This window comes from Actinoplanes sp. NPDC048988, from assembly GCF_043197815.1.
In the GTDB taxonomy this organism is placed as follows: Bacteria; Actinomycetota; Actinomycetes; order Mycobacteriales; family Micromonosporaceae; genus Actinoplanes.
This window is the reverse complement of record NZ_JBICTW010000005.1, coordinates 110,708-220,146: the sequence shown is the minus strand read 5'-3', so window position 1 is coordinate 220,146 and position 109,439 is coordinate 110,708. Positions and strand designations below refer to the sequence as shown.

120 protein-coding genes, 2 pseudogenes and 1 riboswitch (2 of these 123 running past the window's edge) are annotated in these 109,439 nt (G+C 71.5%); of the genes and pseudogenes, 61 read left to right on the top strand and 61 right to left on the bottom strand.

Annotated elements, in window-relative coordinates; translation table 11 throughout:
- The 3 genes in view from ACGFJ7_RS18985 to ACGFJ7_RS18975 are tightly spaced (at most 46 nt apart) and all read right to left on the bottom strand, a layout consistent with a single transcriptional unit that may run on beyond the window.
- A protein-coding gene (locus ACGFJ7_RS18985) for a PAS domain S-box protein (protein WP_392642856.1) crosses the window boundary here: on the bottom strand, positions 1-1,947 show its 5' portion. Its footprint begins 111 nt before the window's first position; only the first 1,947 of its 2,058 coding nucleotides appear in the window; the start codon lies at positions 1,945-1,947; its stop codon lies beyond the left edge, outside the window.
- Positions 1,948-1,993: 46 nt separating this feature from the next.
- Positions 1,994-3,181 (bottom strand): GAF domain-containing SpoIIE family protein phosphatase, encoded by a 1,188-nt coding sequence (locus ACGFJ7_RS18980; RefSeq protein WP_360251641.1) that lies wholly within the window; start codon positions 3,179-3,181, stop codon positions 1,994-1,996.
- Between the two features lie 18 nt (positions 3,182-3,199).
- Complete coding sequence (locus tag ACGFJ7_RS18975) at positions 3,200-3,607, bottom strand: ATP-binding protein (protein ID WP_392642855.1); 408 nt, start codon at positions 3,605-3,607, stop codon at positions 3,200-3,202.
- Positions 3,608-3,879: 272 nt separating this feature from the next.
- On the opposite strand from ACGFJ7_RS18975, the gene ACGFJ7_RS18970 reads away from it, so the two are divergent.
- The 3 genes from ACGFJ7_RS18970 to ACGFJ7_RS18960 all read left to right on the top strand — a co-directional run bounded on the left by ACGFJ7_RS18970 (position 3,880) and on the right by ACGFJ7_RS18960 (position 8,451).
- On the top strand, positions 3,880-6,279 hold the full coding sequence (locus tag ACGFJ7_RS18970) for a transglycosylase domain-containing protein (RefSeq protein WP_392643172.1): 2,400 nt from the start codon (positions 3,880-3,882) through the stop codon (positions 6,277-6,279).
- An 896-nt stretch (positions 6,280-7,175) separates the two neighbouring features.
- On the top strand, positions 7,176-7,685 hold the full coding sequence (locus ACGFJ7_RS18965; RefSeq protein WP_360250637.1) for a hypothetical protein: 510 nt from the start codon (positions 7,176-7,178) through the stop codon (positions 7,683-7,685).
- A 457-nt stretch (positions 7,686-8,142) separates the two neighbouring features.
- Complete coding sequence (locus ACGFJ7_RS18960) at positions 8,143-8,451, top strand: hypothetical protein (RefSeq protein WP_360250634.1); 309 nt, start codon at positions 8,143-8,145, stop codon at positions 8,449-8,451.
- 3 nt (positions 8,452-8,454) lie between these two features.
- Here ACGFJ7_RS18960 and lexA read toward each other — a convergent pair whose 3' ends face one another.
- From lexA to ACGFJ7_RS18945, 3 genes are read right to left on the bottom strand one after another with little or no spacing between them, the layout of a single operon-like run.
- The gene (gene lexA, locus ACGFJ7_RS18955) at positions 8,455-9,114 is read right to left on the bottom strand and encodes a transcriptional repressor LexA (protein WP_392643170.1); all 660 of its coding nucleotides are present in this window, start codon (positions 9,112-9,114) and stop codon (positions 8,455-8,457) included.
- Entirely contained in the window at positions 9,083-9,841 is a 759-nt protein-coding gene (yidC, locus tag ACGFJ7_RS18950; protein ID WP_392642854.1) for a membrane protein insertase YidC, read from the bottom strand. Before yidC ends, lexA begins: the two co-directional genes overlap by 32 nt.
- Before the next feature lie 57 nt (positions 9,842-9,898).
- Positions 9,899-10,159, bottom strand: coding sequence for a DUF6412 domain-containing protein (locus ACGFJ7_RS18945; protein WP_360250625.1), 261 nt, complete (start codon positions 10,157-10,159; stop codon positions 9,899-9,901).
- Positions 10,160-10,267: 108 nt separating this feature from the next.
- Here ACGFJ7_RS18945 and ACGFJ7_RS18940 point away from each other — a divergent pair, with 108 nt between their 5' ends.
- Complete coding sequence (locus ACGFJ7_RS18940) at positions 10,268-13,117, top strand: AAA family ATPase (RefSeq protein ID WP_392642853.1); 2,850 nt, start codon at positions 10,268-10,270, stop codon at positions 13,115-13,117.
- A 50-nt stretch (positions 13,118-13,167) separates the two neighbouring features.
- Here ACGFJ7_RS18940 and ACGFJ7_RS18935 read toward each other — a convergent pair whose 3' ends face one another.
- Both ACGFJ7_RS18935 and ACGFJ7_RS18930 read right to left on the bottom strand, forming a co-directional pair.
- Entirely contained in the window at positions 13,168-13,731 is a 564-nt protein-coding gene (locus ACGFJ7_RS18935) for a hypothetical protein (RefSeq protein WP_360250619.1), read from the bottom strand.
- A gap of 10 nt (positions 13,732-13,741) precedes the next feature.
- Positions 13,742-14,881 carry a zinc-dependent alcohol dehydrogenase gene (locus tag ACGFJ7_RS18930; protein ID WP_360250616.1) on the bottom strand — a complete coding sequence of 380 codons (1,140 nt, stop codon included), beginning with the start codon at positions 14,879-14,881 and terminating at the stop codon, positions 13,742-13,744.
- A gap of 476 nt (positions 14,882-15,357) precedes the next feature.
- Between ACGFJ7_RS18930 and ACGFJ7_RS18925 the strand changes: the two genes are divergently transcribed.
- The 4 genes from ACGFJ7_RS18925 to ACGFJ7_RS18910 all read left to right on the top strand — a co-directional run bounded on the left by ACGFJ7_RS18925 (position 15,358) and on the right by ACGFJ7_RS18910 (position 18,965).
- Positions 15,358-15,936, top strand: coding sequence for an RICIN domain-containing protein (locus ACGFJ7_RS18925; protein ID WP_360250613.1), 579 nt, complete (start codon positions 15,358-15,360; stop codon positions 15,934-15,936).
- 69 nt (positions 15,937-16,005) lie between these two features.
- Positions 16,006-17,127: a 5-methyltetrahydropteroyltriglutamate--homocysteine S-methyltransferase gene (locus tag ACGFJ7_RS18920; protein WP_392642852.1), complete on the top strand. Its 1,122-nt coding sequence runs from the start codon at positions 16,006-16,008 to the stop codon at positions 17,125-17,127.
- A gap of 63 nt (positions 17,128-17,190) precedes the next feature.
- On the top strand, positions 17,191-18,156 hold the full coding sequence (locus ACGFJ7_RS18915) for an ATP-binding cassette domain-containing protein (RefSeq protein ID WP_360250607.1): 966 nt from the start codon (positions 17,191-17,193) through the stop codon (positions 18,154-18,156).
- Positions 18,153-18,965 carry an ABC transporter permease gene (locus tag ACGFJ7_RS18910; RefSeq protein ID WP_392642851.1) on the top strand — a complete coding sequence of 271 codons (813 nt, stop codon included), beginning with the start codon at positions 18,153-18,155 and terminating at the stop codon, positions 18,963-18,965. The genes ACGFJ7_RS18915 and ACGFJ7_RS18910 overlap by 4 nt, the downstream gene beginning before the upstream one ends.
- An 8-nt stretch (positions 18,966-18,973) precedes the next feature.
- Here ACGFJ7_RS18910 and ACGFJ7_RS18905 read toward each other — a convergent pair whose 3' ends face one another.
- Complete coding sequence (locus ACGFJ7_RS18905) at positions 18,974-22,168, bottom strand: BTAD domain-containing putative transcriptional regulator (protein ID WP_392642850.1); 3,195 nt, start codon at positions 22,166-22,168, stop codon at positions 18,974-18,976.
- A gap of 77 nt (positions 22,169-22,245) precedes the next feature.
- On the opposite strand from ACGFJ7_RS18905, the gene ACGFJ7_RS18900 reads away from it, so the two are divergent.
- Entirely contained in the window at positions 22,246-22,542 is a 297-nt protein-coding gene (locus ACGFJ7_RS18900; RefSeq protein ID WP_392642849.1) for a hypothetical protein, read from the top strand.
- Between the two features lie 28 nt (positions 22,543-22,570).
- Here ACGFJ7_RS18900 and ACGFJ7_RS18895 read toward each other — a convergent pair whose 3' ends face one another.
- Together ACGFJ7_RS18895 and ACGFJ7_RS18890 are read right to left on the bottom strand one after the other, a co-directional pair.
- Positions 22,571-22,915, bottom strand: a complete 345-nt coding sequence (locus ACGFJ7_RS18895) for a DUF2255 family protein (protein WP_392642848.1) — start codon at positions 22,913-22,915, stop codon at positions 22,571-22,573.
- 69 nt (positions 22,916-22,984) lie between these two features.
- A complete protein-coding gene (locus ACGFJ7_RS18890; protein WP_392642847.1) occupies positions 22,985-23,743 on the bottom strand; it encodes an SDR family NAD(P)-dependent oxidoreductase in 759 nt (252 codons plus the stop codon).
- 86 nt (positions 23,744-23,829) lie between these two features.
- Here ACGFJ7_RS18890 and ACGFJ7_RS18885 point away from each other — a divergent pair, with 86 nt between their 5' ends.
- Positions 23,830-24,681, top strand: a complete 852-nt coding sequence (locus tag ACGFJ7_RS18885; protein WP_360250589.1) for a helix-turn-helix transcriptional regulator — start codon at positions 23,830-23,832, stop codon at positions 24,679-24,681.
- Positions 24,682-24,691: 10 nt separating this feature from the next.
- On the opposite strand, the gene ACGFJ7_RS18880 is transcribed toward ACGFJ7_RS18885, so the two are convergent.
- The 3 genes from ACGFJ7_RS18880 to ACGFJ7_RS18870 form a co-directional block, all read right to left on the bottom strand.
- Entirely contained in the window at positions 24,692-25,384 is a 693-nt protein-coding gene (locus tag ACGFJ7_RS18880) for a WD40 repeat domain-containing protein (RefSeq protein WP_392643169.1), read from the bottom strand.
- Complete coding sequence (locus ACGFJ7_RS18875; protein WP_392642846.1) at positions 25,384-25,725, bottom strand: ankyrin repeat domain-containing protein; 342 nt, start codon at positions 25,723-25,725, stop codon at positions 25,384-25,386. Before ACGFJ7_RS18875 ends, ACGFJ7_RS18880 begins: the two co-directional genes overlap by 1 nt.
- A 189-nt stretch (positions 25,726-25,914) precedes the next feature.
- Positions 25,915-27,144 carry an MFS transporter gene (locus ACGFJ7_RS18870; RefSeq protein WP_392643167.1) on the bottom strand — a complete coding sequence of 410 codons (1,230 nt, stop codon included), beginning with the start codon at positions 27,142-27,144 and terminating at the stop codon, positions 25,915-25,917.
- A gap of 137 nt (positions 27,145-27,281) precedes the next feature.
- On the opposite strand from ACGFJ7_RS18870, the gene ACGFJ7_RS18865 reads away from it, so the two are divergent.
- The 3 genes from ACGFJ7_RS18865 (at position 27,282) to ACGFJ7_RS18855 (ending at position 30,744) form a co-directional block, all read left to right on the top strand.
- Entirely contained in the window at positions 27,282-28,217 is a 936-nt protein-coding gene (locus tag ACGFJ7_RS18865; RefSeq protein ID WP_360250583.1) for a LysR family transcriptional regulator, read from the top strand.
- 416 nt (positions 28,218-28,633) lie between these two features.
- On the top strand, positions 28,634-29,212 hold the full coding sequence (locus ACGFJ7_RS18860; protein ID WP_392642845.1) for a hypothetical protein: 579 nt from the start codon (positions 28,634-28,636) through the stop codon (positions 29,210-29,212).
- 38 nt (positions 29,213-29,250) lie between these two features.
- Entirely contained in the window at positions 29,251-30,744 is a 1,494-nt protein-coding gene (locus ACGFJ7_RS18855) for a diguanylate cyclase domain-containing protein (protein WP_392642844.1), read from the top strand.
- Here the strand turns inward: ACGFJ7_RS18855 and ACGFJ7_RS18850 are convergent.
- From ACGFJ7_RS18850 to ACGFJ7_RS18835, 4 genes are read right to left on the bottom strand one after another with little or no spacing between them, the layout of a single operon-like run.
- Positions 30,741-32,222 carry an alpha-N-arabinofuranosidase gene (locus ACGFJ7_RS18850; RefSeq protein WP_360250574.1) on the bottom strand — a complete coding sequence of 494 codons (1,482 nt, stop codon included), beginning with the start codon at positions 32,220-32,222 and terminating at the stop codon, positions 30,741-30,743. The two genes, ACGFJ7_RS18855 and ACGFJ7_RS18850, sit on opposite strands and share 4 nt — an antisense overlap.
- A gap of 9 nt (positions 32,223-32,231) precedes the next feature.
- Positions 32,232-33,083, bottom strand: coding sequence for a carbohydrate ABC transporter permease (locus ACGFJ7_RS18845; protein WP_360250571.1), 852 nt, complete (start codon positions 33,081-33,083; stop codon positions 32,232-32,234).
- Positions 33,080-33,961, bottom strand: coding sequence for a sugar ABC transporter permease (locus ACGFJ7_RS18840; protein WP_360250568.1), 882 nt, complete (start codon positions 33,959-33,961; stop codon positions 33,080-33,082). The genes ACGFJ7_RS18845 and ACGFJ7_RS18840 overlap by 4 nt, the downstream gene beginning before the upstream one ends.
- A complete protein-coding gene (locus ACGFJ7_RS18835; RefSeq protein WP_392642843.1) occupies positions 33,958-35,295 on the bottom strand; it encodes an ABC transporter substrate-binding protein in 1,338 nt (445 codons plus the stop codon). Before ACGFJ7_RS18835 ends, ACGFJ7_RS18840 begins: the two co-directional genes overlap by 4 nt.
- A 227-nt stretch (positions 35,296-35,522) precedes the next feature.
- Here ACGFJ7_RS18835 and ACGFJ7_RS18830 point away from each other — a divergent pair, with 227 nt between their 5' ends.
- The gene (locus ACGFJ7_RS18830; protein WP_360250562.1) at positions 35,523-36,545 is read left to right on the top strand and encodes a LacI family DNA-binding transcriptional regulator; all 1,023 of its coding nucleotides are present in this window, start codon (positions 35,523-35,525) and stop codon (positions 36,543-36,545) included.
- Here ACGFJ7_RS18830 and ACGFJ7_RS18825 read toward each other — a convergent pair.
- The 4 genes from ACGFJ7_RS18825 to ACGFJ7_RS18810 all read right to left on the bottom strand — a co-directional run bounded on the left by ACGFJ7_RS18825 (position 36,535) and on the right by ACGFJ7_RS18810 (position 39,588).
- Positions 36,535-36,996, bottom strand: a complete 462-nt coding sequence (locus ACGFJ7_RS18825) for a hypothetical protein (RefSeq protein ID WP_392642842.1) — start codon at positions 36,994-36,996, stop codon at positions 36,535-36,537. The genes ACGFJ7_RS18830 and ACGFJ7_RS18825 overlap by 11 nt on opposite strands.
- A 71-nt stretch (positions 36,997-37,067) precedes the next feature.
- On the bottom strand, positions 37,068-38,393 hold the full coding sequence (locus tag ACGFJ7_RS18820; protein ID WP_392642841.1) for a sensor histidine kinase: 1,326 nt from the start codon (positions 38,391-38,393) through the stop codon (positions 37,068-37,070).
- Positions 38,386-39,072 carry a response regulator transcription factor gene (locus ACGFJ7_RS18815; protein WP_360250553.1) on the bottom strand — a complete coding sequence of 229 codons (687 nt, stop codon included), beginning with the start codon at positions 39,070-39,072 and terminating at the stop codon, positions 38,386-38,388. The genes ACGFJ7_RS18820 and ACGFJ7_RS18815 overlap by 8 nt, the downstream gene beginning before the upstream one ends.
- A gap of 231 nt (positions 39,073-39,303) precedes the next feature.
- Entirely contained in the window at positions 39,304-39,588 is a 285-nt protein-coding gene (locus ACGFJ7_RS18810; protein WP_392642840.1) for a hypothetical protein, read from the bottom strand.
- Between the two features lie 288 nt (positions 39,589-39,876).
- Between ACGFJ7_RS18810 and ACGFJ7_RS18805 the strand changes: the two genes are divergently transcribed.
- Complete coding sequence (locus tag ACGFJ7_RS18805) at positions 39,877-40,080, top strand: cold-shock protein (RefSeq protein WP_360250547.1); 204 nt, start codon at positions 39,877-39,879, stop codon at positions 40,078-40,080.
- Positions 40,081-40,147: 67 nt separating this feature from the next.
- On the opposite strand, the gene ACGFJ7_RS18800 is transcribed toward ACGFJ7_RS18805, so the two are convergent.
- Complete coding sequence (locus tag ACGFJ7_RS18800) at positions 40,148-41,095, bottom strand: hypothetical protein (RefSeq protein WP_392642839.1); 948 nt, start codon at positions 41,093-41,095, stop codon at positions 40,148-40,150.
- A 91-nt stretch (positions 41,096-41,186) separates the two neighbouring features.
- Here ACGFJ7_RS18800 and ACGFJ7_RS18795 point away from each other — a divergent pair, with 91 nt between their 5' ends.
- Positions 41,187-42,158 (top strand): AraC family transcriptional regulator, encoded by a 972-nt coding sequence (locus ACGFJ7_RS18795; protein WP_392642838.1) that lies wholly within the window; start codon positions 41,187-41,189, stop codon positions 42,156-42,158.
- Here the strand turns inward: ACGFJ7_RS18795 and ACGFJ7_RS18790 are convergent.
- The 3 genes from ACGFJ7_RS18790 to ACGFJ7_RS18780 are packed head-to-tail and all read right to left on the bottom strand — an operon-like array spanning position 42,116 to position 44,035.
- Positions 42,116-42,832 carry a tetratricopeptide repeat protein gene (locus ACGFJ7_RS18790; protein ID WP_392642837.1) on the bottom strand — a complete coding sequence of 239 codons (717 nt, stop codon included), beginning with the start codon at positions 42,830-42,832 and terminating at the stop codon, positions 42,116-42,118. The two genes, ACGFJ7_RS18795 and ACGFJ7_RS18790, sit on opposite strands and share 43 nt — an antisense overlap.
- Entirely contained in the window at positions 42,829-43,584 is a 756-nt protein-coding gene (locus ACGFJ7_RS18785; RefSeq protein WP_360250535.1) for a GNAT family N-acetyltransferase, read from the bottom strand. Before ACGFJ7_RS18785 ends, ACGFJ7_RS18790 begins: the two co-directional genes overlap by 4 nt.
- Before the next feature lie 10 nt (positions 43,585-43,594).
- Positions 43,595-44,035, bottom strand: coding sequence for a MarR family winged helix-turn-helix transcriptional regulator (locus ACGFJ7_RS18780; RefSeq protein WP_360250532.1), 441 nt, complete (start codon positions 44,033-44,035; stop codon positions 43,595-43,597).
- A 58-nt stretch (positions 44,036-44,093) separates the two neighbouring features.
- Between ACGFJ7_RS18780 and ACGFJ7_RS18775 the strand changes: the two are divergent.
- The 19 genes and pseudogenes from ACGFJ7_RS18775 to ACGFJ7_RS18685 form a co-directional block, all read left to right on the top strand.
- Positions 44,094-44,366, top strand: a pseudogene (locus ACGFJ7_RS18775) (alcohol dehydrogenase catalytic domain-containing protein); the annotation flags it as partial.
- A gap of 380 nt (positions 44,367-44,746) precedes the next feature.
- Positions 44,747-44,893, top strand: coding sequence for a zinc-binding dehydrogenase (locus ACGFJ7_RS18770; RefSeq protein WP_360250530.1), 147 nt, complete (start codon positions 44,747-44,749; stop codon positions 44,891-44,893).
- Between the two features lie 60 nt (positions 44,894-44,953).
- A complete protein-coding gene (locus tag ACGFJ7_RS18765; RefSeq protein WP_392642836.1) occupies positions 44,954-46,006 on the top strand; it encodes a M15 family metallopeptidase in 1,053 nt (350 codons plus the stop codon).
- Positions 46,007-46,060: 54 nt separating this feature from the next.
- Positions 46,061-47,593 carry a LuxR C-terminal-related transcriptional regulator gene (locus tag ACGFJ7_RS18760; protein ID WP_392642835.1) on the top strand — a complete coding sequence of 511 codons (1,533 nt, stop codon included), beginning with the start codon at positions 46,061-46,063 and terminating at the stop codon, positions 47,591-47,593.
- Positions 47,590-48,108, top strand: a complete 519-nt coding sequence (locus tag ACGFJ7_RS18755) for a hypothetical protein (protein ID WP_360250521.1) — start codon at positions 47,590-47,592, stop codon at positions 48,106-48,108. Before ACGFJ7_RS18760 ends, ACGFJ7_RS18755 begins: the two co-directional genes overlap by 4 nt.
- Positions 48,105-49,220 (top strand): histidine kinase, encoded by a 1,116-nt coding sequence (locus tag ACGFJ7_RS18750; protein ID WP_360250518.1) that lies wholly within the window; start codon positions 48,105-48,107, stop codon positions 49,218-49,220. The genes ACGFJ7_RS18755 and ACGFJ7_RS18750 overlap by 4 nt, the downstream gene beginning before the upstream one ends.
- Positions 49,217-49,867 carry a response regulator gene (locus tag ACGFJ7_RS18745; RefSeq protein WP_392642834.1) on the top strand — a complete coding sequence of 217 codons (651 nt, stop codon included), beginning with the start codon at positions 49,217-49,219 and terminating at the stop codon, positions 49,865-49,867. The genes ACGFJ7_RS18750 and ACGFJ7_RS18745 overlap by 4 nt, the downstream gene beginning before the upstream one ends.
- A 63-nt stretch (positions 49,868-49,930) precedes the next feature.
- Complete coding sequence (locus ACGFJ7_RS18740) at positions 49,931-50,263, top strand: cupin domain-containing protein (protein ID WP_360250512.1); 333 nt, start codon at positions 49,931-49,933, stop codon at positions 50,261-50,263.
- Positions 50,264-50,316: 53 nt separating this feature from the next.
- Complete coding sequence (locus ACGFJ7_RS18735; protein ID WP_360250509.1) at positions 50,317-51,156, top strand: alpha/beta hydrolase; 840 nt, start codon at positions 50,317-50,319, stop codon at positions 51,154-51,156.
- Between the two features lie 155 nt (positions 51,157-51,311).
- Positions 51,312-51,488: pseudogene (locus tag ACGFJ7_RS18730) on the top strand (hypothetical protein); the annotation flags it as partial.
- A 76-nt stretch (positions 51,489-51,564) separates the two neighbouring features.
- Entirely contained in the window at positions 51,565-51,774 is a 210-nt protein-coding gene (locus ACGFJ7_RS18725) for a PrpF domain-containing protein (RefSeq protein ID WP_392642833.1), read from the top strand.
- A 132-nt stretch (positions 51,775-51,906) separates the two neighbouring features.
- Positions 51,907-52,878, top strand: coding sequence for a VOC family protein (locus ACGFJ7_RS18720; protein ID WP_360251632.1), 972 nt, complete (start codon positions 51,907-51,909; stop codon positions 52,876-52,878).
- 6 nt (positions 52,879-52,884) lie between these two features.
- Positions 52,885-54,822: a tannase/feruloyl esterase family alpha/beta hydrolase gene (locus tag ACGFJ7_RS18715; RefSeq protein WP_392643165.1), complete on the top strand. Its 1,938-nt coding sequence runs from the start codon at positions 52,885-52,887 to the stop codon at positions 54,820-54,822.
- Between the two features lie 115 nt (positions 54,823-54,937).
- On the top strand, positions 54,938-55,462 hold the full coding sequence (locus ACGFJ7_RS18710) for a hypothetical protein (protein ID WP_392642832.1): 525 nt from the start codon (positions 54,938-54,940) through the stop codon (positions 55,460-55,462).
- A gap of 14 nt (positions 55,463-55,476) precedes the next feature.
- Positions 55,477-55,803 carry a hypothetical protein gene (locus ACGFJ7_RS18705; protein ID WP_392642831.1) on the top strand — a complete coding sequence of 109 codons (327 nt, stop codon included), beginning with the start codon at positions 55,477-55,479 and terminating at the stop codon, positions 55,801-55,803.
- A 6-nt stretch (positions 55,804-55,809) separates the two neighbouring features.
- Positions 55,810-56,604 carry a metallophosphoesterase gene (locus ACGFJ7_RS18700; RefSeq protein ID WP_392642830.1) on the top strand — a complete coding sequence of 265 codons (795 nt, stop codon included), beginning with the start codon at positions 55,810-55,812 and terminating at the stop codon, positions 56,602-56,604.
- A 33-nt stretch (positions 56,605-56,637) separates the two neighbouring features.
- A complete protein-coding gene (locus tag ACGFJ7_RS18695; protein ID WP_392642829.1) occupies positions 56,638-57,063 on the top strand; it encodes a YbaB/EbfC family nucleoid-associated protein in 426 nt (141 codons plus the stop codon).
- Between the two features lies 1 nt (position 57,064).
- Positions 57,065-57,379: a hypothetical protein gene (locus ACGFJ7_RS18690; protein WP_392642828.1), complete on the top strand. Its 315-nt coding sequence runs from the start codon at positions 57,065-57,067 to the stop codon at positions 57,377-57,379.
- Positions 57,380-57,384: 5 nt separating this feature from the next.
- On the top strand, positions 57,385-58,086 hold the full coding sequence (locus ACGFJ7_RS18685) for a WXG100 family type VII secretion target (protein ID WP_392642827.1): 702 nt from the start codon (positions 57,385-57,387) through the stop codon (positions 58,084-58,086).
- 124 nt (positions 58,087-58,210) lie between these two features.
- Here the strand turns inward: ACGFJ7_RS18685 and ACGFJ7_RS18680 are convergent, their stop codons facing one another.
- Positions 58,211-59,092, bottom strand: coding sequence for an SDR family oxidoreductase (locus tag ACGFJ7_RS18680; protein WP_360250506.1), 882 nt, complete (start codon positions 59,090-59,092; stop codon positions 58,211-58,213).
- Positions 59,093-59,178: 86 nt separating this feature from the next.
- On the opposite strand from ACGFJ7_RS18680, the gene ACGFJ7_RS18675 reads away from it, so the two are divergent.
- Positions 59,179-59,757, top strand: coding sequence for a helix-turn-helix domain-containing protein (locus ACGFJ7_RS18675; protein WP_360250503.1), 579 nt, complete (start codon positions 59,179-59,181; stop codon positions 59,755-59,757).
- A complete protein-coding gene (locus tag ACGFJ7_RS18670; RefSeq protein WP_360250500.1) occupies positions 59,757-60,620 on the top strand; it encodes a CehA/McbA family metallohydrolase in 864 nt (287 codons plus the stop codon). The genes ACGFJ7_RS18675 and ACGFJ7_RS18670 overlap by 1 nt, the downstream gene beginning before the upstream one ends.
- Here ACGFJ7_RS18670 and ACGFJ7_RS18665 read toward each other — a convergent pair.
- Positions 60,610-61,077 (bottom strand): SAM-dependent methyltransferase, encoded by a 468-nt coding sequence (locus tag ACGFJ7_RS18665; RefSeq protein ID WP_392642826.1) that lies wholly within the window; start codon positions 61,075-61,077, stop codon positions 60,610-60,612. The two genes, ACGFJ7_RS18670 and ACGFJ7_RS18665, sit on opposite strands and share 11 nt — an antisense overlap.
- A gap of 9 nt (positions 61,078-61,086) precedes the next feature.
- A complete protein-coding gene (locus ACGFJ7_RS18660; RefSeq protein ID WP_360250494.1) occupies positions 61,087-61,644 on the bottom strand; it encodes a YciI family protein in 558 nt (185 codons plus the stop codon).
- A 228-nt stretch (positions 61,645-61,872) separates the two neighbouring features.
- Between ACGFJ7_RS18660 and ACGFJ7_RS18655 the strand changes: the two genes are divergently transcribed.
- Together ACGFJ7_RS18655 and ACGFJ7_RS18650 are read left to right on the top strand one after the other, a co-directional pair.
- The gene (locus ACGFJ7_RS18655) at positions 61,873-63,141 is read left to right on the top strand and encodes a chloride channel protein (protein ID WP_360250491.1); all 1,269 of its coding nucleotides are present in this window, start codon (positions 61,873-61,875) and stop codon (positions 63,139-63,141) included.
- 109 nt (positions 63,142-63,250) lie between these two features.
- Positions 63,251-64,660, top strand: a complete 1,410-nt coding sequence (locus ACGFJ7_RS18650; protein ID WP_360250488.1) for an NAD(P)/FAD-dependent oxidoreductase — start codon at positions 63,251-63,253, stop codon at positions 64,658-64,660.
- A gap of 485 nt (positions 64,661-65,145) precedes the next feature.
- Here ACGFJ7_RS18650 and ACGFJ7_RS18645 read toward each other — a convergent pair whose 3' ends face one another.
- Positions 65,146-65,484, bottom strand: coding sequence for an STAS domain-containing protein (locus ACGFJ7_RS18645; RefSeq protein ID WP_360250485.1), 339 nt, complete (start codon positions 65,482-65,484; stop codon positions 65,146-65,148).
- Between the two features lie 19 nt (positions 65,485-65,503).
- On the bottom strand, positions 65,504-65,908 hold the full coding sequence (locus ACGFJ7_RS18640) for a cupin domain-containing protein (RefSeq protein ID WP_360250482.1): 405 nt from the start codon (positions 65,906-65,908) through the stop codon (positions 65,504-65,506).
- Positions 65,909-66,025: 117 nt separating this feature from the next.
- On the opposite strand from ACGFJ7_RS18640, the gene ACGFJ7_RS18635 reads away from it, so the two are divergent.
- The gene (locus ACGFJ7_RS18635; protein ID WP_360250479.1) at positions 66,026-66,202 is read left to right on the top strand and encodes a hypothetical protein; all 177 of its coding nucleotides are present in this window, start codon (positions 66,026-66,028) and stop codon (positions 66,200-66,202) included.
- Positions 66,203-66,284: 82 nt separating this feature from the next.
- Here ACGFJ7_RS18635 and ACGFJ7_RS18630 read toward each other — a convergent pair whose 3' ends face one another.
- Together ACGFJ7_RS18630 and ACGFJ7_RS18625 are read right to left on the bottom strand one after the other, a co-directional pair.
- Entirely contained in the window at positions 66,285-66,479 is a 195-nt protein-coding gene (locus ACGFJ7_RS18630) for a hypothetical protein (RefSeq protein ID WP_360250476.1), read from the bottom strand.
- Positions 66,480-66,544: 65 nt separating this feature from the next.
- Positions 66,545-66,712 carry a hypothetical protein gene (locus ACGFJ7_RS18625; RefSeq protein ID WP_392642825.1) on the bottom strand — a complete coding sequence of 56 codons (168 nt, stop codon included), beginning with the start codon at positions 66,710-66,712 and terminating at the stop codon, positions 66,545-66,547.
- 274 nt (positions 66,713-66,986) lie between these two features.
- On the opposite strand from ACGFJ7_RS18625, the gene ACGFJ7_RS18620 reads away from it, so the two are divergent.
- Complete coding sequence (locus ACGFJ7_RS18620) at positions 66,987-67,658, top strand: DivIVA domain-containing protein (protein ID WP_392642824.1); 672 nt, start codon at positions 66,987-66,989, stop codon at positions 67,656-67,658.
- Between the two features lie 30 nt (positions 67,659-67,688).
- Here ACGFJ7_RS18620 and ACGFJ7_RS18615 read toward each other — a convergent pair whose 3' ends face one another.
- On the bottom strand, positions 67,689-68,051 hold the full coding sequence (locus tag ACGFJ7_RS18615; protein ID WP_360250467.1) for a VOC family protein: 363 nt from the start codon (positions 68,049-68,051) through the stop codon (positions 67,689-67,691).
- A gap of 56 nt (positions 68,052-68,107) precedes the next feature.
- Entirely contained in the window at positions 68,108-68,923 is an 816-nt protein-coding gene (locus tag ACGFJ7_RS18610; protein WP_360250464.1) for an alpha/beta hydrolase, read from the bottom strand.
- A gap of 136 nt (positions 68,924-69,059) precedes the next feature.
- Here ACGFJ7_RS18610 and ACGFJ7_RS18605 point away from each other — a divergent pair, with 136 nt between their 5' ends.
- Positions 69,060-69,227, top strand: a complete 168-nt coding sequence (locus ACGFJ7_RS18605; protein ID WP_360250461.1) for a hypothetical protein — start codon at positions 69,060-69,062, stop codon at positions 69,225-69,227.
- On the opposite strand, the gene ACGFJ7_RS18600 is transcribed toward ACGFJ7_RS18605, so the two are convergent.
- Positions 69,205-70,143: an LLM class F420-dependent oxidoreductase gene (locus ACGFJ7_RS18600; RefSeq protein WP_392642823.1), complete on the bottom strand. Its 939-nt coding sequence runs from the start codon at positions 70,141-70,143 to the stop codon at positions 69,205-69,207. The genes ACGFJ7_RS18605 and ACGFJ7_RS18600 overlap by 23 nt on opposite strands.
- A 75-nt stretch (positions 70,144-70,218) precedes the next feature.
- Between ACGFJ7_RS18600 and ACGFJ7_RS18595 the strand changes: the two genes are divergently transcribed.
- Positions 70,219-70,797, top strand: a complete 579-nt coding sequence (locus ACGFJ7_RS18595; RefSeq protein WP_360250455.1) for a helix-turn-helix domain-containing protein — start codon at positions 70,219-70,221, stop codon at positions 70,795-70,797.
- Between the two features lie 33 nt (positions 70,798-70,830).
- Entirely contained in the window at positions 70,831-73,578 is a 2,748-nt protein-coding gene (locus ACGFJ7_RS18590; RefSeq protein ID WP_392642822.1) for a peroxidase family protein, read from the top strand.
- A gap of 100 nt (positions 73,579-73,678) precedes the next feature.
- On the opposite strand, the gene ACGFJ7_RS18585 is transcribed toward ACGFJ7_RS18590, so the two are convergent.
- Complete coding sequence (locus ACGFJ7_RS18585) at positions 73,679-74,575, bottom strand: LLM class F420-dependent oxidoreductase (protein ID WP_360250449.1); 897 nt, start codon at positions 74,573-74,575, stop codon at positions 73,679-73,681.
- Positions 74,576-74,640: 65 nt separating this feature from the next.
- Here ACGFJ7_RS18585 and ACGFJ7_RS18580 point away from each other — a divergent pair, with 65 nt between their 5' ends.
- From ACGFJ7_RS18580 to ACGFJ7_RS18570, 3 genes are all read left to right on the top strand, one after another.
- Positions 74,641-75,396, top strand: a complete 756-nt coding sequence (locus ACGFJ7_RS18580; RefSeq protein WP_360250446.1) for a (2Fe-2S)-binding protein — start codon at positions 74,641-74,643, stop codon at positions 75,394-75,396.
- 46 nt (positions 75,397-75,442) lie between these two features.
- A complete protein-coding gene (locus ACGFJ7_RS18575; RefSeq protein WP_392642821.1) occupies positions 75,443-75,817 on the top strand; it encodes a hypothetical protein in 375 nt (124 codons plus the stop codon).
- 185 nt (positions 75,818-76,002) lie between these two features.
- Positions 76,003-76,158, top strand: a riboswitch (cyclic di-AMP (ydaO/yuaA leader).
- A gap of 2 nt (positions 76,159-76,160) precedes the next feature.
- Positions 76,161-76,844: a transglycosylase family protein gene (locus tag ACGFJ7_RS18570; protein ID WP_360250440.1), complete on the top strand. Its 684-nt coding sequence runs from the start codon at positions 76,161-76,163 to the stop codon at positions 76,842-76,844.
- On the opposite strand, the gene ACGFJ7_RS18565 is transcribed toward ACGFJ7_RS18570, so the two are convergent.
- The 9 genes from ACGFJ7_RS18565 to ACGFJ7_RS18525 form a co-directional block, all read right to left on the bottom strand.
- Positions 76,826-77,608 carry a hypothetical protein gene (locus tag ACGFJ7_RS18565; RefSeq protein ID WP_392642820.1) on the bottom strand — a complete coding sequence of 261 codons (783 nt, stop codon included), beginning with the start codon at positions 77,606-77,608 and terminating at the stop codon, positions 76,826-76,828. The genes ACGFJ7_RS18570 and ACGFJ7_RS18565 overlap by 19 nt on opposite strands.
- A 65-nt stretch (positions 77,609-77,673) precedes the next feature.
- Positions 77,674-77,934, bottom strand: coding sequence for a hypothetical protein (locus tag ACGFJ7_RS18560; protein ID WP_360250434.1), 261 nt, complete (start codon positions 77,932-77,934; stop codon positions 77,674-77,676).
- Between the two features lie 55 nt (positions 77,935-77,989).
- Positions 77,990-79,030 (bottom strand): amidohydrolase family protein, encoded by a 1,041-nt coding sequence (locus ACGFJ7_RS18555; RefSeq protein ID WP_392642819.1) that lies wholly within the window; start codon positions 79,028-79,030, stop codon positions 77,990-77,992.
- Positions 79,027-79,629 carry a hypothetical protein gene (locus ACGFJ7_RS18550; protein WP_392642818.1) on the bottom strand — a complete coding sequence of 201 codons (603 nt, stop codon included), beginning with the start codon at positions 79,627-79,629 and terminating at the stop codon, positions 79,027-79,029. The genes ACGFJ7_RS18555 and ACGFJ7_RS18550 overlap by 4 nt, the downstream gene beginning before the upstream one ends.
- Positions 79,626-80,303 carry a hypothetical protein gene (locus tag ACGFJ7_RS18545; protein WP_392642817.1) on the bottom strand — a complete coding sequence of 226 codons (678 nt, stop codon included), beginning with the start codon at positions 80,301-80,303 and terminating at the stop codon, positions 79,626-79,628. Before ACGFJ7_RS18545 ends, ACGFJ7_RS18550 begins: the two co-directional genes overlap by 4 nt.
- Positions 80,300-80,587 (bottom strand): hypothetical protein, encoded by a 288-nt coding sequence (locus tag ACGFJ7_RS18540; protein WP_360250422.1) that lies wholly within the window; start codon positions 80,585-80,587, stop codon positions 80,300-80,302. The genes ACGFJ7_RS18545 and ACGFJ7_RS18540 overlap by 4 nt, the downstream gene beginning before the upstream one ends.
- The gene (gene paaK, locus ACGFJ7_RS18535) at positions 80,588-81,862 is read right to left on the bottom strand and encodes a phenylacetate--CoA ligase PaaK (RefSeq protein WP_392642816.1); all 1,275 of its coding nucleotides are present in this window, start codon (positions 81,860-81,862) and stop codon (positions 80,588-80,590) included. It abuts the gene before it with no gap.
- A gap of 93 nt (positions 81,863-81,955) precedes the next feature.
- The gene (locus tag ACGFJ7_RS18530) at positions 81,956-82,417 is read right to left on the bottom strand and encodes a VOC family protein (RefSeq protein WP_392642815.1); all 462 of its coding nucleotides are present in this window, start codon (positions 82,415-82,417) and stop codon (positions 81,956-81,958) included.
- Complete coding sequence (locus ACGFJ7_RS18525; RefSeq protein ID WP_392642814.1) at positions 82,414-82,965, bottom strand: DinB family protein; 552 nt, start codon at positions 82,963-82,965, stop codon at positions 82,414-82,416. Before ACGFJ7_RS18525 ends, ACGFJ7_RS18530 begins: the two co-directional genes overlap by 4 nt.
- A gap of 62 nt (positions 82,966-83,027) precedes the next feature.
- Between ACGFJ7_RS18525 and ACGFJ7_RS18520 the strand changes: the two genes are divergently transcribed.
- The 4 genes from ACGFJ7_RS18520 (at position 83,028) to ACGFJ7_RS18505 (ending at position 86,670) form a co-directional block, all read left to right on the top strand.
- Entirely contained in the window at positions 83,028-83,975 is a 948-nt protein-coding gene (locus tag ACGFJ7_RS18520) for a YafY family protein (protein ID WP_360250411.1), read from the top strand.
- A gap of 53 nt (positions 83,976-84,028) precedes the next feature.
- Positions 84,029-84,694, top strand: a complete 666-nt coding sequence (locus tag ACGFJ7_RS18515; protein WP_392642813.1) for a carboxypeptidase-like regulatory domain-containing protein — start codon at positions 84,029-84,031, stop codon at positions 84,692-84,694.
- An 80-nt stretch (positions 84,695-84,774) separates the two neighbouring features.
- Positions 84,775-85,770: a hypothetical protein gene (locus ACGFJ7_RS18510; protein ID WP_392642812.1), complete on the top strand. Its 996-nt coding sequence runs from the start codon at positions 84,775-84,777 to the stop codon at positions 85,768-85,770.
- A 15-nt stretch (positions 85,771-85,785) separates the two neighbouring features.
- Complete coding sequence (locus ACGFJ7_RS18505) at positions 85,786-86,670, top strand: LysR family transcriptional regulator (protein ID WP_392642811.1); 885 nt, start codon at positions 85,786-85,788, stop codon at positions 86,668-86,670.
- A gap of 6 nt (positions 86,671-86,676) precedes the next feature.
- On the opposite strand, the gene ACGFJ7_RS18500 is transcribed toward ACGFJ7_RS18505, so the two are convergent.
- Together ACGFJ7_RS18500 and ACGFJ7_RS18495 are read right to left on the bottom strand one after the other, a co-directional pair.
- Positions 86,677-86,826, bottom strand: coding sequence for a hypothetical protein (locus tag ACGFJ7_RS18500; protein ID WP_360250399.1), 150 nt, complete (start codon positions 86,824-86,826; stop codon positions 86,677-86,679).
- 27 nt (positions 86,827-86,853) lie between these two features.
- On the bottom strand, positions 86,854-87,291 hold the full coding sequence (locus ACGFJ7_RS18495) for a MarR family transcriptional regulator (protein WP_360250396.1): 438 nt from the start codon (positions 87,289-87,291) through the stop codon (positions 86,854-86,856).
- An 87-nt stretch (positions 87,292-87,378) separates the two neighbouring features.
- Here ACGFJ7_RS18495 and ACGFJ7_RS18490 point away from each other — a divergent pair, with 87 nt between their 5' ends.
- Positions 87,379-88,206, top strand: coding sequence for an aldo/keto reductase (locus ACGFJ7_RS18490; protein ID WP_360250393.1), 828 nt, complete (start codon positions 87,379-87,381; stop codon positions 88,204-88,206).
- Between the two features lie 10 nt (positions 88,207-88,216).
- Positions 88,217-88,603, top strand: a complete 387-nt coding sequence (locus ACGFJ7_RS18485; RefSeq protein WP_392642810.1) for a hypothetical protein — start codon at positions 88,217-88,219, stop codon at positions 88,601-88,603.
- A 24-nt stretch (positions 88,604-88,627) separates the two neighbouring features.
- Here the strand turns inward: ACGFJ7_RS18485 and ACGFJ7_RS18480 are convergent, their stop codons facing one another.
- Positions 88,628-90,058 carry an MFS transporter gene (locus ACGFJ7_RS18480; protein ID WP_392642809.1) on the bottom strand — a complete coding sequence of 477 codons (1,431 nt, stop codon included), beginning with the start codon at positions 90,056-90,058 and terminating at the stop codon, positions 88,628-88,630.
- Between the two features lie 62 nt (positions 90,059-90,120).
- On the opposite strand from ACGFJ7_RS18480, the gene ACGFJ7_RS18475 reads away from it, so the two are divergent.
- Positions 90,121-91,128 carry a WYL domain-containing protein gene (locus ACGFJ7_RS18475; protein WP_360250384.1) on the top strand — a complete coding sequence of 336 codons (1,008 nt, stop codon included), beginning with the start codon at positions 90,121-90,123 and terminating at the stop codon, positions 91,126-91,128.
- On the opposite strand, the gene ACGFJ7_RS18470 is transcribed toward ACGFJ7_RS18475, so the two are convergent.
- The 4 genes from ACGFJ7_RS18470 to pdhA are packed head-to-tail and all read right to left on the bottom strand — an operon-like array spanning position 91,125 to position 94,870.
- Positions 91,125-91,565, bottom strand: coding sequence for an RDD family protein (locus ACGFJ7_RS18470; RefSeq protein ID WP_360250381.1), 441 nt, complete (start codon positions 91,563-91,565; stop codon positions 91,125-91,127). The genes ACGFJ7_RS18475 and ACGFJ7_RS18470 overlap by 4 nt on opposite strands.
- Positions 91,566-91,617: 52 nt before the next feature.
- On the bottom strand, positions 91,618-92,832 hold the full coding sequence (locus ACGFJ7_RS18465) for a dihydrolipoamide acetyltransferase family protein (protein ID WP_360250378.1): 1,215 nt from the start codon (positions 92,830-92,832) through the stop codon (positions 91,618-91,620).
- Positions 92,829-93,821 carry an alpha-ketoacid dehydrogenase subunit beta gene (locus ACGFJ7_RS18460; protein WP_360250376.1) on the bottom strand — a complete coding sequence of 331 codons (993 nt, stop codon included), beginning with the start codon at positions 93,819-93,821 and terminating at the stop codon, positions 92,829-92,831. Before ACGFJ7_RS18460 ends, ACGFJ7_RS18465 begins: the two co-directional genes overlap by 4 nt.
- Entirely contained in the window at positions 93,818-94,870 is a 1,053-nt protein-coding gene (pdhA, locus tag ACGFJ7_RS18455; RefSeq protein ID WP_360250373.1) for a pyruvate dehydrogenase (acetyl-transferring) E1 component subunit alpha, read from the bottom strand. Before pdhA ends, ACGFJ7_RS18460 begins: the two co-directional genes overlap by 4 nt.
- Before the next feature lie 131 nt (positions 94,871-95,001).
- On the opposite strand from pdhA, the gene ACGFJ7_RS18450 reads away from it, so the two are divergent.
- Together ACGFJ7_RS18450 and ACGFJ7_RS18445 are read left to right on the top strand one after the other, a co-directional pair.
- Entirely contained in the window at positions 95,002-95,433 is a 432-nt protein-coding gene (locus tag ACGFJ7_RS18450) for an Lrp/AsnC family transcriptional regulator (RefSeq protein ID WP_360250370.1), read from the top strand.
- Between the two features lie 44 nt (positions 95,434-95,477).
- Complete coding sequence (locus ACGFJ7_RS18445) at positions 95,478-95,966, top strand: alpha/beta hydrolase (RefSeq protein ID WP_392643163.1); 489 nt, start codon at positions 95,478-95,480, stop codon at positions 95,964-95,966.
- Positions 95,967-96,019: 53 nt separating this feature from the next.
- Here the strand turns inward: ACGFJ7_RS18445 and ACGFJ7_RS18440 are convergent, their stop codons facing one another.
- Complete coding sequence (locus tag ACGFJ7_RS18440; RefSeq protein ID WP_392642808.1) at positions 96,020-96,637, bottom strand: hypothetical protein; 618 nt, start codon at positions 96,635-96,637, stop codon at positions 96,020-96,022.
- A 409-nt stretch (positions 96,638-97,046) separates the two neighbouring features.
- Positions 97,047-97,628, bottom strand: coding sequence for a TetR/AcrR family transcriptional regulator (locus tag ACGFJ7_RS18435; RefSeq protein WP_392642807.1), 582 nt, complete (start codon positions 97,626-97,628; stop codon positions 97,047-97,049).
- Positions 97,629-97,696: 68 nt separating this feature from the next.
- Here ACGFJ7_RS18435 and ACGFJ7_RS18430 point away from each other — a divergent pair, with 68 nt between their 5' ends.
- The 3 genes from ACGFJ7_RS18430 to ACGFJ7_RS18420 all read left to right on the top strand — a co-directional run bounded on the left by ACGFJ7_RS18430 (position 97,697) and on the right by ACGFJ7_RS18420 (position 101,701).
- A complete protein-coding gene (locus tag ACGFJ7_RS18430; protein ID WP_392642806.1) occupies positions 97,697-98,698 on the top strand; it encodes a zinc-binding dehydrogenase in 1,002 nt (333 codons plus the stop codon).
- A 70-nt stretch (positions 98,699-98,768) separates the two neighbouring features.
- Positions 98,769-99,746 (top strand): substrate-binding domain-containing protein, encoded by a 978-nt coding sequence (locus ACGFJ7_RS18425; RefSeq protein WP_360250358.1) that lies wholly within the window; start codon positions 98,769-98,771, stop codon positions 99,744-99,746.
- A gap of 14 nt (positions 99,747-99,760) precedes the next feature.
- Positions 99,761-101,701: a beta-galactosidase gene (locus tag ACGFJ7_RS18420; protein WP_392642805.1), complete on the top strand. Its 1,941-nt coding sequence runs from the start codon at positions 99,761-99,763 to the stop codon at positions 101,699-101,701.
- Positions 101,702-101,707: 6 nt separating this feature from the next.
- Here ACGFJ7_RS18420 and ACGFJ7_RS18415 read toward each other — a convergent pair whose 3' ends face one another.
- Together ACGFJ7_RS18415 and ligD are read right to left on the bottom strand one after the other, a co-directional pair.
- Positions 101,708-103,534, bottom strand: a complete 1,827-nt coding sequence (locus tag ACGFJ7_RS18415; protein ID WP_392642804.1) for a S8 family serine peptidase — start codon at positions 103,532-103,534, stop codon at positions 101,708-101,710.
- 440 nt (positions 103,535-103,974) lie between these two features.
- A complete protein-coding gene (ligD, locus tag ACGFJ7_RS18410) occupies positions 103,975-105,474 on the bottom strand; it encodes a non-homologous end-joining DNA ligase (protein WP_392642803.1) in 1,500 nt (499 codons plus the stop codon).
- A 108-nt stretch (positions 105,475-105,582) separates the two neighbouring features.
- Between ligD and ACGFJ7_RS18405 the strand changes: the two genes are divergently transcribed.
- Entirely contained in the window at positions 105,583-106,578 is a 996-nt protein-coding gene (locus ACGFJ7_RS18405) for a Ku protein (RefSeq protein WP_392642802.1), read from the top strand.
- On the opposite strand, the gene ACGFJ7_RS18400 is transcribed toward ACGFJ7_RS18405, so the two are convergent.
- Positions 106,575-107,279, bottom strand: coding sequence for a TetR/AcrR family transcriptional regulator (locus ACGFJ7_RS18400; RefSeq protein WP_392642801.1), 705 nt, complete (start codon positions 107,277-107,279; stop codon positions 106,575-106,577). The two genes, ACGFJ7_RS18405 and ACGFJ7_RS18400, sit on opposite strands and share 4 nt — an antisense overlap.
- Positions 107,280-107,331: 52 nt before the next feature.
- Here ACGFJ7_RS18400 and ACGFJ7_RS18395 point away from each other — a divergent pair, with 52 nt between their 5' ends.
- The gene (locus ACGFJ7_RS18395; protein WP_360250340.1) at positions 107,332-107,829 is read left to right on the top strand and encodes a DNA polymerase ligase N-terminal domain-containing protein; all 498 of its coding nucleotides are present in this window, start codon (positions 107,332-107,334) and stop codon (positions 107,827-107,829) included.
- Positions 107,830-107,856: 27 nt separating this feature from the next.
- Here the strand turns inward: ACGFJ7_RS18395 and msrA are convergent, their stop codons facing one another.
- The 3 genes from msrA to ACGFJ7_RS18380 all read right to left on the bottom strand — a co-directional run.
- Positions 107,857-108,360: a peptide-methionine (S)-S-oxide reductase MsrA gene (gene msrA, locus ACGFJ7_RS18390; protein WP_360250337.1), complete on the bottom strand. Its 504-nt coding sequence runs from the start codon at positions 108,358-108,360 to the stop codon at positions 107,857-107,859.
- Between the two features lie 334 nt (positions 108,361-108,694).
- Complete coding sequence (locus ACGFJ7_RS18385; RefSeq protein WP_360250334.1) at positions 108,695-109,222, bottom strand: alpha/beta fold hydrolase; 528 nt, start codon at positions 109,220-109,222, stop codon at positions 108,695-108,697.
- A 64-nt stretch (positions 109,223-109,286) separates the two neighbouring features.
- Positions 109,287-109,439, bottom strand: partial view of a TIGR03618 family F420-dependent PPOX class oxidoreductase gene (locus ACGFJ7_RS18380; protein WP_360250331.1) — the final stretch only. Its footprint extends 264 nt past the window's final position; 153 of the gene's 417 nt are visible here — the last part of the coding sequence; its start codon lies beyond the right edge, outside the window; it ends in the stop codon at positions 109,287-109,289.

Here is a 109,439-nt window from a genome sequence, read left to right as displayed (position 1 = left end):
GCGTGGCTGGTTCGGCCGGTAGCTGACGTCCAGGCCGCCCGCCTGAGCCAGCTGGCGCACCAGGTAGAGCCCGAGCCCGGTACCGCTGGTCCGCGTGGCGACACCACTCTCGGCACGGGCGAAACGGTCGAAAAGATGCTCGACGAACGCCTCGGGAACGCCCTCACCCTCGTCGGCGACCTTGATCTCGACGTGATCGCGCCGGTTGGCCACCGTCACCGTGACCGGCGGCTCGCCGTACTTGGCGGCGTTGGCCAGCAGGTTGCCCATGATCAGCTGGAGGTGCTTGGGGTCGGCGAAGCCGTAGATCTCGTCGGGCGCCACCACGGTGACCTGCTCGCCGGTCACGGCCGCGCGGACCAGGTGCGGCAGATCGACCCGTACCGGCCGGGCCACCAGCGCCCCCGCGTCGAGCTGGGCCAGGGTCAGGATGTCGGTGACGAGCTCGCTGGCGCTGTGCCCGGCCGCGGTCATCCGCCGTACGTCATGAAGCTTGGCCTTCGACGTCGACTCCTCCCAGTCGTCCAGCAGCAGCTCGCCGAGACCGATGATCCGGGTCAGGGGCTGGCGGACGTCGTGGCTCAACATCGCCATGACGTCGCCCAGGTGGGCGTTGACCTGCTGAAGTTGCTCGGCCCGCTCGGCCAGCTCGGCCCGGTCGGCGAGCCGGGCCCGTTCCAGGGCGCGGCGTTCGGTGGTGTCGATGATCTGCATGGCGAAGTACTGCGGCCGGCCCTCGGTGTCGCGCAGCAGGGCGCTGGTGACCGACGCGTCGATGATCCGGCCGTCCGCGTGGACGTACCGTTTCTCCAGGTCGAAGCCGTCGATGCGGCCGGACAGGCAGTCGCGGATGAACCCGGCGGCCCGGCCCACGTCGTCCGGGTGGGTGATGTCGTCGCTGCGCCGGCCGATCAGGTCCGCCTCGGACCGGCCGAACAGCTCGGCCGCGGCCGGGTTGACCCGCACGTAACGGCCCTCGGTGTCGGTCAAGGTCATGCCGATCCGGGAGCCGTCGAACACCTTACGGAACCGGTCCTCGCTGAGGCGCAGGTGCTGGCGGCTGCGCCGAACGCGGCCGGCCGCCAGCACCACCAGCAGGCCCACCACGGCGGCGCCGCCGAGACCGGCCCGGCCGGCGAGCTCGTTGCCGGTCAGCGTCGCGAACAGCACGTCCTCGGGGACGGTGGCCGACAGCCGCCACGGCGTGCCCTCGATCGGGGTCGACGAATAGCGCCACCACCGGCCACCGGCCTGATACCGGCCCTTGGTGTGCTGCCGCAGCGCCGCCGCCAGCGGCTCGTTCTTGCCGTCCAGCGTGGGCACCGCGCCGTCGAGCGTCCCGTTCGCGGCGACGATGCTGCCGTTGCCGTCGACCAGTTGCACCTCGGCGCCGCTGTAGGTCAGGGCGGTGGACAGATAACTCGACAGCGGGCTGTCGCGGATCTCCACGGCGCCGGAGAAGACCCGCCGCCCGGAGGTGGTCTGGTAGGGAACGGCGAACGCGACCACCGGCAGGCCGCGCACGACCGACGACACGACCGGCGAGACCGCGGCCCGGCCCTCGTGCAGGGCGGTCCACAGATGCCCGTACCGCGAGGCCAGATCCTTGCCGACGATCGTCGCGTCGTGCGGCACGACCTGCAGCGCCCGGCCCTTGGAATCGAGCAGGACGGCGGCCGGATAGCCGAAACCGGCGGTCGCCCGGGCGAAGTCGCGCTCGTCGACGACGGGATCGGACAGCGAGGCGCGGGCCTGCACGCGCTCGCGCTCCATGAGGTCCCCGGTGTAGCTGGTGACGAAGTCGCCGATCAGCCCGACCCGGAGGTTGAAGCGCTGCGCCACCGACTGCCGGCTGTCGTACTGCTGCCAGGACAGCACCGCGGTGCCCACCGCCACCAGCACCAGCCAGATCAGCAGCGGGACCAGCGCGGGTCTGATCCTGCGCACGAGCCTCACGGTGAATCATCGGCCGTCGCGGGCCGTCGCTGAGCGGTTAGCGCCGGTGAACCGCCAGCACCGCGATGTCGTCGGTCGGCTGGTCGGGGCCGATGCCGGCCATCACCTCGGAGCAGACCCGCTCGGGCGCGGCCGGGCGCACCACTTCGATCAGGGCGTCGACGCCGACGTCGATGATCCGGTCGCGGCGCTCGATCAACCCGTCGGTGTAGCACAGCATCAGGGCGCCCGGCGGCAGGTCGATCCGCGTGGTCCGCCGCGAACGCTCGCCGCCGACGCCCAGCGGGGCGTCGACCGGCATCTCGACCAGCCCCTTCTCGCCGTTCGGCAGGGCCAGCACCGGGCGCAGATGGCCCGCCGAGGACAGGTGCACCGCGGTGTGGTCGGGGGAGATGGTCGCGTACAGGGCCGTGGTGAGACTGCCGGCCTCGAAATGCCGGACCTTCCGGTCCAGCAGGGTGAGGACCTCGGCCGGATCGTCACTCATCAGGGTGTACGCCCGCAGCGCGCTCCGCACGCGGCCCATCACCACCGCCGAGGCGAGCCCGTGGCCGGCGACGTCGCCGATGACCAGCCCGAGCGGGCCCGACGGCAGGTGGAACACGTCGTACCAGTCGCCGCCCAGCCCGAACTCGTGACCGGGGACGTAGCGGGCGGCGAAGCTGAGCTCGGGCAGCTCGGGCAGCAGCGACGGCAGCAGGCTGCGCTGGAGGGCGAGCGCCGCCGCCTGGTCGAGTTTGCGGGCCCGGATCTGCCCGGCCGCGCCGGCCCGGTCGGCCGCCACCTCGAGCAGGCGGATGTCGTCCTCGGTGAAGTGCCGCGGCGAGCAGGTGCCGACGTGCAGCACCCCGATGACCTCGCCGGCGGCCAGCACCGGCACGCCGAGCAGCGACCGGATGCCCTTCTCGATCAGGACCGGGCTGGCCACGTCGTCAGCGGTCACATCGTGCAGCACCACCGGGTGGCGGCCCTGGGCGACGCGGCCCGCGAAGCCCTGGCCGACCGGGATCCGGACGCCCTGACGGATCTCCTGCTCGAGGCCCTTGGCGGCGGTGGCGACGAGCTGCCGCGCGTGCGAGTCGAGCAGCATGATGGCGGCGGTGTCGGCTTCGAGCAGATCGCGTACCCGCTCGAGAAGCTCGTCGAGAAGATCGGAGACCTCGAGCCGGGACAGGGCGGCGTCGGTGACCGCTTCCAGGCGGCGCAGCCGCTCGTCGTCACGCATCGCCCCCACGAGGCCACCCTAGTTGGAGGGACCCCACCGACGGGAGGCGGAAAGTGCGAACCTGGCCCACACGTGTTTGCCGCCGGCCGCCGGATACCAGCCGACGTCGAGCGCCAGCTTCTCGGTCAGCGGCAGCCCCAGCCCGCCCGACCTCCGCGGGCGCGCGGCGTCGACGGCCGGGCGTCCCCGGGGGTCCCGGTCGGCCACGTCGATGATCACCGCGTCCGGGGTCCGCAGCAGCGCGACGACGGCCCGCGACCGGGCGTGCCGCAGCGCGTTCGACGCCAACTCGGTCGCCACCACCAGCAGGGTGTCGTTCGCCGGCCCGGTGTCCACTTTGCGCATCTCGGCCCGCAGGATCCGTAACTCCACCGGCTCGTCGACCGTCCACCGCCCGACCTCGTCGGCGGCTACCGGCTGCGCCATCCGCCACCCCGTCATGGGCTTGTTCAGTGCCCCGCACGGCGTACCGCAAAGCATTTCGATCACAACCACCCTGGTCACGGCCGTCACATCACCCGACCGGGTGGTTGCGGCGGGCCACGTCCGTACGAGCGAACCCGGCACCCTCCCCTCTCGACCCGGCCGAATTGCTCCTTTTCGGGGGAAGCGCAGCTTGACAAAATGAGGTTTGATTGACGCGGCTCGACGCCTAGTCACGGGTGGTGGTTCCGGGTGGTGGTTCTGTGAGTTCCTGGATGCGGCGGCGCGATCACAACATCTTCTTCAACGGGTTCGCGTTCCTGCTGTGCGGTCTGCTCGCCGGAGTCGTCGTGGCGGCGGCCGCCTTCCCCGTCGTGGCCATGTCCGGGCTGGCCGCCAAGGCCGGCGGTGAGACGTTCGCCAGCCTGCCCGGCGAGCTCAAGGCGTTCAGCTCCCCCCAGATCACCCGGGTCTACGCGTCCGACAACAAGACCCAGCTGGCCCAGTTCTACGACGAGTTCCGCAGCGACGTACGCCTCAAGGACATCGCGAAGCCCATGCGCGACGCCATGGTCGCCGCCGAGGACCGCGAGTTCTACAACCACAACGGCGTCGATCTCAAAGGCGTGGCCCGGGCGCTGGTCAACAACAACAACGGCAAGTCCAAACAGGGCGCCTCGACGATCACCATGCAGTGGGTACGCATGTCGCTCGCCTACTCGGCGACCAGCCCGCAGGAGGTCGTCGACGCGACCGAGGACACGCCGAAACGCAAGGTCACCGAGATGAAGTACGCCATGCAGGTCGAGAAGGAGCTGAGCAAGGACCAGATCCTCGAGCGCTACCTGAACATCGCGCCGTTCGGCAAGCAGACGTACGGGATCTTCGCGGCCAGCCAGGTCTACTTCAACAAGAAGCCGAAAGACCTCACCGTCGGGCAGGCGGCCCTGCTGGCGGCGGTCGTCAAGGCGCCGTCGGCGTTCGACCCGACCACCGCCGAGGGCTACAAGGCGATCAAGCAGCGCCGCGACGCGTACGTCATCCCCGGCATGGTCGAGCTGGGCGCGATCACCCAGGCCCAGGCCGACAAGGCGATCAAGGAGCCGATCCCGCGCAAGGTCAAGCCGATCGGCAACGGCTGCGTCTCGGTCTCCCGCAACGAGTGGGGCTTCTTCTGCGACTTCTTCTACCGGTGGTGGATGGAAAGGGAACAATTCGGAGCGACGCCGTACGATCGTGAGCGCCGCCTGAAGAGCGGCGGCTACCGCATCACGACGACGATCGACGTCAAGGCGCAGAGCCAGGCCCGCAAGCGGATCGCCGAGCTCATCTCCGAGAAGGACACGAACGCGCTCCTGCTGGCGGCGGTCCAGCCCGGCACGGGCAAGGTCCGGCTGCTGGCGGCGAACCGCCGGTTCAAGCTGGACGAGTCGAAGAACTCCATGTCCTCCGACCCGGCGAAACGCAAACGCGGCATCCGGGGCAGCTACCCGAACACGACGAACCCGCTGCTCACCGGCGGCGGCGACATCACCGGCTACCAGGCCGGCTCGGTCATGAAGATGTTCACGATGGTGGCGGCGCTGGAAAAGGGAGTGCCCCTCGCCTACCAGATCAAGACGGAGAAGCAGTACCGCTCGAACTACATCATCAGCTCGCGCAGCGAATCGGCGTGCGACGGCACCCACTTCTGGTGCCCGCAGAACGCCGGCGGAGGCGGCGAAGGCGTCTTCAACATGTGGTCGGCCTTCGGCAAGTCGATCAACACGTACTTCGTACCGCTGGAAGAACAGATCGGCGCCGAACGCGTGGTCGACGCGGCGAAACGCTTCGGCATCAAATTCCGGGCGCCGAGCGACGCCAAACTGGCCTCACCGGGCTACTCCCACCAGTGGGGAGCGTTCACCCTGGGCGTCTCGGCGACCACCCCGCTGGACATGGCGAACGCGTACGCGACGCTGGCCGGCGACGGCATGTACTGCGAACCCACACCGATCGAGCAGATCGTCACCAAGGACGGCCAGAAACTCGACATCGGCAAACCCCAGTGCAAGCGGGCGACCAGCCCGGACGTGGCCCGGGCGGCCCTGGACGCGACGCGCTGCCCGGTCGGCGACTCGGCCCGCCTGGGCAGCTGCGAGGGCGCAACGGCCCCGCAGACCCACGACGTGGTGGATCATCCGGTCTTCGGCAAGACGGGAACAACGGACCGCGACCGCACGGCATCCCTGATCGCGGGCACGACCTCACTGGTGGTGGCGGGGTACCTGGTCAACCCGGACTACCAGGCCCACCGCGACCGGATGCGGCACGCCCAGGTGAACCCGGCGGTGTACCGCACGCTGGGGGACTACATGCAGGGCAAGCCGTCCGTGCAGTTCAAGAAACCGGAGAACCGAAAGATCGCGTACGGCGACCAGCGCCGCATCCCGGACGTCACATGCGACTCGCTGGGCGACGCGATGGACCGGCTCAGCGATGCGGGCTTCCGGGTGTATGTCGGGGGGGACGTGGACTCTAAGTGCCCACCGGGGACTGTCGCGGGGACGGCGCCCAGCGGGCGCACCATCAAGGGCGGGATCGTGACGATCCAGACCAGCAATGGCAAGGACGTGCCGAAACCTGCGCTTCCTGGGTTCCCGCCGATTCTTACGCCGCCTCGGCCTGGGGAGTGAGACGCGTCTTTCCTGCTTTTTGCTTTCTTGCTTTCTTGCGCTGGGACGGCCGAGGGGAGGGGGTGCCACAAAAGAGCCGTCAAGCTTGATGCTCTTTTGTGGCACCCCCTCCCCTCGGCCTTGCATGGGAGTAGGTAACTGCCAGGTGGTGGGTTGCTGACTGCTGGGCGCGGGGAGAGGTTTGCGGTCACCTTGCGGTGCGGTGGTGGGTGGGGTTCGCTGCCGCGCTGGGGTCGGGGGTGGGATTCGGTCACGCGGGCCTGCTTGGTGGTGGGTTGCGCGGCAATTCCAGGCCGGTTGCGCGGGCTTGGTGGGCAGGTCCAAGAAAAGGGTTGCGTGGGTCAGGTGATGTTTTCGGGTGTGGGAGTGGTCCGGCGATAGGGGGGATCGCGGGACGGGCGACATTCGACGATCGGTCCGTACCGTCGGGGTTGGTCATCGGCTGTTGGTGAGCTTCGCCGTGGCTTCTGGCGCCGCTGATAGGCGGGAGCCGGCTCAGCTGTCGTCGACCACGCCACCGGTGACGCACGGTGGCGGGGTGGCGGAGGTGCCGCTCACAATTTGCCGACCGTCCAGTACCAGTGACACTGGAGCGCGCAGTTCTGAACGCATCAGCGACGGCACTTTGAAACCGGGCAAGATAGACCCTTCATCGGGCATCTCGGTCGCCTTGACGCGCGCATGAACTGTCCGCAAGTGCGCTAGCTGCACAGCTAGGGTATTCAGTAGGGCGTCGTCGACTCTGTACGAAGCCGTTCCGAAGACAACCATCCGGCGGCTGCGCGATGGCGACGATGCTCGATTCTTGGCACTCGCTGACGAGCGGGAGCCAACGGAGTGGGTCCGCGCGGAGCTGGCATCATCCGCGCCTTTCGTCATCAAAGGAGATTGGATCTGTGGCATACGAATGGGTCGGGCCCGTAGTCACGGGAATCGTGGGTGTCGCCGGTATTGCGGGGACGATCACCGCAGCTCGCATCAGTAGTCGCGTTCAGAGGGAGGCGGCACAGTCCGCCGCTCAACAATCGATCAGACAGGCGCGCCAGATCCTCTACGCCAGGTATCTGCAGGCCGTCGACGATATGCAGGACGCACGCAGGCATGGCGAAGAAGCCGTACTCGCCGCCTCAGGAAAGATGTATTCGCTCGTCCCGGAAATAGCGGTTGTTTCTGGCGGATTCATCGCGACGGAAGCTCAAGAGCTGATGACGTGCCTCCTTGCGCTGGACGCCATACCCGACGATCAGGAGGCTTTCAGAATGCTGGACGAAGCCAATACCAGAATTTCTCGAATCGCCTACCTGATGCACATAGACATTGCGGATACGTCCTTGCGCGGCATGTCGGAGCGGGTAGCGTACCTGAAGAATGCCGCGAAGAGGTTCGAGGTCGGCGGCGCCACTTGAAGATGTTGATCAGGGTTGTGAGGTGAAGATCGGTCTCGTTCCGGCCGGCCCTCGGCCGGTTGTGCCCGCGGGGCAGGCGATCGCGGGTGGGTAAGTGGACGTGTTCGTGGGTGGAAAGTCCGACGTGAGAGCGCCGCTGTGTAAGCCCGGCGCCGGATGGTTTCGGCTACGACGTGCTTTCTCGGGCGATTCGACATTCGCGCATCTTCACGACAAGGACACCCGCTATTCAGTTCTTGTACAGAATCAAATGTATTCGCGTCGTGATCCGTTTCGGTGGCAGTGGGGGAGAACGCTTCCTGCGTGGGCGCCGTGAATCGGGTTCATGCGATCGCCTATGCTTCGGCCGTCTAAGTGGCGAGGTGAAAGGTCTTTATCGGTGTCGCAGGTGAGTGCAGGGCGGCGGAAATGGCTTCCGATTTTGATCGGCACGGGCGTCATCGGTGTTCTCGGATGCGTGGGCGGAATCGCTTGGCTGGTCTACACGGCGATAGGTCTCGACCACCTCAGCGATGAAGAGATCCGCGACGGCCGCGCGTGTACCGCGGCCGTGCTGTCGGTCCAGGACACCGGATCCATCATCAACGACGACACGGTCTACGAGTTCGAGCTGCGGGTGCAGCCGTCGGACGGCGCCGGGTACGAGGCCACGGTCCGGGACTCGCTGAACTCTGTCGAGGCTGGTCGGGTCGGCGCCGGAACCACTGAGTTCCGGTGCGTCATCGACCGGAACGACGCTTCCCGTGTCGAGGTGTTCTGGTCCTGAGCGCTAGGTGCGGCGCAGGACTGAGACGACCTTGCCGAGGATCACCGCGTGGTCGCCGTTGATGTTGGCGTAGGACGGGTTTCGGGGTTCGAGGATCACGTGGCCCGCGCGGCGGCGGTAGACCTTGACGGTGGCCTCGTCGTCGATCATGGCGGCTACGATGTCGCCGTTGTAGGCCTCCTGCTGTTGCTTCACGATCACCAGGTCGCCGTCGCAGATGGCGGCGTCGATCATCGAGTCGCCTCGGACGCGGAGGCCGAACAAGGTGCCGCGGCCCACCAGGTCGCGGGGGAGCGGCAGCACCTCGTCGGAAGTCTGCTCGGCCAGGATGGGGGTGCCGGCGGCGATGTCGCCCAGCACCGGCACGCCCACCGTGGTCGGCTCGCTTCGCTGGTGCGGCACCGGCTGCAGGAACATGCGGACGTCGACCGGGCGGGTCGAGCGGCCGCGGCGCAGGAAACCGTACTCCTCCAGGACGCGCAGGTGGCGGCTGACCGTCGAGGTCGAGGCCACGCCGATCGCGTCGGCGATCTCGCGTGTCGAGGGGGAGTAGCCGTGCCGCAGCGCCCACTTCTGGATCACGGAGAGGATCTGGCGTTGCCGCTCGTTCAATGTCGACGTGTCGAGAGCCTCATCCGGTAGCACCCTGTGATCTTGCCTTATCGTCGCCGGGGCCGCGAGGCGGCTCGCCGGGTACCGGGTAGCGGCGCCGGATCCAGGCCTGCTGGGCCAGGCCGAACAGGTTCTGCGTCACCCAGTAGACGATCACCCCGATCGGGAAGATGGCGCCGGAGACCAGCAGGGAGGCCGGTACGCCGTACAGCATGAGCCGTTGAATCAGCCCGTCGCCCTGGACGGCCTGGCGGGTGGACAGGTAGGTCGTGACGATCATGACAGCGATCAGGGCCGCCGTGACCAGCTGGACGGTGAGGCCGGGCGCGCCGAGATGGTGGCTGAAGGTGGCGGCGATGGGCGCGCCGAGCAGCTCGGCGTGCGCGGCGCTGTCGAACTGGGTCTGCGTCCAGCCGTACAGTGTGGCCGTCGTCGACCCCGGCCTGATGTGGCGCAGCACGTGCAGGAGGCCGATGAAGACCGGGAACTGGATCAGCAGGGGCAGGAAACCGGCGAACGGGTTGACCTTCTCGGACCGGTAGAGGTCGGCCACGGCGGCCGGATCGTTCCCCAGCTCCCTGATCCGCGGTTGCAGGGCCTGCAGGGCGCGCTGCGACTTCACCTGCCGCACGGCGAGCGGCAGCAGGAACAGGCGGATGGTCAGGACGAGAAAGACGATGCCCAGAACCCACGGCCAGTCGGGGCTGGACAGCACGCGCTCCCACAGCGCGTGCCAGAACAAGAGCACGGCGGAGATCGCCGAATAGACGGCGGACATGAAGAACTCCTCGAGGGACGACCGGACAGGGTGGAAATCACCGAGCGGCCGTGCGACTCACACGGCCGGGAGCGGCCGTGTCGGTCCTCGAGGGCGGGTACGACCCGGAGCGTCGGGGTCGCGATGGCGGGGCAGGATGCGGGCGGCGCGCTGCCGCAACACCCCGGGCGTGACCAGCGGCTCGCCCACCGGCGAGCGGTGGGTGGCGGCGGCGACGCCCGCCAGCACGGCGACCAGCAGCGCGCCGACGACCAGACCGGCCGGGCCGACGTCGGTCAGCGCGCCGATCAGGTGCCACAGGGCCACCGACCAGATCACGGGGACCACGCTAGCTCGGCGGCGCAACACCCCACTACCGGTTAGCCGGTAGTGGGGAGTCGGGCTGGCCGCGATGTGCGGAACGGTCGCGGTGCCGAGGATGTTCACATGATGCTGGTCAACACGGCCGGTCGCGAGCTGCGCGGCCGACAGCGGGAGCAGCACGAGCTCGACCGCGTGCTGCGGGAGGTGCGGGACGGGCGCAGCCGGGCGCTGGTGCTACGAGGCGAGGCGGGCACGGGCAAGACGGCACTGCTGAAATACCTGGACGGCGAGGCGGAACGCGACGGCGACGTCCGTGTGCTGCGGACCGCCGGGGTCGAGTCGGAGTCGGAGATCGCCTACTCGGCGCTGCAACGGCTGTGCGCGCCGCTGATCGGCGAGCTCGACCGGCTCCCGGAGCCGCAGCGGGCGGCGCTGCGCGTGGCCTTCGGACTGAGCGTGGGGGAGACGCCGGAGCTGCTGGTTCTCGGCATGGCGACGCTGGGGCTGCTCAGCGCCCACGGCCGGCCGGTGGTCGCCCTGGTCGACGACGTGCAGTGGCTCGACCGGCTGTCCGGGCTCATCCTGGCCTTCGTGGCCCGGCGGCTGACCACGGAGCCGGTGGCGCTGGTCTTCGGCGCTCGCGACCCGGCCCCGGAGCCGATCCTCACCGACCTGCCCGAGATCAAGGTCGGCGGGCTGTCCGAGACCGAGGCCGGGGCGCTGCTGGACTCCGTGCTGACCGGGCCGGTCGACGCCCGCGTCCGTGACCGGATCCTGGCCGAGACGCGCGGCAACCCGCTGGCCCTGCTGGAACTGACCAGGGGTCTGTCGGCGGCGGAGCTGGCCTTCGGCTTCGGTGGCGGCGGCGCGGCGCCGCTGGAGGGCCGGGTCGAGGCGGATTTCCGCCGCCGGATCGCGGCCCTGCCCGCGGCGGCCCGGATGGCGCTGGTCACGGCGGCGGTGGAGCCGGTCGGCGACGTGCTGCTGCTGCGCCGCGCCCTGGACCGGCTCGGTCTCTCCCCGGAGGCGGCGGCGCCGGCCGAGGTCGACGGGCTGGTCGAGATCGGTACGGCCGTACGGTTCGCGCATCCGCTGGTCCGCTCGGCGGCCTGGCGGTCGGCCGACGCGGCCGCGCTGCGCGAGGTGCACCGTGCCCTGGCCGAGGCGACCGACGGCGACCGCGACCCGGACCGCCGGGCCTGGCACCGGGCGCACGCCACGGCCGGGCCGGACCAGGAGGTGGCGGCCGAGCTGGAACGGTCGGCGGGCCGGGCCCTGGCGCGCGGCGGACGGTCGGCGGCCGCGGCCTTCCTGGAACGGGCGGCCGAGCTGACCCGCGACCAGCGGCGGCGGGGTGGGCTGCTGGTCGACGCGGCCGTGACGAGGGCGCACGCCGGCTCGTACGCCCAGGTGCCGGACCTGCTGGCGGCGGCGGAGATCGGCCCGCTGAGCGACCTCGACCGGGCCCGCGTGGAACGGCTGCGGGCGCAGGTGGCGTTCGCGGTCACCCACGGCCGCGAGTCCGGCTCGGCGTTGCTGGCGGCCGCGATCCGCCTGCGCGACCTGGACCCGGTGGCCGCCCGTGACACATTCCTGTCCGCGATCGGCGCGGCCCTCTACGCGGGCCGGCGCGGCCTCGACGACCTGCGCCGAGCCGCCCGCGCCGCCCGCGATGCCGGTGATGCCCGCAACGCCCGCGCCGCTCGTGATGCCCACGACGCCGGCGCCGCCCGCGATGCGCGCGTCGGCGCCGGCGATCTGCTGGGCGCCGGGTCGGCCCGTCTCGACGCGGTTCGCGCCGAGCTCGACGGGCCGAGCTTTCGTGATCTGCTGCTGGCCGGGCTGACGGCGTGGGTTCTCGACGGGCGGGAGGAAGCCCTGCCGCTGCTGGCGCGGGCTCTCGACGCGATGACCGAGCCCGACGACCTGAGCCTGATCTGGCTGGCCTCGCCGGTCGCGCACGAGCTGCACCGGATGGACCTTGCCCACCGGATGAGCGAGCGGGCCGTCGCCTTCGCCCGCGACACCGGTGCGCTCTCGCTCCTGCCGACCGCGCTCGCCCTGCAAGCCCGGAGCCTGATGGACGCCGGTCGCTTCGCCGACGCCGAGCGGCTTCTCGACGAGCTCGAGGCGGCCGTCCGGCACACCGGCGGCGCGGTGACGCAGCCGACCGGCCTGGTGCTGGCCGCCTACCGGGGACATGAACGGGCCGCGCTCGACCTCATCGAGGCACAGCTGCGGGACGCGGACGCTGGGGACGACGGCCGTCGCCACACGATGGCCACGTACGCCAAAGCCGTGCTCTACAACGGACTCGGCGACCACCGGGCCGCGCTGGCGGCCGCCCGGGAGAGCGCCGGCCACCCCGACCTCGGGCTGCACCAGTGGCCGCTGGCCGAACTGGTCGAGGCGGCCGTCCACGCCGGCGACCAGGCGGCCGCGGCCTCGGCCCGCGCGGCGTTGCGGGAGCGGACGGCGGCCGTCGACACCCCGTGGTCGCGGGGCATGCGGGCGCTCGCGGACGGCCTCACCGACGGCGACGAGCAGAGTTTCCGGGTCGCGGTCGAGGAACTGTCGGAGCCGGCGACCGCGCTGGAGGGCCACCGGGCCCGCCTGCTGTTCGGCGAATGGCTGCGCCGGGCCGGCCGCCGGGCCGAGGCCCGGCGGCACCTGCGGACGGCGTACGAGGCCTTCACCGCGATGGGCGCCGCCGGCTTCGCCGAGCGGGCCTGCCGCGAACTGGCCGCCTGCGGCGGAGCCACCATCGTCCGGAAGGTGGCCGACCCCCGTACCGCCGAGAACCTCACCCCGCAGGAGTCGGCGATCGCCGGCCAGGCCGTGCGTGGCCGCACCAACGTCGAGATCGCGGGTTCGCTGTTCCTCAGCCCGCGCACCGTCGAATGGCACCTGCGCAAGATCTACGCGAAGCTCGGCATCGCGTCGCGGCGCGAGCTGACATCCGCGCTGGGCTGAGGCCGAGCGGGGCTGAGGCCGGGTGGGCGGGCTGAGGCTGAGCGGGGCGGTCAGCGGCGCTTCCGGCGGATCAGGGCGTACGTGATGGCGGCGCCGATCAGCCAGGGTGCGGCCACGACGATCGGATCCAGCGGGTGATGGACGACGTCGGCGCGGCCCTGGCCGCGGCGGGAGGCGAGGCCGTGGTGGGAAAGCTCGCTGCGCACGCCGGTCTCGGCGATCAAGCGGTCCGGGTGGCCGGCGGCCAGCGCGCGCAGCCGGCTCTCCGCCACGTCGACCCGGTCGGCGGCCAGCAGCAGCAACCAGTGCGCGGCCCGGCCCTCACTGAACTTCGCGTACGAGTACCGGCGGATCGCGCCGGACAGGCCACGGGGCGGGCACGACGTACCGAAAACGGGTGTCAGGAATTTGTGCTCGATCGACCGTTCCCGCGGCCATTTCTCCGGCTGCCGCTCCGGGAACTCCCAGTGGGCGCCGCTCAGATCCGGGTCGAAGACCTCCCGCGGCACCGAGGGCCGGTCCTTCGGATCCAGGTCGGCGCCCCAGCCCGGAATGCGGGCGCGCAACTCGTCGGAGGACTCGGCGAGCTTCGGCTTGTCCGGCGTGTATGCCATGGCGGGTCTCCTACGCGACGATGAGCGGCTTGATGCAACCGTCGAGCTTCGCCGAGAAGATGTGGTAGCCCTCGGCGATGTGCTCCAGCGGAATGCGGTGCGTGACGATGTCGCTCGGCTTCAGATAGCCGTTGCGGACGTGCTCGAACAGGCGCGGCCACTGCCGTTTCACCGGGCACTGGTTCATCCGCAGGGTCAGGCCCTTGTTCATCGCGTCGCCGAACTTGACCAGGCTGAACATCGGCCCGTAGGCGCCCATCACCGAGATCGTGCCGCCCTTGCGTACCGAGTCGATGGCCCAGTTCAGCGCGACCGGCGAGCCGCCCTGCAACTTCAGCTTGGTCGCCGTCACATGCTGCAGCAGATTGCCGTCGGCCTCGGCCCCGACCGCGTCGATCGCCACGTCCGCGCCCAGATGGTCGGTCAGCTTCTTCATCTGTACGACGATGTCGTCGTACTCGGTGAAATTGATCGTCTCGGCGTGGGCGAAGGTCCGCGCCTTCTCCAGCCGGTACTCAAGGTGATCGATGACGATCACTCGGCCGGCGCCCATCAGCCAGGCCGACTTGGCGGCGAACAGCCCGACCGGCCCGGCGCCGAAGACCACCACCACGTCACCCTCGGCGATGTCACCGAGCTGGGCCCCGAAATATCCGGTGGCCAGCGCGTCGGTGAGCAGCACGGCGTCGTCCTCGTCCATCCAGTCGGGGATGGGGCTCGGCCCGACGTCGGCGAACGGCACCCGTACGTACTCGGCCTGCCCGCCGTCGTAGCCGCCGCACGTGTGCGAGTAGCCGTAGATGCCGCCGACCGCTGTCGCGTTCGGGTTGACGTTGTGACAGTTGGAGTACAAGCCGCGGGCGCAGAAGAAACAGGTGCCGCAGAAGACGTTGAACGGCACCATCACCCGGTCGCCCGGCTGAAGCCGCTGCACCGACGGGCCGACCTCGTCGACCACACCGACGAACTCGTGCCCGAACGTCATCCCGACCCGGGTGTCCGGCATCATCCCGTGGTACAGATGCAGGTCGGATCCGCAGATGGCGGCCCGGGTCACCCGCACGATCGCGTCGTTGGGGTGCTCGATCACCGGGCGGTCCTTCTCCTCGACCCGTACGCGGTACGGACCGCGGTAGACCATCGCTCGCATCAGCGCCTCCTCGAACTGGCGAACATGCGGCTACCCGTTCCGATCGCCGGCAAACGGGATCACCCGGCCGGATTGCGCGCCGGCCGGCCGGTATGAGCCGGCCGGCCGGCGCCGGGTCAGACGAGCTTGACCGTCCAGTCGCCGCCCCACTCGCGGGCGATCCAGCCCGGTCCCCGGGCCGGCTCGGAGGTCTTCCCGGCCGGCAGCTTCGCGTCGTACTCGCCTTTGGTGCAGTTGCCGATGGATCGGTCGGATTCAGCTCATCGATCCGGGCGGACGCGGGCAATCCGGCGGGCCGTTCCGCACTGACCGGAACACCGTTCAGCGCCGTTCGACGCGCGTCGGACAGCGGTTTCCCCTGCCGGTTCGTGGTGGGATGGCGGGTCCGGCGACCGCTATCGGGGGATGTCGCGCCGGCCGGGTGGGGGCTTACGGTGCCCTGGCACATGTTCGCGCGGCCGGTCTAGGTGGGTCCCATGGTGACATTTGTGAAGCGTCTCGCGATGGTGGTGGCGCTGGTCGTGGCCGCGCTGACGGTGCCCAGCTCGGCTCAGGCGGTGGTTCCCCGGGACAACGGCTTCTATGAGATCCGGTCGCGGGCCAACAATCTGTGCCTCGACGTGTACGGGTTCTCGACCGCCGACGGTGGGGCGGTGGTGCAGTGGCCCTGCAACGGGGCCGCCAATCAGCAGTGGCGTCCGCTGTTCGTGAAGTTCTGCTCGCCGTTCATCAGCATCACCCAGATGCCCTGCTACGTCTGGATGAACAAGCACAGCGGCAAGTGCCTGGACGTGCAGTGGGGGAACGCGGCCAGCCGTACGAAAATCTGGCAGTGGCGCTGCGACGGCAACAACGCCCAGCTCTGGATGCCGCGCTACCGCAACGCCGACAGGGCCGAGTACCAGTTGCTGAGCATGCTCTCGGACGGGCAGAAGAAAGGCTTCAAATGCCTGGACGTGCCGTACGTGTCCCGTGATCCGGGTGTTCAGCAGTGGATCTTCGATTGCAACAGTACGGTCGCGCAGACCTACTACCTGCCCGTGTTCAAGCGTTAGGCATCGCCAGAGATCGATCGACGGGTTACCTTGGCGGGACGGGAAGCCGCGCCGAGGGAGGACCTGACGATGACACTCCGTGACACGCCGCCGTTTCGGGCGGATCACGTCGGCAGTCTGCTGCGGCCGCGGCGGTTGCTGGAGGCGCGGGAGCGGCGGGCCGTGGGCGAGATCGACGCGGGCGCGCTCAAGGCCGTCGAGGACGACGCGATCCGCGAGGTCGTGCGCATGCAGCGCGATGTCGGGCTGCGCACGGCGACCGACGGCGAGTTCCGGCGCACGTCGTGGCACATGGACTTCATCTACCGGCTCGGCGGGGTGCGCCCGACCGACGAGAAGATCCAGGTGCATTTCCGCAACGCCGGCGGGGAGCTGGACTTCGAGTCGGCCGCGCTCGCGATCGACGCGCCCGTGCGGCTCACCGACACCATCTTCGGCGACGACTTCACGTTCCTAAGGGAGACGGTGGACGCGGGGCAGACCGCCAAGCTGACCATTCCCTCGCCGAGCATGGTGCACTACCGGGGCGGCCGGGCCGCGATCGATCCGGCCGTCTATCCGGACGAGGAGCAGTTCTGGGCGGATCTGTCCGCGGCGTACAAGGAACAGGTCAAGCGCGTCGCCGATCTGGGGTGCCGCTACCTGCAGTTGGACGACACCAGTTTCGCGTACCTCAATGACCCTGAGCAGCGCAAGCTGCTCACTCAGCGTGGGGACGACGCCGAGCATCAGCACCTGCGGTACATCCGGCAGATCAACGCCGCGCTCGAGGGGCGGCCGGCGGGCCTGGCCGTCACCACGCACATGTGCCGGGGCAACTTCCGCTCGTCGTGGGCGGCCGAGGGCGGCTACGACTTCGTCGCCGAGGCGCTGTTCAGCGAGCTCGCGGTGGACGGCTTCTTTCTCGAGTACGACGATGAGCGCTCCGGCACGTTCGCCCCGCTGCGGTTCGTGCCGCCGGGCAAGATGGTCGTGCTGGGCCTGGTCACCACCAAGCGCGGCGAGCTCGAGTCGAAGGACACGCTGAAGCGCCGCATCGACGAGGCCACCCGCTACATCCCGCTCGACCAGCTCTGCCTGTCGCCGCAGTGCGGGTTCTCCTCGACGGTCGAGGGCAATTCCCTGTCGTACGAGGAAGAAGTCGCCAAGCTCCGGCTGATCGCCGAGACCGCTGACGAGGTCTGGGGGTGACCGTCAGGCTCGTGTCAGCGCCGTGTGCGCGCGGTGTCAGCGCGCCGCGCGACGCTCGGGGGCATGAGCGATTTCGTGGTGCGTGCGGAAGGCCTCCGCAAGCGATTCGGTAAGACACAGGCGCTCGACGGGGTGGACCTGGCGATGCGCCGCGGCACCGTGCTCGGCGTCCTCGGGCCCAACGGCGCGGGCAAGACCACGGCCGTACGGGTCCTGGCCACCCTGCTGCGCCCGGATTCCGGCCATGCGGAGGTGGCCGGCATCGACGTGCTGCGCGAGCCGCAGCGGGTCCGCCGGCGGATCGGCCTGACCGGGCAGTACGCCAGTGTCGACGAGGATCTGACCGGCACCCAGAACCTGGTGCTGATCGGCCAGCTGCTCGACCTGCCGACCAGGGAAGCCAAGCGCCGGGCGGTCGAGCTTCTCGAGTGGTTCGACCTGTCCGAGGCCGCGGGGCGGATGGCCAAGACCTACTCGGGCGGCATGCGGCGCCGTCTCGACCTCGCGGCCAGCCTGGTCGGTCACCCTGAGGTGATCTTCCTGGACGAGCCGACCACCGGCCTCGACCCGGCCAAGCGCGAGGACATGTGGGGCGTCGTGCGCAGCCAGGTCACCCAGGGCGCCAGCGTCCTGCTGACCACGCAGTACCTGGAGGAGGCGGACGCCCTCGCCGACGAGATCGTGGTGATCAACAAGGGGCACGTGATCGCGCACGACACCCCGGACGGGCTCAAGCGGCTCGTCGGCGGCCTGACCCTGCGCGTACGCCCGGCCGACCCGTCGCGCGTTCCGGATGTGCTCCGGGTGCTCGACAAGGTGGCCGCGCCCGGCGCGACGGCCAGCGCCGACGGCTCGGCCGGGGCCCGTCCGGGCGCGGTCAGCGTGCCCGTCGCCGACGACACCGCGCTGCTCGACGTCGTCCCGGCCCTGCGCGAGGCCGGCATCGAACTCAACGACTTCGGCCTGCACCTGCCCAGCCTCGACGAGGTCTTCCACACCCTCACCACCAAGAAAGAAGAGCTGGTATGACCACCTTGACTCTGGGCACCGTCAGCGACTCGCCGCGTGGGGGCTCGCTCGCCGCGCTCGCCCGGCACAGCGTCGCGCTCGCGCGCCGAAGTTTGATCAAGACGATGCGGACGCCCGAGGCCCTGATCGACGTGACCCTGCAGCCGGTGATCTTCCTGCTGCTGTTCACGTACCTGTTCGGCGGGGCCATCTCCGGGGGCCACCGGGACGAGTACCTCCAAGTCCTGCTGCCCGGCATGCTCGCGCAGTCGCTGGCCATGGGCGGCATCGCCCTCGGCCAGAACCTCAACGCCGACATCGAGAAGGGCGTGTTCGACCGGTTCCGGTCGCTGCCCGTGGCCCGGTCGGCGCCGCTGATCGGCGCGGTCGGGGCCGACATCATCCGCTACCTGACGGTCTGCGTGGTGATGCTGGGCTTCGGCATGATCATGGGCTTCCGGGTGCAGACCGGGTTCCTTCCGGCGGTCGCCGCGGTGGCGCTCGCGGTCGGCTTCGGGCTGTGCTTCTGCTGGATCTCGGTGTGGGTCGGCATGCTCGTGCGCACCCCGGGCGCCGTACAGGGACTGATGTTCCTGATCGTCTTCCCGTTGTCGTTCGGCAGCAACGTCTTCGTCCCGGCCGACACGCTGCCCGGCTGGCTCCAGTGGTTCGTGAACGTCAACCCGATCACGCCGCTGGTCTCGACCATCCGCGGGCTGCTGCTCGGCGGCCCGGTCGCCTCCCACCTGTGGGCGACGCTGGCCTGGATGGCCGCTCTGCTCGTCGTCTTCGTCCCGCTCGCCCTGCGCGGCTACTCGCGCCGCGCCTAGTCACCCGGTCACGCTTTCTCGATCCCCGCCCGGCTGAGCCGGGCGGGGTCGACCCGGGTCAGGGCCGTCTTTCCGTCCAGGTTCCATCCTTTCCCGTACGCCTCGTCGAAGGCGTCCCCGCCGAGCGCCAGCCGGCCCTCGCGGCTCAGCTTCGCGATCTGCGGATCGGTGTGGTCGTGGGCGCCGCGCAGCCGGGCCGCCGCGCCCAGCATCACGGCCATCTCACCCGCCCGCCCGTACGCGCCGGCCAGGGCGGCCGCACCGACCGCCACCAGCGACATCAACGGCATGTCACGCGACTCCAGCGCGGCCGCGTACGCCCCGGCCAGAGCCTTCTCGGCGCCGGCCGGATCACCCAGCTCGAGGCAGAGCCCGGCCCGCACGGAACCCACGATGGCCCGGCCGTGGTCACCGCCGTACATGTACCGCTCGCCCATCTCCTTCTCGGCGTGTTCGAGCAGCACCCGCGCCCGGTCGAGGTCACCCAGCCGCACCCACATGCCCGCCTCGAGCGCGTTGATGAGGATGAGGAACTCCGGCGAGACCGCGCGCCGGGCGCGGTCGCGCACCTCCTCGGCCATCGCGATGGCCAGCTCGTTCTCGCCCAGCCGCATGTTGAGGTCGATCCAGCGCAGGTCGATGAAGATCTCGTCGGTGAGGCTGAGCGAGCCGAACTCGCGGGCCACCGCACGGGCCCGGCGCAGGTCGTCCAGCGCTCCCTGCAGGTCACCGGCGTACTGCCGCATCATGGCCCGGGTCGGCAGCACGGTGGCCAGCCCCCAGCGGTCGCCGATCCGGCCGAACGCGGCCAGGGCCGCCGTCACGTCCTCGCGTACCTGGTCGAGCTGCCCCTCGTTCTCGGCGATCTGGGCCCGGAACACCCGGGCCAGGGCGCCCAGCCACTCGTCGGGCCCGTCGATGAGCCGCCCGAGCAGGGCCAGCGAGGCGTCGTTCTCCCGCAGCCAGGCCAGCGTGATGGCGGTCAGCGGACCGGCCAGCCCCGGCAGCTGCGGGTAGGCGGTGAGGCGGCCGGCCAGCTCCCGCAGCTCGTCGCGGCGGTGCTCGAGGATGTCGCCGAAGATCTCGTTCTGCGCGCTCGCCCGGTTGAGCAGCAGGATCGCCTCGGCCGTGTCGCGTTCGAGTGTGTGACCGCCGGCCGGCAGGGCCAGCGCCTCGCCGATCCAGTAGACCGCGTCCGTGTGCCGGCCGAACATCTGCCAGTACCAGGTCAGATCCAGCGCCAGGGAGACCGCGGCGGCCGCGTCGCCGCTGTCGCAGAAGTGGCGCAGGGCGGCCAGGGCGTTGTCGTACTCGGCGCGGATCTCCCGCATCGCGTCGAGCTGTTCCGGGCCGCGCAGTCGCGGGTCGTTGCGGGCGATCAGGCCGGCCAGGTAACGGGCCGCGAGGTCGCGCGCGTCACCCAGGGTGCCCTGCTCGATGCCGTACTCACGCAGCGTCTCGAGCATGCGGTAGCGGCCGTCCTCCGGCGCCAGCCGCAGCAGTGACTTGTCGACCAGGGCGGCCAGCAGGTCGGGAATCTCGGCCGGGGGCACCGCGGTGCCGGCGCAGATCGCGGCGGCCGAGGCCGGCGTGACACCGCCGGGCAGGATCGAGATCCGTTCGGCGACCGTACGCTCGTGCTCGCTCAGCAGGTCCCAGCTCCACGCGATGACCGCGCGCAGCGTGCGGTGCCGCGGCATCGCCGCCCGGCTGCCGGTGGTCAGCAGCCGGAACCGGTCGGAGAGCCCGGCGGCCAGCTCGGCCAGCGACATCGTCCGCAACCGGGCCGCCGCCAGCTCCAGCGCCAGCGGCATGCCGTCGAGCCGGCGCACCACCTCGAGGATCCCGCCCAGCGTCTGATCGTCGACGTCGAACCCCGGCCGTACGGCGCCGGCCCGCTCCGTGAACAACCGCACCGACGCCGCCCGGCGCGCCTGGGCAACGTCGGCCCCCGGCTCGGGCAGGGCCAGCGGCCCGAGCGGCGCCAGCGCCTCACCGTCGATGGCCAGCGCCTCCCGGCTGGTCGCCAGCACCCGCAACCCGGCCGCGCGCGGCAGCAGCGCCGCCAGCAGACGCGCGACGGCGTCGATCAGATGCTCGCAGTTGTCCACGACGAGCAGGCTCTCCCGCCCGTTGAGCTGGTCGGCCAGCACGTCGAGCTCGTCGCCCTCGGCCCGCAGCCGGGCGTCGAACAGCGCCGACCCGCGCAACCCGATCGAGGCGAGCACGGCCGCGCCCACCTTCGACGGCTCGGTGACCGACGACAGATCGACCAGCCAGGCCCCGTCCCGGTACTCGTGCCGGCGCCGCCGGGCCGCCTCGACCGCCAGCCGCGTCTTGCCGGCCCCGCCGGGCCCGACCACGGTGACCAGCCGCCCGCTGGTGAGCAGCGTGTCGACCCGGGCGAGGTCGTCGTCGCGCCCGACGAAACTGGTCAGCGGCGCCGGCAGGTTCCCCTCGGCCTCGGCCCGCGCCTCCGGCTGCCCCCGCAGCAGCCGCACGTGCGCCTCCTGCAGGGAGGCGCCCGGATCGACACCCAGCCGCTCGGCCAGCGCCTCCCGGATCCGCTCGTAGACGGCCAGCCCTTCGGCCGGCCGTCCCCGCGCCGCGAGCGTCTCCATGAGCAGCACGGCCGCCCGCTCGTGCACCGGATCCTCGGCCAGCAGCGCGGTCAACCGGGCCGCCGCGGCCTCGGGCCGTCCGGTTCGCAGCTCCGCCTCGGCCAGGCCGGCGGCCGCCTCCCGCGCGACCTGCGCCAGCCGGGTCGCGGCGGCCGGCGCGACCGAGCCGACGGCGGCCGGGTCACCCCAGAGCTCGACGGCCTCGGCCAGGAACGTGGCGGCCGCCGCCGGATCACCGGCCCGCAGCGCGTCACGCCCCTCGGCGGCCAGCCGCTCGAAGCGCAGCGCGTCCACATCGTCGTCGGTGACCGCGAGCCGGTAGCCGCCCTGCGCCTGCGTCACCGACTCGGCGTCCCCGAGCAGCCGCCGCAGCCGCGACACCAGCGACTGGAGGGCGTTCGCCGGGTCACCCGGCTGTTCCTCGGCCCAGAGCGCCCCGACCAGAGCGCCGGGCGCCACGGGCCGCCCACCGGCCAGAGCCAGCCGGACCAGCAGCCCTCGCAGGCGCGCCCCGGGAACGGGCACGGCGGCACCACCGACGGCCACCTCGAAGTCGCCGAGCAGCGTCACGCGCAGATCCACACCCCGATCCTCTCGCGCGGGCGCACGTGTCCCCAAACCCACCCTCGCCCGGTGCCCGCCGCTGCCACGATGGGTGAGTGAATCCCGACGAAGCGCTCCGCGCGCTGGCGGCGTGGTTGCTGACCGAGGACGCGTACGAACGCGGCGGCGTACCCGACGAGGTCCTCACCTACATGCAGGACCACATCGACGACATCCTGGCGCCGAACGCCACCCTGGCGGCAGCCGACTTCCTGCGCGAACACGCGGGGGCCGGCGGTGGCCTCGCAGCTGTCGCCCGGGACCGCGCGGCCCTGCGCGCCCTCCTCACTCACCTCACCGGCCGGCAACCGGAGCCCAGCGACCTGCAATGGCGAGCGGACCGGCCCACCTGAGCCGGCCGGTGCCCGAGCCGGGCCGGGATCACGCCGGCTCGACGCGCAGGGTGGCGTCCTGGGCCGACGGGCCGGTGACCAGGGCCGCGTTGGCGCCGTACTTGGCGCGGTAGGCGGCGTCCAGCGCCTCGGCGGGGCCCGGCTCGGCTGACAGGAGGACGTCGCGGTCGAGGCCGCTGGCCGCGATGTGCCCGCGCGGGTCGCTGAGGGCGGCCCGGAACCAGGCCGATCGGCGGCCCCGGAACGCGCGTACGTACAAATCGCCGTTCATGACGACCATGCCCAGTTCGACGCCCTCGCGCCGAGCCGGGCCGACGCTCAGCATCAGCGACGGGCTCGCGGCGAGGACGGCTGCTTCTTCGGATGACCACATGACTCGACCCTGGCGCGGAAATTGGCGCCGCGCCCCAGGGCCGAGCACTGGCCGGCCCGGGCCGGGGTGTCAGGCGCCCGCGCCGCCGTCGACCGGGAGGACGGCGCCGGTGACCCATGAGGCGCGGTCGCTGAGCAGCCACAACGCCGCCTCGGCGATCTCGCGGGGCTCGGCCATCCGGCCCATCGGGGTCGTCGCGGTGATGCGCTGGACGATGCCCGGTGTCGCGGCCTCCCACGCGTCGATCATCTCGGTGGCCGTGCCGCCGGGCGTGATGCCGTTGACCCGGATGCCCTGCGCGGCCCACGTGACCGCCGCCGTCTCGGTGATGCTGTCGAGGGCGCGCTTCATCGCCCCGTACGCGGGCAGGGCCGGGTTGGCCCGCCGGCTGCCGATGCTGGACGTGTTGACGATAGCGCCGCCCCCGCCGGCCCGCATGAGGGCCGCCTCGGCGGTCATGGCCGTCCAGTGGCCGCGGAAGTTCACCGCGAACTGCCGCTCGATGTCCTCGTCGCTGGTGGTCTCCAGCGGCCCGGGCTGCTGGATGGCCGCTCCGTTGTTGAAGGCGCCGTCGAGCCGCCCGTGCAGTTCCCCGGCCCGGCCGACGGCGGCGCGGATGCTCGCCGGATCGGCCAGGTCCAGGGCTACGGCGTCGGCGGCGCCACCCGCACCGCGGATCTCGGCCACGATTTTCTCCAGGGCCCCGGTTCCCCGGGCGGCGAGGACGACGGCCGCGCCCTCCCGGGCGAAGAGGCGGGCCGCGGCCGCGCCGATGCCACGGCTGGCGCCGGTGATGAATACGACCTTGCCGGTCAGCATGTCTGTCATGCCGGAAAGCCTCGCCGCGCCCGCGCCCCGGAGACAGGCACAAGCCGTACCAGGCTCCGCCCTCGCCTGGCGCGCAGACTGGAGGCATGGACAAGCAGGAGCTGGGAGCGTTCCTTCGTACGCGCCGGGAGCGGCTCCGCCCCGAGGACGTGAACCTTCCGTCCGGCCCGCGCCGGCGAACCCCCGGCCTGCGCCGCGAGGAGGTGGCGGTGCTCGCGCACATCTCCACCGAGTACTACGTGCGCCTCGAGCAGGGCCGGGCGCCGCGCCCGTCGGCCGAGGTGCTGGCCGGTATCGCGAGCGCTCTGCGCCTGACCACCGCCGAATCCGGCCACCTGCACGTGCTGGCCGGCACCGCGCCCGTCCGTACCGCCCGGCACCGCCGCGACGTGCGCCCGAGCATCCTCGCCCTGCTCGAACGCCTCCCGCGGACCGCGGGGTTCGTGACGTCGGCGACCTTCGAGGTGCTGGCCTGGAACGACCTGGCCGCCGCCCTCATGGAGGACTTCGGCGCGCTCGCCCCGGCCGGCCGCAACCTGGCCCGCAAGGCGTTCCTGAGCCCCGGCCGCGCGCTCTACGGCGTCTCCGACGTCAGCGAGTTCCGCCACCACGTGGTGATGGAGCTCCGCGCCACCCTGGCCCGCTACCCGGCCGACCCGGAGGTGACCGCCCTGGTCCGGGACCTGCGCGACGGCAGCCCCGACTTCGCCCGCCTGTGGGACCGCCACGACGTGCAGGGCGCCCCGATGATCACCAAGACCTTCCACCACCCGGTCGTCGGCCAGGTCACCGTCGACTGCGACTCCCTGGCCCTGACGGAGAGCGACCAGCACCTGGTCCTTTACAGCGCCCCGGCGGGTTCCCCCGACGCCGAGGCGCTGGCCCTGCTGAGCGTCTTGGGCTCCGACCCGTTCGGCGCCACCGCGCCCCGGCGGTGATCGGCCGCGTTCAGGAAAGCGTGACCGTTCGCAGACCGCTGCCGGTGCCGACGAGCAGCGGGCCGGGGCCGGCCGCCACCGACCGGGCCCCGCCGTCGACGGGCAGCACGGCGAGCGTACGGCCGTCCCTCGTCGCCAGCAGGACGAGCAGGCCGTCGAGGCCGAGCGCGATCGTCTCGCCGTCCGGAGTCAGGCACGGCCGGGAGGAGAGAGCCGGTGGGGTGCGTGTGGCGTTGACCGAGCGCTGCCAGACCACGGCGCCCCGGGTGTCGGCCATCAGGAGGACGTCGTGCCGGCCGGTCCAGATCACCAGGTGACGGCCGTCCGGGGTGAACACCACGGCCGGGATCTCGTCGCCGTCCAAGGGCTCGATCTCGGTGACGGGCTCCAGGCCACCGTCGGGCGTGACCCGGTCGAGGCGGACGTGGGCGCCGGCCTGGAACGAGCACGTCGACGCGAGCAGGGTGCCGTCGGGGGAGAAGGCCACGCAGTCGTTCCGCTCGCCGGCCTCGACGCCGGCGGTGACCCGGCGGGCGGCCAGGTCGTAGAGGACCACCCGCTCGTCGTCGGTGGCCGCGGCCAGCCGGCGGCCGTCGGGGGAGAAGGCCAGGGCGGTGACGTCGCCGAGCCCGGTGAGCGGCCGCGGCGTGGCAAGGTAGTCCGCGCGGAGTTCGGCGCCGGCGCCGACCGGGGCGACCGCGATCAGGGGCCGATGCGGATGGACGGCGAGGTCGCGGAAGGCGATGTGCTCGGTCGCGACGATCGCCTCGGCGTCTGACCGGAGCCGTCGCGGGCGTCGACCTCCGCTCCCGCCTCCAGGAGCACCCGCGCCTTGCCTTCGGGGGCGTCGCGCCGGGCCCGCACCGGGGCGTCCGCCGCGAGCAGCATCCGCACAACCTCGGCGGCCCCGGACGCGGCCGCCGCGTGCAGCGCCGTCTCACCCATCCACCCGCGAGCGCCGGCCGCCGCCGGATCGGTTTCCAGCAAACGCCGCAGGCCGGCCACGTCCCCGCCCCGCGCCGCCGCGATGACTTCCGGTTCCATGGCCGGATCATGACACGCCGCCTTCGACATGGCGGTTGAGGAGCATCGGAACGGCAACTGGCGCGTTCGGCGCTGTTGCGGTGGGGCAGGTCGAGGCCGGTTCCGTGGAAGGCGCTCCCCGGGCCACCACCTCGGTGGCGGGGTACGGGGCTGTAGGAGCGCTGACGAGGGCGTTCTGCAGGTCGCAGATCACCAGTGCGCTGGACCGGTCGAGGGAGTACGTCCACGTCGGGGCAGCAGGAGCGGGGTGGTCAGCATGAGAAGGCCGGCGATCGCCATCGCGATGCGCAGGCTGGTGACTGTGGTCAGCAGCCCCCACAGCGCGGTGAGGGCCGCGATGGTGGCATTGCTGGTGACCGACCACGCGGACAGCGTGCGGGCGACTCGGTTCGCCGGTGTCTGGTCGAGTCGATAGGTCGCGAATACCGGGTTGAACACGCCCATGCAGGCGACCAGCCCGAACTGGAGGGCGATGACGAGCACAAGACCGGCGATGCCAGGGCCGACCAGGGCGAGCCCAAGCGGCCAGCAGGCGCGAAGCGCGCCGGCAGTCAGCAGGATCTCGCGTTGGCCGAACCGGGTGACGAGCGGCTGCGCCAGGCGTGAGCCGATCAGCCCGCCGACGCACGGCGCGCCGAAGGCGAGGCCGTACTGCCAGGGCGCGAACCCGAGCCGGCCGAGCATGAGGACGGCCAGCAGCGGTGAGGTCGCCATGATCAGACCGTTGACCAGGACCGTGTTGAAAAACAGCGGGCGCAGCGCCGGGTGGGCCAGGATGTAACGCCATCCGTCGAGCAGGTCCCCGGGTTTCAGCCGTATCCCACCGGTGCGATCGGGGCGTGGCTCCCGTCCTCCGGTCGCCCGGATACCCAGCGCCGACAACAGGTAGCTCACCGCGTCGACCGCCACGGTTACCACTGGACCGAACAGCCCGATCGCGGCATTGCCGAGCGGCGGTCCCACCACGGTGGCGGTCCACGTGGTGGCCTCGAACCGGCCGTTCGCGACGAGCAGCTCCGCCCGCGGGACCAAGGTCTTCAGATAGGCGCCGCTGGCCGCTTTGAAGGTGATGTCGCACGCCGCGGCAGCAATCGACACGACCACGAGCTGAGTGAAAGTCAGCCGGCCGAACGCGAACGCGGCGGGAACGCTCATCAACACGGCGAACCGGATCAGGTCCATCGTCACCATCACCGGCCGCTTGCGGCGAAACTCCACCCACGGGCCGAGCGGCACCGCGACGACCGCACCGACGGCCAATCCCGCAGCCGACAGCAGTGACACCTCGATCGGGCCGACGTGCAGTACCCGGATCGCGATCAGGGGGAAGGCGCCGAACCCGAGCCACGTGCCGAACGTGCTCACCGTGTACGCCGTCCAGAGCCACCTGAACTGCCGCCCCAACGATCTTTCAGTCACCACCCGGTGGCCCTCACATCTCAGCAAAACAACTGATAGTTGATGGCTGGGATCCAATCAGGCAGTGCTACTGCGTATCAAACAACCGCCACGCCGGGATCGAACAACCTGCGGTTGTGACGGTAAGGTCTGTCGACATGGACTTCGACGCCGTGCGCACCTTCGTCGCCGTTGCCGAGGCGGGCCAGTTCCAGGAGACCGCCGCCGAGCTGTCGATCACCCAGCAGGCCGTCTCCAAACGCATCGCCGTGCTGGAGCGCAACCTTGGCGTACGGCTGTTCACCCGCACGCCGCGCGGTGCCGAACTCACCATCGACGGCCAAGCATTCCTGCCCCATGCCCGCGAACTGCTCCGCGCCGCCGAGCGAGCCGCCGCAGCGGTGCGCCCCGGAAGCCGTCCGCTGCGCGTCGACGTGATCGCCTCACGCCTCGCCACAACCGGCCTGATCCGCGGCTTCCACCAGGCCCACCCCGAGATCGAACTCGACGTGATGAAACTGTTCGACATCGAGACGGCCATCGCGGCCCTGCGGGCCGGAGCGATCGACGCGTCCTTCCGCGCGGTCGCGATGCCCGGCCGGCCCCTTCCCGAAGACATCGAGACTGTCCGTGTGCTCGACGAGCCACACCAACTGCTCACCGGCCCCGCCCATACGCTGGCGTCTGCCCGGTCGGTGACGATCGCGCAGCTCGCCGGGCATCGCATCTGGATGCCCGGCATCACCCCGGGCACCGAATGGGCCGCCTACTACGACGACCTCGTCGCCGAGTTCGGGCTCACCATCGAGGCAACCGGCCCTAACCTCGGCGCCGACGCGCTCCTCGACACCGTCGCCGACACCCCGGCACTGGCGACCTTCATAGGTGCGCAGACCCGCCTCGTCTGGCCTGCCAGCCACGGTCTGCGCCGCATCCCGGTGATCGACCCCACCCCGGTCTACCCGCACTCGCTCCTCTGGCACCGCGACAATCTCCACCCGGCACTGGCCGCCCTCCGTGACCATTTCGCTGCGACGACGTCCAGCCACGACAACCCTGGAACCTGGACGCCGAGCTGGGTGATCCGGCCGTAACCGCAGAGTCTGTAGACATGCGCTTCACGCCTGATCGGGCCGCGACGGCGGTCGAACGTCACGACTGCCCGAACTGTGGTGCACCGGCCGGCAGCGCCTGCCGCACCCGGGGCGGGAAGACCACAGCGAAGTGCCACACCGCGCTGGCTCTGGATCACCAGTTCAAGCAGGCCGCCCCTGAGATCCGGTGATCGTCACCGTGCACGAACTCAGGCGGCTGGCCCCGTAACGCGCTGAGCTGATGACGCTGTCGGCGGATCCGCAGGCCCGGCGGTATCCAGCTCGAACTGCTCACCGGACCGCTGACCGGCGTCTACGACCCCAACGGCATGGGGGTCATGTTCTTCGCCGCCCCCACCGCTGCGCCGCCTGCCGCCCGTCGAAGACCGCGGGCGCCGCGGTCCTATGCTGCCGCGGTGATCAAGATCCGTGGAGTGGTGGCGCTGGCGGCGCTGATGATGGCCGGGGCATGCGCGCGGGCCGACGCGGAACCAGCCGTCACACCCGTCCCGTCCGGCTGCGAGCCGACGGCGGAGACGCTGACCTGGTCGGCCGTGACCACGACGCCGGTGCTGACGCAGGTCACCCTGTTCCGGGCGGACGAGCTCGCCTCCGGCGGGGCGGGCCGCCGGCTGCTGGACAAACCGTTCACCCCGTCGGTCACCGGTGTCGACGCGCCCGGGTGGCTGACCGCGCTGGGTGCCTCGCTCGCGCGGAAGACCGGCCGGCCGGTGCACACCACCGCGCCGTCCGCCGAGGGGCAGTCGTTCGGGTACGGCTCCGGCGCCGGGCCGGCGGATGTCGTCTACACCGGCGTCGACCGTGTCACCGCCGACTTCGAGGTGCGCTGCGGCACCACCGTGCGGGGCCGCTTGCAGGGCTGGTCCCGGACCGTGGCCGGTGGCCAGTCGTGCGCGGGCGACATCACCACCGACGTCTTCGGGCGGCTGGCCGTCCAGCTGTGCCCGGCGCAACCGTCGCCGCCCGCGGGCTGAATCCTCAGGCCGGCGCCGGAACGACCGATACCGCAGAGGTGAACCGTCTTCTCCGCGATCCGCTCATACTGGCGGCCGTGCTGTGGACGCTGGCCGGCGCCGGGGTGCTCTGCTCCCTCGACGCCGCCCACGACCAGGCGCGGGCCTTCTGGGCGTTCCAGCCGCCGCTCGACGCGCTGCTGGCCTGGTCGGCGTGGCGGGTCCACCGGATGGCGACCGGGGCCATCCGCCGGTTCTGGCTCGTCATGACGGCGGCCGGCGTGCTCTTCACCGTCGGCGACACCGTGCAGGCCGTCACCGCGTTCATCGGGCCGGGTCTCAAGGACACCGCCGGTGGGCCGGTGCAGGGGCTGCTGTTCGCGGTGGGGCTGGGCGCCATCATCGTGGCGATGCTGCTGCATCCGATTCCGGGGAGTTCGCGCCGGGAGAAGGTGGCGTTCTGGCTGGACTCGTCGACCGTGCTCGTGGGCGGGGCCGTCGTGGCGTACTGCTTCGCCATCGAACCCTCCCAGCACGGCGGCAACATCGCCGGGACGCTGGCCGCCGGCTGCGTCATCCTCACGTCGTGCTTCGCCGCGGTGAAGCTGGTTCTCAGCGGCAACGCGCCCATGCACCGGGCCGCCGCCGTCCCGATGATCGTGTCGGCCGGGATCAACAGTGTTGGCTTCTTCCTGGGGCCGAACCCCGACGGCACGCTCGACCCGTACGTCTTCGTCGTGCGCCTGCTGCCGTCGTTGCTGATCGGGCTGGGCGCGCGGATCCAGGAGGACGTCGCCCGGTTCGACCAGGGCTCGGCGTTCGGGTCACGGCGGCGTCGTCCCTACAGCCTTCTCCCGTACGGATCGATCGCCGTCGCCTTCACCACGGTCGTCGTCGAGACGCCGGCCGGCCCGCATCCGCGCCTGTGGGGCGCGATGGCCGGCCTGGGCATCATCGTGATCCTGGTCGTCTGCCGCCAGCTGGCCGCGTTCCACGAGAACAACCGTCTCATCGACCAGCTGCGCGAGCACGAGGCCCGGCTGCGGCATCAGGCCCTGTACGACGGGCTGACCGGCCTGGCCAACCGCACCCACTTCCACGAGGAGGTCACCGGCGCGCTGCGCGACGTCGGTGACGAGAACACCTCGCTGCTGCTGATCGACCTCGACGGCTTCAAGGCGGTCAACGACACCCTGGGCCACGCCGCCGGCGACGTGCTGCTGGCCGGCGTCGGCGGGAAGCTGACCGCGTGCGTGCGCCCGGGCGACGTGGTGGCCCGCCTGGGCGGCGACGAGTTCGCCGTCCTGCTGCGCGACTGCGACGGGGAGGGCGCCGAGCACACGGCCCAGCGCATCCTGCGCGAGCTGGCCGAGCCGATCCCGTTCGAGGACACCGCCGTGCGCGCCGGCGCCAGCATCGGCATCGCCTGCGCCACCTGTGACGACGACGTCGACTCGCTGGTGCGCGACGCCGACCTGGCCATGTACGCCGCCAAGCGCCAGGGCAAGGGCACGTGGACCCGCCACCACCGCGACCTCGCCCCGGCGTCCTAGAGGCGGATCGCGCTCCACGACACCGGTGGCAGCGTCACCGTGACCGTGCCGTCCGTCGCCTCCACGGCCAGTTCGCGGGGGATGACCCGGTCGGGGAACTGCTGCGTGTTGGTGGCGGTCAGGTCGTCGTCGCTGAGCACCCACGCCTCCGACACCGGTCCCCGGGCGGGGAAGGAGAAGGAGACGCTTTCGGTACGGTGGCGGTTGACCACGAAGACCGACAGGGCGCCGTCGTCGTGGGTGGCCACGGCGTCGACGACCGGCACCGCGCCGAAGCGCGAGGTCTCGTACACCGGGGAATCAATTTTGACGTCGAGCACGTCGCCGGAGGAGAGGCGGGACGTCAGGGCGAACGGGTGGAACGTGGTCTGCCGCCAGGCCTCGCCGTCGGGTTCGCTGCGGATCGGGGCGATGACGTTCACCAGCTGCGCCAGGCAGGCGGCGGTGACCCGGTCGCTGTGCCGCAGCAGCGAGATGAGCAGGCTGCCGACCACGACCGCGTCCATCACGTTGTAGCTGTCCTCGATGACGCGCGGGGCCACCTCCCACTCGGTGATCGCCGAGCGGGACGCCTCCCACTGGCTGAGATACCAGACGTTCCACTCGTCGAACGAGATGTTGATGCGCTTCTTCGACTTCAGGCGGGCGCCGACGCTGTCCGCGGTCGCCACCACGCTGTCGATGAAGTGGTCCATGTCGACCGCCGAGGCCAGGAACGAGTCGACGTCGCCGTCCAGCGGCTCGTAGTAAGCGTGGGCCGAGATGTAGTCGACCTGGTCGTACGCCAGCTCGAGCACCTCGGCCTCCCAGGCGCCGAAGGTCGGCATGGACGAGCTCGAGCTGCCGCAGGCGATGAACTCCGCGTCCGGCTGGGCGGCCCGCAGCGCGCGCGCCGTCTCGGCGGCCAGACGCCCGTACTCGTCAGCGGTCTTGTGTCCCGTCTGCCAGGGCCCGTCCATCTCGTTGCCGAGACAGAACATGCTTATGCCGTACGGCTTCTCCGACCCGTTCCGGCGGCGCAGCTCGGCCAGATGGGTCCGGGCCGGCTGGTTGAGGTATTCGTGGACGTCGAGCGCCTCCTGGACGCCGCGGGTGCCGAGGTTGAGGGCGTACATGACCTCGACCCCGGCCTTGCCCGCCCAGCGCATGAACTCGTCGACGCCGACCTCGTTGGTCTCCAGGCTGTGCCAGGCGAGGTCGCGGCGCACCGGCCGGTCGGCGACCGGCCCGATCCCGTCCTCCCACTTGTATCCGGAGACGAAGTTGCCGCCGGGGTAGCGGACCAGCGAGACGCCGAGCTCCCGGACGAGGGCGAGCACGTCGGCCCGGAATCCGTCGGCGTCGGCCGAGGGATGCGCGGGCTCGTAGAGGCCGCCGTAGACGCAGCGGCCCATGTGCTCGACGAACGAGCCGAAGGTGCGGCGGGAGACGGGAGCGACGACACGGTCGGGGTCGAGGTGCAGCTTGGCGTTGAGCACGTTGGTCCTTTACTTGAGGCTTCCTACGGCCAGTCCACCCTGCCAGTACTTCTGCAGGGTCAGGAAGGCGACGACGAGCGGGACGATCGACACCAGCGAACCGACGATGATGAGGTTCCAGAGGGACTGGCCACCGCCGTTGTTGGAACTGGCCAGCTGCTCCCACAGGCCGATGCCGACCGTGAGCGGGTAGAGCTTCGAGGTGGACAGCATGGTGAGCGGCAGGAAGAAGTTGTTCCAGGTGGAGACGATCGACAGCAGCAGCACCGTGATGACCCCGGGGCGCATGAGCGGCAGCGCCACCTTGACGAACGTGCGGAGCTCACCGGCGCCGTCGATGCGGGCCGCGTCGAGCAGTTCGTCGGGTACCGACGCGGACGCGTACACCCGCATGAGATAGACCGCGAACGGGCTGAGCAGCGACGGCAGGATGACGGCCCAGATGGTGTCGGTGAGCCCGGCGTTCGACATGAGCACGAACGTCGGGATCACCAGGGCCGTCAGCGGCACCATGACCGACCCGAGCACGGCGGCGAAGACCACGTTGCGGCCGCGGAAGCTGAACTTCGCGAAGCCGTACCCGGCGAGAACCGAGACGACCGTGCAGCCGATGCCGCCGGCGAAGGCGTACAGCGCGGAGTTGCCCAGCCAGCGCAGATATTCACCGTTGTTGTACGTGAACAGGTCGCCCAGGTTCTCGAAGAAGTGGAAGCCGTTCGAGAACCACAGCGCGCCGCGGCCGGAGAACAGTCCTTCGGCGTTCTTGGTGCTGGCGACCAGAAGCCACCAGACCGGGATCAGGAAGTAGCACACCATGGCCAGCAGCAGGAGCTTGGCCCAGATGTGGCGGGGCCTGGTCACGTGAAGATGCTCCCCTTCTTGCGGGTGACGAACATGAAGATGCCGACCGCCAGGAAGACCACGAAGCCGAGCGAGAACGAGATGGCCGAGGCGTAGTTGAACTGCGCGTAGCGGAAGGCGATGTTGTACGCGTAGATGTTCGGCGTGAAGTCGGGCGTGACCGAGCCGTTGGCGATCGGGGCCAGGATCTGCGGCTCGGTGAAGAACTGGAGCGTGCCGATGAGCGAGAAGACCAGGATCAGCACCAGGGCCGAGGACACCATCGGCACCTTGATGCGCAGCGCGATCTGCCGCGCGGTGGCGCCGTCGATGCGCGCCGCCTCGTAGATGGACGTGTCGATGCTGCGCAGGGCGGCGTAGATGATGATCATGTAGTAGCCGGACCACTGCCAGGTCACCACGTTGAGCAGGCCGTAGAAGATGTTGCCCTGGCTGAGCAGGAACGGCGCCCGCACGTCGAACGCGGTGGCGATCTGCTCGATCGGGCCGAAGCTCGGGCTGTAGAGGAAACCCCACATGAGGGCGCCGAGAACGGCCGGAATGGCGTACGGGAGGAAGATGACCAGCCGCGAGAAGCGGGCCAGGCGGCCGGTCACCTCGTCGAGCACGAGCGCCGCGACCAGGGCCACGATGATCTGCAGCGGGATGACGACGGCGCTGAACCGCAGCACGAACCAGAGGCCCTTGCGGAACGACGGATCCTCGAAGGCTCTGGTGTAGTTGTCGAAGCCGGCGAAGGTCGTCCCGGTGGCCAGCCCTTTCGTCCAGAGCGAGAGGTAGCCGGCGTAGCACAGCGGGGCCACCAGGAAGGCCAGGAACACCACCAGGAACGGCAGGATGAAAAGCCAGCCCGTTGCTTTTCCGCGTGTCGTCGTCACTTGACCGTGAAGCCCTGGGTCTTCGCGTACTGGACGATCTGGTTGTGCAGGTCGGTGGCCGCCTGGTCGCCTGTCGTCTTGCCCTCGTTGATCTTCACGATCTGGGCCTGGAGCTGGGCGTAGTAGTAGACCGTGAAGGGGCTGTAGGTGGCGCCCTTGTACGCGTTCTCGGCCGGGATGTAGATGTCCTTGTTCGCGGTCTGGCCGTTGAAGAATTCGACCTTCGCGTTCACGAACTCGTCCGAGGTCAGCACGCTCTGGTTGAGCGGGAAGATGGTCTGCGTCTTCCAGCCGTCGGTCAGTGAGGCCTCGTCGGCGTACAGGCCCAGCGCCACCTTGGCCGCGTTCGCCTTGTCGGTGGCCTGGCTGGTGACCGCGAAGGCCGAGCCGCCCCAGTTCACGCTCACCGGGTTCGCCGGGTCCCACTGCGGCAGCGGGGCGACCGCGAACTTGCCCTTCTCCTTGCCGTTGCCGACGCCGGCGCCGGTCAGATAGCCGGGGGCCCAGGCGGCCGAGACGTACGTGGCGTACTTGCCGCCGACCATGCCCGCGATGTAGTCGGTGGTGAACTGGTCCTCCTTGCCGACCAGCCCTTTCTTGGAGAGGTCGCCCCAGAAGTTCAGCACGTCCTTGGTGGCCTGGTCGTCGAGCTTGACGGTGATGTTCTGCTTGTCCTTGAGGTCGTAGACGAACGGCACCGCGCCCTTCTGGATCATCAGGGCGGTCGTCACGGCCGGCACGTTGCTGCCGAAGTCGCCGAAGACCGGGCCGCCGGCCGCCTTGACCTTGGCCGCCGCCTCGGCGTACTCGGCCCAGGTCTTCGGGGGTTTGATCTGGTATTTGTCGAAGATGTCGGTGCGGTAGATCAGCGCCATCGGGCCGCCGTCGACCGGCGCCGCGTAGACCGCGTCGCCCTGCGAGACGTCCTTCCAGGCGCCCTCGCTGAAGTTCTTCTTGACGTCGCCGGCGCCGTACGGGGCCAGGTCGACCAGGGCGTCCTGGATCTCGAAGCCGACGAGCTGGTCGGCCTCGAGCATGATGACGTCGGGCGCGCCCTTCTTGGCCGAGATGGCGGTCTGGAACTTCTCGTACTCGGGCTGGCCCTGCCCGGCGTTGGTCCAGCAGACCTGGACGTCGGTGTGCTGCTTGTTGAAGTTGTCGACGACCTTGGCCATGTTCGGGTACCAGGCCCAGACGAGGACGCGGGGCGCCGCCTCGTTGACGATCTTGTTGGTGCAGTTCGTCGGCTTGGCGGTCGTCGTTTCTTGATCATCGCCGCCACCGCACGCGGCCAGCGTGGTGATGAGCGCGAGGCTCATCGCGGTTTTTGTCATGAATCGCATGGTCCGGCCTCCTGTACACGGGCGCGCCGACATGACCGACGGTGACATCGGCGCGATCGATGGATCTGGAGCCGAATGGCGGGGGAGTACACCACTCGTGGGGGTTGGTGTGAGGTAGATTGCGCTTTGCAGCGCTGCAAAGGACTATGCCCCGGCCATTCGGCTCTGGCAAGAGGCAACCTGCCGGAAATATTCTCGTGGAAATTTCAGGGGGGACCATGCGCGAAACTACTCTGCGTGACGTCGCCGATCTGGCCGGCGTCTCGCCGCGCACGGTCTCCAACGTCGTGAACGGCTACGCCCGCGTCACCGACGCGACCCGCGAGAAGGTCGAGCGGGCCATCGCCCAGCTCGGATACCGGCCCAACGTGCTCGCCCGCAACCTGGCCACCGGCCGGTCCGGGCAGATCGTGGTCGTCGTGCCCTATCTGGACACCCCGTACTTCGCCGAGCTGCTGCAGGGGATCATTCCGGCCGCCCGCAAGCTCGGCTACAACGTGCTGGTCGACCAGACCGACGGCGACCGCGAGCACGAGCACGAGCTGATCGGGCGGGGCTCGCGCCGCTTCCTCTTCGACGGCATGATCTTCAGCCCGCTGGGCCTCTCGCAAGAGGATCTGGCCGTACGGGATCCCGACCTGCCCCTGGTCGTGCTGGGCGAGCGCTCGTCGGACGGCACGTTCGACCACGTGGGCATCGACGACGTGGCCGCCTCGACCGACGCGGTCGCGCACCTGATCTCCCTGGGCCGGCGGCGGATCGCGGCCATCGGCGACCAGCCGTACCCGACGGGCGAGGCGGCCCAGTTGCGTACACAGGGCTTCCGGGCCGCGCACGCGGCCGCGGGCCGGCCGGTCGACGAGTCCCTCATCATCAGCACGGCCCGCTTCAACCGGGTCGACGGCGCGACGGCGATGGCGGCCCTGCTCGACCGGGCCGACCCGCCGGACGCGGTCTTCTGCTACAGCGACCTCGTCGCGTCCGGCGCCATCCACGCGCTGCATCAGCGTGGCCTGCGGGTGCCGGAGGACGTGGCCATCATCGGCTACGACGACATCGAGGACGGGCGCTACAGCAGTCCCACGATCAGCACGATCCAGCCCGACAAGAGGGCGATCGCCCAGATGGCCGTCGACCGCCTCGTCAAGCGCATCACCAGCCCGTCCCCGGTGCCCGGCGTCGAATGGCGCGCCGAGCACCGGCTGATCGCCCGGGAGAGCACCCTGGGCGTCACTTCTTGACGATCACCAGGCGGGCGACGGTCTTGTCGCCCTCCCTGCGGCCGGCCACGCCGACCTCGGCCCCCGTCTTCAGGTCGCCGCGGACGGTGAACTTCTCGGCCTTGGCCCAGGTCTGGGTGAAGCCGTCGGTGGACTTCACGCTCAGGCTGTCGCCGCCGACGGCGGTGACGGTGCCCCGCTGGACGACCAGGGTCCGGGGGCCGTCCTTGCCCTGCACGACGATCTCGCCGTGCAGGGTGTTCTTCCGCAGGTAGGCGCGGCCCGGCTGGTGCTTCGCCCGGGGCTGGTTCGACGCGGTGGCGGACGGCTCAGGGCTGTCCAGGCCGACCGTCGTCAGCGCGGACGTCTCACCGGTGAGATCAGTCGCCCCGGCCGGCGCGGCGTAGGCGGCCAGCGCGAGCAGGCCCGCGAGCCCGAGCCCGAGCGCGGTCAACTTCATGTTTCTTCTCATGGCGGCCACTCTCGCGGCGGCGCGCGTGCACCACGTCAGGGAAGTGTTCGGATTCGGTAAGGCGGATTGCTTCACGTGGCGAACGGCAGGGTGATGCGGAACATCGCGCCGCCCTCGGGGGCGTGCGCGGCCTCGATGGTGCCCTCGAGGCGTTCGACGAGGCGGGCGGCGAGGGCCAGGCCGAGGCCGCTGCCGGTCGCGCGTTCGTGGCGGTACCGCTGCTGCAGGGCGCCCCGCTGGAAGGCGACCGCCAGATTCTCGTCGGTGAAGCCGGGACCGCCGTCGCGGATCTCCACCACGCCGCCCCGCTCGCCGGCCCGGACGGCGAACACCAGGGGCGCGCTGGACGGCAGCACGCGCAGCGCGTTCTCGGCGAGCCCGTCGACCACCTGGCGCAGCCGCCCCGGGTCGGTGCCGACCATGACCGGACCGTCCGGAAGTTCGGTGCTCAGGCGCGGACCGTCCGGGGCGCAGCGCGGCGCCCACGCCTCGGCCGCCGACCCGACGAGATCGGCCAGGTCCACGGCGACCATCTGCACGGGAAGGTCGGCCGCTTCCAGCCGGGAGAGCACCAGCAGGTCGGAGATCAGCCGTTCCAGCCGACCCGCCTCGCCCAGCATGATCCGGCCGGCGCCGTCGGCGGTGACCACCCCGTCGGCCAGCGCCTCGGCGTAGCCGCGGATCGTGGCCAGGGGCGTCCGGAGCTCGTGCGAGACCGACAGCAGGAACTCGCGCTCACGGCCCTCGCTGCGCTGAAGGGCGGCGCCGAGCTGGTTGAGGGCGGTGGCCAGTTCGGCCGCCTCGGCCGGTGGGCGGACCGGCAGCCGCACGGAACGGTCGCCGGCCGAGAGCTGCTTCGCGGCCAGCGCGGCCTGCCGCAGCGGCCGGGCGATGAAGTGGGCGAGCAGCGCGCCCGCCACCACCCCGCCGGCCAGACCGGCCAGCAGGGCGATCCACACGCCGCCCAGCACCCGCGCCGCCGTGCCCGAGCCGGCCGCGCGGGTGAGCACCACCCCGGCGTCGTTGCCGGTCAGCGGGCGGCCGGAGATCAGCACCGCCCGGCCGTCCACGACCCCGCGGGCGTCGACGTCCTCGCCGGCGGCGATCCGCCCCACCACCCGCGCGGGCAGGCCCGGCCGGTCGGCGGCGCCCCGCCGGACCAGGTAGACGGCGATCCCGTCGTCGCGCAGCCGGTTCACGATCCGGGTCCGCGCCGCGGCCCGCTCGCTGGTGAGCAGTTCGACCGCCAGCGCCGACTTCTCGGACAGATCCGCGCGGGCCGCGTGGTCGGCCGACCGGACCGCGATCGGCAGGGCGACTAGGGCGGTCACGATGACCGAGACGACCGCCGTGGCCGCCGTGACGAGCACCGCCCGCCCGGTGAACGTCCTAACCATCGGCGGTGGCGGTGTAGCCGACGCCGCGGACGGTGCGGATCAGGGCGGCGCAGTCGGCCAGCTTGGCGCGCAGTTGAGCGATGTGCACGTCGACGGTGCGCGTCTGCGCGTGCGACGCGTACCCCCACACCGCGGCCAGCAGTTCCTCGCGGGTGAACACGCGGCCGGGTCGGCGCAGCAGATGCGCGAGCAGGTCGAACTCGGTAGCGGTCAGGGTGAGCGGGCGGCCGGCGGCCGAGGCCAGGCGGCGCGCCGGATCCAGCGAGACCGGGCCGAGCGTCCGCACCCGGTCGCCGTCGCCGGGGCCGGCGGCCCGGCGCAGCAGGGCGCGTACCCGCGCGACCAGCTCGCGCGGGCTGAACGGCTTGGTCAGGTAGTCGTCGCCGCCCAGCTCGAGGCCGAGGACGCGGTCCACCTCGTCGTCGCGGGCGGTCAGGAAGACCACCGGCGTCCAGTCGCCGTCCTCGCGCATCCGGCGGCAGATCTCGGTGCCCTCCAGGCCGGGCAGGGCGATGTCGAGCACACAGGCGACCGGCCGCAGCCTCCGTACGGCCTGAAGCCCCGCCTCGCCGTCGTGGGCGACATGGACGCCGAAGCCGTCGCGGGCCAGGTAGAGCCGCACGAGGTCGGCGATCGGGCGCTCGTCCTCGACGAGAAGCACCAGCCCTTTCTCGGTCACCGGCCCATTGTGCCCGCGCGGGCGGCCGGCCGATGTTCGGGCAATGTAAGAACACCCAGGGGTAAGAACACTCCTGGGTACGGCGAGAGAGGCGTCCCAGTGGCAGAGCTCGCTGCCCGGCCGCAGGTGGTGGGGAGGCCCGCGGTGACCACCGAGCAGGTCCGGTCCGGCGAATCGAGGACCCCCTGATCCGCGCGGCAGTCTCGTCGCGATCGTCCGCGACAGCCGTCTCTACACAGTGGACCGCCGGCCCCTCTGGCTCAGGGGCGCGAGCTGCACCGTCCACGTGCGGGCCGACCCGATGACCTCGGTGGCCCGGCAGAGCAGTTTGCAGCCCAGCTGGGGGCTTCCCTCGGCGAAGCCGCGGTTGATGAAGCCGATCGCCTTCTGGTGGTCGCCGGCCTCGAGGGCCTGCTCCAGCCCCGCGGTCAGGGCGGTGGCGAGGACGGCGTGGAAACTGGCCGCGCTCCTCTCCCGGAGGGTTGGGACGGGCCGTGGCGAGGGTGAAACGGTCACGTGAATCTCCTGGGGGCCGACGGAACCAAGGGCCGGACGTCAGCCTGCAGGGCACTGTACGCGCGTCGCTGTGACGCAGCACGCATCCGGGTCGGCGGAGATCAGCGGATTCTGTGCTAAGTTGGCCGTGTTGCAGTTTTGATTTCCGTAGACGTTTTCGGCGCCTGATGGGTTATCTGGACCCGCGGGCGCTTTTTCGTTTTTCGTGTCGTTTCCGGCGCGGGTGATCAACGCGGCGGCGTAAGGGTTCGCACAGTGCGGCCCCTGAAAGCCTGCTAAGGAGCAGACATGGCTACCGGTACCGTGAAGTGGTTCAACGGCGACAAGGGTTTCGGCTTCATCACCCCCGATGACGGTGGCGCCGACCTGTTCGCCCACTTCTCGGCGATCGCGAGCAGCGGATACCGCAGTCTCGACGAGAACCAGCGGGTGGAGTTCGAGGTCACGCAGGGCCAGAAGGGCCTTCAGGCGTCGAACATCCGTCCTCTCTGATTTCACATTCCGCGAACGGCGGCCCGACTGGTTTCAGCGGGCCGCCGTTCGTTTTGTGTCCGGACGATCAGGCGCCGGACACCAGTTCCTGGTACGCGGCGACCCCATCCGGATCGAGGTATCCGCCGGCCGGGACCGAACTGGCGCCGAGATACCAGTTGTCCATCTGCCAGTAGGCGATGACCCGGAAGTCGCGCGCGGACAGCCACGCCCGGGACGCCCGGATGGCGGGGCCACGCGACGCCCGTACCCCCTGGTCGTCGTCTATGCCCCACTCGGGGAGCGTGAGCGGGCGGCCCAGGCCGGCTACGGCGTTGTACCAGCGCAGCATCCGCGGGTCGTTGCCGGCGCTGACCGGGTTGTCGGGCTCGCTGCCCCGGGTGCTGGCCTGCCAGTAGAGGTCGAAGCCGTACGCGTCGGCGTAGAGCGGCGGCACGATCCAGTCCCTGATCTCCCGGTCGCCGCCGGTGCCGTTGTTGGTGACGCCGGTCGAGCCGGGCCGCCACTGGTACGACATGTGGATCGGCACGATCGAGATCGAGGCGTTGACGGCCTTGGCGACCACGTAGACCCGGCTGAAGGCGGCCACGAACTGGGTGCCGGTCATGTCGTCCTCGGGTTCGTGGAAGTACGTGAGGTAGGCGCCGGCCGGCATGGCGGCCGCGATGTTCTGGATCTCGGTGTCGCAGCCGCCGGCGGCCACGGCCACCGGCGTACAGGACGTCTTGAAAGAGAACCAGAGAACGGCGCCGTACGCGGTGTGGCAGTTGACGGCGTCGGCCGGCGGCAGCTGACCGGCCGAGGCGAAGACCCGCCGGATCCCCAGATTGCCCAGGTGCGCCCGTTCGTCGAGGAAGCCGGCGCAGGTGTTCCCGCTGCCGACGGTGTCGGCGGCCGACGTGGTGGCCCCGACCGCCGGAGCCGGCGCGGCGGCGTGGGCCGGAGCCGGTGCGGCGGCCGCCACGAGCACGACCGCGGTGGTGGCGATAAGCGCCCGGTACAGGACGGTTGGCATGACCGCAGCGTAGGCACGTGAATCGAAGAGTCCACATGGATGAATGCGTGAGGGCGCCGGGTCATGCGAATTCGTGGGCAAGGTAGCGGGGGTGGACGGCTTATCGCGGTGGCGGCTCGCCAGCTCCGACATGGACCACGCGCGGCAGGAGATGGCCCGGTTCTTCGCCCCGTCCGGGCTTCGGCTGGACACGGCCGGCGGCTTCCCGTTCCGGCTCGAGCTCGACGTGGCCCGGGTGGGCGCGCTGCTGACCGGAAGCTACTCGTTCACCATGCCGCTGACCACGGCGGTCGAGAACATCGGCGGCTACCAGGTCACGCTGGCCACCGCCGGCACCGCGGGGGTCCGCCACAACCACGACGAGGTGGGCGTCGACCGGCACCGTGCCGCGGTCATCGGGCCCGGCCGCGACGTGACGTTCCGGCACGGCGCGGACTTCCGCCCCCTGGCGGTCGTGGTCGACGAACAGGCCCTGCACGCCGAGCTGTCGGCCATGCTGGGCCGCCCGGTGACGCACCGCCTCGTGCTGCCGCCGGCCCTCGACGTCACCCATGGCCCGGCCGCGAGCTGGTGCCGCCTGGTCCGCCTGTTCCGCGATGAGTCGGTGGCCAAGCACAGCCTGCTCGAATACCCGCTGATCGCCGAACGCCTGCGCTACGCCTTGATCGACGGCATGCTGCTGTGCCTGCCCCACAACTTCCGCGACGACCTCGACCAGCCGCCCCCACCGGCGCCGCCGCGCGCGATCCGCCGCGTGACGGACACGGTGAACGAGCGCCCCGAGCGCCCTTTCACCGTGGCCGAGCTGGCCGCCGCCGGCCATCTCAGCGTCCGGTCACTCCAGGACGGGTTCCGCCGGCATCTGGGCCTGACCCCCATGGCGTACGTGCGGCAGGTCCGCCTGGGCCGGGCCCACGCCATCCTGAAGCGCGCCGCGTACGGCGAGGTGACGGTGGCCGCCGTGGCCCATCGTTGCGGCTTCGCCCACCTGGGCCGCTTCAGCAGCGAATACCGTGCCCGCTACGGCGAATCACCCTCGGACACGCTGCGCGCCGGCGACTGACCGCCCGCCCGCGCGTAGGTCTCGGCATAGGCGGCTTCGCCCAGCGCGGCCGCCGCCTCGGCGCGGGCGAGGTCGAGTTCGGCGGCGTCGTCGGGGTCGGGAACCTGGCCGTGGGCGGCGAAAGCGGCGTCGGCGGCCGCGATCAGCCGGGCCGCCCGCGCGTGGTCGCCCTCGGCGGCGGCCAGGCAGGCGTCGGCGATCGCGGCGAACGGCAGGAAGGAGGCCCAGCCGTTGCGCTCGGCCTCGGCGCGGTTGGCGGCGAACAACTCGCGAGCCGCGTCCAGGTGGCCCAGCCGGAGGTCGCAGAACGCCAGGTTGTGGCGTTCGGTGAGGACCGTCTCGGCGTGGCCCAGCTCCTCGTTGAGGCGGATGCTGTCCAGGTAGAGCTCCCGGGCGCCGGCCAGGTCGCCGGAGAGGCGGGCGACCGCGGCCAGGACGTGCCGTGGGCGTTCCTCCAGCGCCCGGTCGCCCGCGCGCTGTGCCGCCTCCAGCGACTGCCGGGCCAGGGCGGTGGCGCCGGCCAGGTCGCCGGAACGCAGGGCCGCGCGGGACAGGCCGTACAGGGCCTCCACCTCGGTGGCGCGGGACTCGGCGAGGGCGGTCCGGCACAGCCGTACGACCTCGTCGGTCTCGCCGCGCCGGAAGGCGGACCGCACGTCGTCGGCGAAGGTCATGTGAACAGGGTCCAGTTCTCGGCCAGGTGGAAGCCCATGCGGTCGTAGAGGGGGCGGCCCTCGGCCGTCGAGTGCAGGAAGGCGGTGCGGGCGCCCTTGGCGTAGGCGTCGCTGAGGGCGGCGGCCGTGGCGGCGCGGCCGAAACCCCGGCGACGGAAGGGTGGGAGGACCGCGATGTTGAAGACGCCGACCAGGTCGCCGGAGAGGGCGGCGAAGGCGGTCGCCACCGGTTCGCCGCCGGCCTCGATCAGGTAGGCGCTCATCGACGGGTGGTCGAGCAGGTGGGGGTGGGCGAAGATGGCCATGCCGTCCAGCGGCGCCCCGAAACCGGCGGCCAGGGCCCGCTGGTAGGCCGCGCTCTCGGTTCCGGTGACGCGCCGGGCGCCGGCGACCGGGGCGGCGTCGGCCGGGGTGAGCTCACGGAGCAGGAACGGCTGCGGCGAGCGGGTGGCCAGCCCGTGTGCGGCGGCCACGGCCGCGATGCGGTCGTCGGCGTCCTCCCCGCGTACCCGAAGAGACCAGGGCAGGCCCGCCAAGCGCGGGGACGTCGCGGCGCCGGCGATCTCGCCGGCGTCGGGGTCGCGGGTGATGGCGACGACCCCGTTGAGGAGGGGAATCCGGGTGCCGGTGACGAGCTCGGCGGTGCCGTGGGGGGAGACGTGCAGATAGCCGTCGGGCTGGGTGGCGGCCAGGACGCCGTGCACGTCGAGCCAGGCGCGGGCGGCCCGGTCGGCGCGGGTGTTCGTGTTCACGGCGGCAAGGCTAACCGGCGCCGGCGGGGCGAGTGGACGCCAGCAAGCGCGTGATCACGTCGTGGGTCACGCTCAGTTCGTGGTCACTGACCACGCCGTCGAGCAGTTCGGCCACGGCGGCGTCGTACGTCCCGGTGGCGGCGGTCAGCATCGCCCGGCCCTCGGCGGTCAGGGCGATCCGGGTGGCGCGCCGGTCACCCGGGTCGGCCGTGCGCTCGATGAGGCCGGCGGCGCCGACCCGGTCGGCCAGTTTACTGGCGCCGCCCATGGTGATCCGCAGCTCACGGGCCAGGTCGCCGACGCGGGCCGGCTCGCCGTCCTGGAGAACCCACAAGGTCTCGAATCCGGCCAGCGAAAGGCCGTGGGCCTGCTTGAGCCGGGAGTCCACGTGGTCCCAGAGGACGACCTCCAGGCGTACGAGGTCATGGGCCCAGCGCACTCTCTGTGTCACGCCGCACATCTTAGCAAATTGCATTCCATGGAATCTAATTCCGTGGAAACTATAAGCCATGAGAGCCATCGTCCTGACCTCGCCCGGACCCGTGGAGCACCTTGAGATCCGCGAGCGGCCGCTGCCCGTGCCGGGTCCCGGAGACGTGCGCATCCGCGTGAAAGCCTTCGGTCTCAACCGGTCCGAGCTCCATCTGCGCCTGGGGTACGCGGAGAACGCCCGCTTCCCGATCGTTCCCGGGATCGAGGCCGTGGGCGTGGTCGACGAGGCGCCCGGCACCGACCTGTCCCCGGGACAGCAGGTGGTGGCGATGATGGGCGGGATGGGCCGCAGCTTCGACGGCGGCTACGCCGAGTACACGGTGGTGCCGCGACGGCAGGTGATCCCGTTCGCGTCGGCACTACCGTGGGCGACGGTGGGCGCCGTACCGGAGACGCTTCAGACGGCGTACGGCTCCCTGACCGTCGGTCTTGACCTGCGACCCGGCCAGACCCTGCTCATCCGGGGCGGAACATCGGCTCTGGGGTACGCGACGGCGGCGCTGGCCGCAAGCATGGGCGCCACCGTCCTGGCCACCACGCGCCAGCCCGGCCGCCTGGCCGAGCTGACCGCCGACCACGCGCTGCTGGACGACGGGAAGGTGGCTGAGCGGGTCCGCGCGCTCTATCCGGACGGGGTCGACGCGGCGACGCCACCTCGCTGTCGCCGGCCGTGCTGCAGGACAGCCTCGACCGGATCGCGGCCGGCACGCTCGATCTGGGGCCGGTCACCGTCTACCCGTTCGAGCGGATCCGCGACGCGCACCGGGACGTGGAGGACAACAAAGTGAGCGGCAAGGTGGTCGTGCTCGTGCCGTGACACCTGGTTCGCACCCGGGACGGCCCTGGGGCTGCACCCGGGCGACACCATCTTTGCCGGGTGACGAAACGACAGGAAACCCGATCCCGAGCCCGACGGTCCGTCACCACCGCGATCGTCGCTGCCGCTCTCGCCACCGCCGGCATGCAGGCTCCGGCCGAGGCGGCCGTCCCGGCCGCCGCGCAGAGCTGGACCAGTCTGATGTACCGCAGCCTCACCGTGACCGCCACCGGCGCGCAGCTGCGCCAGACACTCGCCACCCAGCGCACGACCGTGACGACCCGCACCGTGGAGGTCACCCGGGCCACGGCGGCCCTGTCCGTGGCCGCGAAGCAGGTCACCGCGGCCACGAACGCCGACAAGACGGCCAAGGACCGCGTGACGGCGGCCAGGGCGGCGGTGACGGCGGCCCGGAAGAAGCTGTCGAAGGTGAAGCCGCGCCACAAGTCCGCTGTCACCATCGCCCGGAACGGGGTCACGGCCGCGCAGAAGACCCTCACCGTCCGTACCACCCAAGCGCGTGACGCGGCGACGGCCCTGGCCCAGGCCCGGTCCTCGTCGTCGGCGGCGACGGCCGCCCTGGACACCGCGAACAACTCGGTGAAGTCGGCCTCGGCGGCGGTCGTGCTGACCGAGCAGAAGATCGCGGCCCTGAAGACCCCGGCCGAGCTGGCCGGCCAGGCCGCCGCCGTGAGCAGGAGCGTGGTGACGGCGGTCCGGCCGGCCTTCACCACCGCCGACACGGTCGTGATCTACGGAACGACGGTGCACCGCACCGTCTCGTACGCCTACCGGCGCATGGTCGACGACGCTAAAAAGGCCGGCATCGACATCTCGGGCGGCGGCTTCCGCACCAAGCAGCGCCAGATCGAGCTGCGGAAGATCAACGGCTGCCCGGACATCTACACGGCGCCGTCCTCGTCGTGCCGGGTGCCCACCGCCGTTCCGGGCCGGTCGCTGCACGAGATCGGCCTGGCCGTCGACGTCACGTCCGGCGGCAAGACGCTCACCTCGAAGAGCCCGGCCTTCAAGTGGCTGCAACTGCACGCGGACGAGTACGGCTTCGTCAACCTGCCGTCCGAGCCGTGGCACTGGAGCATCACGGGCGGCTGAGCGGCGTCACTCGATGGTCACTGGTCCTCTACTGGGCGGTTCTAGCTTCGGCCCATGAGCACGATCGAGAGGGAACGGGAACGCCGGCGGCGGCGCCGGAAGGTGCTCCGCCGGGTGGGCCGGTCGCCGGCCGGCGGTGAGCGGACGGACGAGATCGAGCGCGCTTTCGCGCACGGGTGGACGGAGCGGGCGGCGGCGCTGCTCGACCACGCGGACCCGGAAGACGCCCGGGTACGAGCGATCCGTGCCCGTTTCGCGGCGCGGCCGCACGACGCGATCGCCGAGTTGACGCGGGCGGCGGCCGGGCTGGCCGCCGCCCGCGAGCCCGGGGCGGCGCTCGACACGCTGGTCACGGCGGCCGGGCTGTCCCTGATCACGTGGGACGGCCCGGCCGCGTCGGCGTTGCCGGCCGTGCTGGCGGCTCTCGGCGACGTGGCCGGCGATCCCCGGGCGACCGCCGTCCGGGCGGTCGGGGCTGGGGCTCGGACGGTCGGGGCTGGGACTCGGACGGTCGGGGCTGGGACTCGGACGGTTGGGGCTCGGGCGGTCGCGGGTGAGGCTGAGGGGAGCGGGCCGGAGCTCGGGCTGACCGCGCTGGCCGGTGGGGACGTGGTGCGGGCCGGCGATCTGCTGACCGCGGAAGCGGCGGCGCTGCGGCGCGGCGGGCGGCTGGGGCTGCTCGTTCACGTGCTGGCGCTGCGGGCCGAGGCCGCCGTGGCCGCCGGCGACTGGCCGGCCGCGGCGTCGGCCGCCACCGAATGCCGGGTGCTGGCCGAACGTACCGGACAGCCGGCCTGGCGTGCCCGCGCGACCGCGACGATCGCCCTGGTCGAGGCGGTGCGCGGCGAGACCGAGAGCTCGGGACGGCACGCCGCCGAGGCCGAGATCCTGGGCGGCCCGCTGACCGCGACCGCCGTGCGGTACGCCCGGGGCGTGGCCCTGTTGAGCGCCGAGCGCTACGCCGAGGCGTACACCACGCTGTCGTCCTTGATGGACGGACCGCGACCGGTCGACGCCGCCGGGCACCTCGCCGAGGCCGCCCTGCGCTGCGGCAAGCGGGACGCGATGCCGCGGATCCGGGATCCGTACGTGTGCGCCCTGCTCGACGGCGACGAGGACTCGTTCGTGCGGGCGCGCCAAGCGGCGAGGTCGCCGTGGCTGGCCGCGCGGATCGATCTGGAGTACGGGTCCTGGCTGCGCCGGCAGCGGCGGGTCAGCGAGTCGCGGCTGCCGGTCGAGTCGGCGCGGCACACGTTCGAAGTGCTCGGCGCCACCACCTGGGCGCGCCGGGCCGGACGCGAACTGCGCGCGTCCGGCGGGGTGCCGGCCGCCGGCCTCCTGTCGGCGCAGGAGCTTCAGATCGCCCGGTTCGCGGCCGACGGGCTGTCCAACCGCGAGATCGGCCAGCGGATGTTCCTGTCGCCGCGCACGGTCGGCTCGCACCTGTACCGGATCTTCCCCAAACTCGCGGTGACCTCCCGGGCTCAGCTGGCCGGCCGGATCGGTCTCCACCCTGGGGTGGAGACCGGAGTTCCATCCGTACGCCGATTCGCCGCGCCCGCGAAGCCGGGATCGTCTAGGGCATGACGAACTACCTGATCAGCCTCGGCATCCTCGTTCTCATGCTCACCACCGCGCTCGGCACCCACGAGTTCACCGGCAAGCGGCTCCTGCGGCCGGTCGTCATCGTCCTGGCCGTCGCCGCCTTCTACCTCCACTCGTTCCCGACCGAGGGCAACGACGTGCCGCTGGTGCTGGCCGGCCTGGCCGCCGGTGTGCTGCTGGGCGTCGTGTCCGGGCTGTTCGTCCGGGTGCGCCGGGACGCGTCGACCGGGCGGATCCTGACCACGGCCGGCTTCGGCTTCGCGGCGATCTGGATCGCGGTGACCGCCGGGCGCATGCTGTTCATCTACGGCGCCGACCACTGGTTCACCCAGGGCCTGGTCGACTTCTCGCGCACCCACCTCATCACCGGCGCCGACGCCTGGACCGCCGCCTTCGTGGTGCTCTCGCTGGCGATGGTGCTCTCCCGCCTGGTCGTGCTGATGGTCTCCGCCGCCCGCCTCCGGCAGCCCGAGCTGTCCGGGACAATGGCGCGGTGAACGCACGACGCACCTTCCGGGTGCTGGTCTACGCCAGCGCGGTGGTGATCGCGGTGAACGCGGTCCTGGCCGGTCTTCCCTCGTCGGGAGCGGCCCGGGCCGCGTTCCCCGTCGTGGTGGTGGCCGGGATCGCGCTGTGGCTGACCGGCACGTACTCCAAGCTCACGAATCCGTGGATCCTCGCCGCCTGCTTCACCGGGGCCGGCCTCTGCGGCGCCCTGATGGACCTGATGCTGCCGTCCGGGCCCGGCTACATCCTCAGCTTCATGGCGGTGGCCGGCATCGGCCTGCGGCTCTCCCGCGTCCCCGCGTTCGTCTTCGGCGGGATCGTGGTGGTCGGCACCGCGCTGGCCGAGGCGCTCAACTCGTCGCAGGGCGTCAGCGCCTTCCTCAACCTGGCCATCGGCGGCTTCTTCCTCTTCCTGGCGTCGGCCTTCGCGCAGGCCAACCGCACGGCCCGCGAGCAGGCCGAGGAGCGCCTGGCCCAGGAGTCGGCCACCCGGGCCGCCCGCGAGGAGGCGGCTCGCCTGGCCGAGCGCGGCCGGATCGCCCGCGAACTGCACGACGTGCTCGCCCACACGCTGGCCGGCCTGGCCGTGCAGCTGGAGGGTGCGCGCCTGCTGGCCACCAAGACCGGCGCCGACCAGCGCCTGGTCGACCAGATCGCCGGTGCGCACGGCATGGCCCGCGACGGCCTCACCTCGGCCCGTCAGGTGGTCGAGACCCTGCGCGGCGACCGGCTGCCCGGCCCGTCGCTCATTCCCGGGCTGGTCGACCGGCATCCCGGCGCCACCCTGACGGTCACCGGGACGCCGCGGCCGCTCCCGCCCGAGAACGGCCTGGCGCTCTACCGTACGGTCCAGGAAGCGCTCACCAACGCGGCGAAGCACGCCGGTCCGGACGCCACGGTCGCGGTCTCGCTGGGGTGGGGCCCGGACACTGTCGAGCTGACCGTGGCCGACACCGGCGGCCCGGGGACCGAGCTGCCGTCGGGTGGCTTCGGACTGACCGGGCTGGCCGAGCGGGCGGCGCTGGCCGGGGGACACCTGTCCGCCGGGCCGACCGACAAGGGATGGCATGTCAGCCTGACGCTGCCGCTGGGGGAAAATTGACCGTCACCGTTCTGATCGCCGACGACCAGAAGGTCGTGCGCGACGGCCTGGCCATGATGCTGGGGCTGCTCGACGGCCTCACCGTGGTGGGCACGGCCCTCGACGGCGCCGACGCGCTGCGGCAGGTGGCGCTGCTCGACCCCGACGTGGTGCTGATGGACCTCAACATGCCGGGCGTGGACGGCGTCGAGGCCACGACCCGCCTCGCGGCGGCCGGGTCCCGCTCGCGGGTGGTCGTCCTGACCACGTACGCCGACGACACCACCGTCTTCCGCGCCCTGCAGGCCGGCGCGCGCGGTTACCTGACGAAGGACGCCGGCGCCGAGGACATCCAGCAGGCCATCCTGACCGTGGCGGCGGGCGAGGCCCAGCTCGACCCGAGCGTGCAGCGCCGCCTCCTGGAGGCGCTGGCCGGCGGGGCGCCGTACGGCGTGGCCCCCGCCCCCGGGGACAGCGGCCTGACCGCCCGCGAGGAGGACGTGCTGCGCGAGATAGCCCAGGGCCACAGCAACAGCGAGATCGCCGCCCGCCTGCACGTCTCCGACGCCACCGTGAAGACCCACGTCAACCACCTGCTGGCCAAGACGGCCTGCCGCGACCGGGCGGCCCTGGTGGCCTACGCCTTCCGCACCGGCCGCGCCCGCTAGCCGAGCGCCTTTTCGGGACTTTCGCCTCTGCACCGCACCCGGACGGCGGGGCAGGGTCGGAGCATGGAGAAGATCTCGCTGACCGAGCTCGCGGCCAAGGAGACGGTCACCGCCCGGGACGTGCCGAGCGGACGCGGCGCCCACACCGTCTTCGGCAACCACACGACCACCCTGCGGCAGACCGTCATCGCGCTCGCCGCCGGCCAGCAGCTGCACGAGCACAACAGCCCGGGCGACGCGACCCTTCAGGTCCTCAGCGGCCGGGTCCGTCTGGTCGCGGGCGAGGACGCCGGCGACGCCGAGGCGGGCGACCTCGTCATCATCCCCGACGCCCGGCACAGCCTGGAGGCGCTGGACGACAGCGTGGTCCTGCTGACGGTGGCCAAACTTCCCTGACGGCCAGTCATTCGCCGTATGTGGGTGGGCCGGCGCGGACGAAGCATGGCGTCATGCCAAGTAGTTACATCGACTCGCCCAACAAGCTGGTGAGCGCTCAGAACGGGATCGACTACGCCTACCGGGAGACCGGATCCTCGGGGGTGCCTCTGCTGCTCCTGCAGCACTTCCGGGGCAACCTCGACAGCTGGGATCCGGCGCTGATCGACACCCTGGCCGCCGGCCGCCGGGTCATCGCCTTCGACAACACCGGCGTCGGCGGGACGACCGGCGTCACACCGCCGAGCGTGACCCGGATGGCCCACGACGCCCTCGCCTTCCTCGACGCCCTCGGCATCACCCAGGCCGACGTCCTCGGCTTCTCCCTCGGCAGCTTCGTGGCCCAGGAGGTGGCGCTGATCCGGCCCGACGCCGTCCGCCGTCTCGTGCTGGCCTCGGCGGCGCCGCGCGGCGCGGCCGGGATGCACGGCTGGGCCCCGGACGTCATCGGCGCTGTCGGCGTCCCGCAGACCACTCCGGAGGGCTACCTCGGGGTCTTCTTCACCGGTTCCGAGGCCAGCCGTCAGGAGGGGCAGAAGGCCCTGGGCCGGATGTACGCCCGGACAGCCGACCGCGACAAGGCGACCACCTGGGAGACGCGCCTGGCCCAGTACGACGCCGTGACCGAGTGGGGCATCCCGAACCACGCCCTGCTCGAACGCGTGACGGGCATCGAGGCCCCGGTGTTCGTCGCCAACGGCGACAGCGACCCGATGATCCTGCCCCGCTACTCGCACCTGCTGGCCGGCCTGATCCCGGGCGCCCGGCTCAAGCTCTACCCGGACGCCGCCCACGGTTTCCTGTTCCAGCACTACGCCGAGTTCGCCGCCGACGTGGCCGAGTTCCTGGCCTGACCGCGGCGAGCTGAACGAGCTCGTGCATCTCGGCGAACCGGGCCGACGAGCGGGCGCCGAACTGGTCCCGCTCGCCGGGCCGGCCGCGGCAGACGTGCTCATATCGTCAACAATTGAGAAGACAACATTGACTGGCTTCAGCGCGGGCCGTAGACATGGCTGCGACGGAGGAGGCGCCATTGGCATCGCATCACGTCGTCCGGAACGTGCGCCGAGCCGAACCCGGCACCATCGAGGCCCTGCGCGACGCGGGAGTGGCCACGGTGCACCACGATCCCGCTGACCGCGACGACCTCCTGCTGCGCGTCCTGGGGTCGCCCGACGAGCGGCAGATCGACGGGCTCGGCGGTGGCCACCCGCTGACGAGCAAGGCCGCGGTGGTCGGGCCGCCGAGGGTGCCGGACGCCGGTGGTGCCGGGCCGGGCGATCGTCGCCGGCGCGCAGACGTGCGGCAATCTGCTCGCCGGGGGCGGGCCGTTCGCCATCGAGCGGGGCCCGGTCGCCGTGGCGGGGGAGGCCACCACCGTGCGGATCCGCATCATGAATCCCACGGTGAGCGTGGCCGAGGCGACGGTGCGGACGCCCGGCGGCGAGTCGAGTACGACGGCGACACCGTAGCGGCTTCTTCGACGCGTACGGCGAACTCGAAGGTCTCGGGCCGCGGGCCCGGCTCGTGCGCGGCAGCGTCGTGCGCACGGCGCGCAAGTTGGCCGACGGCCTGGTGTGGCCGCGCAGCGGAAAGGCAGTCGGATGAGCGTCACGCACGACCCGGACCGGCGCCGGGACATCGCCCACGTGGGGCCGATCGAGCTGCGGACGGCGGTGCTGGAGGAGTCGCGCGACTTCTTCGTCGACGTGATGGGGTTGCGGGAGGTGCACCGCGACGCTTCCTCGATCTACTTGCACACGTGGGACGACTATCAGTCGTGGACCGTCCGTCTCGTCCGGAACGTCGACGCGGGCGTTGGCCGTACCTACCTTCGGGCGGCCAGTCCGCAGGCGCTTGATCGTCTGCGCGCTGGGCTGAGAACCGACAAATCATCCAGTGATGTTCCCGGTCTGGGTGAGGTCTATTTGTTCGACGATCCCGACGGCCACGACATGGGGATCTATTGGGACGCTGAGTGGTATGCGGCGGACAAATCGGACAGGCCGGCCCTGAAGAACCAGGCGGCCAGGTATCCGGGGCGCGGCGCCAACCTGCGCCGGCTCGACCACGTGAACTACCTGACCGCGAACGTGCCCGAGACGAGCACCTTCCTCAGCGAGACCCTCGGCGCCCGCTGCACCGAACAGATCGTCAAGGACGACGGCTCGCCGCAGGCCGTCTGGTACTCGCTCGGCAACAAGACCTACGACCTGGTCTACACCGAGGACTGGACCGGCAGCCGCGGCCGCCTGCACCACGTCGCCTTTGCCACCGACACCCGCGAGGAGATCCTGCGCGCCGCCGACGTCTGCCTGGACGCCGGCGTCCACATCGAGACCGGCCCCCACAAACACGCCATTCAGCAGACCTTCTTCCTGTACGTCTGGGAGCCCGGCGGCAACCGCGTCGAGATCTGCAACGCCGGCGCGCGCCTCATCCTCGCCCCCGACTGGCGCACCATCAGCTGGACCCGCGAGGAACGCGCCAAGGGCCAGGCCTGGGGCCTCAAGACCATCGACACCTTCCACACCCACGGCACCCCGATCGTGCCCGCCGGCGAGGCCGGCACGTGATCGGACCTGTTCCAGCGCTTCCCCGGCCCGCGGTTCATCATTCCGCACGGCGGGGGAGCGGTCCCGTACCACTGGGGCCGTTTCCGCGGCCTGGCCGACATGCTCGGCCGCCCGCCGCTCGAGGAGACCGTGAGGGGCGACGTCTTCTTCGATACGTACGTCTACCACCAGCCCGGCATCGACCTCCTCGTCAAGGTGATCGGTGTTGACAACATCCTCTTCGGATCGGAGATGGTGGGTGCTGTGCGCGGCATCGACCCCGAAACCGGCCACTACTTCGACGACACCCGCCGGTACGTCCCGCTCCGGCCCAGAGTGGGTGACCCCATGCGCCGTCCGTCCTCACTGCTGCTGGTCATCGTCCTCGGGGTCGCCTCCGCCTCCGCCACCGCTGATCCGGCCGCCCGCGGACCCCGGATCAATTGCGCGGAGGTACGCGACGTCGACCTGAGCCGGGCCACCGACGCTCCGGTCACCATCACGTCCGCCACCGTCGCCGGCGACGATTGCGAGGTACGGGGCACCATCGCCCCCGCGACCACGATCGTGGCCCGCCTTCCCCTCCGGGGCTGGACCCAGCGCTACGTACAGACCGGCTGCGGCGGCCTCTGCGGCAGCGCCACCATCAACTACGGCCAGGCCGCCGGCTGCCGGCCCGTCGACGACGGCGAGGTCGCCAGCGCCACCACCGACATGGGCCACCAGGGCCACAACGACGGCTCCTGGGCCGCCGGCAACCCCCAGGCCCAGATCGACTTCGCCTACCGCGGCGTGCATGTGACCGCGCAGACGGCCAAGGCCCTCATCAAGGCCTTCTACGGCAAGCCCCCGCGCTACTCCTACTTCACGGGTTGCTCCGACGGCGGCCGCGAGGCCCTGATGGAGGCCCAGCGCTACCCCGGCGACTTCGACGGCATCGCCGCCGGCGCCCCCGCCACCAACATGGCCGTACAGAACACCTTCCACCACGCGTGGACCGTGCTGGCCAACAAGGACGCCAACGGCAACGACATCCTGCTGGCCGACAAGCTGCCGCTGATTCACAGCGCGGTGCGCACCGCCTGCGGCGCGGTCATCGACGATCCGCGCCTCTGCCACTTCAACCCGTCGACGCTGATCTGCCGGACCGGCCAGAACCCGGCCACCTGCCTCTCGCCGGCGCAGGCCACGGTCGTCCGCAAGCTGCACGACGGCGCCACCGACTCGCGGGGGAACCGCCTGGAGCCGTACATCTCCCACGAGTGGGGTTCCGAACTCGAATGGACCCTGTTCATCCCCGCGGCCCAGGGCCGGACGGTGGCGAGTGAGAACTTCGCCCTGTCCTACCTGCGCTACCTGGCCCAGCCGAACAACCCGCGCCCTTCCTACCAGCTGACCGACCTGAAACTGACCGTCGAGTCCTTCTGGAAGACAGTGATGCCGTCATCGTCGTACATGGCGGCCTCGAACCCCGACCTGAACGCCTTCCAGCGCGGCGGCGGCAAGCTGATCCTGTGGCACGGCTGGAACGACCAGCACATCTCCCCCCAGAGCACCCTGATCTACTACGACGCCGTACGCCGAACGGTGCGCGACGCCGACAGCTTCACCAAGCTCTACATGTTCCCCGGCCTGGCCCATTGCTCAGGCGGCGCCGGCCCCGACACTTTCGACGTCCTGACCCCGCTGATGTCCTGGGTGGAGTCCGGCCACCAGCCGGCCCGCATCATCGCCACCAACGGCGCCCGCACCCGCCCGGTCTTCCCCTACCCGGCCGTGGCCCGCTACGACGGCACCGGAAGCCCCGACGACGCCTCGAATTTCGTTGCCTACACTCCGAAGAACCCGGTCCGCACCGACGCCAGGTGGGTGGGCCAGAGCCTCTATTCCTCCCACTACCAGACCTGGCCACGCGTGAAGAACGGCAAACTCGCCCTTGGAGGCGCCCCGGCGATAGGGTCGTGAGCGATATCGATGGGGGTGAACCTTGACTCCGAGATCCCGCGGCCACGGCAGCGGTGGCGGCGACGGCTCACCGGCCGGCGGCCGGGGCCGGCGGAGCCGAGGTGGGCCAGGCAGTGTGGAACGAGGCGAAGGGCAGGCTCGCGAGGCGTTCCGGCACGGGCGGCCGACCGCCGCGGGCGGTGGCTCGCCCTCCTCCGCCGGGCCTTCCTCGTCATCGGCCGGGCAGCCCCGGGGGGTGCCGTACGGCTTTCGCGACTTCGGGCAGTTCCGTGAGTTCGCAACGCGGTTCCGGGACCGGATGCGCGAGCTCTACCCCGACCTGGACATGGGATTCCAGGGCAGTTCGGTCACCGGCCGCAGCGCGGACTCCGGGGATCCGTTCGACGAAGGGCGGATCAGCGACTACGACATCGCCATCAGCGGCGACTCGGTCAACCGGGCGGCGCACGAGAACGGGGTGCCATTTCGGGGCGACGGCGTATCGACCGGGCCGCTGACCGAACGCGAACTCGACCGGCTCGGGCTCGACGGCGTCGTCGAGGACGCGTCGTCCGAGACGGGCCGCGAGGTCCACGTCATGATCTTCCGTACTATCGAGGAAGCCGTCGGCCGCAAGCCGACCATCAAGGTCTGGTTCTGAACGGGAAGCACACTGTGATCTACGACGTGTACGGATTCGGGGAGCCCAGCCTCGGCGATCAACCGGGCCGGCTCGCGGAGGCTCTTGAGGTGGACTGGGTCCGTCACGAGAGCGACTACCGCGGCGTCTACTTCGCGGCGCGCCCGCCCACGGGCGCCGGCAAACTCAGGCTCCAGTCCAACGACCTTCGCGACGGCGACGACGAGTACCACCAGGAGCCCGACTTTCCCGAGTATCGCTATCTCCTGTTCGTCGACAAGTTCGATCGTCCCGACGAGATCCGGACCAGGCTGGCGGCTCTGCCTCAGTGGCGGTTCCTCTACCGCAGCGTCGTGGAGTAGCGGCTGATGCGGCTGGCCGGCACACGACCGGAGAGGCTGGCGACGATTCCGTACCGGGCAGCCGGTCCCGGTGGCGTCCCGCAGAATGTTCAGCTCGGTGTCGAGCGGCTGCCGGTCGAGGAGCTGCCCGCCGGCTGCGACGCGCTGCTCGCCGCCGGTGACCTGCAGGGGGTCGCCTCCTCGCCACTCGGCGGCGACCCGGAGCTGCTGGGCATCGCGCTCGCCGACTACCTGGGAGTGTGGGCGGAGAGTGGGTTGCTGCCGTCCGCCGACCGGGTCGGCGTCCTGCTCACTGGTGATCTCTACTCGGCGCCCGGCGCCGACCGGCGCGGCGCCTCGGGGGCGGTCCTCGACGTCTGGCTCGCCTTCGCCGCCGCCGGCTGCCCGATGGTGTACGGCGTCGCCGGCAACCACGACGAGGTGACAACGGCGCAGGTGGCCGAGCTGGGCTCGGACGTCGCGTTGCTGGACGGGGACCGGCGTAGCTTCGGCGGCGTCACGGTCGCCGGCATCTCGGGAATCGTCGGCGATCCGGAACGTGAGCTGCGGCGTACGGAGAAGGACTTCCTCGGGCTTGTCGGGAAGCTGACCACACCGCCCGTGGACGTGCTGCTCCTGCACGAGGGACCGACCGGCGATCGCGCCGGCCAGCTCGGCCGGCCCTCGATACGTACCGCGTTGGCGCGGCGAGCGCCGGCGCTGACTCTCTGCGGGCACGTCCACTGGACGGAGCCGGTGGCCACCCTCGGGGACGGGCACATCGTCAACGTCGATGCCCGTGCACTGGTTTTCACCGTGTGATCCATTTGCGCACGTCGTTGTACACTCCGGCGCATGTCCGAGGTTTCCGACACCCAGCCTTTCCTGGATCCGGACGCGTCCCGGGAGTATCTGCGGTCGTGGAAGGACGATGTCGACCGGACGGCGGCGCGGGCCGCCGCCATGAGCGAGCAGATCGAACGGTTGCGCGTCACCGCGCGGGACGGCAACGGTCTGGCCGAGGTCACCATCGACTCGGGCGGGGTGCTGGTCGGCCTGGAACTCACCGACCGCATCCATCGTTTCGAGCCGGCGGTGGTGGCCCGGGCGGTCTTGAGCGCCCTGCGGGACGCCCGGTCGAAGGCCGCGGACCGGGTGCACGACATCGCGGTCGAAACAATGGGGCCCGATTCGCTCTCCGCACGCACCATCGCCGACCGGATGCGCGATGTGCTGCAGCGCCCGGCCGATGATGACCCGTCGACCGCGAGAGGATTCTGACATGCCGGACGCCTTCCAGGTGGATTCCTCGCAGCTGTTCCGGCACGCCGCCAACGTTCGCGCGATACGCGACCAGCTTTCAGAGATCAAGGGTGCGAGCAGGGCGATCGCCCAGGACGACAGCGCGTACGGCCTACTGTGCGGCTGGATGTCGGCGATCCTGGAACGCCGGCACGGCGCTCAGGATCAGCTCTACGCCTACGCCGGGGAGAACCTCGACCTGCTGGCCGAGGCGCTGGACGCCACCGGCCGCGACTACGACGCCGCCGACGGCAACGCGCAGAGCATCATCCGGGCCGCCGGCGGGCGAGGCTGACCGTGGTGTCGAACACCACCCTGGTCGCCTCCTCGACCACCACCCGGACCGCGTACACCGGTGTCTCGCTCGCTGAAGGCTTCCAGGGCCTGCGGCAATCGGTCAGTGGTGGCAGCTGGGTCGACGGCATGTTGGCCGGCGGCTCGCTGGTCGGCGACGCCGCGGCGACCGTCATCGACCCGTTCAGCGCCCTGCTCGCCAACGGGCTGGGGTGGGTCATGGAGCATTTCGAGCCGCTGCGCGATGTGCTCGACAAGCTGGCCGGCATCCCCGATCTGGTCGTGGCGAACGCCCAGACGTGGGCCAACATGGCCGGTGCGCTGCAGACCATGGCCGAGGATCTCCGGTCGAGCCTCGCGGCCGACCTCCCCGACTGGGGCGGCAGCGCCGCCAGCTCATACCGGTCGATGATGGCCAGCAACGTGGACGGGCTCGGCGGCCTGGCGGTGCTGGCCGACACCATGTCGGCGGCCACCCGGGCGGCGGGCAATCTCGTCCAGTTCACCCGCGACATCGTCCGCGACCTGATCTGTGACCTGGTGGCGCGGGTGATCGTGTGGGCGGCCGAGGCGCTCGCGATCGTCACCATCCCGGTCGTCACGGCGCAGATCGTCTCAGCGGTCGCCAAGTGGTGTGCCCGGATCTTCGCCTACACCGGCGCCCTGCTCAGCAGTCTGGAGAACCTCACCGCCTTGATGGAAGGCTGATGTCATGTGGGTGGTGGCCCGCCGGACGGGCCACCACTCACACGTTTATCCAGTTCACCCGCAACCACAGCTCGTTCCGTTCGCAACAACGACGGTCCTCGAGTGGCGTGCCAGGAGAAGAAGGTTACGGTTGGAGGTTTTCGAGGTCCTCGAGGAGGCTCGGGTGTTTGGGCTGCCAGCCCAGGGTTTCGCGGGTGTGGGTGCTGGAAGCGGGCTGGTCCATGGCGAAGATGGGGCCGAACGGGCCGAAGGTCTCCTCGGGTACCGACTCGACCGGCAGGGACAGGCGGCGGCCGACGACGGCGGCGATGTCTCGGACCGCGTCGCCCTCGTCGGCGACCGCGTGCCAGGCGGTGCCGGCCGGGGCCGATTCGAGGGCCAGGCGGAACAGGGCCGCGGCGTCGAGGGCGTGGACGGCCGGCCAGCGCTGGGTGCCGTCGCCCGGGTAGCCGGCGACGCCGGTGTGGCGGGCGGCGTCGGTGAGCAAGCCGGCGAAGCCGCCCTGGCCGTTGTTGTGGACGGTGCGGGGCATGCGTACGGAGGTGGCGCGGACGCCCTGTGAGGCCAGCGCCAGCAGCGCGTTCACCGAGCGGCCGCGCGCGCCGACCGGGCCGTCGGTCGGTACCGGGTCGGCCTCGGTGGAGGCGCGGCCGGGCACCCACGGCGTTCCGGAGACGGTGACGAGCGGGCGGCCGCTGCCGATCAGCGCCGAGCCCAGCGTGGCCATCGCGGCGCTCTCCTCGGCGATGGACGCGGCCAGGGCCTCCGGGGTGCCGTAGTCGCGCCCGAAGGCCAGGCTGATGACGCCGTCGGCCCGCGCCGCGCCGGCGCGCAGAACGTCGAGGTCGGCCAGGCCGCCGCGCAGCACCTCCGCTCCGGCGTCCCGCAGGGTGCGCTCCGAACTGTCCGAGCGGGCCAGCGCGAGCACGGTGTGGCCGTTGGTGAGCAGTTCCGCGACGACGGCCGAGCCGATCGTGCCGGTGCCGCCGGTGACGAAGACAAGCATGGATGCTCCTGAAAAAGTGACGGGACTTCTGTCCCATCACCATAGCGCGTGATGGGACCATTGTCCCGTCGCCTATGATGGTCGTCATGGCGCGATGGCAACCGGAGACGACGCAACGACTGGTCGTCGCCGCCGTCGACCTGTTCACCGAGCAGGGGTACGACGCCACGACGGTGGCGCAGATCGCCGAGCGGGCCGGCGTCACGAAGAGCACCTTCTTCCGGCACTTCTCCGACAAGCGGGAACTGCTCGTCGCCGGTCAGGAAACGCTGTCGAAGCTGCTGGCCGAGGGCATCGCCGACGCCCCGCCCGAGGCCGCCCCGCTCGACGCGGTCGCCGCCGGCCTGGCGCGCGCGTCGAGCACGATGGGCCCGGCCAACCGCGAACTCGGCCCCCGCCTCAAGGCGGCCGTGGCCGCCAGCACCGAACTGCAGGAACGGGACGCCCTCAAAAGCGTCGGCCTCGCCGCCGCCATGGCCGGCGCCCTGACCGCCCGTGGCGTGCCCGAACCGGTCGCCCAGGTCGCCGCCGAACTGGGTGTGCTCGCCTTCAAGCGCGGCTACGCCCGCTGGTCCGAGGGCGACCGCGACGACGGCCAGGGCCTGGCGCCGCACGCCCTGACCGCCCTGACCGAACTGCGCGCGGCCACGGCGTCGCTGACCTGATGCCCTGGTTTCGCGGCGACTGCCACGTCCACTCCGAGCGTTCCCACGCCGGCGAGCTGACACCCGGCCAGATCGCGGCGGCGGCGCGCGCGGCCGGGCTCGACTTCATCGCCGTCACCGAGCACAACACCGTGGAAACCCATGGGGCGTTCCAGTCGTACGCCGGCGAAGACCTTCTCGTGGTGTTCGGCCAGGAAGTGACAACCGATCTCGGACATTGGCTCGCCCTGGGTCTCGATCTCGGTCAGGCCGTCGACGGCGTCGACCAGGTTCGGCGCGCCGGAGGCTTGACCGTGGTCGCGCACCCGTTCGCGCCCTATCCGACCGGGACCTTCCGTCACCCGTTCGAGGACTTCGACGCGGTCGAGGTGTGGAACGGCCAGTGGATCTCGGATCTGCCCTGGAACGCCGACAACGAGGCGGCGCTCGCCCGATGGGAGAGGGACCTTCGCCGCGGCCGGTGGCGGCCGGCGATCGGCAACAGCGACGTTCATCTCGCCGGCCAGATCGGCACACCTCAGACGGTCGTACGGGCCGAGAAGGCCGATGCGGACAAGGTGCTCGCCGGCATTCGCGGGGGACATTGCTGGATCGCCGAGTCGGCCGGCGTCGAGCTGTCGTTCACCGCCACCGTCGGCGAGCGCCGCGCCCAGGCCGGCGAACGGCTGAGCACCGGTGGCCGCGAGGTCGTGGTGACCGCCGAGGTGAGCGGGGTCCCGGGTGGAACGGTTGCCGTTCACACCGACCGCGGCGAGATCGGCCGGTCCACCTTCGCCGCCGAGTCGGCGTTCGTCCGGGCCGAGGTGCGTCACCCCGGCGGCCGGATGGCGGCGCTCACCAACCCGATCTTCCTCACGGCCTGAAGTAGTCCGCCATGAGCTTGGAGACGAACTCGGGCTGCTCGACGTCGGCCACGGTGAACTCCCGCATGGCCGGCTTCAGGTCGACGACCGGGGTGCCGGTGACCGCGTCGAGGCCGACGACGGTCAGTTCGCGGCCGCTGACGGACGCGATGGCGCACGTGGTCACGCCGATCCGGTTGGGGCGGCGCGGGCCCCGCGTGGCGAAGATGCCGACCGGTGGCAGGTCGGCCCGGCCACGGTACGGGCGCGGCTCGCGATAGTCGCCGGGCTCCTCGAGCTGGTCGAAGACGAACAGCACCTCGACGTGCGAGAAGAGCTCCAGCCCCTGCAGGCACGCGTCGCCGAAGCGTTCGTCGACGACGATCGTGCTGCGGACCGCGCCCCAGTAGTCGGAGTTCTGCACATCCGTCCGCTCGTTGCGAACCGTGCCGATCGAAGTGATGTCGAAGCTGACCATGGCCCGAGGCTACCGGCGGCCGCCGAAGGTCCAAGGATGAATCTCGATCGTCTCGTACGCCCCGGTCGCCGCGAAGACGTCCCCGATGGCCGCCGGCTCGTCGAACTCCCCGATCACGGCCGCGCCCTCCCAGTCCTCGGTGTCCTCGGAGAGGAGCCGGCCGTACGCGATGAGCCGCTTCCGGTCGAGGACCGGCTCGGTTCCGGGCCAGTCCATCAGCGGCTTGGCGTGCGCGAGGACCAGATAACGCCTCCGCTCCTCCTCTCGGCCCGGGAAGTCCCACATGGTCTGTCCCAGCAGATCCACGTAGCGCCGTACGATGACGCGGCGATAGACCCCGGCCAGATAGTTGGGCTCTTCGAAGGCGAAGACCTGTGCGGCCGGAACGCCGGGCAGATCGACGATGTGGACGCTGCCGGTGGCCCCGTCGAGGTCGTCGGTCAGCGTCGGTCCCCGGGCGATCATCCCGTCGGCGTACCGGTCCATGAACGCCCAGTGTTCTTCGACGAGCCGCTGCCGCAGCTCCCCGGTCCCGTCTCGATCCCAGCAGTAGAAGAAGAAATCCACCCGAGCAGGGTCCCACGGCCGTGCGCCGGGTCAGCGGGACGTCGCCGAACGGCGCGGCCACGGTCCGCCCGGCCCGGATCGACTCGGTCCGGGCGAGGGCGTCGGAGGTGAAGCCGCCGGGGCGCGGGATCGGCCAGCCCAGACCGGACCGGCGTACGACGGCCTCGACAAGCCTTCATCCGCACGGGGTGAGGTGTCGCGGACGGAGGCCGGGAACGCTCGTTGATTGTGAGCGCGACGAGGGAACCGGTTCTGGCGCCGCCGTTCACTCGCCGGCGCGAGTTCTGGGTCCTCATCGCGTACGCAATCGTCCTCGGGGTTTTCGGCGCCTTCGCCGGTCTGGTCTTCGTGGGGGCGACCGGGGCCGGTGGCCGGTGGTACGGCGAGCCGGATCCGGGATGGTTCGGCGGGGCCTGGTGGTGGATCGCGGTCACCGCCGGCGCGGGGCTGGCCGTCGGGCTGCTGCGGCGGCTGACCGGGCTGCCCGGGGAGCTTCCGGGGCTGATCGCCGACCTGCGGGAGGAGCACGTCGACGCCAAGCTGGTGCCCGGGGTCGTCGCCGTGTCGGCGGTGTCGCTGATCGGCGGGGCCAGCCTCGGGCCGGAGAAGGCGCTGGGCTCCATCGGTGGCGGCGCCGGCGGCTGGTGGTCGCGGCGGCGCGGGCTGAGCGAGGACGACGCGCGACTGAACACCTTGTCGGGCTTCGCCGGCGCGTACGGGGGACTGTTCTCCAGCACGGTGATCGTGGTGGCCATGATCATGGAGATCGCCCGGCCGGGAGGACAGAGATACGTCAAAGCCCTCTTGAGTACGATCGTCGCCTCGAGTGTCTCGTTCGGCGTCTACTTCGTCATCGCCGGGTCCGTCTTTCTCGACGCCTATCAGGTGCCGCGGTACGAGTTCAAGGACTGGCTCCTGGTCGCCGGGGTGCCCCTCGGCCTGGTCGCGGCGGTCGTGGTGGCGTTGATGGGCCTGTTCGTCAAGGGCGCGGCGGCGCTGTTCGGGCGGCTCAGGCTCCCTCCCATGGCGAGGCCCGTGCTGGGCGGTGCCGTTTTCGGGCTGGTCGGCGTGGCGCTGCCGCTGACCATGTTCACCGGCAGCGATCAGCTCGAGACCGTGCTCGGCGAGGCCGGGAGCCTGGGCCTCGGGCTGCTGATCGCCGTACCGATCGCGAAAATGCTCACCTTCGCCGTGAGCCAGGCCAGCGGCTTCGTGGGCGGGCCGATCTTCCCGGCCCTGTTCGTCGGGGGAGCCGCCGGCGTCCTGATCCACCAGGTGATCCCGGGAGTGCCGCTGGGGCTGGCGTTCACCTGCCTGCTCGCGGCGGTGCCGGGCGGGGTGGTCGCCGCGCCGTTCTCGATGGTGCTGCTGGCCGCGTTCATGACGCAGATCGGGGCCTTGCAGACCGCCCCCATTCTGATCGCCGTCATCACGTCGTTCCTCACGACCAAGGGCGTCGAGTACCTCGTCGCCCGGACCAGGCGAGGTGAGACATGAGCAAAAAGGACCGATTGCCGTACGTCGCCATGATCGTCCTCGGGGTGGCACTGGGCATTCTGCTGTTCATGTTCCTGCGGGTACTCATGGCCAACGAAGGGACTGTCACATGACCACTGTGGAAAGCGCCGACGTCGGCGTCCTCGGCGCCGGCCCGGCCGGCCTCTCGGCGGCGCTGCGGGCGGCCCGCCTGGGCGCCCGGACCGTCCTCGTCACCCGGGACGCGGTGGGCGGCATGGCCGCCGCCGAGGGCCCGGTGCCGGTCCGCGCGCTCGCGCAGGCGGCCCGGCTGCGCCGCGAGGCACGGCACCTGCATCGGTACGGCATCGACGTCGGCGACCCCGTCCTCGACTTCCCCCGGCTGCTCGGCCGGGTCCGGGAGGTCGTCGGCGAGGTCGCCGAGCGCTCGATGATGCGCGCCGAACTCCAGGAGGCCGGAGTGGCCATCCTCGAACACGCCGGCACGGCCCGCTTCGCCGGCCCGCACACCATCGAAGCCGAACCGGGCCTCCGCCTTCGCTGCGACAAAGTGATCCTGTGCGCCGGCGGCACCAACCGGCTCCTGCCGGTGCCCGGGGCGGAGCTGGTGGGTTCGCAGCGCGACGCCTGGGCGCTGACCTCGGTGCCGGAGTCGCTGCTGATGATCGGCGCCGGCGCCACCGGCGCGCAGGTGGCGTCGGTCTTCGCCGAGCTCGGCACCCGGGTCACGCTGTTCGAGGCCGGCCCGCGGATCCTGGCGACCGAGGACGAGGACGTCTCCCGGGTCATGGCCGACGCGTTCCGCGCCGCCGGCATCGAGGTGCGCGAGGGCTTCGGCCGCATCGAACGCTTCGAGAAGTCCCCGGCCGGCGTACGCATGGTCTTCACCAGCGACGGCGTGACGCACAGCGCGGAGGCGACCTTGGCCGTGGCCGCGATCGGCTGGCTGGCCGACACGGCGGGCCTGAACCTCCAAGCGGCCGGCGTGGCCACCACGGCTCGCGGCTACGTGCAGGTCGACGCCGAGCTGCGAACAAGCGCCGAGCACGTCTACGCCGCCGGCGACGTCACCGGCCGCCTGATGCTGGTACCCCACGCGGTCCAGGACGGCTTCCAGGCCGCGACAAACGCGGTGACCGGCTCCCACGCCCGCCTGAGCCCACCCGCCAACCCGATCGGCAGTTTCACCGATCCCGAGTACGCCCAGGTCGGCCCGACCGAGGCCCAGGCCCGCGCCGACCACGACGTGGTCGTCGCCACCGAACAGTTCGCCGACGTCGTACGCCCCATCATCGACGGCCGCCCCGGCGGCTTCTGCAAACTCATCGTCGACACCGCCACCCACCAGATCATCGGCTGCCACATCGTCGGCGAACGAGCCGTCGAGATAGCCCAGGTGGCCGCGGTCGCCGTGGCCGCCGCGATGCCGGTGGAGCAGTTCATCCGCATCCCGCTCTCGTTCCCGACCTACACCAACGTCCTCGGCCGAGCCGCCCTGAACGCCGCCCGTCAACTCGGCGTCTCCGACTTCTGGGATTAGAAGTGGCTTCAGTGCAGACGCTCGAAGGTCAGGCCGTCTGCGGCGGGAGAGCGTGAGGCAAAGTGCGGGGGCTCGACATCGCGAAGCGGAGATGGCACCCGACGAGCCAAGAAGGGCGAACGTCCTGACCGCCGCAACCCGCAATACTCGGCAGGTCACACCAGGATCACCAACGGGCGGCAACGGGACCCTCAACGTCACCACGCTCCACATGGAGGCCGGCGCCTGCTCGATCATGCGGCACAGGGTTTGCAAACCGGGGCGCCCGGCCTTGTCGGCGTGCTGGATGACCAGCGTGCCCTCGCGACATCATGGGCGTCTTCGTCAACAACCCCTTGACCACCGCCGCCGCGGCCGCCCTGATCATCGGCCTGAACGTCTTCCTCCCACTGGAGACGTTCATCCGGTGACCCAGCCGTCCATGAAGCGACCGGCCGCGCCCCGGCGCTCGGCCCGTCCGCAGCTGCCGCAGGTCCGGTGCGGCCTCACGCCGTCCCTTGCTCCGTGTACATGAGGAACAGGTCCGCCCAGCCGAGCAGGACCAGCACGCGGCATACGAACGGGCTCGCCGCTCGCAGGTGGATCCGGCGGCCGGTGGGCCGCAGGAGCAGGGCGGCCCGGGCCAGCGCTCGGCCGCCGCCCACGTCGAGGAAGGTGACCCCCTCCAGGTCGACGACGATGTCGCCGGGCGTGTCGAGGAGCAGTTCCAGTACCAGTTCCAGGCTGGGCAGCGTGGCCAGGTCCACTTCGCCGCGGAGGCGGACCCCGGGCGGCTGCCGCAGGGCGGTGATCTCCAGTGGCCAGGCCGGCCCGGTCGTCGTCATCCGCTGCGCCGTGTCCGCCTCAGGTGGATCGCGGCGCTCGGCGGCCGCGGCGAGCCGTCAGCTCGTCCGCGCCGACCAAGGTGAGCATGGGCGCCCCGGGTGGGCAGATCATGGTGACCAGGAACCGCAGCCGTGTCTCGGTGCTGTGGTTGCCGTCCTGGTAGTGGATGACGTCGCCGCCGGGCTCCCAGAACGTCTCCCCGGCGCGGACGACCCGTTCGGGCTCGCCTTCCAGTTCGAAGACCATCTCGCCCTCGAGCACGTAACCGAAGGCCGGTCCGGGGTGACGGTGCGGCGCCGTGCCGGGGCTTCCCGGCGGGTACTCGATGATGATGGTGGTCGCCTCCGCGCCGTCCGGGACGAAGGGCGGCTTGACGCTCTGCAGCACGGTCAGGGGGCCGGAGTCGTGCGTGTTCTCATCCATGCGGCAACGCTAGGACGGGGTTGTGCCGTCTCAGTGACAGGCGAATGTCCGCGCCCTTCGCCGAGCCCGGTGTGAGGGCTCATCGTCACCGTCTCGCGCAGCGACACCCGGCTGTCCGTGGCGGTCCACGACTGCGTCGGCCGGTTCCCGGCCGCGAGCGAACTGGAACTCGCCGGCCAGCCGGTCCCGCTCGGTGAACGGGGCCGGGGCCTGCGGCTGGTGCACGTGACCGCCGCCGCCTGGGGCGTCCTGCCCACCCGGGACGGCAAGGTGGTCTGGGCCGCCGTGACCTGATCGCGAAGCGGGACGTGCCGTCGCCGGGCAAGTCGATGACGATGTCGCCGTGAAGGCGTTCAGCGTGTCCGGCGGCGCGTCGTCAGACCGGCCGGACGACGGCGGGCCGAGCGCCCGGTTCGGTCAGGTCGGCCGGGTCGAGCCGCAGGGTGGACAGCAGGCCGCCGTGCCGGGAGAGCTCGAAGTGCTCGGGGAGCTCCCGGTCGACGAAGTCGGCGCGATCGTGCTGGCCGCGCTCGCGAAGAGCGAAGATCACGGCTGCCTTGGAGATGGTCATGGTGTGCTTTCTGAGAGGGTGAAGCGGGCCGGCGGCGAGCCGGTGAGATGGCGCGCGTTCACCGTTCAGCGCATGCGGGCGGCGGCCGCTTCGGGCCGGACCGCGAACGGGTGGCGCAGCGCCCGCATCGCTTCGGCGCGGTGGTCGGCCGCCGGCCGATTCGGGCCGGTCTCGGTGTCTCGGGGCGAGGACGGCGCCAAGAACAACGAGGAATTGTCATAGTTCGGTGTCATTCAGATCCTTCTCGTTCGCGTTTGTCAGGTGATGCTGGAAGACCAGGTCGACGATGTCGTCCGTCGCGGGCGGGTGCGCCGGCGACGACGAGGAGCGTCCTGATCAAGGGCGGCCGGTGCTGCCGGCCTCCGGCGCCTCGAGGCGACCGCAGGGCCCACTGTACGCGCAGCCCGCGGTGGAGCGCGTACGGTAGCCGTCAACGGCCTCCGCGATCTCCGACGAGCGCATCCGCGCCCGCCTTCGGCGTGCCGAGACCCTCGATCGAGGAGCTCCATGACCCTGACACCGGCCGACATCCACAACACGGAATTCGCGAAGGCGTCCCTCGGCCGGCGTGGCTACGACGACAACGACGTGGACGCGTTCCTCGACGAGGCCATCGGCGAGATGAGCCGGCTGCTGGAGGAGAACGACGCGCTGCGGACCAGGCTCGAGGCCGCCGTGCCGCCGGGCGATCCCGGCGGGCGCCGTCGAGCCGCCCAGGCCGAGTTGTCAGAGGTGGCCGCCGCCCTCGATCGCGCGCATCGCGCCCGCGACCGTGCCGAAGGGGAGGCCCGGCACGTGCGGCAGCAGCTCGACGAGGCGCACCGGTCCGCGACAGCCGCGGCCGTGGGCGGCGAGGCGTTCCCGGAGCGAGTCATGACGATGGCGCGGCACACCGCTGACGAGCACGTGCGCGACGCCGAGGAGAGATCTCGGGCACTGCTCAGCGAGGCGCGGGAACGGGCCGGTCGCACGCTGCACGACGCCCGGGAGATGGCCGCCGCCATCGGCCGGGAAGCCCGGCACCACCGGAATCTGACTGCCGCCGCCATGCTCACCGACCGGGAGCGTGCCGTGCGCGACATCGACGAGCTGACCCGCTCGGCCGCGCAACAGCTCAGCGCCCTGCACCGTCATGTGCGTCGCCAGGAACAGTTGATCGACGGCACGTCCGGCCGGTGACGTGTCCCCAACGGACGAGCGCCGATCCGGTCAGCGCGGCCTCTGCCGGATGCCGATGAGATTGCCGAACGGGTCGAGGAGCTGACAGAGCCGCTCCCCGGTCATGATGGTCTTCGGCCCGCGGTGGGCGCTCGCGCCGTGCCGGATCCATTCGGCGGCCAGCGCGTCGACGTCCTCGACGTCGAAGTAGGCGACGCATCCGGCCGGGCCGCCGGTGTTGTAGTCGTCGGCCTTGTGCATGGTCAGGGCGGACCCGCCGAGGTCGAAGCGGACCATCTGGGCGACCTCGAGCACCGGCGGTGTGCCGAGCCGGTCGGTGTACCAGGCGGAGGCGGCGGCGAGGTCGGTCACGAAGCAGAAGACGTCGGCCACGGTGCTGAAGGGGCGGTTCATGCTTGTTCTCCGATCGAGCGGTGCTTGTGGCGACGGTGCCCAGGGGCCGCTCGTGGTCACGGCTGCCGGCCCGGGGCCAGAGCGTCGTGCAGGAAGGCGAGGGTCCCGGCGATGGCTTGGTCCAGATAGCCCTCGGCGTGCCGGGTGCCCGGGATCAGTTGCAGCGTGCTGGCCACGCCGACGGCCGTCAGCGCCTGCTGCATCGCGATCGGATCACTGACCGGGACGAACTCGGCGAGCGAATTGGCCAGGTAGACCGGGCCGGCGTTCGCGGTGGCGTGCTGGACGGTCGAGGCGTCCGGCAGCAACGACCGGTCGCCGCCGACCTCCTGCAGTATGCACCAGCGCAGGAAGGCGTCGTCGCGGCCGGTCTGGTTGATGTCGGCGCTGCGCATGGCGTCGAGGTCCTGCCCGGTCGGTGTCGCGGCGACGGTGCCGTCGGTGGCCTCGATGAAGGCCTGCAGGTTGAAGATGCCCGACCAGCTCGCCGCCGGGCGGCCGGTGGACAGCCCGGCCTCGACCGCCAGGTTGCCGCCGGCCGAGCCGCCCAGGAAGGCGACCCGGTCGCGGTCGAAGGCGTAGCCCGAGGCGTGTGCCCACGCGGCCGCGGCCAGTACGTCGTCGCGCCCGGCCGGAAACGGGTGGGCCGGTGCCAGCCGGTAGTCGGGCACGAACACGACGTAGCCGGCCTCGGCCAGCAGCGACGCCAGTCGCTGTTCCTTGGACCTGTCGCCGCGGAACCAGCCGCCGCCGTGCACCAGCACGACCGCGGGCGGCCGGGTGGTGCCGGTCCTCTGATAGACGTCGAGACGGTGTTCCGGAGCCGGGCCGTAGGGCAGATCGAGGTCGACCGACATGGGGGTGGTGATCACTCCCTCAGACTCCCGCCCGGCGGCCCGGCCGGCAACGGCTGAGCGGCTGGGCGGGCAGAACGGGAGGAGCGTCACATGATCGGTCCGGTCTCGGTGTCACGCGGCGGCGAGGACGCCGGCCGGGCCGATCAGGATCATGATGACGCTGCTGACGAACAGGGCCGGGTTGTGGGCGCCCCACCAGCCGATGCGGCCGCGAGCCTGGCCCGGCGTTCAGCACGGCGACCAGGACTCCCAGGACACCCAGGCCTGGCTGGGCTACGTCGTCTACCGCGTGCTGATCAGGCAGTCACCAGCGGCTTGAGCGCCGCGCCGACCGCGGCCACCACGCCGGGGCGGTGGCCGTTGCGGATGAGGTTGATGCAGACGCCGTCGACGCCGGCGTTCAGGATCCTCTCCTGGATCTGCTCGGCGACCTGGTCCGGCGTGCCGACAGCGGCGCGGGCGCGGCGGTTGTCGTCGAGGCTCGCACTGAGCTCCGCGGCCTCCTGAGCCGTCTCGCCGACCATGCCGGTGACCAGGAAGCTGGTGGCCAGCGTGGCCGGGTCGCGGTCGGCCTCCTCGCAGCGCTGCTTCAGGACGGCGACCTTGCGGGGCAGGTCGTCCAGGTCGCAGATGATGTTCATGTGGTCGGCGAAGCGGGCGGCCAGCCGGAACGTCTTCTGCTCGCCGGCGCCGCCCAGCATGATCGGGATCGTGCGCAGGCGCGGGTGGTTCATCGCCCCGCGAGCCGTGTACCACTTGCCCTCGAGCGTGGGCTCCTCGCCGCGCAGCATCGGCGCGATGATGCCGAGGGCTTCCTCGAGCCGTTCGAAGCGCTGGCCGAAGGTGCCGAACTCGAAGCCGAAGTCCTGGTGTTCCCGCTCGAACCAGCCGGCGCCGATGCCGAGGATCGCGCGGCCCTTCGCGATGACATCCAATGTGGTCACCGTCTTGGCCAGCAAGGCCGGGTTCCGGTACGTGTTACCGGTGACCAGTGTCGAGAGCCGCACCGTCGACGTCGAGGCGGCCAGGGCGCCCAGGGTCGTGTAGGCCTCCATCATCGGGTGGTCGGGCGTGTTGATGCCCGGAAGCTGGTAGAAGTGGTCCATGACCAGCACGGTGTCGAAGCCGGACGCCTCCGCCTCGCGGGCCTGGGCGGCGACGGTGTCGAAAAGGTTCTCGACGGGCACACCGGGATAGGTGAAGTTGGGGATCTGGTAGCCGAGCCGGATGGTCACGATGTCTCCCGGGCGCATCAGATGTAAAAGGGCACTTACTTGATAATGTAAGAGCCCCCTTACAGGGAGGCAACCGTGACGCGCTACCACCACGGCGATCTCCGGGCCGCGCTGGTCGCCGCGAGCTTCGAGGTGCTGGCCGACTGCGGGGTGCAGCGCTTCTCGGTCGCGGCCGTGGCCCGGCGGATCGGGGTGAGCGCCGCCGCGCCGTACCGGCATTTCCCGGACCGCGCCCACCTGCTGAGCGCCGTGTCCGCGCGGGCCGCGCGCGACCTGCGTACGGCAATCGAAGCCGCCGTCTCTCCGGCCGGCGACCCGGCGGCCCGAATGGCGGCGGTGGCCGGCGCCTATGTCCGCTATGTGGGCCGGACCGGAGCCGGGATGAGCGTCATCTTCGCCAACGAGCTGTACGCCGTGCGCGATGATGAGCGCCGCGACCACACCCGCGCGCTCATGACGGCGCTTCTGGACCTGGCAGTGGCGGCGGCGCATCCCGGTGGCTACCCGGCGGCGGTCCGGCTCCTGGAGGCGACGCTCGCGGTCGCGCACGGCTACGTGGCGCTGTTCGGTGAGGGGTTCTTCGCGCTCAGCGACCGTCCGCTGGACGAGGTCGCCGTACGGGCTGTGGAGGCCGCCGCCGCCCTGATCGGGTGATCCACGGTTGCCGATGGCCGCTACGCTGCCCGGATGACCACCGGATGGCAGGAGGTCTACCTGGGCGGTTCGCCCGAGGCGGAACGGCGCCTCTTCGAGCGGATGGCGCGGCAGATCCTTCAGACGCAACTGAAGAACCGGAAGGCCGGCGGCCCGATCCGGGCCGGGTTCCAGGCGAAGGGGACCTTCGCCACGGCGGCGGCGACGCTGCGTTTCCTCGACGTCCCAGCGGATCTGCGCGTGGGGTACGCCGTTCCCGGCGCGGAATACCCGGCTTCCGTGCGGTTCAGCAACGCCGAGGGCCGCATCCTCGACGACCGCGAGCCCGACCTGCGCGGCGCCGCCGTGCGGGTGACCGTCTCGCCCGGCGAGCAGCACGACCTGCTGATGACGAACGCGCCGGTGTCGCACGCCCGCGACGCCCGGCAGTTCACCGAGTTCGCGGTGGCCACGGCGGGCGGGGGCGCGCGCCGCTACCTCGGGCTGGTCCGCCTGGTCTTCGTCCTCGGGCCCGTCGAGACCCTGCGCATGGTCGGCAACGTTCAGCGGGGCCGCCGCCGGATCGGCAGCGTCGCCACCGAGACCTACTGGAGCCGCGTGCCGATCGCCTGGGGCGGCACCGCCGTGCAGTACCTTCTGCGGCCCGCGCCGGGCACCCCCGCCGCCGCCCCGTTCTCCGGCTTCGACTTCCTGCGCGAGGAGATGACGTCGCGGCTTCAGGCCGCGGACGTACGCCTGGAGCTGTGCGTCAAACGCTATCGCGGCCCCCGCGAGACGCCCATCGAGGACGCGGCCGTGGAGTGGAAGTCCGACGCCGAGCCGATCGCCGTGCTGACCATCCACAGTGGCGCGACGGACGACGGAGCCGTGCACGCCCTGCGGTTCAACCCCTGGAACACGACCGCGGAGTTCCGTCCGCTCGGCAACCTCAACCGGGTGCGCGAGACCGCCTACGACGCCAGCGCCGCGCACCGCGACCGCCGGCACTGGGTCACCGAGGTCCCGCTGCGCAACCGGATCGCCGGGGCGGCCATGCGCTCCCTGTTCGGCGTGGTCAACCGGTTCCGGCCGTGGCACCGCCTGCCGGAGGCCCTGTCACTGCTCAATCTGGCGGCGCTGCGCGACGTGCTGCGCCGCGAGAACCTGATCGACACCGAGACCCGGCCCGCCCCGCCGTCGGCCCGGCCCGTGCCGGCGCCGCCGTCGGCGGACGCGCGCGCCTTCCGTACCCACGAGGGAACCTGGAACGATCTGGCCGAGCCGTCGATGGGCGCCGTCGGCGCCGCCTTCGGGCGCAACGTCGCCGCCGTGGCCCGGCCCGAGCTGGTCAACGAGCCCAACCCGATCGTGGTGAGCCGGGAACTGTTGCACCGCCGCGAGTTCCGGCCGGCCACGTCGCTGAACATCCTGGCCGCGGCGTGGATCCAGTTCCAGGTGCACGACTGGGTCGTGCACGCCCGGCACCCGCTCGGCGTGGCGGATGTCCGGGTTCCGCTGCCGCCGGACATGGCGGGCTGGGCCAACACGCCCGGTGGCCCGCTCGAGCCGGAGATGCGCGTCGGCGGGAACGTCACCCGCGACGGCGTGCTCTTCGGCAACGTCGCGTCGCATTGGTGGGACGGTTCCGAGGTCTACGGCACCACCACGGCCAAGGCCCTCGACCTGCGCGACGGCGCCAAACTGCGGATGACGCCCGACGGCTATCTGCCGCTCGACGTGGCCGGATCGGAGATCACCGGGTTCAGCGAGGCGTGGTGGCTCGGCCTCGGCGCGATGCACACGCTCTTCGCCCGCGAGCACAACCTCCTCTGCGACGAGCTGCGGTCACGGAATCCCTTGTGGCCGGACGAGCGGATCTACCAGACCGCGCGCCTCATCGTCGCCGCCATCATCGTCAAGATCCATACGATCGAGTGGACGCCCGCGATCCTGGCCACGCCGGTGCTGGAGCGGGCCATGAACGTCAATTGGAGCGGCGTCCCACCGAAAGACTGGCTGAGCCGCGCCGGCCTGTGGCTCACCGACGCCAACGCGCTGCACGGCATCCCGGCCACGACACCGGACCACCACGGCACGCCGTACTCGCTGACCGAGGACTTCGTCACCGTCTACCGGATGCATCCGCTGATCCCGGACTCGTACGCGTTCCACGCCGCCGGTGACGGCGCCCTGCTGCGCCGCGCGGAGTTCCCGGAGATCCAGGGCGACCGCGCCGACGACGCGCTGCGGGAATTCGGGCTGACCGACACCCTGTACTCGTTCGGCATCGCCCACCCGGGGGCGATCGCACTGCACAACTATCCGCGGGCCTTGCTCAACTTCGTCCGCGAGGGCGAGGTGATCGACCTGTCGGTGGTCGACCTGATCCGCACCCGGCACCGCGACGTCCCGCGCTACAACGACTTCCGCGAGGCACTGCACCTGCCCCGGATCACACGCTGGGAGGACCTCTCGGCCGATCCCGCCTCGGTGGCCAAGCTTCGCGCCGTCTACCGGTCGATCGACGAGGTCGACACGATGGTCGGCCTGTTCGCGGAGACGCCGCCCGAGGGCTTCGGCTTCTCGGACACGGCGTTCCGCGTCTTCATCCTGATGGCCTCGCGGCGGCTGCAGAGCGACCGGTTCCTGACCGCCGACTACCGCCCCGAGATCTACACCCGGTTCGGCCTCGACCGGATCGCCGAGACCAGCATGACCGCCCTGATCAGCCGCCACTGCCCAGCACTGGGCGCCAAGCTTCCGGCCAACGCGTTCAAACCCTGGCCGTCGTCCTCGACGTGATCCGGCGACAGCGCTGGGCCGCCGGGCCGGTCGTGCGCGGTCCGCTCGTGGCCGCCGCTCCACCTCCGCGGCGGCGGCCGACACGGCGCGCGGGGTGAGGTCAGTGCAGGTCGGCGTCCTCGGCGGCGGACATCAGGGCGGCCGCGGTGTCGATCAGCTCGGTCAGTGAGGACAACGCCGACGGCAGGGTCACGTAGACGTGGTCCACGCCTACCTTGGCCAGGGCCTCGATCTCCTCGACGATCTTCGGTACGGAGGGGGTCGCGGCCACGCCGATCTGGAAGACGCAGGTGATGGCCGCTCGGTCACGGCCCGCCGCCTCGGCCAGGTCGCGCAGGCGGGTCAGGGTCTCGCCGACCTGCTGGGGTGCCGTCGCGGTCGGGAGCCAGCCGTCGGCGCGGCGGGCGATGCGCCGCAGGGCGGGTTCGCCGCGGCCGCCGAGGATGACCGGGACGCGTCGGGCGGGCTTTGGGTTGATACGGGCGGATTTGATCGAGTATCGACCGTTGTCGAAGGTGACCGGGTCGGGGCCCCAGACCGCCTCCGCCACGTCCAGGAACTCGTCCAGGGCGGCGCCCCGCTCGGTCAGCGGGCGCGGGGCGCTGGCCTCGAACTCGTCGATGGACCAGCCGGCGCCCAGGCCGGCGATGAGGCGGCCGCCGCTGGCCGCGTCCAGGGCCGACAGCATCTTGGCCAGGCGGACCGGTACGTGCAGCGGCGGCACCAGGACGCCTGTGCCCAGTTCGATCCGCGAGGTCACGGCGGCCGCCATCGACAGGGTGACCAGTGGATCCGTGGTGTAGCCGTACCGTTCCGGCCACGGCACATCGGGCATTCCGTACAACCCGTGGGGTCCGGTCTGGTCTTCCGGGGTCAGCACCCGGTCGTACGCCCACAGGCTGTCGAAGCCGATCTGCTCGGCTTCCCGGGCGAACGCGGTCACGTCGTGCGCCAGGTCGTAGGTGGTGGTCTGCGGCAGGTTCACACCCAGTTTCACCGGGCCACCCTACCGTCCACTGGGGACGCGTCACTGAAAAGCGTTCGGGCGGGTATACAGCGGTGGTGGGAGATCTCGTGGACGCGCCGATCCTCGCCGCGATCGCGGCGGGTTTCGGCTCCAGCAACCGGGTGCCGGGGCTCGCGGCCGACCTGCTGGTGCGCGATCTCGAGGGCTGGATCCCCGCGGAAAGCCTGGTCGGCGACGGTGTCGAGGTGCTGCTCGAGGCGGGCCGGCGCCGGTGGCCGGCGGCGCAGCCGCACGTGTCGGCGGCGCTGATCTGGAAGGCGTACTCCTTCTGGCTCGCGGTTCCGGCGGTCTTCGGGTGGGTGGCGGCGCGCCGGGTGCCGCATCTCTCGCGTGCTCAGGTGCTGATCCGGTTCGACGACCGGTACGCGCCGGCGCGGCTCGGGCTGCGCGAGGACGTGCCGGTGTCGGTGCTGCCCGGCGACCCGCTGGCCGGTGGCGGAGAGCCGCGGGTCCGGGTCGCCGGTGACGAGGGCGCGCTGCTGGCGACGCTGCGCCGGACGCTGCTCGACGAGCATGTGACGCCGCTGCTCGACACCGTTGCCGACGCGACCCGGGTCAGCCGGCGCCTGCTGCTGGGGTCACTCTCGGCGGGGGTCGCGCACGCGGCTCAGCGGGCCGCCGCGGTGGCCGGGGTGCCGCCGGGGGAGACGACGGGCCGGGTGCTGCGGACGCTGGGGGTGGCGGGGCTGGTCGAGTGGAACGCCGAGCGGGTCCGTCGCCGCACGTGCTGCCTGGCATTCACGATTCCGCATCAGCGGCTCTGCGCGGACTGTTCGATCCAGCGGCGCTGAACCGAACATGGGAGCGCTCCCGTATGGGTACCAGGGAGGCATGCTCATGGCGTTGTTGTTGGATCTCGCGAACATCCTCGGTGGATTGCTGCTGGCCGCGGCCCTGCTGCGGCAGATTCCCCGGGTGGGCGGTGGGGTGGGCGGGTTCGCCGACAAGGTGGCGTGCTGGGGCTGGGTGGTCGGCGTCGTCGCCCTGGTGGCCGGCGGCTACTACCTGCTTGTGCACCTGTTCGACGGGCCGCACGTCTTCCACTTCGAGGTGGTCGGTATCGCCGTCGGCGTCGCGCTGCTCTGGGACCGCCTGACCGGTCGCAAACCGGTCGAACCGGGCGCCGCGCCGTTCGGCCGGGGACTGCTGCTGACGATCTTCGGTCTCGTCGCCATTGTCGTCGGGCTGCAGGGCCTGGTAACGCCGGACTGATCGTGCCTGGTCGCGGCCTTGATCGTGGTGGCCCACATAACGGGACGAAATCGGGCACATTCCCGGCCTGGGCGTACTGAGAACAACGTCACGATCGCCCTTCGGGCCTTTGCCGACCGTCGCCGGGCGTGGTTACGGTCGGCCGGTCCCACGATCGTGGGCACCGCGGGCGGAACGCCGAGTCCTGCCGCCGCCCGACGGAATTCAACTCAGGCATGGAGCGGGGGACCCACACGTTCCTCGGCACGCCCAGCGCGTGCCTCGGGGTGAAGCCGCCACGTGCGGCCGGGCACCTCAGCCCGAACCCGACAGCTCACCTCGTAGGCGTGGAGGTTGTTCTTCCATGGCACAGACCCGTAAGCACACCATCGCCCTCGGCCTGACCACCGCCGGCGTGGCCGGAGCGTTCGCCCTGTTCGGTGCGGCCCAGCCGGCTCAGGCCGCGGGCAGCGTCAACTGGGACGCCGTCGCCCAGTGCGAGTCCGGCGGCAACTGGAGCATCAACACCGGCAACGGCTACCACGGTGGCCTGCAGTTCACCAAGAGCACCTGGAAGGCCTACGGCGGCGGCAAGTACGCCAGCACCGCCGACAAGGCGAGCCGCAGCGAGCAGATCCGGATCGCCGAGAAGGTCCTCGACGGTCAGGGCATCGGCGCCTGGCCTGTCTGCGGCAAGAAGGCCGGCTCGTCCAAGAGCTACAAGGGCCACAACACCAGCGGCGCTTCGGAGACGAAGAAGTCGTCGGTGAAGAAGAAGTCGACGAGCACGCACAGCAGCCACAGCACCCACAGCACGCACAAGAAGTCGACCTCGACGACCCACAAGTCGAGCGCGAAGACGACGTCGACCCACAAGTCGACGACCCGGACCAGCGGTGACTTCTACGTGGTCCGCGCCGGCGACACCCTGGCCAAGATCGCCAACCGCTACCAGATCGAGGGTGGCTGGGAGCGGCTCGCCGAGCTCAACAAGAGCATCATCGACGACCCGAACCTGATCTTCCCGGGTCAGCGCATCGCGATCTGAGCGATCTCCCCGAAAGTGACCCGGCGGCTCGCCCGGACCTCGGTGTTCCCCCGCACCGGGGCCGGGGCCGCCGCCAGCACCGCGGCCGCCTGCGATTCCTCGCGCAGGCTGCTCGCGGCGCGCCGGGCCAGCGAGGTGTCGTGCCAGGCCGTGGCCTCGGCCTCGACGGCCAGGTCGTAGCACTGGCGCAGCCACGCGGCCGAGGCCCGCGCGATCACCAGTTCCTGGTCGACCGGGTGCAGCCGCGCGTCCCAGCCGTTGCGCCCGGCGATCGCGTCACCCAGCGCCGAAGCCGGGAGCTCGCCGCGGCCGACCGCCGCCGAGACGGCCTGGTGCAGGAAGCGCTCCCGCGCCGCGTACTCCTCGCAGGTCCGCACCGACCACGGGGTGCCCCACGCCGCGGCCGAGGCCGCGCTCCGCACCCGGGCGTCCGCCTCCAGCCACGCGTCGTACGCCGTGTTCACCGAGGCCGACGCCTGCTCCCAGATCTCCTGCCAGCGCTGCGCCGAGGCCGCCGCCCGCGAGGCCGCCACCTCGACCTCCGAGGCGAACTGGGCCGCCCGCTCGGCCTCCTCGGCCTGACGCCGCCGCAGGGTGGCCTGCGACCGCAGCGCGGCCACGGTCTCCTGAGCCGCCTTCCGGGGGTGGCGCATCGCCTGGGGGCTGCCCAGCAGGAGCAGAGCGGGCAGGGTGAGCAGCATCAGCGTGGCCCAGATGGCCGCCGGCGCCGGCGAGGAAACGAGCATCTCCGCTACAACATTCATGACTATCTATCCGTCCAGTCGGTACGTCCACTCTTCGCAACAGGGCTGCGATCACCAAGCGGTGATCAGAGGGACGCGGCCGGAGGCGCGCGAGAACCGCGGACACCCGCGGTGAACTGCGTACTGAGGACGGTGGCGCGGTCAAGCGGCGCCTGCTCGAACTCCGCCTCCTCACCCGGCTCTTCCGGGGAGGATTCAGAAACGGCGGAGGAGGAAACAGCGGCGGACGGCCGCTGCGGCGTGGCGACCTGCGCCAGCAACACGAACAGCAGAATGGACAGCAACGCGCGCGGCAGGAGTGTCCCGCGTGCGCCGGCCGTCGTCATGCGTACCAACATAGCGACTCATGGGAGATCTTGCCCGGCGCGCCACACCGCCACGTCAGAGTGACGGCCGCCGCGGACGGCGCTTGTGAACGTACGCCGCCGGGAGGCCGAACAGCTTGCGGGCGTTCCCCGAGACGAACGCCCGGAACACCTCCGGCGCGAGCCGCTGGGCCAGCCGCAGCAGCCCGGTGTTGTAGTTCTCGGTCATCTCGATGTTCGGCGGCCGCCGGACGTAGTGGTCGGGCCCGTCGGTGGCCGCGTCCGACCCGAAGAGCACCCGGTCCGGTCCCAGCTCGTCGAGCAGCCGCTCGGCCTCGGCCGACCGGCACCACGAGGTCTCGAGGTAGAGGTTCGGCAGCGCGGCGGCGTGCCGCAGGGCGCGCTTGCGGCCCTCCGGAGGTCCGAGGTACGTGTGGTAGAGCACGAACCGTACCGCCGGGAACCGCTCGGCCAGGCGCCGGATCAGGTCGGGATCGGCCGGTCCGGGCGCGCTGTGCACCGTCACGGGCACGCCGGCCTCCTGGGCCACTCGCAGGTACGGATCCAGCCCCGGCGTGTCGGCCGGATACCCGTCGTACGCCGGATGGAGCTTGAGTCCGGCGCCGCCGGCGGCGAGCCGGCGCCGGACGTCGGCCGGATCGGGACCGCCGGGCCGGACCCAGACGAGCGGGGTGAGCCACGGCGTCGCCTCGGCGACGATCTCGACCAGGTCGTTGTCGGTCCATGAGACCAGCGCGTGCGTCATGCCGCCGGAGAACGCGGCCGTGCGCAGGCTGTCGAAACCCAGCATGCCGCCGCCGGGCGCGCGGACGTGCGTGTGCGCGTCGACCGGGTCCAGCCCGATCCAGAGCCGGTAGTCCGCCCCGTCGTTGTTGTCGCACCGCTCCGATCGCGCCGAGCGCACGACGCAGTCGACGACGTGGCGCCCGGCCGTGGGGATCGAGGCGAGCCAGCCGGCGTCGTCGCGCCGCATGGGCAGATCCCGCGGGGAGGACCACCCGTCGTACCCGTAATGGAGAACCGGGAAGGGAATCGAGCCGGTGTAGCGGATCAGGCCCCGGCCGGCCCACCGCAGCGGTCGGTCGTAGCGCCTCACAGGGAGATGGTCCAGCCGTGACCGTCGTTGTCGTCCCAGCGCTCGTCGTCCGCGGCCGGATCCGGCATCCCCTGGCGCAGCAGGTGATAGCCATAGCGAATGGTGGTTCCGCGCACGCCCCACACCAGCCCTCGGAACACGTGCGGCAGCGGCTGCGCGCGCACGAACTCGTAGACGTCACCTTCCGGGGGCGCGGTACCCGGCGACACGAACGGCAAACCGTCCATCGCCCCGCTGGTGTAGTTCGGCACGGGCGCGTCGACCGCGCTCCAGACGAAACCCACCGAGGTGTACGCCCCGGCGGCGTCGTCGAACACGATTTCGCGCGCCATGATGTCCTCGGTGAAGACCGGAGACGTCGTACGGTCGTTCGCGCCCACGACGAAGAAGAAGTGGTGCAGCGAGAACTCGGTGGACCCGTCGACCGTCCGTGGCAGTTCGAGAACCGCGGTCCGGACCGGGGACGGCGCCAGCACGACCTGTTCGGCCGAGGACCAGTCGGGAGGTGCGCCGCTGGGGGAGCAGACGTAGTGCGCCTGGACCAGGGCGATGCCCGGCCCCGGGTCGACCCAGTTCTTGCGCAGGCCGAAGACGCTCACAGGTGGTGGTACCAACAGTTGCCCCCTCCCGGCGCCGACGCCCCGTCCGGCCCCAGCCACGTCTCGTTCTTCTCCTCCGGCGGGTACATGCGCCCGACGTGGTACTGCTGCACGAGGGTGGCCCCGCGCGGCCCCCACATCCGCGAACGGAAGCGATGCGGCAGGTCCAGGCCGTACAACATCTGGTATTTCTCGTGGTGGAAGCGTTCCTTGTCGTCGTACGTGTAATAGTTCCTGGCCTGGAACTCGGAGTCGCCGGGGATGCGCGGGTCCTCCATGGGGCTGTAGACCGGCGCGACCCAGTCGCCCACCGACCAGTAGATGCAGATGTTGGTGATCCAGCCGTTGTCGTCGGTGTACTCGAGGTCGCGGTAGACGATGTCCTCGGTGAACAGGTCGGTGGTCCAGCGGTGGCCGTGCTGGAACACCTCGAAGTAGTAGTGGAAACGGTATTCCGGCGTGGACCGGTTGTTCTCCAGATCCCAGACGGTGCGCGGCATCCGCAGCACCTTCAGCCGCTGCCGCGGAGAGCCGCCGAGATCCTGCAGTACCCGCGCCTCGTGACCCCAACTCCAGTCCGGCCACTGACCGGGAGGTGTCGCCGCGTAATGGATGAGGACCTGTTCCACACCGTCGCCGGAGTCGGTCCAGCCCTTCGGGTAATACCAGCTCATGGGCTGATCACCTCGTAGGTGCGCACGCTGGGCACACCCATGAGCAGCTCCGGCAGCGCCCGGTAGAAGTCGCCGGTCTCCGGCCGGTCGAGGTAACGCTGCATGTCCTCGACGCTGGCCCAGCTCGACACCGCCATCACGCGGTCGCCGCTGCGCAGCGACTGGACGAAGACGATGCCGGCCGCCCGCGCCACGATCTGCTGTTCCTGCCGGACGACGAGCTCCGACAGCCGGGCCACGGCGCCGGGCCGCGCGGTGGCTTCGAGGATGCGGAATACGGCCATTCAGCGCTCCCTGTGGTCGACCAGCCGCTGGATTTTTCCGGCGGAGCGGGCGAGGGTCTCGGGTTCGGCCACGACCACCTCGACGCTGGTGCCGACGGTGTCCTTGACCGTCTTGGCCATTTCGGCGCCGGCGGCCTCGCGGCGGTCGCCGGGGCAGTCGGGGCGCGCCTCGACCTGGACGGTGAGGTGGTCCATGCGGCCGCGCTTGGTGAGTACCAGCTGGAAATGCGGAGCCAGTCCCGGCGTCCGCAGGATGATCTCCTCGATCTGGGTCGGGAAGAGGTTCACCCCGCGCAGGATGATCATGTCGTCGGAGCGGCCGGTGATCTTCTCCATCCGGCGCATCGCCGGGCGCGCGGTGCCGGGCATCAGCCGGGTCAGGTCGCGGGTGCGATACCTGATGATGGGCATCGCCTCCTTGGTGAGCGAGGTGAAGACGAGTTCGCCGTGCTCGGCCGGCTCGCCGGTGACCGGGTCCAGGATCTCCGGGTAGAAGTGGTCCTCCCAGATGTGCAGGCCGTCCTTGGTCTCCACGCACTCCTGGGCGACGCCGGGCCCGATCACCTCGGACAGGCCGTAGATGTCGACGGCGTGGATGCCGGCGCGTTCCTCCATCTCGAGGCGCATCTGCTCGGTCCACGGCTCGGCCCCGAAAATCCCGATCTCGAGGCTCGACTTGCGCGGGTCGAGGCCCTGTTTCTCGAACTCGTCGATGACGGTGAGCATGTACGACGGCGTCACCATGATGACCCGCGGCTGGAAGTCGGTGATGAGCTGCACCTGCCGCGGCGTCATGCCGCCTGACACCGGGATGACCGTGCAGCCCAGCCTCTCCGCCCCGTAATGGGCGCCCAGGCCCCCGGTGAAGAGCCCGTAGCCGTACGCGTTGTGGAGCCGATCGCCGGGCCGGGCGCCGGCCGCGCGCAGCGATCGGGCCATCACCGTCGACCAGGTGTCGAGGTCACGCTCGGTGTAGCCGACGACGGTGGGCTTGCCGGTCGTCCCCGACGACGCGTGGATGCGCCGCACCTGGTCGCCGGGGACGGCGAACATGCCGAACGGGTAGTTGTCGCGTAGGTCGGCCTTGCTGGTGGTGGGAAATCGCGCCAGGTCGGACAGGTCGCGGCAGTCGTCCGGGTGGACACCGGCGGCGTCGAACGCCCGCCGGTAGTGCGGGACGTTCTGGTACGCGTGCCGCAGCGTCCACTGGAGCCGTTCGAGCTGGAGCCCGCGCAGCTCGTCCACGCTCAGCCGCTCGGCGTCGTCGACCGTCATAGGAGCCTCCCGTCAGGTGCTCCATTCACGTAATCCCCGCGAAAGGAGGTTCGCAACTTGGGAGGCTCGTTACGCACAACCGCGCAAGACGGGTCAGTCCAGGCAGAACTCGTTGCCCTCGGGGTCGGCCATCACGATGAACCCGAAGCTCAGCGGGGGAGCGGGCTCCTCACGCCGCAGCCGCTTGGCCCCGAGCGCCACGAGCCGGTCGTGCTCGGCCTCCAGCGCCGCCATCCGTTCCTCGCCCCGAAGGCCGGGAGCCGACCGGACGTCCAGGTGAACGCGGTTCTTGACCGCCTTCTCCTCGGGCACCTGCTGGAAGAACACGCGGGGGCGCTTCCCCTCGGGATCCTCGATCGCCGACTGCGCGTTGCGCCGCTGTTGCGGCACGTTGAACCGCTCCAGCGCCTCCTCCCAGGCGGCCCACACGTCGTCGCCGGGCGCCAGCTCGACGCCCGGCGGCGCCGGCACGACGTAGCCGAGGACCTGGCGCCAGAACTCGGCCTGGGCCTTGGGGTCGCGGGCGTCGAAGGTCACCTGGAACTCGGTGCTCACAGCTTTTCTCCATTCGTGTGCGGGTAGAGGTCGCGCAGCAGGCAGACCTCGGACAGGTGATGGATCAGTTCGCGGTTGATGTGCAGGACCAGCTCGGCCATCGTCGCCTCCGGATAGGGCTCGCTCGGTCCCGCCTTCTTCTCCAGGTCAGCCTGGCTCACCCCGGCCAGCCAGATCGCCAGCTGCTCGTCGAGCTGGCGGCGGGCCCCGGCCGCCGTTCCGGCATAATCCCACGTCTCGTACGCGGCGGCGGGCGCGCCGAAGTGGGACGCGTTGCGCATCGCGAGCACCCCGACGATCACGTGACCGAGCCGCCAGGCGATCGTCGTGACGGGCGGCGGCGACGGCTCGGGAAACGCGAAGTCGATGGTGAAGTCGCCGCCGCCGGCGTGCACCGGCGCGGGCGAGGTGCCGCGCGGCCGCACGTTCCAGCCGTCCGTCACCGGCTCCCAGAAGTACTCGTCGTCGGTGAGCCCGTCCAGGCGCGGGCCGACCTGGTTATTCCAGTGCCATTCCCACTGCTCGCGAAGTGCGCGGTTGAGGTCCATGTCCGCACCATGCCAGTTGAGGCGGACAGGATCGGTCCGCTATCTCTGACAAGGTGGGTGACATGGACACGACCGAACGGGTGCTCACGCTCCTGGGCCTGCTTCAGCAACGCCGCGTCTGGACCGGGCCCGAGCTGGCGGAACGGCTCGGCGTCACGTCCCGCACGGTCCGCCGCGACGTCGACCGGCTGCGCACGCTCGGCTACCCGGTCAACGCCGGCCAGGGCGCCGGCGGCGGATATCAGCTCGGTCCCGGGCAGGCGCTGCCGCCGCTGCTGCTCGACGACGAGGAGGCCATCGCGACCGCCGTCTCCCTGCTGGCCGGAGTCGGCGGGGAGGCGGCGCTGCGGGCCCTGTCCAAGCTCGATCAGGTGCTTCCGGCCCGGCTGCGGCAGTCGGTGAAGGCGCTGTCGGGGTCCGTCTCGTCGTTCGGCCGCGAGCGCTCCTTCGGCGATCCGGCCGACCTGATGACGCTGGCCCGGGCCTGCCGCGACCAGGTGCTCGTCGACTTCACGTACACCTCGGGGCCGCGGCACGCCGAGCCGTACCGGCTGGTCGCCTCGGACAAGCGGTGGTACCTGTTCGCGTACGACCTCGATCGCGACGACTGGCGCACCTTCCGGGTTGACCGGATGAGCGAGGTGTCCGCGCGCACCTGGCGTTTCCGGCCACGCCCGGCACCGGACGCGGCCACCTATGTCCAAGAAGGAGTGACGAGCCGGGTCTACAAGTATCAGGGCCGCTTCCTGGTGCACGCTCCGGCATCCGTCGTGCGGGCGGCGGTCCCGCCCTCGGCCGCCATCGTCTACGAGCGCGACGACGGAAACTCCGAAGTGGTCAGTGGGGCCGACAACCTGGATTTCATTCTCATGCACGTGGTCCTGCTGGGGCATGAATTCCAGGTGCTGGAACCGCCCGAACTGTCGGCCCGGTGTCACTCGGTGGCCGCCCGGCTCCTCGCGGCTACCGGTTTCGTGCCACCTGCCACAGAGATCGATCCCGCTCGCTGACCGGCCCGCATAGCGTTCTCCGCACACCACTTCTTCACGGGGAGAACACAGAAATGCGCCGTCGCCAGGTCATCACCGCCACCCTCGCCGCCGCCTTCGTCGCCACCACCGCCTTCGCCGCCCCGGCCCAGGCCGCCGGGACCGATGTGGACAACGGCACCATCGCCGGTCGCGTCGTCACCCCGGCCGGCCGCCCGGCCGCCGGTGTCAAGGTCACCGTCGACGACATCGACACCGCCCGGCCGTTCACGGCCACGACGGCCGCCGACGGCCGCTACGCCATCGAGGTGCCGGCCGGCGACGCGTACGTCGTCAGCTTCACCGACGGCCACCTCCAGCAGTACTCGCCGCGGACGCTCGACTTCGCGCAGGCCACCGTCCACACGGTCCGGGAGGGCCGCACCCTGCGCGTCAGCGAGCGCCTGTTCCACGCCGCCACCCTGACCGGCCGCCTCACCGACGAGACCGGCGCGCCGGTCGCGGGCGCCTCGGTCGACTTCGTCAACATCGAGAACGCGTTCGGCCTGACCACCACCACCGGCGCCGACGGCCGCTACCGTTTCTCCAAGCTCGCCCCCGGCCCGGTCAAGGTGCACTTCCGCACGGCCGGCGGCCGCTCGCAGTGGGCCCACCAGGCCGCCTCGTACGAGGAGGCCGACGTGGCCACCCTCAAGCTCGGCCGGGTGACGGCGGTCAGCGACTCCCTGCTGGCCCCGTGACGCGGTAGCTGTCGCGAAGCCACCGGGCGCCTCACCTGAGCGGGGGAGGGCGCCCGGTGGCTTCGTTGTAGTCTCCGGTCGTGCGCCGCAGCCGGGTCGTCGAGGTTCGCCGGCTCCAGGCCGCCCTGGCCGAGCGGGAGCGGACCCTGAGCGCCGACCACCCGCGTACCGTGCGCAGCCGGATCGAGCTGGCCGGGGCCTACCGGTCGACGCCCGAGTACGACGATCCCGGCCACGCGGTCTGGGAGGACGCGGCCATCGGTGAGCTCGCGAAGGCAGCCGAAAGCCGGGCGCGGACCCTCGGGCCGGAGCACCCGGACACCCTCACCGTCCGCGAGGAGCTGGCCCTGGTGCGCTGGGGTGCCGAGGGCGACCGTGAGCCGCGCCTGATCGCCGAGCTGGAGAGCATCGCGGCCGCGCGCGCCCGGATCCTCGGCGAGGCCCACCCGGACACTCTGGAGACCCTGTCCCGCCTGGAGTTCTGGTCGTCGCCCGGGCCGGTCCGCTCGGCGTTGCGGAAACGGATCCTGCGCGGCTGGCGCGAGGCGGCCGCCGGGCCGGACGACATCGGGACGCTTCGGGCCCGGGCGCGGCTGGCGGCGCTGCACCGGCGTTTCGGCGACGAGGGAGCGGCCCGGGCGCTGTTCGGGCAGGTCGCGGCCGCCTGCGAACGGATCGTGGCCGACCGCGCGCGCGACCTCGGGCCGGTGCATCCGGATACCGTGGCGGCCCGCGAGGAGCACGCGCGATACGTGCGGTGGCCGGCCGGGCCGGACGAGGAGCGCCACCGGAAACGGGGGATCGCCGGCGACCTGGAACGGCTGCTGGGGCCGGACGACCCGCGAACCCTGCGCGCGCTGATCCGCCTGGCCGCCGAGACGCCACCGGACGAGGGGCTGCTCGCCCGCGCCCACGCCGTGCTGGGCCGGGACGACGAGGACGTGGCGCTGCTGCGGGCCCACCTGGTCGTGGCGTACGCGGTGCGCGGCCGCGAGGACGAAGCGCTGGCCCTGGTGGCGCGATATCCGGTGGCCGCGGACGACGACGTGCTCGACCAGCCCGTACGCCCGTTTTGATAGCCTGCTGGCCGTATGGAGCTGCGCCACCTGCGGTACTTCCTGGTCGTGGCCGAGGAGCGCCACTTCGGGCGGGCCGCCGCGCGGCTGCACATCGCCCAGCCGCCGCTGTCCCAGGCGATCCGCCGGCTCGAGGCCGAGCTCGGTGTCGAACTGCTGCACCGCACCACCCGCCGGGTCGAGCTGACCGAGGCCGGCCGGGCCTACCTGGCGCGGGTGAAGGCGATCCTGGCCGACGTGGAGCAGGCCGGTCACGAGGCGCGCCGGGTCGCGGCGGGCGTGGTCGGTCATCTGGCCATCGGCTGCGTCGGCTCGGTCACGTACAGCCTGTTGCCCGCCCTCTCCCGGCACCTCGCGGTCGAACTGCCGGGCGTCGACTTCTCGTTCCGGGGCGAGATGCTCGCGCCCGACCAGGTCGAGGCGCTGCGCTCGGGTGAGATCGACCTGGCGCTGCTGCGCCCGCCGGTGGCCGACCGGTCCCTGACCGTCACCCCGCTGCGCCGCGACCGCCTGGTCGTCGCGCTCCCGGCCGCGCATCCACTGACCGGGCGTGAGCGGGTACGGGTCACCGACCTGGGGGAGACGCCGCTGATCGTGCACTCCGCCGGTCGCCGTTCGGTGATGTACGGCGTGGTGCTCGGCCTGTTCCGCGACGCCGGCCTCGAGCCCCGCGTCCGGCACGAGGTCGGCGAGACGTCCACCGTCATCACTCTGGTGGCCGGCGGCCTGGGTGTGGCGGTGGTGCCGGAGCCGGTGACCGCCCTGGCCCTCGACGGTGTGGTCTACCGCCCGCTGGCCGGCCCGGCCGCCACCGTCGACCTGGCCCTGGCCCACCGGGCCGATCGGGCCGAGCCCCATCTCAGCCGCACGATCGAGCTGATCCGGGGCCTGGCCTCGTGAACGCCGTCAGACGTCGGTGCCGTCGGCCGGGTCGGCCTTGTCGTGCTCCTTCAGGTCGGGCCGGTCCTCGGTTCCGGCCCGGCTGGGCGATTCCTCGGGCGCCGGCGCGCCGTCGCCCTGTTCCACCGCGTCCCGTTCGTTCCTCTGATCGCTCATGACCATCGGATACCCGCCGGTTGCCGGTCAAACCCGATGCAGGGTCGCGGCCAGGCTCTCCAGCTCGGGGATCGTCCCGGCCTCGGCCAGCGACTGCTCCAGTACGCGGTCGTGGGTGGGCCGCGCCTCGGACAGCAGCCGCTGCCCGGCCGCGGTGAGCTCGGTGTAGATGCCGCGCCGGTCGTCGGCGCACAGGATGCGGGTCAGCAGGCCCCGGTCTTCCAGGCGGGTGACCAGCCGGGTGGTGGCGCTGCTGGACAGGGCGGCCGCGCGGGCCAGCTGCTGCATGCGCATGTGCCAGCCGTCCTGGCGGCTCAGCGCGTCGAGGACCGTGAACTCGACGACGGAAAGCTTGTGCTCGGCCTGGAGCGCCTTCTCGAGCGCGGTCTCGATGAGGCCGTGCAGGGCGGCCAGGCGCCGCCACCCCTGGGCGCGGATCTCGACCGCGTCGTTGCTGATCCCCATGGCGACCAACCTTACACCGCCTTGCGCCGATAGAACGCGCGTGCAACTATCGGTTAGTTGCATACGCTGTCTATTGCAGGAGAAACAATGACTGCCGTCCCTACCGTCACGCTCAACGACGGCGTGACCATCCCGCAGCTCGGCTTCGGCGTCTTCCAGGTGCCCGGCGCCCAGACCCAGGCCGCGGTCTCCACCGCGCTCGAGGCGGGCTACCGCAGCATCGACACCGCGTCGGCCTACGGCAACGAGGCCGGCGTCGGCCGCGCGATCGCGGCCTCCGGCCTGCTCCGCGACGAGCTCTTCGTCACGACCAAGCTGTGGATCTCCGATTTCGGCCGTACGCCCACCCGTGACGCCCTGCGCCGGAGCCTCGACGCCCTGGGTCTCGACCGGGTCGACCTGTACCTCATCCACTGGCCGGCCCCCGCCACCGACGCCTACCTGGAGACGTGGCAGGCCCTCGAGGAACTGCGCGCCGAGAAGCTGACCCGCTCCATCGGCGTCTCCAACTTCCTGCCTGGACACCTCGACCGGGTGGCCGCCCTCGGCGGCGCCGTGCCCTCGGTCAACCAGATCGAGCTGCACCCGGCCCTGCAGAACCGCGAGACCGTGGCCGCGAACACCGCCCTCGGCATCGTCACCGAGGCCTGGAGCCCGCTCGCCCAGGGCGCCGTCCTCGACGCGGCGCCCGTGGTGGCCGCCGCCCGCGACCACGGGGTCACCCCGGCCCAGGCCGTCCTGCGCTGGCACCTCCAGCAGGGCCGCGTGGTCATCCCGAAGTCGGTCACCCCGGCCCGCATCGCGGCCAACCTCGACGTCTTCGGCTTCGACCTGACGCCGGCCGAGCTGGCCGCGATCGACGCTCTGGAGAGCGACGGCCGTACGGGCCCGCATCCCGCGACCTTCAACGGGTAAGAAGGCCGGCATGTCGAAGACTCGCAATCTCGCCCAGGCCGCCCTCGGCCTGGTGCTGCTGACCGCCGGCGCCGGCCACCTGACGACCCAGCGCGAGGAGTTCCAGGCCCAGGTGCCGTCCTGGGTGCCCCTCGACCCGGACTTCGTCGTGCTGGCCTCCGGCCTGGTCGAGCTCGGCCTCGGCGCCGCGCTGCTGTCCACCTGGAAGCAGCCGACCCGCGGCCGCCTGGGCAAACTGGCGGCCGCCTTCTTCGTCGGGGTCTTCCCCGGCAACATCGCCCAGTACACCGAGCGCAAGGACGGCTTCGGCCTGGACACCGACCGCAAGCGGGCGCTGCGCCTGCTCGGCCAGCCGGCGCTGGTCGCCTGGGCCCTCGCCGCCACCCGCGAGAGCTGACTCCCGGCCGCTCCCGGCGGGGTGTCAGCCCGGGCCGGGAGCGGCGGCGGTGCGGGGCAGGGCGAGCATCACCAGGGCGGCCAGCAGATAGGCGGCCACCTGCCAGGGCATGACCCGAGCGAGACCGTCCGGGGCGCTGAAGAAGACGGTGCCGAGCACCGCGACACCGGCCGCTCCGCCGATCTGGGTGACGGTCGACAGCACCCCGCCGGCGGCGCCGGCCTGACGACCGGGCACGCCGGCCAGCACGACGTTGACCAGGATCGGGGCGGCCAGCCCGAGCCCCAGCCCGCCCAGGAACAGGGCACCGGCCAGAGGCCAGTATCCGGGTGTGCCACCGTCGCGGACCAGCAGCCACAGCAGGCCCTGTGAGGCGGCGAGTGTCAGCGAGCCGGTGACCAGCAGAGCCCGGCCGGCCTTGGCCGCCAGGGCCACTCCGGCGCCGGACGTGAGCATGGAACCGATCGCGTACGGCAACAGCACCAGGCCGGTCTGCCACGCCGAGCGGCCCGTCTCCGACTGCAGGTAGATCGACAGGACCAGGAAGAACGACGCCAGCGCGCCGAAGAAGAGCACCGACGCGGCCAGCCCGGCGGTGAACGGGCGTACGGTCAGCAGCGCCGGGTCCAGAATCGGCTGCCCGCCCCGGTTCGCCACCCGCCGCTCGTACGCCACGAAGCCGGCGAGCAGACCCAGACCGGCCACCAGCATCGCCCATCCCCACCAGGGCCAGCCCCAGTCCCGTCCCTGCACCAGGGGCAGCAGCACCAGCACCACCGCGCCCGCGGACAGCAGCGCGCCGGCGACGTCCAGGCGGGCCCGCTCCGGCGCGGTGGATTCCGGCAGCACCCGGATCCCCACCACCAGGGCGACCACGGCGACGGGGATGTTGATCCAGAAGACCGTGCGCCAGCCCAGGCCCCACAGGTCCGCGTCGACCAGGGCGCCACCGAGCAGCGGACCGGCGACAGCGGCCAGGCCCTGCACCGCGCCGTAGGCCCCGAACGCCTTGGCCATGGCGGCCGGCGCGAACGAGGACCTGATGATCCCGAAGACCTGCGGCACCATGAAGCCGCCGGCCAGGCCCTGCACCGCTCGCAGGGCGATCAGCGCCCCGGCCCCCGGAGCCAGCGCGCAGGCCGCCGAAGCGACGGCGAAACAGGCCAGTGCCACCAGGAACACCCGGCGGCGGCCGTACGCGTCGCCGACCCGCCCGCCGGTGATCAGGCCGGAGCCGAGGGCCAGGGTGTACGCGGCCACCGTCCACTGGAGCTGGGACTCGCCGGCACCCAGGTCGGCGGCGATGCCGGGGGCGGCGACAGTCACGATGGTGACGTCGAGCAGATCCATGAACGAGGCGAACAGGACGACCAGCAGGGCGATCGACGCCCGCCGGCCGGCGACCGACGGCGGCCGGGACACGGTCGTCCCGGCCGGGGAAAGATGAGTGCTCATGACGGCAGCGTGGCAACCATGGCGGACACCGGCTGACCGCCACGTCTGAAATTGTGGATTCCATGGCCGATACCTCCGCGCGGATCTTGCGCCTGCTCTCCCTGCTGGAGGCGCGCGTCGAGTGGCGCGGCGCCGAGCTCGCCGCCCGGCTGGACGTGTCGGCCCGGACCCTGCGGCGTGACGTCGACACCCTGCGCGAGCTCGGCTATCCGGTGAACGCCGTGATGGGGGCGGGCGGCGGATACCGGCTCGGCGCCGGCGGCCGGTTGCCGGCTCTCGTGCTCGACGACGACCAGGCGATCGCGATCGCGCTGGCTCTGCAGACCGCGCCGGCGACGGTGACCGGGATCGACGACGCCGTGGCCCGGGCGCTCACCACCCTGCGCCAGGTCATGCCGGCCCGGCTGCGCGCGGCGAGCGAGGCCTTCGAGGTCACCTCGCTGCGCAACTACTGGGAGTTCTCCGCCCCGCCGATCGACGTGGGCACGCTGCGGACGGTCGGCGCGGCGATCCGTACCGCCCGGGTGTTGCGCTTCGACTACCTCGACCCCGACGGCTGCGTGACCGAGCCCGGCCGGCCCGGGTTCCGCCCGCCCCGCGAGGTCGAGCCGCATCACCTGGTCGTCTGGGCCGGGCGCTGGTACCTGATCGCCCGCGGCCACCGCGACCGGGAGTGGCACACCTACCGGGTCGACCGGATCCGCCCGCACACCCCCGGCGGCGGGGCGGTGTTCACGCCCCAGCCGCTCACCCGCGACGACCTGACCCGCCTGGTCGTGCGGAACCCGGACCGCGGTGACACGCCCGGCCGGTGGCAGTGCGTCGGCTCGGCCGTCCTCGAGCTGCCGGCCGAGGTCGCCGCTCGCTGGGCGCCGGGCGGTTCCGTCGTCGAGCCCGCCGGCGCCGACCGCAGCCGGCTCACCATCGGCGGCTGGTCCTGGGCCGGGATCGCCGGTCTGTTCATCACCTTCGACACCGACCTGAGCGAGGTCGAGCCGGCCGAACTCCGGTCCGCGATGGACCAGATCAGCCGGCGCCTCAAAGCCGCGACGACACCGTCGCCGAGCTAGCCGCGGACGACCTGGGTGCGGGCGACGATGTCGCCGACGCGGCGGCGGCGCGGGGAGGACAGGACGACGATGAACGCGACCAGGTAGCCGAAGATGCTGTCGATGATGCGGAAGATGGTGCGCAGGATCGCCTTGCCGACGCCCGGCGGGGTACGGCCGGTCTCGCCGTCGACCACCCTGATCCCGGTCACCATCTTGCCCACCGTACGGCCCAGGTAGCCCTCCATCAGGACGTAGTAGAGCGTGGCGACCACGAAAAGCAGGAGATTGCCGCCGCTCGCCAGGTGGGTCAGCTCACGGCCGCTGACGACGACGTCCAGGTCGAACACCGCGGCCAGAATATTGCCGATCACGCCGAGCACGATGCCGTCGATGATGGTCGCCACCACCCGCCGCCCGGTCACGCGGACGTCCGGTCCCCCCGATACATGAGTCATGGAAGCCATCCTCACAGGGTGAAGGGGCGGGTCACTCACCCGCCCCTCACGATCACAACCGGGCGATCGCGGCCGCCGGGTTCTCGATGGCGTCGGCGACCGCGCGCATGAAGCCGGCGGCCGTGCCGCCGTCGCAGACGCGGTGATCGAAGACGAAGCTCATCTGGGTGATCTTGCGGACGCACAGCTCACCGCCGACCACCCACGGGCGGTCGATGATGCGGCCGAAGCCGAGGATCGCCACCTGCGGATGGTTGATGATGGCGGCGCTGCCGTCCACGTTGAAGCCGCCGTAGTTGTTCAGCGTGAACGTCCCGGCCGGGGCGCCCACGGTGCCCTCCCGGGCGGCGGCGGTCACCTTCCGGATCTCCTCGTCGAGCCGGGTCGTGGTCATCGACCCGGCGTCGGTCACCGCCGGCACCACCAGCCCCCGCGAGCCCTGCACCGCGATGCCGAGGTCGATCCGGTCGTACTGGACGATCTCCTGGCGCTCGGTGTCGAGGCGCGCGTTGAGCACCGGGTACTGCTTGAGCGCGGCCACCACGAACCGCGCGATGTAGGAAAGGATCCCCGGACCCGGCCGTACGCTCTCGCGCAGCTCCCACAGCGGCGTCGCGTCGACGTCGACCCAGACCGTCGCCTCGGGGATCTCGGACCGGCTGCGGGCCAGCGCGGCCGACACCGCCTTGCGGAACCCGCTCAACGGAATCCGCTGCTCGCCCGGCACGGTCACCGCGGGGGCCATCGGCGGCACGGCCGTCTCGGCGGCCGTTTCGACGTCGGCCCGCACGATCAGGCCGCCCGGGCCGCTGCCGGTGATGGTGCGCAGATCGAGTCCCTTGTCGCGGGCGATCCGCCGCACCAGCGGGGACACCACCAGAGGGACCCGGGAGACCGTCGTGTGCACGGGCCGCCGCCGGCGGCGGCCCGAGGCGGCCGGCGCGGCGCTCGTCCCGTACCCGATCAGGACGTTCCCGGATCCGGCACGCTCCTCCTCGCGGTAGGTCTCGGCCGGCGTCGGCGCGGCGACCGCGCCGACCGTCAGCAGCGGCTTGCCGACCTCCAGCACCGAGCCCTCGGGGGCGTGGCGCACCGCGACCTCACCGGCGAACGGCGTCGGCACCTCGACCAGCGACTTGGCCGTCTCCACCTCCACGACCGGCTGGTCGACGGCGACGGTGTCACCCTCCTTCACCAGCCAGCGCACCACCTCCGCCTCGGTCAGCCCCTCGCCGAGGTCGGGCAGCAGGAACACCTGGCCGCTCACGAGTCCTCCCACTGCAGGTCGTCGACCGCTTCGAGCACCCGGTCCACATCGGGCAGGTGCAGGTGCTCCAGCTTCGGCGGCGGGTAGGGGATGTCGTAGCCGGTCACCCGCCGGATCGGCGCCGCCAGCGAGTGGAAGCAGCGCTCGGTCACCCGGGCCACGATCTCCGAGGAGACGCTGGCGAACCCGCTCGCCTCGGCGACCACCACGGCCCGCCCGGTCGACCGGACCGCCGCGCACACCGTCTCGTCGTCGAACGGCACGATCGACCGCAGGTCCACGACCTGAAGGCTGCGGCCCTCCCGGTCGGCGACCTCGGCCGCCTCCAGCGCGACCGGCACCGACGGCCCGTAGGCGATCAGGGTCGCGTCGGTGCCCTCCCGGCGGACGACCGCCTTGCCGATGCCCGCCGCCGGGCGACCGGAGAGCTCGACCTCCTCCTTGCTCCAGTAGAGCTTCTTCGGCTCCAGGAAGACGACCGGGTCGGGCGAGGCGATCGCCTCCCGCAGCAGGCCGTACGCGTCCGACGGGGTGGCCGGGGCGACCACGTGCAGGCCCGGCGTGTGCGCGTAATACGCCTCCGACGAGTCGCAGTGGTGTTCGACACCGCCGATGCCGCCCGCGTACGGAACGCGGATCACCATCGGCAGGGACACCTTGCCGCGCGTACGGTTCCGCATCTTCGCCACATGGCTGACGATCTGCTCGAACGCCGGATAGGCGAACGCGTCGAACTGCATCTCGACGACCGGGCGCATCCCGTTCATGGCCATGCCGACGGCGACACCGACGATGCCCGACTCGGCCAGCGGCGTGTCGAAGCAGCGGTCCTCGCCGAACTCGGCGGTCAGGCCGTCGGTGATCCGGAAGACCCCGCCGAGCGGGCCCACGTCCTCGCCGAAGACGACCACCGCCGGATCGGCGGCCATCGCGTCGCGCAGGGCCCGGTTGAGCGCCTGCCCCATCGAAAGCTTCTCGTGGACGGTCATGCCTGGGCCCCCTGCTCCCGCAGTTGGGTTGTCGGTTCGGCGTACACATAAGCGAAAAGGTCGTGGGGGTCGGGCTCGACATCGCGGTTGATGCCGTCGCGCATGTGCTCTGCCGTCTTCTCGGCCGCCGCCCGCATCTCGGCGAGCGAATCGTCGGTCAGCAGACCCCGATCGCGCAGGTGCTTCTCGAGGCGGACGATCGGGTCGCGCTCGACCCAGGCCGCCACCTCGTCGTCGGTGCGGTAGCGCGTCGCGTCGTCCGCGTTGGTGTGCGCCTGCATCCGGTACGTGTGGGCCTCGACGAGCTGCGGTCCCTCACCGGCGCGCGCTCGATTCACGGCGTCCGTCAGCACGGCCAGCACGGCGGCGACGTCGTTGCCGTCCACGCGCTCGCTCCTGATCCCGTACCCGATGCCCTTGTAGGCCAGGGAAGGAGCGGCGGTCTGCCGGGAGAGCGGGACGCTGATGGCGTACTCGTTGTTCTGGAGGAAGAACACCACGGGCGCCTTGAGGACGGCGGCGAAGTTCAGCGCCTCGTGGAAGTCGCCCTCGCTCGTGCCGCCGTCGCCGCAGAGGGCCATCACGACTGTTCGCTCGCCCTTGAGCCGGGCGGCGTGCGCCACGCCGACCGCGTGCGGCAGCTGGGTGGCGAGCGGCGTCGTGTGCGGGGCGACCTTGTGTTCATGCGGGTCGTAACCGCAGTGCCAGTCGCCCTTGAGCAGGCTGAGCGCCTCGACCGGGTCGACGCCGCGCTCGGCGATGGCCGCCGTGTCCCGGTAGGTGGGGAACAGCCAGTCGCCGTCGCCGAGCACCTGGGCCGCCCCGACCTGGCAGGCCTCCTGCCCGTGCGACGACGGGTAGACGGCCAGCCGGCCCTGGCGGACCAGGGCGTATGCCTGCTCGTTGAGCCGGCGCGCGGTGATCAGACCCTGTAGGGCCCTCAGCAGCGCCGCGTCGTCCGGCAACTCGTCTCGTACGGCCCGGCCGTCGACGCCGATCAGCGTCACGGGCGTGGCCGAGGGGAGAAGGTGGTGTGCGTCACCTGTCATGTGGACATGCTTCGCTTCATGCCAATTGGTTTCCACTATCGGGTGAAAACCGAGAAGATGTACGCTCGCCACGAGTTCTTGGGAGCCAAACGTCTCGGCCGGGCGCCTAGTGGATCGGAGGGGCGAGACAAGTGGTCGACGACATCGATCGCCAGATTCTGGCCGAGCTCACCCAGGACGGGCGCCTGTCGATGCGTACCCTGGCCGAGCGCCTGCACATCTCCCGGGCCAACGCCTACGCCCGGGTCGAGCGCCTGCGCTCCACGAACGTGATCCGCGGCTTCCGGGCCGACGTCGACCCGGTCGCGGCCGGCCTGGGCACCTCGGCCTACGTGACGGTGAACCTCAACCAGGCCGAGTGGCGCGACGTGGCCGACCAGCTCCGGGCGCTGCCCGGCGTCGTGCACATCGCCCTGGTCGGCGGCGAGTTCGACGTCATCATGCTGGTACGCGCGCCGGACAACGCGGCCCTCGGCCGCCTCGTGCTCGACGAGATCCAGGGCATGCCCGGCGTCGTCAACACCCGTACCCTGCTGGTCTTCGAAGAGGTGGAGAAGCCGTGACCTCACCCGAGAAAGGTTGACGCGCCGGCCATCTTCCGGCTTCCCTGGCGTACGCGGCGGTCCGCGCGCCGATCGCCGAAGGAACCGGATACGCCTGGTTCGCCAACCGGGGGATCGGCCGCCCCCGCCCCGAATCGCTGCGCGCGAGCATCGACTGGTTCCGTGAATGGCTGGACGCCACGGCGAAGGGCCGCCCGGTGGTCCTCGCCGGCTTCAGCGGGGGAGCGGCGTTCGCCGGCGGTCTCCTGCTCGACGACCCCACCCGTTTCGCCGGCGCCGCCATCCTCTACGGCACCCTGCCGTTCGACGCCGGGGTGCCCGTCACGCCCCAGCGCCTGTCCGGCGTGCCGGTGCTGGTCGCCCAGGGCGACCACGACACCGTCATTCCCCGCGAACTCCAGGACCGGACCTGGGCCTACGTGACCATGGAGTCCGGCGCCCTCGCCGAGGCCCGCCGCGATCCCGTCGGCCACGGCATCGCCCCCGACGCGCTCAAGGCGCTGCACACGTGGCTCGAGGAGGCCGCCCGGTAACGCCGTGGCCGGCGACATACGTGGCCACGGTCTTCGGCCTCGCCGCGGGCCGTTCACCCGGCGCCCCCGATCCGTTCCTGGTCGGGCTGGCCACGCTCAGCCTGCTCGGCGAGGCGGCCGCCGAGAAGCCGCTTCTCTGCGTGGTCGACGACGCGCAATGGCTCGACCAGGCGTCCGCTCGGGTGCTCGCGTTCGTCACGCGCCGGCTCCAGGCCGAGTCGGTGGTGATGCTGTACGCGCTGCGGCCGGCGGTGCGGGAGTTCGACGGCCTGCCCACCCGGACCGTCGAGGGCCTCGGTGACCTCGACTCGCGGGCGCTGCTCGACACGGTCGTCCGCTGGCCGCTGGACGAGCGGGTCCGCGACGCGATCCTCGCCGAGGCGCACGGCAATCCCCTCGCGCTGCTCGAACTTCCGCCGGCCCGCACCCCGATGAGGCTGGCCGGCGGCTTCGGGCTGCCCGGGGCGCTGCCGCTGGCCGGCCGTCTGGAGGAGAGCTTCGCCGCCCGCAGCCGCGGACTGGCCGGCCGGCGCCCGCACGCTGCTGCTCATCGCGGCCGCCGACCCGGTCGGCGATCCGGCCCTGATGTGGCGCGCCGCCCGCCGCCTCGGCATCGCCCGCGCCGCCGCCGACGAGGTCCGCGCGGCGGGGCTGCTCACGATCGGCGCCACGGTCCGTTTCCGGCACACGCTGGCACGCTCGGCCGTCTACGGCGCGGCACCACGGGACGACCGCCGCGCCGCCCACCGCGCCCTGGCCCACGTGACAGACGAACGGGCCGACCCGGACCGTGGCGCTTGGCACCGAGCTCAGGCCGCCGACGGCCCGGACGAGTCGGTGGCCGCCTGGCGCGGAGCCGGCGGGGCGGCCAAGCTCGTCGCCGAGTCGGCCGAGCTGGCCGAGGCGCTGGGGGAGGGCGTCGGGATCACCTGGTTCCACTATCTCGGCGCCGTTCTGCACAACGGATCCGGCCGATTCCGGGAGGCGCTGTCCGCGGCACGTCCGCCGCGTCCTCGGCAAGCTCGGCGTCGCCTCCCGCCGCGAGCTGCCCCGAGCCCTGGCGGAGGCGGGGCGCTAGAGCTAGGCGCGCAGGACCGCGGCGAAGAGTTCGGCGCGCCGCTCCAGCGGGAGGGCCGCGGGCTCGATGACGCCGTGCACGCCCAGGACGTTGGTCGTGCTCAGGATCAGAAAGGCGATGCTCCACGGGTCGCCGGTGACGCCGAGAGGGGCGGCGTTGTCGCGGATCAGGCCGGCCAGCGCGGTCATCAGCCGGTGGCGGCTGGCCAGGTAGACGGCGGCCACGCCGGGGTCGGTGGTGGCCTGCACGGCGAACTCGGCGATGAGCACGTGCCAGCGCTGTTCGTCGAGCGACAACCGGGCCAGGCGCAGCGCCACGTCCTCGGCCCGGGCCGTCGAGATCTGCTCGACCGAGGTGGCGATGAGGGCTGTCACCTGCTCGTCGAGCAGCTCGGCGAAGAGTTCCTGTTTCGAGCCGAAGTTGGAGTAGACCGCGCCCTTCGTGTAGCCGGCGCGCGCGGCGATCGCTTCGAGCCGGGTGGCCGCGTACCCCGAGAGCCGGAATTCCTCGGCCGCCGCGGTGAGCAGATCGCGCCGGACGTCCTCGCGCCGTGGCCGTCGTCGATCTTGTGGCATGTCAGACATTGACCTCTCGATACCGCGGGTATTCACTCGATACCGAGGGTACTGAAATTACCGACCGAGGAGCAACCATGCTCGCAGGACGTCTCGACGTTTCCACCGGAACGTTCGCTGTCGAAGAGATCGCCGAGCCGCACGCCGGCCCCGGCCAGGTCCGGATCGCCGTCAAGGCGGCCGGTGTCTGCCTCTCCGACGTCCACCTCATCCAGGGCGTCATCAAGCCGCTGCTGCTGCCGGGCGACAGCGTCACGCTCGGGCACGAGACCGCCGGTGTCATCGACGAGATCGGCGACGGCGTCACCGGGCTCACGGTCGGCCAGCGGGTGCTGCTCCAGGCCGGCGAGGAGCGCGACGGGGTCGTCTGGACGCGCGGCGTCGACTACGACGGCGGCTGGGCCGAATTCGCGGTCGCCACCGCCGGCACGGTCGTGCCGCTGCCCGACAGCCTCCCGTTCGAGCAGGCCTGCTTCATTCCCGACGCGGTCTCCACGCCGTGGGCCGCGATCGTCGAGACCGCCCGGGTGGCCCCGGCCCGGCCGGTCGGCGTCTGGGGTGTCGGCGGCCTCGGCGCGCACGCCGTGCAGCTGCTGCGCGTCATCGGCGCCGCCCCGGTCATCGCGATCGATCCGCTGCCGGCCGCCCGCGAACGCGCGCTGGCCTTCGGCGCCGACCTCGCCCTGGACCCGGCCGACCCTGTCTTCGCGACGCGGGTGAAGGAGGCGACGCGGGGGCGCGGTCTCTCGTACGCCTTCGACTTCGCCGGCGTGGCGCCGGTGCGCGAGCAGGCCGCCGCGACGATGGCCCGCGAGGGCAGGCTGATCCTGGTCGGCCTCACCGACCAGCCGCTGACCATCACCCAGGGCACCCACTTCAGCTATCTCAAGCAGCAGATCCTCGGCCACTACGGCTCGCAGCCCGAGCATGTGCTGGAGCTGCTCGACCTGGTGGCCGGCGGCCGGGTCGAGTTCTCCCGCTCGGTCAGCGGCGCGCTGCGCCTGGCCGACGCGGCCGAGGCCGTCCGCCGCCTCGACGCCAAGGAGGGCGACCCGATCCGCCTGGTGCTCGTGCCTTGACAAACGTTACCGGTAACAGTTTTGCTGGAAGGGCGAACTGTTACCGGTAACTTTCTCGGGGGAGCGGCCCGTGGTGCGCAAGGACCGAGTGCCCAGAGCACCGACGATCTACGACGTCGCGCGCGTGGCCGAGGTCTCCCACCAGACCGTGAGCCGCTACCTGTCGGGTGCGTCCCCGCTGCGCCCGGCCTCGCGCGAGCGTGTCGAGCGGGCCATCCAGGAACTCGGCTACCGGCCCAGCCTGACGGCGCGGATGCTGGCCCGCGGCGAGTCGCGCACGGTGGTCGCCCTCACCGGCGAACTGCTCGAGGTGGGCACGGTCCAGCTCGTCGAGGGCGTACGCCGGGCCGCGCGCGCCGCCGGCTACCTGCTCGACGTGATGACGTACGACGCGGACGACCTCGAGCGGACGCTCACCACCATCGGCCGCCAGGACGTCGCCGGGGTGCTCGCGATCGCCGACACCGACCAGCTCCGCGAGGCCGTCGGCCGGCTCTCGCCCGACCTGCTCGTCACGGTCACCGAGGACACGCCGGCCGCCCACACCGTCGAGGCCCACCACGCCGTCGCCCGGCACCTGATCGAGCTGGGACACGACCGCGTGACGTACGTGGCCGGCCCGCGCGACTGGTGCTCCGCGCGGACCCGCCTGCGCGCCTTCGAGGAAGCCTTCACCGGCCTCGACAGCGAACGCCTGTTCGCCGCCGGCTGGTCCGCCGCGTCCGGACACGAGGCGGGCCGGCGGCTGCGGAATCCCACCGCTGTCGTCTGCGCCAACGACCAGATCGCGCTCGGCGTCACCCGGGCCCTGGCCGAGCGCGGCCGCCACGTCCCGGCCGACGTCAGCGTGGTCGGTTACGACGACATGCCCGAGGCGGCGTACTTCTCGCCGCCGCTGACGACCGTACGCCAGGACTTCGCCCTCCACGGGGCGCACGCGTTCCGCCGCGTGCTGGAACGGCTCGAGCCGGACGTACCGCGCGAGCCCTTGCCCGCGGTCGAGGACCACCTGATCGTGCGCGGCTCCACGGCCGTGCGACGCGCCTAGGCAGGAGAGACAAGATGCCGATCTGGTACGGCGGGGACTACAACCCGGAGCAGTGGCCGCGCGCGGTGTGGGACGAGGACGCCTCGCTCATGCGGACCGCGGGCGTCAACCTGGCCACCGTCGGCGTCTTCTCGTGGTCGCGACTCGAACCGCGCGACGGCGAGTTCGACTTCGAGTGGCTCGACGTGGTGCTGGAGAAGCTGCACGCCGCCGGGGTCCGCGCCGACCTGGCCACCGCGACGGCGTCCCCGCCGCCGTGGCTCACCCTCAAGCACCCCGAAATCCTCCCGGTCACGGCCTCGGGCGTACGGCTGTCGACCGGCAGCCGCCAGCAGTACTGCCCGAGCTCGCCGCTCTATCGCCGCTACGCGACCCGGCTGGTGACGGCTCTGGCCGAGCGCTACGGCTCACATCCCGCCCTTCAGATGTGGCACGTCAACAACGAGTACGGCTGCCACGTGAGCCGCTGCTACTGCGACGTGTCGGCCGAGGCGTTCCGGGGCTGGCTGCGCGACAAGTACGGCACCGTCGAGGGCCTGAACCACGCCTGGGGCACCGCCTTCTGGTCGCAGCACTACTCGTCCTTCGACGAGGTCTTCCCGCCGCGGGACGCGCCGACCTTCAAGAACCCGGCCCAGCTGCTCGACTTCGACCGGTTCGGCTCCCACGAGCTCCTCGAGTGTTTCCGGGCCGAGGCGGCCGTCCTGCGCCAGGTGACCCCGGACATCCCGCTCACCACCAACTTCATGGGCTTCTTCAAGCCCGCGAATTACTGGGAGTGGGCGAAGGAACTGGACTTCGTCTCCGACGACAGCTACCCCGACCCGGCCGACGAGACCGCGTACCTGCACTCGGCCATGACCCGTGACCTGATGCGCTCGCTCGCCGGCGACAAGCCGTGGGTGCTGATGGAGCAGGCGACCAGCGCGGTCAACTGGCGCCCGCAGAACGCGGCCAAGCGCCCCGGCCAGATGCGCGCGTGGTCGTACCAGGCCATCGCCCGCGAGGCCCGCGGCATCATGTACTTCCAATGGCGGCAGTCCATCGCCGGCGCCGAGCAGTTCCACTCCGGCATGCTGCCGCACAGCGGCACCGACACCCGCGTGTGGCGCGAGGTCGTCGAGTTCGGCGCCGAGCTGACGGCGCTCTCCGGCGTGCTGCCGTCCACAGTGGCCGCCCCGCCGGTCGAGGCGGCGATCGTCCTGGACTGGGAAAGCTGGTGGGCCCTCGAACAGCCGGCCCGCCCGACCCGGATCAGCTACCAGGGGCAGCTCTCGGCCTGGTACCGGGCTTTCACCCAGGCCGGCCTCCGGGTCCGGTTCGTGCACCCCGGCGCCGACCTGAGCGGCTTCCGTGTCGTCGTCGCGCCCACGCTCTTCCTGGCGACCGAGGCGAGCCTCGACAACCTTGCCGGGTACGCCCGTGACGGCGGCACGCTCATCGTGACGTTCCAAACGGGAATCGTCGACGAGAACCTGCGCGTCCGCTCCGGCGGCTACCTCGGCCCGCTCCAGCGGACGCTCGGCCTGTGGATCGAGGAGTTCACCCCGCTCGCCGGCCACCCGGCCGCGCTCGCCGGCACGGTCACCTCGTCGTCGGTGACGTGGAGCGAGGTCGTCCGGCCGGCCGGAGCCACCGTCGAGTCCGAGTTCACCGACGGTCCCGCCGCCGGCGGCCCGGCCATCACCAGCAACGGCACCGCCTGGTACGTCGCGGCCGACCTGGCCGCCGACGGCAAGGCGGCCCTGGTGGAGACCATCCTGGGCCGCCTCGGCCTCGACCTGCCCCGCCCGGCGCCCGGCGTCGAACGGATCACCAGCCAGGCCGACACGTACGTCATCAACCACAACCCGCTGCCGTACGTCGTCGAGCTCGACGGGACCGACCTGCTCACCGGCAAGCCGGCCCGCGGCCTGGAACTGCCCCAGTACGGGGTGGCCATCGTCCGCGCCTGACCCGCGTCAGACCTTGACGGCGCCGCTCGTCTTCGACGACAGCGCGGTGCTCGCCGGTGCCACCACCCGATAGGTGGCGCCGGCCACCAGGCCGGTGACCAGGCGGCCACTCGCGGCCGGGTAGGACCGGATCGCGTGCCAGCCCTTGCCGGTCCACCGCTGCACGCTGAGGCGCTGCCCGGCCACCCCGGTCATGGCGATCCGCATCTTGCGGGCGCCCGCCTTGGCCACGGCCAGCCGGGGCCGGACCACGTACGAGGTGACGGGCGAGCTGACACCCGCGACCGTCAGGCGCACGCGCCGGTTCGCCGTGGCCGTCGCCGCGACGGTCACGGTGCCGGCGGCGGTGGTCGTCATCGACGTACACGTGAACGCTTTGTTGCCCGAGGCGACGCACAGCTGGGCCGCCCGCCCGGCCAACGGGCTGCTGCCCGCCTTGACGGTGTAGCGGGTGGTCAGCCGGGTGCCGTACGCGACGTCGCGCGCTCCGGTGCTCACTCCGATCGTGACGCTCGGTGTGCTGGGTTTGCGGGGCTCGCTAGGCGCAGTGGGCTCGCCAGGCGGAGTGGGTTCGCTAGGCGCAGTGGGCTCGCTAGGAGTGATGGGCTGGACAGGCGTTGTCGGCGTGCTCGGTGTGGTGGTCTCAACGGGCATGCTCGGCGCGGTCGGCGTTTCCTCGGCCAGCGCCGCGACCGGGTCGATGCGTCCCCAGCCGTAGCTCGTGTCCTTGCCGGGCGTGCCGAGGTCCACCGCCGTGCTCTGAAGAACCTGTTCGATCTCGTCGGGGCTCCAGGCCGGGTGGTACGCCTTGAGGAGCGCCACGACCGCGGCCACGTGCGGCGCGGCCATCGAGGTGCCGCTCATGCTCCCGTAGCTGCCCTTCACCGTCGGCAGGGTGCTCAGGATGCCGACGCCCGGCGCGGCCACGTCGACGTAGGAGCCGCGGTTGGAGAAGGCGGCGACCGCGTCGGCCGAGTCGGTGGCGGCGGCCGCGATGACGCCCGGGTCGGCCCCCGGATAGTTGGCCGGGCTGCCCTTCCTCCCGTCGTTGCCGGCCGCGGCGACCACTGTGACACCCTTGCCGCGCGCGTACGCGATGGCCTGGGTCACCGCGTCGAGCCGATCCGTCGAGCCCAGCGACATGTTGATGACCTGGGCCCCGTGGTCGGCGGCGTAGACGATGCCGCTGGCCGCGTCGGCCATGCTGCCGGTGCCGTCGGCGCCGAGCACCCGGATCGGCAGGATCTTCGCCGACGGGGCCACCGCCGAGATGCCGACGCCGTTGCCGGTCGCGGCCGCGATCGTGCCGGCCACGTGGGTGCCGTGGCCGTTGGGATCGATGCCGGTGCCGCCGACGGTCCCGGCGACGTAGTCGATGCCCGGCAGAACGTCGCCGGCCAGATCGGGGTGGGCCGCGTCCACGCCGGTGTCGATGACCGCGACGGTCACCCCGTCCCCGGTCGACCGCGGCCAGGCCGCCGCCACATTGATCTTGGCGAAGTCCCACTGATCGGCCCGGTACGGGTCGGAGCCGGCCGGAACCTCGGTGGTACGAACCGTCTTGTCGATCTCCACGGCCACGGACCGGCTGCGGCTGCGGCCTTCCCGAACGTACCGCCGCGCGGCGGCCCGGTCGGTGGCGGTCCGAACGCGGACAATCGGCCGCCCGGCGTCGTCCAGAGCCGTGCTGACCACCCTCGCCGGCCGCCGGCCGGACACCTCAGCCGGAAGCAGCGAGTCGGCCGCGTCCACCCCATAGGCGGCCGGCGCGGCCAGGGAGGCGGCCCCGGAGATCGCCGCGACCACGAACAAACCATTTACGAGCGACTTCATGTGCACACAGTCGGCAGCCCCACCCCCGACCGCGTGACAGCCCCGGAGCGACCCAGTTGCGAAACGGATCCCCTCGCGCTCCGCCGCCCCGCGCCACGCTCCCACCGCCCGCGCCCCGCATCGCGTGCCACGTCCCCTTGCACCCGTGCCACGCCGCCCGCGCGCCGTCCCGCGCTACTCCGCGCCGTCCCGCCTCGCGCCGCGCCGTCCCGCGCTGTCCCGCGCCGCGCTGTCCCGCGCTGTCCCGCGCCGCGCTGTCCCGCGCTGTCCCGCGCCGCGCTGTCCCGCGCCGCGCTGTCCCGCGCTGTCCCGCGCCGCGCTGTCCCGCGCTGTCCCGCGCCGCGCTGTCCCGCGCTGTCCCGCGCCGCGCTGTCCCGCGCCGTCCCGCGCCGCGCTGTCCCGCGCCGTCCCGCGCCGTCCCTGGGGCGCGGTGTTCTGGGTCAGGCGGCTTCGGTGAGGTCGGCTAGGTCGATACCCGCCTTTTCGAGTACCAGCCGGACGTCGTCCAGGGTCAGGCCCTCGACCACGTTGTCGCCGTGGACGATCCGGTACCACTGGCGGCCGTCGCGGCGTACTGCCTCGACCCGCCAGGTGGCATCCGCGGTCATGACCGTGCCGGTCACCTCTTCCCGCGCGGCCGTTTCCCGCCCGGCCGTCTGCTTCCCGGCTGTTTCGCGCCCGGCTGTCTGCTTCCCGGCGGTTGCCCGCTTGGCTGTCTGCCTCGCTGCCGCTGACGCTGACGCTGCCGCTTTCGCTCGCGTCGCCTGGGCTGGTGTCGCCTGGGCTGGCGTCGCCTGGGCTGGCGTCGCCTGGGCTGGCGTTCCCTCTGCTCGCGTCGCTTGAGCTTGGGTCGGGCGGGCTTGGGTCGGCCGGGCTTGGGTTGCTTGAGCTCGGGTTGGTCGAGCTTGGGTCGGTCGGGCTGGGGTCGGGCGGGGGCGGGCTGTCGGTGGTGTCGGGGGTTGGGTCGGGGTGGCTGCCCGCGGGGGAGCGGCCAGCGAGGACGGGTCGCGGTCGGGGCGCAGGCCGCGCCAGGAAGCGTGGCGGAGACGGCCGTCGACGGTCCAGTTGCGGAAGGCGACCTCGCCGACCAGGGTGGGCTCCACCCAGCGGGCGTGGCGGGCATGGTCGCGGGGGACGCCGGGTACGGGGGCCGTGGTGCGCCGGGCGGCGTCGAGTTCGGCCTGCAAGTGCTGGAGCATGGCGTCCGTGAAGCCGGTGCCGACCTGACCCGCGTACCGCAAGCTCTGCTCCTGATCGGGGACGGCGAGCAGGAGTGAACCTATTGTTCCGGAGCGGCGGCCCTCGCCCGGCTCGTAGCCGACGATCAGGACCTCCTGGGTGCGGATCAGTGGCACCTTGGTCCACTCGGGGGAGCGGCGTCCCGGCCGGTACACGCCGTCCTCGCGTTTGGCGACGACGCCCTCGAAGCCGGACAGTTTCGCCGCGTCCAGGACGATGGTGCCGTCCGCGTCCGGGAAGTTGGCCGGCGTCCGCACCGTCGCGCCGTCGAGGCGCAGGGCGGCCAACAGCTCGCGGCGGCGCCGGTAGGGCAGGTCGATCGTGCTTTCGCCGTCCAGCCGCAGCACGTCGAAGACGTAGTAGCGGATCGGGACCGTGTGCAGCAGCGCCGCCGGGGGAGCGGCGACGTGCATCCGGTTCTGGAGCAGCGCGAACGACGGGCGCTCGCCGGCTTCCAGGGCGACGATCTCGCCGTCGAGGATCACCTGGCGGCCATCCAGCAGCGTGGCGATCTCGGCCAGCTCCGGGTACGTGGTCGTGACGTCGTTGTCGTTGCGGGTCAGCGCCCGCACCTCGCCGCCGGCGGCGTAGGTGACCGCGCGCACGCCGTCGTACTTGAACTCGAACGCCCAGCCCGGTCCGGTGGGCAGGGGGCCGAGCGCGGCCAGCATCGGCCGTACGACCTCGCCGTCGATCGTCATCCGATCGGGCTACCCCGCGCACGGCCGGGTGATACCCCTTGACCAGGAATTACATGGTGGTAGTTAACCGGCGGGATTCGATTCGCCGCCGGCGGGTATGGCAGCGGTATGGCGCGACCGATCTGGACAGGAGCGATCACCTTCGGCCTGGTGTCGGTGCCGGTGGCGATGTACTCCGCCACCCACGAGCACGAGGTCGGCTTTCACCAGTTCGAGAAGGGCACCGGCGACCGCATCCGCTACAAGCGGGTGAACGAGCGCACGGGCAAGGAAGTCGACTACGACAACATCGTCAAAGGGGCCGACGTCGGCGGCGGCGACTACGTCATGCTCGACCAGGAGGAGCTCGACTCGGTGGCGCCGGGCCGGTCGCGCAGCCTCGACATCGACCGTTTCGTCGAGCTCGACGACATCGACCCGATCTACTACGACAAGACGTACTTTCTCGGTCCCGGCCGCGAGGAGGCCGAGAAGGTGTACGGCCTGCTGCGCGACGCGATGGCCGATTCCGGCCGCGCCGCGATCGGCACGCTGGTGATGCGGGGCAAGGAGTATCTGGCCGCGATCCGTGCCGACGGCGACCTGCTGATGCTGCAGACGATGTACTTCGCCGACGAGGTCCGCGACCCGAAGGACCAGATCGACTCGCTGCCCCGGCGCAACGCCGCCAAGCCGGCCGAACTGCACATGGCCCAGCAGCTGATCGACTCGATGGCCGGCAAGTGGCGCCCGGCCGATTTCCGCGACACCTACACCGACCGCGTCAACGAGCTCATCGAGGAGAAGAAGTCCGGCAAGGAGATCACCCCGGCCGCCGAGGCCCTCGAGCCCACCGCGGCCACCGACCTGTTCGAGGCCCTGCGCCGCAGCGTCGAGGCCGCCAAGAAGAGCCGGGCGGCGGCCGAACCGGGGAAGTCGGCCGCCCCGAAGCGCAAGACCGCCGCGAGCGGGAAGGGCGCGAAGGCGAAGGCGGCCGACCTCAAGGAGGTCTCGAAGAGCGATCTGCTCAAGCTCGCGCGCGACCTCGACGTCCCGAAGCGGACCACGATGAGCCGGGCCGAGCTGGAGAAAGCCGTCCGCAAGGCGCGGCGCCAGGCCGCCTAGGGCTCGTCGAGGCGTTCGAGCCAGCGGTCGAGCAAGGCCGCCTCCGCGGGCTCCAGTTTCGGCGTACCGGAAAGGGAAAGACGCGAGCGCAACTGGCGCGCCCCCGCCCGTACCGGATCGGTGCCGTCGTCCTGGGCCGGGATGGCGGTCAGGACGGCGGCGAAGACCGCGTCGCGGGCGCGATGCGACAGGTCCGGGTCGTCGAACAGGGACGGCTGGGCGATGCGGCTCAGCGCGACGCCGATGTTGGCCGGCAGGATCAGCTGGGCCGCCAGCCGCGGGGTCGTCCGGAGGGCGCCCGCCGCCGCGGCCCGCACCAGCGTGGCCTCCAGCAGGTCCAGGATCCGGCGGTGGGCGCTCGACGCGGCGCCCGCCCGGGGCGCGAACATCAGCTGGTAGAGGGCCGGGTTCTCGGCGGCGAAGGCCATGTGGTCGTCCCAGCCCACGTACATGTCCGCCACCGGGTCGTCGCTGACCTCCAGGCCGGCCTTGCGCCGCGCGTACCGTTCGAAACCGGCGTCGGCGACGGCGTCGAGCAGGCCGCGTTTGTCGCCGAACAGCCGGTACAGCACCGGCTGGGTGACGCCGACCTCCTCGCAGACGGCTCGGGTGGCGATGTCGCCGTCGGCCGAGGCCGCCAGTTGCCGTTCGGCCGCCTCGACCAGCGCCGCCCGTACGGCGTTGTCTTCCAGCTTCTGCATGAATCGATGATACGTCAGTGAGCTAACATTGATTTCAACCGCTAGGGGGCAGGTGAGAGGCATGCGCTTCGTTGTGCAACGGCACCGCGCGCGGCGGCTGCACTACGACTTCCGGCTCGAGATCGACGGGGTGCTGGCGAGCTGGGCCGTGCCCAAGGGGCCGACGCTCGACCCCACGGTGCGGCGGGCGGCCTTCCAGGTCGAGGACCACGAACTGTCCTATTACGACTTCGAGGGTGTCCTCCCGGCCGGGCAGTACGGCGCCGGCGACGTCATCGTGTGGGACGCCGGAACCTTCGAGCCGCAGGGCGATCCGGGGCGCGCGGTCAGGGACGGCGAGCTTCACTTCGACGTGTACGGCGAGAAGCTGCGCGGCCGCCTCGTCCTCGTGCGCACGCGCCAGGGGGCCAACGGCAAGTGGGAATGGCTGCTGCTGCACAAGCGTGACGAGTACGCGGTCGAGGGCTGGAACGCCGAGGACCACCCGCGCTCCGTGGTGAGCGGGCGCACCAACGACGAGGTGCGAGCGGCGTCTGCGCCCGGACGGTGAGCCACCGCCCGGGCGGCTGCCGTGCGCTCAGCTGACGCGGCGGGGCAGCTTCCAGTCGGGGCGCGGGAAGTGGCAGGTGTAGCCGTTCGGGATGCGCTCCAGGTAGTCCTGGTGCTCCGGCTCGGCCTCCCAGAACGGGCCGGCCGCGGTCACCTCGGTGACCACCTTGCCCGGCCACAGCCCGGACGCCTCGACGTCGGCGATGGTGTCCTCGGCGACCCGCTTCTGCTCGTCGGTCTCGTAGAAGATCGCCGAGCGGTAGCTGGTGCCGACGTCGTTGCCCTGCCGGTTCAGCGTCGTCGGGTCGTGGATCTGGAAGAAGAACTCCAGCAGATCCCGGTACGACGTGACGGACGGGTCGAAGACGATCTCGATCGCCTCGGCGTGCCCGTCGTGGTTGTAGTACGTCGCGTTCGCGACCGTGCCGCCGGTGTACCCGACCCGCGTCGAGATCACTCCGGGGCGCTTGCGGATCAGATCCTGCATCCCCCAGAAACAGCCGCCGGCGAGAATCGCCTTCTCCGTGGCCATGGCGCACACCTCATTCGTAGTTTGTCCCCCAGCATTACCCTTCGGCGCCGCCGGGGCACTGTCATGTCGCTCACCTGAACGTCAGAACGGGCTTGATAGTTCCCGGCCGGCTGCCCTCCGGGTTTCCGAGCGCAACCGATCACGCACGTCGCCGTGGCGGGCCGAGCGCTCTGGGCGCGCCAGCGCCCAGCTCGGCTCGTCGCGGCCCTCGGCGGGAGCGACGGTCTGTACGCCCCACCCCGCTACGACAGCCGGCTTTGACCTTGGGCCTGAGGGTTGTGCCGGGTGAGGGGGTCAGCGGGAGAGGCCGAGGGCGGCCAGGGAGAGGGCGCGCTTACGGGATCAGGCGGTCGAGCAGGGGAAACTCATCGTAGACCTGGTTGTAGTCGCCGAAATGGCCGTCGTCGCGGACGATCTGGGTGCCGCCGAGGCGGTCGAACAGGGACCGGCCCTGGGTGGCGTCGCAACCGTAGGGATCCGAGCGGGAATTGATGAAGTACGGGTCCCGGACGTTGGCCCGGATGGCGTCCCAGTCGTAGCCGGGACGCAGGACCGGCTCCTCGCCGTCGTTGGGCGGGGTGCAGTAACCGGCCACCAGCACAGCCTGGGCCGCGGGCCGGCGCTCCAGGATCGCCAGCAGCAGGGCGGCGCCGCCGGAGTGGCCCACCAGCACGGTCTGCGGGTCGAAGGTGTGCGCCTCGAGGACCTTCGGCAGGAACGTGTCGATGGGTTCGACGTTGAGGGTGGGGTAGTGCGGCACCTCGACGGCGTAGCCGCGGGCGGTCAGCCGATCGGCCAGCCAGGGATACCAGGCGACTCCGGGGTTGCCGCCGGTGCCGTGGAAGATGATCGCCTTACGCATGGGCGGAGGATAAGGCATCGATCCGCGACCATGGGGGAGGCGACGGGCTTCCCGGGTGTGCGGCTCAGTTGGCGTAGACGCGGGCGGGGGTGATCAGGACCGCCACGCGGCCCTGGTCGCGCATGACCCGGTCGTACTCGTCCCAGTCGTCGTGGGTGCCGCCGGCCGCCGAGAAGATCTCGCGCAGCAGGAGGCGCAGCGCCTCGGCGCCCGCCTC

Bases quoted from the DNA above. Each gene is read 5' to 3' on its own strand.
- ACGFJ7_RS18980 (WP_360251641.1), bottom strand. From the start codon at position 3,181: ATGCGTGACGACGAGCGGCTGCGCCGCCTGGAAGCGGTCACCGACGCC.
- ACGFJ7_RS18975 (WP_392642855.1), bottom strand. From the start codon at position 3,607: ATGGCGCAGCCGGTAGCCGCCGACGAGGTCGGGCGGTGGACGGTCGAC.
- ACGFJ7_RS18970 (WP_392643172.1), top strand. From the start codon at position 3,880: ATGCGGCGGCGCGATCACAACATCTTCTTCAACGGGTTCGCGTTCCTG.
- yidC (WP_392642854.1), bottom strand. From the start codon at position 9,841: ATGTCCGCCGTCTATTCGGCGATCTCCGCCGTGCTCTTGTTCTGGCAC.
- ACGFJ7_RS18940 (WP_392642853.1), top strand. From the start codon at position 10,268: ATGATGCTGGTCAACACGGCCGGTCGCGAGCTGCGCGGCCGACAGCGG.
- ACGFJ7_RS18935 (WP_360250619.1), bottom strand. From the start codon at position 13,731: ATGGCATACACGCCGGACAAGCCGAAGCTCGCCGAGTCCTCCGACGAG.
- ACGFJ7_RS18930 (WP_360250616.1), bottom strand. From the start codon at position 14,881: ATGCGAGCGATGGTCTACCGCGGTCCGTACCGCGTACGGGTCGAGGAG.
- ACGFJ7_RS18925 (WP_360250613.1), top strand. From the start codon at position 15,358: ATGGTGACATTTGTGAAGCGTCTCGCGATGGTGGTGGCGCTGGTCGTG.
- ACGFJ7_RS18920 (WP_392642852.1), top strand. From the start codon at position 16,006: ATGACACTCCGTGACACGCCGCCGTTTCGGGCGGATCACGTCGGCAGT.
- ACGFJ7_RS18915 (WP_360250607.1), top strand. From the start codon at position 17,191: ATGAGCGATTTCGTGGTGCGTGCGGAAGGCCTCCGCAAGCGATTCGGT.
- ACGFJ7_RS18910 (WP_392642851.1), top strand. From the start codon at position 18,153: ATGACCACCTTGACTCTGGGCACCGTCAGCGACTCGCCGCGTGGGGGC.
- ACGFJ7_RS18895 (WP_392642848.1), bottom strand. From the start codon at position 22,915: ATGTGGTCATCCGAAGAAGCAGCCGTCCTCGCCGCGAGCCCGTCGCTG.
- ACGFJ7_RS18890 (WP_392642847.1), bottom strand. From the start codon at position 23,743: ATGACAGACATGCTGACCGGCAAGGTCGTATTCATCACCGGCGCCAGC.
- ACGFJ7_RS18885 (WP_360250589.1), top strand. From the start codon at position 23,830: ATGGACAAGCAGGAGCTGGGAGCGTTCCTTCGTACGCGCCGGGAGCGG.
- ACGFJ7_RS18875 (WP_392642846.1), bottom strand. From the start codon at position 25,725: ATGGAACCGGAAGTCATCGCGGCGGCGCGGGGCGGGGACGTGGCCGGC.
- ACGFJ7_RS18865 (WP_360250583.1), top strand. From the start codon at position 27,282: ATGGACTTCGACGCCGTGCGCACCTTCGTCGCCGTTGCCGAGGCGGGC.
- ACGFJ7_RS18835 (WP_392642843.1), bottom strand. From the start codon at position 35,295: ATGACAAAAACCGCGATGAGCCTCGCGCTCATCACCACGCTGGCCGCG.
- ACGFJ7_RS18830 (WP_360250562.1), top strand. From the start codon at position 35,523: ATGCGCGAAACTACTCTGCGTGACGTCGCCGATCTGGCCGGCGTCTCG.
- ACGFJ7_RS18825 (WP_392642842.1), bottom strand. From the start codon at position 36,996: ATGAGAAGAAACATGAAGTTGACCGCGCTCGGGCTCGGGCTCGCGGGC.
- ACGFJ7_RS18820 (WP_392642841.1), bottom strand. From the start codon at position 38,393: ATGGTTAGGACGTTCACCGGGCGGGCGGTGCTCGTCACGGCGGCCACG.
- ACGFJ7_RS18805 (WP_360250547.1), top strand. From the start codon at position 39,877: ATGGCTACCGGTACCGTGAAGTGGTTCAACGGCGACAAGGGTTTCGGC.
- ACGFJ7_RS18800 (WP_392642839.1), bottom strand. From the start codon at position 41,095: ATGCCAACCGTCCTGTACCGGGCGCTTATCGCCACCACCGCGGTCGTG.
- ACGFJ7_RS18790 (WP_392642837.1), bottom strand. From the start codon at position 42,832: ATGACCTTCGCCGACGACGTGCGGTCCGCCTTCCGGCGCGGCGAGACC.
- ACGFJ7_RS18760 (WP_392642835.1), top strand. From the start codon at position 46,061: ATGAGCACGATCGAGAGGGAACGGGAACGCCGGCGGCGGCGCCGGAAG.
- ACGFJ7_RS18755 (WP_360250521.1), top strand. From the start codon at position 47,590: ATGACGAACTACCTGATCAGCCTCGGCATCCTCGTTCTCATGCTCACC.
- ACGFJ7_RS18740 (WP_360250512.1), top strand. From the start codon at position 49,931: ATGGAGAAGATCTCGCTGACCGAGCTCGCGGCCAAGGAGACGGTCACC.
- ACGFJ7_RS18735 (WP_360250509.1), top strand. From the start codon at position 50,317: ATGCCAAGTAGTTACATCGACTCGCCCAACAAGCTGGTGAGCGCTCAG.
- ACGFJ7_RS18720 (WP_360251632.1), top strand. From the start codon at position 51,907: ATGAGCGTCACGCACGACCCGGACCGGCGCCGGGACATCGCCCACGTG.
- ACGFJ7_RS18700 (WP_392642830.1), top strand. From the start codon at position 55,810: ATGCGGCTGGCCGGCACACGACCGGAGAGGCTGGCGACGATTCCGTAC.
- ACGFJ7_RS18695 (WP_392642829.1), top strand. From the start codon at position 56,638: ATGTCCGAGGTTTCCGACACCCAGCCTTTCCTGGATCCGGACGCGTCC.
- ACGFJ7_RS18690 (WP_392642828.1), top strand. From the start codon at position 57,065: ATGCCGGACGCCTTCCAGGTGGATTCCTCGCAGCTGTTCCGGCACGCC.
- ACGFJ7_RS18680 (WP_360250506.1), bottom strand. From the start codon at position 59,092: ATGCTTGTCTTCGTCACCGGCGGCACCGGCACGATCGGCTCGGCCGTC.
- ACGFJ7_RS18675 (WP_360250503.1), top strand. From the start codon at position 59,179: ATGGCGCGATGGCAACCGGAGACGACGCAACGACTGGTCGTCGCCGCC.
- ACGFJ7_RS18670 (WP_360250500.1), top strand. From the start codon at position 59,757: ATGCCCTGGTTTCGCGGCGACTGCCACGTCCACTCCGAGCGTTCCCAC.
- ACGFJ7_RS18665 (WP_392642826.1), bottom strand. From the start codon at position 61,077: ATGGTCAGCTTCGACATCACTTCGATCGGCACGGTTCGCAACGAGCGG.
- ACGFJ7_RS18650 (WP_360250488.1), top strand. From the start codon at position 63,251: ATGACCACTGTGGAAAGCGCCGACGTCGGCGTCCTCGGCGCCGGCCCG.
- ACGFJ7_RS18645 (WP_360250485.1), bottom strand. From the start codon at position 65,484: ATGACGACGACCGGGCCGGCCTGGCCACTGGAGATCACCGCCCTGCGG.
- ACGFJ7_RS18640 (WP_360250482.1), bottom strand. From the start codon at position 65,908: ATGGATGAGAACACGCACGACTCCGGCCCCCTGACCGTGCTGCAGAGC.
- ACGFJ7_RS18630 (WP_360250476.1), bottom strand. From the start codon at position 66,479: ATGACCATCTCCAAGGCAGCCGTGATCTTCGCTCTTCGCGAGCGCGGC.
- ACGFJ7_RS18625 (WP_392642825.1), bottom strand. From the start codon at position 66,712: ATGACACCGAACTATGACAATTCCTCGTTGTTCTTGGCGCCGTCCTCG.
- ACGFJ7_RS18620 (WP_392642824.1), top strand. From the start codon at position 66,987: ATGACCCTGACACCGGCCGACATCCACAACACGGAATTCGCGAAGGCG.
- ACGFJ7_RS18615 (WP_360250467.1), bottom strand. From the start codon at position 68,051: ATGAACCGCCCCTTCAGCACCGTGGCCGACGTCTTCTGCTTCGTGACC.
- ACGFJ7_RS18605 (WP_360250461.1), top strand. From the start codon at position 69,060: ATGATGACGCTGCTGACGAACAGGGCCGGGTTGTGGGCGCCCCACCAG.
- ACGFJ7_RS18590 (WP_392642822.1), top strand. From the start codon at position 70,831: ATGACCACCGGATGGCAGGAGGTCTACCTGGGCGGTTCGCCCGAGGCG.
- ACGFJ7_RS18575 (WP_392642821.1), top strand. From the start codon at position 75,443: ATGGCGTTGTTGTTGGATCTCGCGAACATCCTCGGTGGATTGCTGCTG.
- ACGFJ7_RS18570 (WP_360250440.1), top strand. From the start codon at position 76,161: ATGGCACAGACCCGTAAGCACACCATCGCCCTCGGCCTGACCACCGCC.
- ACGFJ7_RS18565 (WP_392642820.1), bottom strand. From the start codon at position 77,608: ATGAATGTTGTAGCGGAGATGCTCGTTTCCTCGCCGGCGCCGGCGGCC.
- ACGFJ7_RS18560 (WP_360250434.1), bottom strand. From the start codon at position 77,934: ATGACGACGGCCGGCGCACGCGGGACACTCCTGCCGCGCGCGTTGCTG.
- ACGFJ7_RS18545 (WP_392642817.1), bottom strand. From the start codon at position 80,303: ATGAGCTGGTATTACCCGAAGGGCTGGACCGACTCCGGCGACGGTGTG.
- ACGFJ7_RS18540 (WP_360250422.1), bottom strand. From the start codon at position 80,587: ATGGCCGTATTCCGCATCCTCGAAGCCACCGCGCGGCCCGGCGCCGTG.
- paaK (WP_392642816.1), bottom strand. From the start codon at position 81,862: ATGACGGTCGACGACGCCGAGCGGCTGAGCGTGGACGAGCTGCGCGGG.
- ACGFJ7_RS18525 (WP_392642814.1), bottom strand. From the start codon at position 82,965: ATGGACCTCAACCGCGCACTTCGCGAGCAGTGGGAATGGCACTGGAAT.
- ACGFJ7_RS18520 (WP_360250411.1), top strand. From the start codon at position 83,028: ATGGACACGACCGAACGGGTGCTCACGCTCCTGGGCCTGCTTCAGCAA.
- ACGFJ7_RS18515 (WP_392642813.1), top strand. From the start codon at position 84,029: ATGCGCCGTCGCCAGGTCATCACCGCCACCCTCGCCGCCGCCTTCGTC.
- ACGFJ7_RS18505 (WP_392642811.1), top strand. From the start codon at position 85,786: ATGGAGCTGCGCCACCTGCGGTACTTCCTGGTCGTGGCCGAGGAGCGC.
- ACGFJ7_RS18500 (WP_360250399.1), bottom strand. From the start codon at position 86,826: ATGAGCGATCAGAGGAACGAACGGGACGCGGTGGAACAGGGCGACGGC.
- ACGFJ7_RS18495 (WP_360250396.1), bottom strand. From the start codon at position 87,291: ATGGGGATCAGCAACGACGCGGTCGAGATCCGCGCCCAGGGGTGGCGG.
- ACGFJ7_RS18490 (WP_360250393.1), top strand. From the start codon at position 87,379: ATGACTGCCGTCCCTACCGTCACGCTCAACGACGGCGTGACCATCCCG.
- ACGFJ7_RS18485 (WP_392642810.1), top strand. From the start codon at position 88,217: ATGTCGAAGACTCGCAATCTCGCCCAGGCCGCCCTCGGCCTGGTGCTG.
- ACGFJ7_RS18480 (WP_392642809.1), bottom strand. From the start codon at position 90,058: ATGAGCACTCATCTTTCCCCGGCCGGGACGACCGTGTCCCGGCCGCCG.
- ACGFJ7_RS18475 (WP_360250384.1), top strand. From the start codon at position 90,121: ATGGCCGATACCTCCGCGCGGATCTTGCGCCTGCTCTCCCTGCTGGAG.
- ACGFJ7_RS18470 (WP_360250381.1), bottom strand. From the start codon at position 91,565: ATGACTCATGTATCGGGGGGACCGGACGTCCGCGTGACCGGGCGGCGG.
- ACGFJ7_RS18460 (WP_360250376.1), bottom strand. From the start codon at position 93,821: ATGACCGTCCACGAGAAGCTTTCGATGGGGCAGGCGCTCAACCGGGCC.
- pdhA (WP_360250373.1), bottom strand. From the start codon at position 94,870: ATGACAGGTGACGCACACCACCTTCTCCCCTCGGCCACGCCCGTGACG.
- ACGFJ7_RS18435 (WP_392642807.1), bottom strand. From the start codon at position 97,628: ATGTCTGACATGCCACAAGATCGACGACGGCCACGGCGCGAGGACGTC.
- ACGFJ7_RS18430 (WP_392642806.1), top strand. From the start codon at position 97,697: ATGCTCGCAGGACGTCTCGACGTTTCCACCGGAACGTTCGCTGTCGAA.
- ACGFJ7_RS18420 (WP_392642805.1), top strand. From the start codon at position 99,761: ATGCCGATCTGGTACGGCGGGGACTACAACCCGGAGCAGTGGCCGCGC.
- ACGFJ7_RS18415 (WP_392642804.1), bottom strand. From the start codon at position 103,534: ATGAAGTCGCTCGTAAATGGTTTGTTCGTGGTCGCGGCGATCTCCGGG.
- ligD (WP_392642803.1), bottom strand. From the start codon at position 105,474: ATGACGATCGACGGCGAGGTCGTACGGCCGATGCTGGCCGCGCTCGGC.
- ACGFJ7_RS18405 (WP_392642802.1), top strand. From the start codon at position 105,583: ATGGCGCGACCGATCTGGACAGGAGCGATCACCTTCGGCCTGGTGTCG.
- ACGFJ7_RS18400 (WP_392642801.1), bottom strand. From the start codon at position 107,279: ATGCAGAAGCTGGAAGACAACGCCGTACGGGCGGCGCTGGTCGAGGCG.
- msrA (WP_360250337.1), bottom strand. From the start codon at position 108,360: ATGGCCACGGAGAAGGCGATTCTCGCCGGCGGCTGTTTCTGGGGGATG.
- ACGFJ7_RS18385 (WP_360250334.1), bottom strand. From the start codon at position 109,222: ATGCGTAAGGCGATCATCTTCCACGGCACCGGCGGCAACCCCGGAGTC.